At 71.5% G+C, this 114720-nt stretch carries 101 protein-coding genes, 3 tRNA genes and 1 pseudogene (2 of these 105 running past the window's edge); 54 read left to right on the plus strand and 51 right to left on the minus strand.

Going from position 1 to position 114720, the window contains the following annotated elements; genetic code table 11:
* Positions 1–894: the 3' portion of an arginase family protein gene (locus DI272_RS07910; RefSeq protein ID WP_109494652.1), read on the plus strand. It extends 90 nt beyond the left edge of the window; the window shows 894 of its 984 coding nt (coding positions 91–984); the start codon falls outside the window, past its left edge; its stop codon occupies positions 892–894.
* Positions 895–900: 6 nt separating this feature from the next.
* On the opposite strand, the gene DI272_RS07915 is transcribed toward DI272_RS07910, so the two are convergent.
* Genes DI272_RS07915 through DI272_RS07925 form a run of 3 tightly spaced genes read right to left on the minus strand, consistent with a single transcriptional unit; the run spans position 901 to position 3380 of the window.
* Entirely contained in the window at positions 901–1389 is a 489-nt protein-coding gene (locus tag DI272_RS07915) for a hypothetical protein (protein WP_109494653.1), read from the minus strand.
* Between the two features lie 13 nt (positions 1390–1402).
* Positions 1403–1882 carry a macro domain-containing protein gene (locus tag DI272_RS07920; RefSeq protein WP_109494654.1) on the minus strand — a complete coding sequence of 160 codons (480 nt, stop codon included), beginning with the start codon at positions 1880–1882 and terminating at the stop codon, positions 1403–1405.
* Positions 1883–1922: 40 nt separating this feature from the next.
* Positions 1923–3380, minus strand: a complete 1458-nt coding sequence (locus DI272_RS07925) for an amino acid permease (RefSeq protein ID WP_109494655.1) — start codon at positions 3378–3380, stop codon at positions 1923–1925.
* A gap of 251 nt (positions 3381–3631) precedes the next feature.
* Here DI272_RS07925 and DI272_RS07930 point away from each other — a divergent pair, with 251 nt between their 5' ends.
* Positions 3632–4345 carry a MerR family transcriptional regulator gene (locus DI272_RS07930; protein ID WP_109494656.1) on the plus strand — a complete coding sequence of 238 codons (714 nt, stop codon included), beginning with the start codon at positions 3632–3634 and terminating at the stop codon, positions 4343–4345.
* On the opposite strand, the gene DI272_RS07935 is transcribed toward DI272_RS07930, so the two are convergent.
* The 6 genes from DI272_RS07935 to DI272_RS07970 all read right to left on the minus strand — a co-directional run bounded on the left by DI272_RS07935 (position 4322) and on the right by DI272_RS07970 (position 13319).
* Positions 4322–5047 (minus strand): SDR family NAD(P)-dependent oxidoreductase, encoded by a 726-nt coding sequence (locus DI272_RS07935; protein ID WP_109494657.1) that lies wholly within the window; start codon positions 5045–5047, stop codon positions 4322–4324. The two genes, DI272_RS07930 and DI272_RS07935, sit on opposite strands and share 24 nt — an antisense overlap.
* A gap of 556 nt (positions 5048–5603) precedes the next feature.
* The gene (locus tag DI272_RS07950; RefSeq protein ID WP_109494658.1) at positions 5604–7232 is read right to left on the minus strand and encodes a thiamine pyrophosphate-binding protein; all 1629 of its coding nucleotides are present in this window, start codon (positions 7230–7232) and stop codon (positions 5604–5606) included.
* A 236-nt stretch (positions 7233–7468) separates the two neighbouring features.
* The gene (locus tag DI272_RS07955; protein ID WP_109494659.1) at positions 7469–9646 is read right to left on the minus strand and encodes a 3-hydroxyacyl-CoA dehydrogenase NAD-binding domain-containing protein; all 2178 of its coding nucleotides are present in this window, start codon (positions 9644–9646) and stop codon (positions 7469–7471) included.
* A 43-nt stretch (positions 9647–9689) separates the two neighbouring features.
* Positions 9690–10904, minus strand: a complete 1215-nt coding sequence (locus tag DI272_RS07960; RefSeq protein ID WP_109494660.1) for an acetyl-CoA C-acetyltransferase — start codon at positions 10902–10904, stop codon at positions 9690–9692.
* Between the two features lie 47 nt (positions 10905–10951).
* On the minus strand, positions 10952–12094 hold the full coding sequence (locus DI272_RS07965; RefSeq protein ID WP_109494661.1) for an acyl-CoA dehydrogenase family protein: 1143 nt from the start codon (positions 12092–12094) through the stop codon (positions 10952–10954).
* 79 nt (positions 12095–12173) lie between these two features.
* A complete protein-coding gene (locus DI272_RS07970) occupies positions 12174–13319 on the minus strand; it encodes a CaiB/BaiF CoA-transferase family protein (RefSeq protein WP_109494662.1) in 1146 nt (381 codons plus the stop codon).
* A gap of 201 nt (positions 13320–13520) precedes the next feature.
* Between DI272_RS07970 and DI272_RS07975 the strand changes: the two genes are divergently transcribed.
* Positions 13521–14699: a trans-acting enoyl reductase family protein gene (locus DI272_RS07975; RefSeq protein ID WP_109494663.1), complete on the plus strand. Its 1179-nt coding sequence runs from the start codon at positions 13521–13523 to the stop codon at positions 14697–14699.
* 245 nt (positions 14700–14944) lie between these two features.
* Here the strand turns inward: DI272_RS07975 and DI272_RS07980 are convergent, their stop codons facing one another.
* From DI272_RS07980 to DI272_RS08005, 6 genes are all read right to left on the minus strand, one after another.
* Complete coding sequence (locus DI272_RS07980) at positions 14945–15601, minus strand: maleylpyruvate isomerase N-terminal domain-containing protein (protein ID WP_109494664.1); 657 nt, start codon at positions 15599–15601, stop codon at positions 14945–14947.
* A gap of 55 nt (positions 15602–15656) precedes the next feature.
* Entirely contained in the window at positions 15657–15818 is a 162-nt protein-coding gene (gene mmpA / locus DI272_RS07985) for a morphogenic membrane protein MmpA (protein ID WP_258314487.1), read from the minus strand.
* 62 nt (positions 15819–15880) lie between these two features.
* Complete coding sequence (locus tag DI272_RS07990) at positions 15881–16105, minus strand: hypothetical protein (RefSeq protein WP_109494666.1); 225 nt, start codon at positions 16103–16105, stop codon at positions 15881–15883.
* A gap of 35 nt (positions 16106–16140) precedes the next feature.
* Complete coding sequence (locus tag DI272_RS07995; RefSeq protein WP_109500733.1) at positions 16141–16848, minus strand: endonuclease V; 708 nt, start codon at positions 16846–16848, stop codon at positions 16141–16143.
* Between the two features lie 111 nt (positions 16849–16959).
* The gene (locus DI272_RS08000) at positions 16960–17289 is read right to left on the minus strand and encodes a plasmid stabilization protein (protein ID WP_109494667.1); all 330 of its coding nucleotides are present in this window, start codon (positions 17287–17289) and stop codon (positions 16960–16962) included.
* A 47-nt stretch (positions 17290–17336) separates the two neighbouring features.
* Positions 17337–18362 carry an oxidoreductase gene (locus DI272_RS08005; protein ID WP_258314869.1) on the minus strand — a complete coding sequence of 342 codons (1026 nt, stop codon included), beginning with the start codon at positions 18360–18362 and terminating at the stop codon, positions 17337–17339.
* A 403-nt stretch (positions 18363–18765) separates the two neighbouring features.
* Here DI272_RS08005 and DI272_RS08010 point away from each other — a divergent pair, with 403 nt between their 5' ends.
* The gene (locus DI272_RS08010) at positions 18766–19182 is read left to right on the plus strand and encodes an SsgA family sporulation/cell division regulator (RefSeq protein ID WP_109494668.1); all 417 of its coding nucleotides are present in this window, start codon (positions 18766–18768) and stop codon (positions 19180–19182) included.
* 1 nt (position 19183) lies between these two features.
* On the opposite strand, the gene DI272_RS08015 is transcribed toward DI272_RS08010, so the two are convergent.
* Together DI272_RS08015 and DI272_RS08020 are read right to left on the minus strand one after the other, a co-directional pair.
* Positions 19184–20026, minus strand: a complete 843-nt coding sequence (locus tag DI272_RS08015) for an isocitrate lyase/phosphoenolpyruvate mutase family protein (RefSeq protein ID WP_109494669.1) — start codon at positions 20024–20026, stop codon at positions 19184–19186.
* Between the two features lie 72 nt (positions 20027–20098).
* Positions 20099–20776 carry a GPP34 family phosphoprotein gene (locus DI272_RS08020; RefSeq protein ID WP_109494670.1) on the minus strand — a complete coding sequence of 226 codons (678 nt, stop codon included), beginning with the start codon at positions 20774–20776 and terminating at the stop codon, positions 20099–20101.
* A 332-nt stretch (positions 20777–21108) separates the two neighbouring features.
* Here DI272_RS08020 and DI272_RS08025 point away from each other — a divergent pair, with 332 nt between their 5' ends.
* The 4 genes from DI272_RS08025 (at position 21109) to DI272_RS08040 (ending at position 25945) form a co-directional block, all read left to right on the plus strand.
* Positions 21109–22731: an ABC-F family ATP-binding cassette domain-containing protein gene (locus tag DI272_RS08025; protein ID WP_109494671.1), complete on the plus strand. Its 1623-nt coding sequence runs from the start codon at positions 21109–21111 to the stop codon at positions 22729–22731.
* A gap of 330 nt (positions 22732–23061) precedes the next feature.
* Positions 23062–23838, plus strand: a complete 777-nt coding sequence (gene ddaH / locus DI272_RS08030) for a dimethylargininase (RefSeq protein WP_109494672.1) — start codon at positions 23062–23064, stop codon at positions 23836–23838.
* Positions 23839–24064: 226 nt separating this feature from the next.
* A complete protein-coding gene (locus tag DI272_RS08035; protein ID WP_109494673.1) occupies positions 24065–25039 on the plus strand; it encodes an acyl-ACP desaturase in 975 nt (324 codons plus the stop codon).
* A gap of 66 nt (positions 25040–25105) precedes the next feature.
* Positions 25106–25945: a hypothetical protein gene (locus tag DI272_RS08040; RefSeq protein ID WP_146238313.1), complete on the plus strand. Its 840-nt coding sequence runs from the start codon at positions 25106–25108 to the stop codon at positions 25943–25945.
* Between the two features lie 11 nt (positions 25946–25956).
* On the opposite strand, the gene DI272_RS08045 is transcribed toward DI272_RS08040, so the two are convergent.
* Positions 25957–26029, minus strand: a tRNA-Trp gene (locus DI272_RS08045).
* A gap of 92 nt (positions 26030–26121) precedes the next feature.
* Here DI272_RS08045 and DI272_RS08050 point away from each other — a divergent pair.
* Entirely contained in the window at positions 26122–27525 is a 1404-nt protein-coding gene (locus tag DI272_RS08050) for a hypothetical protein (RefSeq protein WP_109494675.1), read from the plus strand.
* Complete coding sequence (locus tag DI272_RS08055) at positions 27526–29322, plus strand: AAA family ATPase (RefSeq protein WP_109494676.1); 1797 nt, start codon at positions 27526–27528, stop codon at positions 29320–29322. It abuts the gene before it with no gap.
* A 3-nt stretch (positions 29323–29325) separates the two neighbouring features.
* On the opposite strand, the gene DI272_RS08060 is transcribed toward DI272_RS08055, so the two are convergent.
* The 4 genes from DI272_RS08060 to DI272_RS08075 all read right to left on the minus strand — a co-directional run bounded on the left by DI272_RS08060 (position 29326) and on the right by DI272_RS08075 (position 32027).
* Complete coding sequence (locus DI272_RS08060) at positions 29326–30513, minus strand: ribonuclease inhibitor (RefSeq protein WP_109500735.1); 1188 nt, start codon at positions 30511–30513, stop codon at positions 29326–29328.
* Complete coding sequence (locus tag DI272_RS08065) at positions 30510–31841, minus strand: SDR family NAD(P)-dependent oxidoreductase (RefSeq protein ID WP_109494677.1); 1332 nt, start codon at positions 31839–31841, stop codon at positions 30510–30512. Before DI272_RS08065 ends, DI272_RS08060 begins: the two co-directional genes overlap by 4 nt.
* A gap of 31 nt (positions 31842–31872) precedes the next feature.
* Positions 31873–31944 (minus strand) — tRNA-Asp (locus DI272_RS08070).
* Positions 31945–31955: 11 nt separating this feature from the next.
* A tRNA-Ser gene (locus tag DI272_RS08075) sits at positions 31956–32027 on the minus strand.
* A gap of 98 nt (positions 32028–32125) precedes the next feature.
* Here DI272_RS08075 and DI272_RS08080 point away from each other — a divergent pair.
* Complete coding sequence (locus DI272_RS08080; RefSeq protein WP_109494678.1) at positions 32126–34597, plus strand: hypothetical protein; 2472 nt, start codon at positions 32126–32128, stop codon at positions 34595–34597.
* A gap of 95 nt (positions 34598–34692) precedes the next feature.
* Here the strand turns inward: DI272_RS08080 and DI272_RS08085 are convergent, their stop codons facing one another.
* Entirely contained in the window at positions 34693–34938 is a 246-nt protein-coding gene (locus tag DI272_RS08085) for a WhiB family transcriptional regulator (protein ID WP_181387119.1), read from the minus strand.
* A gap of 198 nt (positions 34939–35136) precedes the next feature.
* Between DI272_RS08085 and DI272_RS08090 the strand changes: the two genes are divergently transcribed.
* The gene (locus DI272_RS08090; protein WP_109494680.1) at positions 35137–35928 is read left to right on the plus strand and encodes a VOC family protein; all 792 of its coding nucleotides are present in this window, start codon (positions 35137–35139) and stop codon (positions 35926–35928) included.
* 31 nt (positions 35929–35959) lie between these two features.
* On the opposite strand, the gene DI272_RS08095 is transcribed toward DI272_RS08090, so the two are convergent.
* From DI272_RS08095 to DI272_RS08105, 3 genes are all read right to left on the minus strand, one after another.
* Positions 35960–36973 (minus strand): LacI family DNA-binding transcriptional regulator, encoded by a 1014-nt coding sequence (locus DI272_RS08095; protein ID WP_109494681.1) that lies wholly within the window; start codon positions 36971–36973, stop codon positions 35960–35962.
* 205 nt (positions 36974–37178) lie between these two features.
* Complete coding sequence (locus tag DI272_RS08100) at positions 37179–38120, minus strand: ornithine cyclodeaminase family protein (protein ID WP_109494682.1); 942 nt, start codon at positions 38118–38120, stop codon at positions 37179–37181.
* 26 nt (positions 38121–38146) lie between these two features.
* On the minus strand, positions 38147–39115 hold the full coding sequence (locus DI272_RS08105) for a multicopper oxidase domain-containing protein (protein WP_109494683.1): 969 nt from the start codon (positions 39113–39115) through the stop codon (positions 38147–38149).
* A gap of 189 nt (positions 39116–39304) precedes the next feature.
* Here DI272_RS08105 and DI272_RS08110 point away from each other — a divergent pair, with 189 nt between their 5' ends.
* Both DI272_RS08110 and DI272_RS08115 read left to right on the plus strand, forming a co-directional pair.
* Positions 39305–41785 (plus strand): ThuA domain-containing protein, encoded by a 2481-nt coding sequence (locus DI272_RS08110; protein WP_181387120.1) that lies wholly within the window; start codon positions 39305–39307, stop codon positions 41783–41785.
* A gap of 44 nt (positions 41786–41829) precedes the next feature.
* Complete coding sequence (locus tag DI272_RS08115; protein WP_109500736.1) at positions 41830–43974, plus strand: OmpL47-type beta-barrel domain-containing protein; 2145 nt, start codon at positions 41830–41832, stop codon at positions 43972–43974.
* Here the strand turns inward: DI272_RS08115 and ligD are convergent.
* Positions 43961–44986 carry a non-homologous end-joining DNA ligase gene (ligD, locus tag DI272_RS08120; RefSeq protein ID WP_109494685.1) on the minus strand — a complete coding sequence of 342 codons (1026 nt, stop codon included), beginning with the start codon at positions 44984–44986 and terminating at the stop codon, positions 43961–43963. The two genes, DI272_RS08115 and ligD, sit on opposite strands and share 14 nt — an antisense overlap.
* A 75-nt stretch (positions 44987–45061) precedes the next feature.
* Here ligD and DI272_RS08125 point away from each other — a divergent pair, with 75 nt between their 5' ends.
* The gene (locus DI272_RS08125; RefSeq protein ID WP_109494686.1) at positions 45062–46132 is read left to right on the plus strand and encodes an ATP-dependent DNA ligase; all 1071 of its coding nucleotides are present in this window, start codon (positions 45062–45064) and stop codon (positions 46130–46132) included.
* 7 nt (positions 46133–46139) lie between these two features.
* Here DI272_RS08125 and DI272_RS08130 read toward each other — a convergent pair whose 3' ends face one another.
* The gene (locus DI272_RS08130) at positions 46140–47330 is read right to left on the minus strand and encodes a zinc-dependent alcohol dehydrogenase (protein ID WP_109494687.1); all 1191 of its coding nucleotides are present in this window, start codon (positions 47328–47330) and stop codon (positions 46140–46142) included.
* A 244-nt stretch (positions 47331–47574) separates the two neighbouring features.
* On the opposite strand from DI272_RS08130, the gene DI272_RS08135 reads away from it, so the two are divergent.
* Entirely contained in the window at positions 47575–48540 is a 966-nt protein-coding gene (locus DI272_RS08135; RefSeq protein WP_109500737.1) for a DUF3048 domain-containing protein, read from the plus strand.
* An 8-nt stretch (positions 48541–48548) separates the two neighbouring features.
* On the opposite strand, the gene DI272_RS08140 is transcribed toward DI272_RS08135, so the two are convergent.
* The gene (locus tag DI272_RS08140; protein WP_109494688.1) at positions 48549–49013 is read right to left on the minus strand and encodes a MarR family winged helix-turn-helix transcriptional regulator; all 465 of its coding nucleotides are present in this window, start codon (positions 49011–49013) and stop codon (positions 48549–48551) included.
* Between the two features lie 195 nt (positions 49014–49208).
* Here DI272_RS08140 and DI272_RS08145 point away from each other — a divergent pair, with 195 nt between their 5' ends.
* The 8 genes from DI272_RS08145 (at position 49209) to DI272_RS08180 (ending at position 56647) form a co-directional block, all read left to right on the plus strand.
* Entirely contained in the window at positions 49209–49991 is a 783-nt protein-coding gene (locus DI272_RS08145) for a CoA transferase subunit A (protein ID WP_109494689.1), read from the plus strand.
* Complete coding sequence (locus DI272_RS08150; protein WP_109494690.1) at positions 49991–50635, plus strand: CoA transferase subunit B; 645 nt, start codon at positions 49991–49993, stop codon at positions 50633–50635. Before DI272_RS08145 ends, DI272_RS08150 begins: the two co-directional genes overlap by 1 nt.
* A complete protein-coding gene (locus tag DI272_RS08155; protein WP_109494691.1) occupies positions 50632–51843 on the plus strand; it encodes a thiolase family protein in 1212 nt (403 codons plus the stop codon). Before DI272_RS08150 ends, DI272_RS08155 begins: the two co-directional genes overlap by 4 nt.
* Before the next feature lie 122 nt (positions 51844–51965).
* Complete coding sequence (gene pcaH, locus DI272_RS08160; RefSeq protein WP_109494692.1) at positions 51966–52739, plus strand: protocatechuate 3,4-dioxygenase subunit beta; 774 nt, start codon at positions 51966–51968, stop codon at positions 52737–52739.
* 6 nt (positions 52740–52745) lie between these two features.
* A complete protein-coding gene (gene pcaG / locus DI272_RS08165; RefSeq protein ID WP_109494693.1) occupies positions 52746–53351 on the plus strand; it encodes a protocatechuate 3,4-dioxygenase subunit alpha in 606 nt (201 codons plus the stop codon).
* A complete protein-coding gene (pcaB, locus tag DI272_RS08170; RefSeq protein ID WP_109494694.1) occupies positions 53348–54673 on the plus strand; it encodes a 3-carboxy-cis,cis-muconate cycloisomerase in 1326 nt (441 codons plus the stop codon). The genes pcaG and pcaB overlap by 4 nt, the downstream gene beginning before the upstream one ends.
* A complete protein-coding gene (gene pcaD / locus DI272_RS08175; protein ID WP_109494695.1) occupies positions 54670–55791 on the plus strand; it encodes a 3-oxoadipate enol-lactonase in 1122 nt (373 codons plus the stop codon). The genes pcaB and pcaD overlap by 4 nt, the downstream gene beginning before the upstream one ends.
* Positions 55792–55855: 64 nt before the next feature.
* Complete coding sequence (locus DI272_RS08180) at positions 55856–56647, plus strand: SDR family NAD(P)-dependent oxidoreductase (protein WP_109494696.1); 792 nt, start codon at positions 55856–55858, stop codon at positions 56645–56647.
* 1 nt (position 56648) lies between these two features.
* Here the strand turns inward: DI272_RS08180 and DI272_RS08185 are convergent, their stop codons facing one another.
* A complete protein-coding gene (locus tag DI272_RS08185; RefSeq protein ID WP_109494697.1) occupies positions 56649–59333 on the minus strand; it encodes an AAA family ATPase in 2685 nt (894 codons plus the stop codon).
* Between the two features lie 269 nt (positions 59334–59602).
* Between DI272_RS08185 and DI272_RS08190 the strand changes: the two genes are divergently transcribed.
* The 3 genes from DI272_RS08190 to DI272_RS08200 are packed head-to-tail and all read left to right on the plus strand — an operon-like array spanning position 59603 to position 63066.
* Positions 59603–60841, plus strand: coding sequence for an MFS transporter (locus DI272_RS08190; protein ID WP_258314489.1), 1239 nt, complete (start codon positions 59603–59605; stop codon positions 60839–60841).
* Between the two features lie 4 nt (positions 60842–60845).
* The gene (locus DI272_RS08195; RefSeq protein ID WP_109494698.1) at positions 60846–62000 is read left to right on the plus strand and encodes an anhydro-N-acetylmuramic acid kinase; all 1155 of its coding nucleotides are present in this window, start codon (positions 60846–60848) and stop codon (positions 61998–62000) included.
* Between the two features lie 58 nt (positions 62001–62058).
* Positions 62059–63066, plus strand: a complete 1008-nt coding sequence (locus DI272_RS08200; RefSeq protein ID WP_109494699.1) for a DUF2510 domain-containing protein — start codon at positions 62059–62061, stop codon at positions 63064–63066.
* 152 nt (positions 63067–63218) lie between these two features.
* Here the strand turns inward: DI272_RS08200 and DI272_RS08205 are convergent, their stop codons facing one another.
* On the minus strand, positions 63219–63848 hold the full coding sequence (locus DI272_RS08205; protein ID WP_109494700.1) for a TetR/AcrR family transcriptional regulator: 630 nt from the start codon (positions 63846–63848) through the stop codon (positions 63219–63221).
* Positions 63849–64089: 241 nt separating this feature from the next.
* Between DI272_RS08205 and DI272_RS08210 the strand changes: the two genes are divergently transcribed.
* Both DI272_RS08210 and DI272_RS08215 read left to right on the plus strand, forming a co-directional pair.
* Entirely contained in the window at positions 64090–64905 is an 816-nt protein-coding gene (locus tag DI272_RS08210) for a phosphatase PAP2 family protein (RefSeq protein ID WP_109494701.1), read from the plus strand.
* A complete protein-coding gene (locus tag DI272_RS08215) occupies positions 64902–65903 on the plus strand; it encodes a hypothetical protein (protein WP_109494702.1) in 1002 nt (333 codons plus the stop codon). The genes DI272_RS08210 and DI272_RS08215 overlap by 4 nt, the downstream gene beginning before the upstream one ends.
* A gap of 16 nt (positions 65904–65919) precedes the next feature.
* On the opposite strand, the gene DI272_RS08220 is transcribed toward DI272_RS08215, so the two are convergent.
* The gene (locus tag DI272_RS08220; protein ID WP_109494703.1) at positions 65920–67974 is read right to left on the minus strand and encodes a phosphocholine-specific phospholipase C; all 2055 of its coding nucleotides are present in this window, start codon (positions 67972–67974) and stop codon (positions 65920–65922) included.
* A 158-nt stretch (positions 67975–68132) separates the two neighbouring features.
* On the opposite strand from DI272_RS08220, the pseudogene DI272_RS08225 reads away from it, so the two are divergent.
* The 4 genes and pseudogenes from DI272_RS08225 to DI272_RS08235 all read left to right on the plus strand — a co-directional run.
* A pseudogene (locus DI272_RS08225) lies at positions 68133–68617 on the plus strand (MFS transporter); the annotation flags it as partial.
* Between the two features lie 198 nt (positions 68618–68815).
* Entirely contained in the window at positions 68816–69889 is a 1074-nt protein-coding gene (locus DI272_RS08230; protein WP_109494704.1) for an aromatic ring-hydroxylating dioxygenase subunit alpha, read from the plus strand.
* Positions 69886–70056, plus strand: a complete 171-nt coding sequence (locus DI272_RS44430; RefSeq protein WP_181387121.1) for a hypothetical protein — start codon at positions 69886–69888, stop codon at positions 70054–70056. The genes DI272_RS08230 and DI272_RS44430 overlap by 4 nt, the downstream gene beginning before the upstream one ends.
* Positions 70049–70987 carry a PDR/VanB family oxidoreductase gene (locus tag DI272_RS08235; RefSeq protein ID WP_109494705.1) on the plus strand — a complete coding sequence of 313 codons (939 nt, stop codon included), beginning with the start codon at positions 70049–70051 and terminating at the stop codon, positions 70985–70987. Before DI272_RS44430 ends, DI272_RS08235 begins: the two co-directional genes overlap by 8 nt.
* Here the strand turns inward: DI272_RS08235 and DI272_RS08240 are convergent.
* Positions 70902–71753, minus strand: a complete 852-nt coding sequence (locus DI272_RS08240) for an IclR family transcriptional regulator C-terminal domain-containing protein (RefSeq protein ID WP_109494706.1) — start codon at positions 71751–71753, stop codon at positions 70902–70904. The two genes, DI272_RS08235 and DI272_RS08240, sit on opposite strands and share 86 nt — an antisense overlap.
* Before the next feature lie 187 nt (positions 71754–71940).
* Here DI272_RS08240 and DI272_RS08245 point away from each other — a divergent pair, with 187 nt between their 5' ends.
* From DI272_RS08245 to DI272_RS08260, 4 genes are read left to right on the plus strand one after another with little or no spacing between them, the layout of a single operon-like run.
* Positions 71941–72912 carry an ABC transporter substrate-binding protein gene (locus DI272_RS08245; protein ID WP_109494707.1) on the plus strand — a complete coding sequence of 324 codons (972 nt, stop codon included), beginning with the start codon at positions 71941–71943 and terminating at the stop codon, positions 72910–72912.
* On the plus strand, positions 72909–73682 hold the full coding sequence (locus DI272_RS08250; RefSeq protein WP_109494708.1) for an ABC transporter permease: 774 nt from the start codon (positions 72909–72911) through the stop codon (positions 73680–73682). Before DI272_RS08245 ends, DI272_RS08250 begins: the two co-directional genes overlap by 4 nt.
* Complete coding sequence (locus DI272_RS08255) at positions 73679–74458, plus strand: ABC transporter permease (protein ID WP_109494709.1); 780 nt, start codon at positions 73679–73681, stop codon at positions 74456–74458. Before DI272_RS08250 ends, DI272_RS08255 begins: the two co-directional genes overlap by 4 nt.
* Positions 74459–74478: 20 nt before the next feature.
* Positions 74479–75291, plus strand: coding sequence for an ABC transporter ATP-binding protein (locus DI272_RS08260; RefSeq protein WP_181387122.1), 813 nt, complete (start codon positions 74479–74481; stop codon positions 75289–75291).
* A 3-nt stretch (positions 75292–75294) separates the two neighbouring features.
* Here DI272_RS08260 and DI272_RS08265 read toward each other — a convergent pair whose 3' ends face one another.
* Genes DI272_RS08265 through DI272_RS08280 form a run of 4 tightly spaced genes read right to left on the minus strand, consistent with a single transcriptional unit; the run spans position 75295 to position 79258 of the window.
* Positions 75295–76110: an ABC transporter permease gene (locus DI272_RS08265; RefSeq protein WP_109494710.1), complete on the minus strand. Its 816-nt coding sequence runs from the start codon at positions 76108–76110 to the stop codon at positions 75295–75297.
* A gap of 10 nt (positions 76111–76120) precedes the next feature.
* Positions 76121–76984: an ABC transporter permease gene (locus tag DI272_RS08270; RefSeq protein WP_109494711.1), complete on the minus strand. Its 864-nt coding sequence runs from the start codon at positions 76982–76984 to the stop codon at positions 76121–76123.
* A gap of 3 nt (positions 76985–76987) precedes the next feature.
* Entirely contained in the window at positions 76988–78196 is a 1209-nt protein-coding gene (locus DI272_RS08275; RefSeq protein ID WP_109494712.1) for an ABC transporter substrate-binding protein, read from the minus strand.
* A gap of 24 nt (positions 78197–78220) precedes the next feature.
* Positions 78221–79258, minus strand: a complete 1038-nt coding sequence (locus DI272_RS08280; protein ID WP_109494713.1) for an ABC transporter ATP-binding protein — start codon at positions 79256–79258, stop codon at positions 78221–78223.
* 103 nt (positions 79259–79361) lie between these two features.
* Here DI272_RS08280 and DI272_RS08285 point away from each other — a divergent pair, with 103 nt between their 5' ends.
* Both DI272_RS08285 and DI272_RS08290 read left to right on the plus strand, forming a co-directional pair.
* A complete protein-coding gene (locus DI272_RS08285; RefSeq protein ID WP_109494714.1) occupies positions 79362–80120 on the plus strand; it encodes a FadR/GntR family transcriptional regulator in 759 nt (252 codons plus the stop codon).
* 41 nt (positions 80121–80161) lie between these two features.
* The gene (locus DI272_RS08290) at positions 80162–80926 is read left to right on the plus strand and encodes a cache domain-containing protein (RefSeq protein WP_109494715.1); all 765 of its coding nucleotides are present in this window, start codon (positions 80162–80164) and stop codon (positions 80924–80926) included.
* An 87-nt stretch (positions 80927–81013) separates the two neighbouring features.
* Here DI272_RS08290 and DI272_RS08295 read toward each other — a convergent pair whose 3' ends face one another.
* Positions 81014–81673 (minus strand): hypothetical protein, encoded by a 660-nt coding sequence (locus tag DI272_RS08295; RefSeq protein ID WP_109494716.1) that lies wholly within the window; start codon positions 81671–81673, stop codon positions 81014–81016.
* 238 nt (positions 81674–81911) lie between these two features.
* On the opposite strand from DI272_RS08295, the gene DI272_RS08300 reads away from it, so the two are divergent.
* Together DI272_RS08300 and DI272_RS08305 are read left to right on the plus strand one after the other, a co-directional pair.
* A complete protein-coding gene (locus DI272_RS08300) occupies positions 81912–82568 on the plus strand; it encodes a helix-turn-helix transcriptional regulator (RefSeq protein WP_109494717.1) in 657 nt (218 codons plus the stop codon).
* Positions 82569–82600: 32 nt separating this feature from the next.
* Complete coding sequence (locus tag DI272_RS08305) at positions 82601–83134, plus strand: toxin-antitoxin system, toxin component (protein ID WP_109494718.1); 534 nt, start codon at positions 82601–82603, stop codon at positions 83132–83134.
* Between the two features lie 41 nt (positions 83135–83175).
* Here DI272_RS08305 and DI272_RS08310 read toward each other — a convergent pair whose 3' ends face one another.
* On the minus strand, positions 83176–84219 hold the full coding sequence (locus tag DI272_RS08310; protein WP_109494719.1) for an alpha/beta fold hydrolase: 1044 nt from the start codon (positions 84217–84219) through the stop codon (positions 83176–83178).
* Between the two features lie 241 nt (positions 84220–84460).
* Between DI272_RS08310 and DI272_RS08315 the strand changes: the two genes are divergently transcribed.
* A complete protein-coding gene (locus DI272_RS08315; RefSeq protein WP_109494720.1) occupies positions 84461–84691 on the plus strand; it encodes a hypothetical protein in 231 nt (76 codons plus the stop codon).
* A 33-nt stretch (positions 84692–84724) separates the two neighbouring features.
* Here DI272_RS08315 and DI272_RS08320 read toward each other — a convergent pair whose 3' ends face one another.
* Together DI272_RS08320 and DI272_RS08325 are read right to left on the minus strand one after the other, a co-directional pair.
* The gene (locus tag DI272_RS08320; RefSeq protein WP_109494721.1) at positions 84725–85405 is read right to left on the minus strand and encodes a 4'-phosphopantetheinyl transferase; all 681 of its coding nucleotides are present in this window, start codon (positions 85403–85405) and stop codon (positions 84725–84727) included.
* On the minus strand, positions 85402–86262 hold the full coding sequence (locus tag DI272_RS08325; RefSeq protein WP_109494722.1) for a metallophosphoesterase: 861 nt from the start codon (positions 86260–86262) through the stop codon (positions 85402–85404). Before DI272_RS08325 ends, DI272_RS08320 begins: the two co-directional genes overlap by 4 nt.
* 249 nt (positions 86263–86511) lie before the next feature.
* On the opposite strand from DI272_RS08325, the gene DI272_RS08330 reads away from it, so the two are divergent.
* On the plus strand, positions 86512–87639 hold the full coding sequence (locus DI272_RS08330; RefSeq protein ID WP_109494723.1) for an ATP-grasp domain-containing protein: 1128 nt from the start codon (positions 86512–86514) through the stop codon (positions 87637–87639).
* A 183-nt stretch (positions 87640–87822) separates the two neighbouring features.
* Complete coding sequence (locus DI272_RS08335) at positions 87823–89508, plus strand: carbohydrate binding domain-containing protein (protein ID WP_109494724.1); 1686 nt, start codon at positions 87823–87825, stop codon at positions 89506–89508.
* Between the two features lie 3 nt (positions 89509–89511).
* Here DI272_RS08335 and DI272_RS08340 read toward each other — a convergent pair whose 3' ends face one another.
* The 5 genes from DI272_RS08340 to DI272_RS08360 form a co-directional block, all read right to left on the minus strand.
* Entirely contained in the window at positions 89512–90333 is an 822-nt protein-coding gene (locus DI272_RS08340; RefSeq protein ID WP_109494725.1) for a sulfotransferase, read from the minus strand.
* Positions 90334–90548: 215 nt separating this feature from the next.
* Positions 90549–91799, minus strand: a complete 1251-nt coding sequence (locus tag DI272_RS08345) for an alpha-L-fucosidase (RefSeq protein ID WP_181387123.1) — start codon at positions 91797–91799, stop codon at positions 90549–90551.
* A 3-nt stretch (positions 91800–91802) separates the two neighbouring features.
* Entirely contained in the window at positions 91803–94844 is a 3042-nt protein-coding gene (locus DI272_RS08350; protein ID WP_109494727.1) for a glycoside hydrolase family 38 C-terminal domain-containing protein, read from the minus strand.
* A gap of 88 nt (positions 94845–94932) precedes the next feature.
* Positions 94933–96270 carry a 6-phospho-beta-glucosidase gene (locus DI272_RS08355; protein ID WP_109494728.1) on the minus strand — a complete coding sequence of 446 codons (1338 nt, stop codon included), beginning with the start codon at positions 96268–96270 and terminating at the stop codon, positions 94933–94935.
* Positions 96267–97031: a DeoR/GlpR family DNA-binding transcription regulator gene (locus DI272_RS08360; protein WP_109494729.1), complete on the minus strand. Its 765-nt coding sequence runs from the start codon at positions 97029–97031 to the stop codon at positions 96267–96269. The genes DI272_RS08355 and DI272_RS08360 overlap by 4 nt, the downstream gene beginning before the upstream one ends.
* Before the next feature lie 128 nt (positions 97032–97159).
* On the opposite strand from DI272_RS08360, the gene DI272_RS08365 reads away from it, so the two are divergent.
* The 8 genes from DI272_RS08365 (at position 97160) to DI272_RS08400 (ending at position 108770) form a co-directional block, all read left to right on the plus strand.
* Positions 97160–98179: a carbohydrate kinase family protein gene (locus tag DI272_RS08365; RefSeq protein WP_109494730.1), complete on the plus strand. Its 1020-nt coding sequence runs from the start codon at positions 97160–97162 to the stop codon at positions 98177–98179.
* A gap of 71 nt (positions 98180–98250) precedes the next feature.
* A complete protein-coding gene (locus DI272_RS08370; protein WP_109494731.1) occupies positions 98251–99537 on the plus strand; it encodes an extracellular solute-binding protein in 1287 nt (428 codons plus the stop codon).
* Entirely contained in the window at positions 99537–100487 is a 951-nt protein-coding gene (locus tag DI272_RS08375; RefSeq protein WP_109494732.1) for a carbohydrate ABC transporter permease, read from the plus strand. Before DI272_RS08370 ends, DI272_RS08375 begins: the two co-directional genes overlap by 1 nt.
* Before the next feature lie 14 nt (positions 100488–100501).
* The gene (locus tag DI272_RS08380; protein WP_109494733.1) at positions 100502–101365 is read left to right on the plus strand and encodes a carbohydrate ABC transporter permease; all 864 of its coding nucleotides are present in this window, start codon (positions 100502–100504) and stop codon (positions 101363–101365) included.
* Positions 101362–104295 (plus strand): glycoside hydrolase family 2 TIM barrel-domain containing protein, encoded by a 2934-nt coding sequence (locus DI272_RS08385; RefSeq protein ID WP_109494734.1) that lies wholly within the window; start codon positions 101362–101364, stop codon positions 104293–104295. The genes DI272_RS08380 and DI272_RS08385 overlap by 4 nt, the downstream gene beginning before the upstream one ends.
* A gap of 34 nt (positions 104296–104329) precedes the next feature.
* The gene (locus DI272_RS08390) at positions 104330–106159 is read left to right on the plus strand and encodes a LamG-like jellyroll fold domain-containing protein (protein WP_109494735.1); all 1830 of its coding nucleotides are present in this window, start codon (positions 104330–104332) and stop codon (positions 106157–106159) included.
* Positions 106160–106175: 16 nt separating this feature from the next.
* Complete coding sequence (locus DI272_RS08395) at positions 106176–107843, plus strand: PHP domain-containing protein (RefSeq protein ID WP_109494736.1); 1668 nt, start codon at positions 106176–106178, stop codon at positions 107841–107843.
* A gap of 105 nt (positions 107844–107948) precedes the next feature.
* Positions 107949–108770 (plus strand): PaaX family transcriptional regulator C-terminal domain-containing protein, encoded by an 822-nt coding sequence (locus tag DI272_RS08400; RefSeq protein ID WP_258314490.1) that lies wholly within the window; start codon positions 107949–107951, stop codon positions 108768–108770.
* A gap of 42 nt (positions 108771–108812) precedes the next feature.
* Here the strand turns inward: DI272_RS08400 and DI272_RS08405 are convergent, their stop codons facing one another.
* Genes DI272_RS08405 through DI272_RS08420 form a run of 4 tightly spaced genes read right to left on the minus strand, consistent with a single transcriptional unit; the run spans position 108813 to position 112594 of the window.
* On the minus strand, positions 108813–109268 hold the full coding sequence (locus DI272_RS08405; protein WP_109494737.1) for a MaoC family dehydratase: 456 nt from the start codon (positions 109266–109268) through the stop codon (positions 108813–108815).
* Positions 109265–110779, minus strand: coding sequence for an o-succinylbenzoate--CoA ligase (menE, locus tag DI272_RS08410; RefSeq protein ID WP_109494738.1), 1515 nt, complete (start codon positions 110777–110779; stop codon positions 109265–109267). Before menE ends, DI272_RS08405 begins: the two co-directional genes overlap by 4 nt.
* A gap of 10 nt (positions 110780–110789) precedes the next feature.
* Positions 110790–111677, minus strand: coding sequence for an amidohydrolase family protein (locus DI272_RS08415; protein WP_181387124.1), 888 nt, complete (start codon positions 111675–111677; stop codon positions 110790–110792).
* The gene (locus tag DI272_RS08420) at positions 111677–112594 is read right to left on the minus strand and encodes an SDR family NAD(P)-dependent oxidoreductase (protein ID WP_109494739.1); all 918 of its coding nucleotides are present in this window, start codon (positions 112592–112594) and stop codon (positions 111677–111679) included. The genes DI272_RS08415 and DI272_RS08420 overlap by 1 nt, the downstream gene beginning before the upstream one ends.
* 201 nt (positions 112595–112795) lie before the next feature.
* Here DI272_RS08420 and DI272_RS08425 point away from each other — a divergent pair, with 201 nt between their 5' ends.
* Both DI272_RS08425 and DI272_RS08430 read left to right on the plus strand, forming a co-directional pair.
* On the plus strand, positions 112796–113215 hold the full coding sequence (locus DI272_RS08425; RefSeq protein ID WP_109494740.1) for a MarR family winged helix-turn-helix transcriptional regulator: 420 nt from the start codon (positions 112796–112798) through the stop codon (positions 113213–113215).
* Positions 113212–113991 (plus strand): IclR family transcriptional regulator, encoded by a 780-nt coding sequence (locus tag DI272_RS08430; protein WP_109494741.1) that lies wholly within the window; start codon positions 113212–113214, stop codon positions 113989–113991. Before DI272_RS08425 ends, DI272_RS08430 begins: the two co-directional genes overlap by 4 nt.
* Before the next feature lie 40 nt (positions 113992–114031).
* On the opposite strand, the gene DI272_RS08435 is transcribed toward DI272_RS08430, so the two are convergent.
* Positions 114032–114720: the 3' portion of a caspase family protein gene (locus DI272_RS08435; protein ID WP_109494742.1), read on the minus strand. Its footprint extends 2503 nt past the window's final position; 689 of the gene's 3192 nt are visible here — the last part of the coding sequence; the start codon falls outside the window, past its right edge — the gene reads right to left on this strand; it ends in the stop codon at positions 114032–114034.

A 114720-nucleotide genomic window follows, 5' to 3' on the forward strand; every position in this document is an offset into this window, starting at 1 on the left:
GGGCTGGGCGACGGCCTCGGCGCGGTGCGGGCGGCCAGGGTGGAAACCGGCCCTTACGACCCGGAGCGGGGCCCGCAGACCGGGATGCTCAACGCGGCCGGGATCGCCGAGCACTCCGTGCGGCTGGCCGACGCGGTGGGCGGGGTTCTGGACGACGGGCGGTTCCCGGTGGTGCTGGGCGGCGACTGCAGCATTCTGCTCGGCAATCTGCTGGCGCTGCGTCGCCGGGGCAGACACGGGCTGCTGTTCCTCGACGGCCACACCGACTTCTACCAGCCGGAGGCCGAGCCGGTCGGCGAGGTCGCCTCGATGGAGCTGGCCCTGGCCACCGGGCGGGGGCCCGCCGTTCTCGCCGATCTGGAGGGGCTCGGGCCGCTGGTCCGGGACGGGGACGTGGTCGCCCTCGGCTTCCGGGACCAGGCGGAGGCGGCGGTGTTCGGGATGCAGCCGCTGCCGCGGGAGCTGCACGCGCTGGACCTGGGGAGGGTACGGGAGCTGGGGGCGGGCGAGGCGGCCCGGCGTGCGGTGGAACTGCTGACCGACGGGGGCGACGAAGCCGGGGGCGGGGGCGGGGGTGGCTCTGGGGCCGGGGGTGAGGGCGCGGGTGGCTCTGCGGTCGAGGGCCGGGGCGCGGGTGGCTTTGGGGACGGGGGTGGGTACTGGGTGCATCTCGACGTCGACGTGCTGGACGACGCGGTCATGCCCGCCGTGGACTACCGGCTGGACGGCGGGCTGAGCTGGGAGGAACTGGAGACTGTCCTGCGTACGGCCCTGTCCGGCACGGGCGCGCTGGGTCTCGACATCACGGTCTTCAACCCGCGCCTCGATCCGGGCGGGAGCATCGCGGCACAACTCACGGAGCGCCTGCTCCGGGCGATCGCCGCTGAGGGCTGACCCCGTTCACAAGGCGTCCGCCGCCCGCGGTGACGCCTCGGGGCCCACCGGCTCCCCCAGGACGCGGCTCGCCAGCTCCGCCGCCAACTCGGGCATATCTGCGCGGAGTTCGGCTTCCGCCGCGGCCCGGTCGGACTCGATCCGGGTGGCCGCCCGTGCCAGGAGTTCGTCCCGTTCCCGGATGCCGTCCGCGCGGGCCGCGGCGATGAGGGCGGCGCCCTCCGCCTCGGCCTGGTGCCGGGTGCGGGCCGCATCGTGGCGGGCCTCGGCGAGTTCGGCCTCCGTCTCGGCTCGTACCTCCTCCGCCTCCGCACGGAGCTCCTCGGCCTTCTCGGTGACCCCGTCCGTGGCCTGCCGGCGCTCCTCCAGAACACGGTTGATCCGGCGCAGCAGCGGGACCAGCGACAAGAAGCAGACGGCGAACAGCACCACCCCGACCGCCAGATCCTGGACCTGGGGGTTCAGCGGGCCGATCTCCACCGGAATGAGGTCCATACCGCTCCCTGGGTCAGTCGCCGTGGTCGTAGACCGTGACGGCGATCCCCCGTCGTACGAGCCGCTCGGCGATCAGCGGTTCGACGCGGGACCACTTGCCCCCGGCCAACCCGCACCCTATCCGGGGCATGTGCACCGAGGCCCCGAGCTCCACGGCCTTGTCGGCAAGCCGCCCGAGCGCCGTGTCGATCGCCTCGTACCGGACGGGGAGACCCTTGCTGCCCGTGCGGATGCCGCGCTGTCCGACCAGGTTGGCCACCCAGACATACGGCTCGACCTGGATGAACTGGGCCGCGCCCAGCCCGAAGTCGTTCGCGGCCCGGCCCCGGTGCCAGGCGCGGTACGCCGCCTCCGGCTCCGGCCAGCGGCGCGACAGCGCGAGCACGAAGCCCTTCCCCCATCCCCCGATGTCGTTGCAGACATGGGCGATCACCTTGACGCCCTTCACCGATGGCACGGTGGCGTCACCCCGGACATAAGTGATCTCCGACATGACGCCACCGTAGGCGCTGCCACTGACAGTGGCCCGGGAATCAGTCGGTGAGGTCGGCGAGCTCCCGGTCGGCCGTCCTCGCCACCCGGCTGCGGACCGCGTACCAGCCGACGACCAGCATCGCGGCGATCACCGGGATCAGCAGCAGGGTCTTGCGGCCGACCTCGGCGTCGTTCCCCATCATGCCGAGGCAGGCCAGCAGGAAGACGATCGTGGCGATCTCCGTGACCGGGCTGAACGGCAGGCGGAAGGCGGGGCGGGTGACCAGGCCGGACCGTGCGCGGCGGACGAAGACCAGGTGGCAGACCATGATGATCACCCAGGTGCTGATGATGCCGAGGGAGGCGACGTTCAGCACGATCTCGAAGGCCTGGCTCGGCATGAGGTAGTTCAGGCCGACGCCGAGCACGCACACCGCGCAGGTCAGCAGGATGCCGCCGTAGGGGACCTGGCTGCGGTTCATGCGGGCCGTGAATTTCGGGGCCGAGCCCGCCGTCGCCATCGAGCGCAGGATGCGGCCCGTGGAGTACAGACCGGAGTTCAGCGACGACATCGCGGCCGTCAGGACGACCAGGTTCATCACATCGCCGGCGCCCTCGACACCGATCTTCGACAGGACCGTGACGAAGGGGCTCTCGTCGGCCGAGTAGACCGATCCGGGCAGGAGGAGCGCGAGGAGGACGACGGAGCCGACGTAGAACAGGGCCACCCGCCACATGATCGAGTTCACCGCGCGCGGGACGACCTTCTCCGGCTCGGCGGTCTCGCCCGCGGCGACACCGACCAGCTCCAGGGCGGCGTACGCGAAGATCACGCCCTGCATGACGAGGACGACGGGCATCAGGCCGTGCGGGAACACACCGCCGTTGTCGGTGATGACGCCCGGGCCAGGGGTCGTGCCGCCTACCTCGTGCTGGGTGGCGAGCAAGAAGATGCCGACGAGCATGAAGCCGACCAGGGTGGCGACCTTGATGATCGCGAACCAGAACTCCATCTCGCCGAAGATCTTCACCGAGATCAGGTTCACGGCGAGGACGACCGCCAGGGCGATGAGCGCCAGCGTCCACTGGGGGATGTCGGTGAACAGGCTCCAGTAGTGCGTGTAGAGGGCGATCGCGGTGATGTCGGCGATGCCGGTCGTCGACCAGTTCAGGAAGTACATCCAGCCGGCGACGTACGCGCCCTTCTCGCCGAGGAACTCGCGCGCGTACGACACGAAGGAACCGGAGGACGGGCGGTAGAGGACGAGTTCGCCGAGGGCGCGGACCACGAAGAAGGCGAAGATTCCGCAGACCAGGTAGGCGATCGCGAGCGCCGGGCCGGCGTTGTGGAGGCGTCCTCCGGCGCCGAGGAAGAGGCCGGTGCCGATCGCGCCGCCGATGGCGATCATGTTGACGTGGCGGGCCTTGAGGTCCTTGCTGTAGCCGGCGTCGCCCGCGTCGGCGGGCGTCCGGGCCACCTCAGTGGCTGTTGCCGTGTCCACGGCGTCCTTGCTCACAGGTGGTACCACTCTCTGGTGCGGGGGCGCCCGGGCGGGTCACGCGCGGGTGTCCTGACGTACGTATGGCCTGAGCCCCCCGGTCGAGGCACAGACCAAGGGGCCACCTTCCCCCGAACCTGGCAGGTCACGCGGTGGCGGACCTCACACAGCGGGAGATGTCACACGGTCGGCGCAGCCGCCGCGGCGGTGATCGCCGCAGAGGGCTCACGAGGTTTCACAGCACTGGTGAGACAGCGATACTGCTGCACATGACGACCGACACCGGGAAGCCGACCTTCACCGTCGACGAGCTGGCCGCCCAGGCGGGCGTCACCGTGCGCACGGTCCGCTTCTACAGCACCAAGGGACTCCTGCCTCCGCCGGTGATCGGTCCGCGCCGGGTGGGCCATTACGGCAGCGAACACCTGGCGCGGCTGGAGCTCATCGAGGAGCTCCAGCACCAGGGGATGACACTGGCGGCGATCGAACGCCATCTGCGGCAGCTGCCGGCGGACCTGAGCCCGCACGACCTCGCGATCCACCGTGCGGTGGTCGCCTCCTGGGCACCGGACACCGTGGAGACGGCCGGCCGGGCGGAGCTGGAGCGGCGGTCGGGACGGTCGCTGGGCGACGCGGACGTCGAGCGGCTCGCCGCGATGGGCGTCGTCCAGCCCGCGGGCGACGGCTTCCGTTTCGACTCGGGGCTGCTGCGGCTCGGCGTCCGGCTGCTCGACGTACCGCTGTCCCAGGAGTCGATCATGGCGGCACGCACCGTACTCGTGGAGCACGCGCGCGGGGCGGCGCACGAGCTGGCGGAGCTGTTCCGCGGTGAGGTGTCCGAGCGGGACACCCAGGACGTGAAGTCGCTGTCGGCCCATATGCACCCGATCGTGGTGCAGGCCCTGCTGACCACGTTCCAGCGGTCGCTGCGGGAGGAGCTGAGCGGGTGGGTCGAGGGGTCAGAGGTAGGCGGAACCCCCTGACACGTTGAGTGTCTGCCCGGTCAGGAAGCCACTGCCCTCGTCGACGACGTACAGCAGCGTCGAGACCAGGTCGGCCGGCTCCTGGGTGCGGGGGACGGCCTGCCGGTCGCGGACCGTCTCGAAGCCGCCGTCCGCGCCGACGGTCCGCTCCGCGGTGGCGGTGCGGACCATGGTGGGCGCGATGGCGTTGACGGTGATCCGGTACGGGGCGAGCGCGGCGGCCAGGGCGCGGGTGAAGCCGATCAGGCCCATCTTCGAGGCGACGTACGGGACCATCGTGGGCGGTGCGGTGAAGACCGCCGCGGAGGCGATGTTGACGATGCGGCCCCAGCCGGCCGCCTTCAGATAGGGCAGGGCGGCCCGCGTGACGAGATACGGGGCCTCCAGGTTGACGCGCATGACCCTGCGCCAGTCCTCGGGTGTCGTCTCCTCGAAGGGTTTGGACGGATACACCCCCGCATTGTTGACGACGACATGCAGGGTGCCGAACTGGTCTACGACCCGCGCCAGTTGGGCTTCCACCGCCTCCTCGTCAGTGACGTCGCCGACCAGTTCCAGGTAGTCGAGGACCTTGCCGGCGGTCTGCGGCTGCGGTACGAGGTCGAGCCCGGCGACCCGGTAGCCGCGCGCGGCGAGCGCCATGGCGAACTCCTGCCCGAGGCCCTGTGCCGCTCCGGTCACCAGGGCGGTACGCGTCTCCATGGGGCGAGTGTGATGACCCGTCAGACGGAGGGCAAGGGCGCATTCCACTCGCCGGAACGCCCGTGTTGCCGCTGCCCGGTGGACAGTGGACAGTGGACAGCAGGTTGTCCGCGTCGAGGAAGTCCGTCCACATCTCGCTGATGGCGTGCGGGATGGCTTTCGCGCTCGCCATGCGCGAGGTGCACCTGTCGGTGGGCGGCGCGTACGCGATGGTCCTGGTCGTCGGGGCGCTGCTGGTGCGGGACGGGTGGGCGCCCTGGTCGGCGTTGCCGGCGCCCCGGCCCTCGGCCAGGGGTACGGGTTGCCGGCCATCGCCGTCTCGGGCGCGGTCTCGGGCGCGATCTCAGGCACGGTCTCGGTCTCGGTCTCGGTCTCGGTCTCGGTCTCAGGCTCAGGCTCAGGCTCAGGCTCAGGCCGAGAGCGTGCGTGTCAGTGCTCTTGCCGCCGCGCACATCCGTGCCCCGTCCGGTCCATGTCCAGCCGCCGCGTCCAGCCCGTCACGGAGATCGCGGCGATCGGTCGGGAGCCCCGGCCCTGGGGGGCTGTGAGTGGCGGATCATTCGCGCAGGGGCACGTCGACCAGGAGCGGGCCGCTCAACGCCGCGGCCCCGGCGACCAGTTCCCGCAGCTGCCCGGCGCTCTCGGCGCGCACGGCGGGCACCCCGAAGAAGTCCGCCGCGCGGGTGAAGTCCAGGGCGCCGAGCTCGGTGCCCGGGCAGATTCCCTTGCCGCCCATCGCCGCGTAGGTGTCCTGGACGGTGCGGTAGGCGCCGTTGCCCATCACCACGAACAGGACCGGTGCCTGCTGCCGTGCGGCGCTCCACAGGCCCTGGATCCCGAACAGCGCGCTGCCGTCGCCGAGGACGGCGACGACCGGTCGTCCGGGCTCGGCGAGCGCGCGGCCCACGGCGGCGCCGATGCCCCAGCCCAGTCCGCCGCCGACGGTGTGGGTGTAACTGCCGGGCCGGTCGAGTCGTACCAGGCGCCGCAGCAACAGGCCCACGGTGATGGCCTCTTCCACGACCGCGGCGCCGGGCGGCAGTCCGTGGGCGACGGCGTGGGCGGCGGCCCAGGGCGCCAGGGGGGCCGGTGAGTAGGCGGCGCGGGCGGCGGATTCGGCGCGGTCGCGCTCGGCGCCGTGCCGTTCGCCGGCGTGCAGGGCGCGGGCTTTGGCGGTGTGGTCGGGTACGCGCTCTCGGAGCAGGTCGGCGAGGCGGTGCAGGGACGGGCCGAGGGAGCCGACCAGGCCGGCGTCGGCGGCGAAGTTGCGGCCGATCTCGTCCGGGTCGGAGTCGAGCTGGATCACGGTGAGGCCGGGCGGCAGCGCGGGGCCGGGGCTGTACTGGTGGGGGGTGAAGGCGTGGGCTCCCGCGATCAGCACGACGTCGTGCGGGGCGAGGGCGGCGCGGATGGCGTCGTGGCGGGGCGGCAGCATCCCGGCGTACAGGGGGTGGGTGGTCGGGAAGTCGAGGCAGTCCGCCATGGGCTGGTGGTGCACGGTCGCCCCGCACGCCTCCGCCACCCGGACCAGCGCCCCGACGGCATCCTCCCGGCCGACGCCGTCCCCGGCGACGATCGCGGGCCGGGCGCCGTCGCCCAGCAGGACGGCGGCGCGTTCGATGCCGGGTGCCGGGCCGCGCGGCGGGGCGGGGGTACGGGCGGGGACCTCGACCTCCGTGTCCTCGGCGAACACGTCCACGGGGAGGGAGAGGAACACCGGCCCCGCGGGGGGCCGTACGGCGAGGGCGAAGGCGCGGCGCAGGGCCAGCGGGAGGTCGCGGGTGTGCTGGACGTCGTACGCCGCCTTCACCGCCGGTGCCGCGATGCCGACGAGGTCGCCGGAGAGCATCGGGTCCTGCTGGAGGTGGCGGCGGTCCTGCTGGCCCGCGATGGCGACGAGCGGGGTGCGGGAGCGGCGGGCGTTGAGCAGGCCGATGAGGCCGTTGGCGAGTCCGGCGGCGGCGTGCAGGCTGACGAAGGCGGGGCGTCCGGTGGCGCGCGCGTATCCGTCGGCCATGGCGACGACGGCGCACTCGTGCACGCCGGGGACGTACTCGGGGGCGTCCTCGGTCTCCGACAGGGCGGCCAGGAAGGGGAGTTCGGTGGTGCCCGGGTTGCCGAAGACCCGGTCCACGCCTTCGTCGCGGAGGATGTCCAGGAAGGCGAGGGCGGGGCGGGTGGCCATGGGGGCTCCTCGGTGGGGACGGGGACCTGGGTCTCAGATCAGCGTCTTCGCCGGGGGCCGCAAGGGCAAGGAGGGCGCGTCGCTCCGCGACACGGACGCCCCGGACACCGCACGGGCACGCAGGGAGTAGCGCTCAGCGACGCGGGCGCCGGAGGGGCGGAACAGGCCGGGCCCTTCCGGCATGCGGGGAGGGCGGGGCCCGGTGGATGGACGATCCCCCGGGCCCCGCCCGCACCTCACGCGTCGGCGAACCGCTCCCCCTTCTCCGCCTTGTCCACCAGCAGCGCCGGCGGCGTGAACCGCTCCCCGTACCGCTCGGCGAGTTCACGCGCGCGGGCCACGAAACCGGGCAGACCGCCCTCGTAGCCGTTGATGTACTGCAGAACGCCGCCCGTCCAGCCAGGGAAGCCGATACCGAAGATCGAACCGATGTTGGCGTCGGCGACCGAGGTCAGGACGCCCTCTTCCAGGAGCTTGACGGTGTCGAGGGCCTCGGAGAAGAGCATGCGTTCCTGCATGTCCACGAAGGGGATCTCCGCGCCTTCACGGGTGAAGTGCTCACGCAGGCCCGGCCACAGGCCGACGCGCTTGCCGCTCTCGTCGTAGTCGTAGAAGCCCGCGCCGCCGCTGCGTCCCGGGCGGTCGAACTCGTCGACCATGCGGTCGATGACGGCCTCGGCGGGGTGCGTCGGCCAGGTGCCGCCCGCCTCCTCGACGGCTCGCTTGGACTCGTTGCGGATCTTGCGCGGGAGCGTGAGCGTGAGTTCGTCCATCAGGGAGAGGACCTTGGCGGGGTAGCCCGCCTGGGCCGCCGCCTGTTCGACCGACGCGGGCTCGATGCCCTCGCCGACCATTGCGACGCCCTCGTTGATGAAGTGGCCGATCACGCGGGAGGTGAAGAAGCCGCGCGAGTCGTTGACGACGATCGGGGTCTTCTTGATCTGCCGGACCAGGTCGAAGGCGCGGGCCAGCGCCTCCTCCCCGGTCCGCTCGCCCTTGATGATCTCGACGAGCGGCATCTTGTCGACGGGCGAGAAGAAGTGCAGCCCGATGAAGTCGGCCTGGCGCTCCACGCCCTCGGCCAGCGCGGTGATCGGGAGGGTGGAGGTGTTGGAGCACAGCAGGGCGTCGGGGGCGACGATGCCCTGGATCTCCTGGAAGACCTTGTGCTTGAGCTCGGGGTTCTCGAAGACCGCCTCGATCACCGCGTCGCAGCCCGCCACGTCCTGCGGGTCGGCCGTGGGCGTGATGCGGGCCAGCAGCGCGTCGGCCTTCTCCTGCGTCGTACGGCCCCTGCTCACGGCCTTCGCGCAGAGCTTCTCCGAGTAGGCCTTGCCCTTGGCCGCCGCCTCCGCCGACACGTCCTTCAGGACGACGTCGATGCCCGCGCGGGCGCACGAGTACGCGATGCCCGCGCCCATCATCCCGGCGCCCAGGACGGCGACCTTGGTGACCTTGCGCGGTTCGACGCCCTTGGGGCGGTTGGCGCCGGAGTTGACGGCCTGGAGGTCGAAGAAGAACGCCTGGATCATGTTCTTCGAGGTCTGGCCGGCGGCCAGCTCGACGAAGTAGCGGGCCTCGATGACCTGGGCGGTCTCGAAGTCGACCTGGGCGCCCTCGACGGCCGCGGCGAGGATGTTGCGCGGGGCCGGGTAGGGCGCGCCATTGGTCTGCTTGCGCAGGTTGGCCGGGAAGGCGGGCAGGTTGGCCGCGAACTTGGGGTGGGCGGGGGTGCCGCCGGGGATGCGGTAGCCGGGCTTGTCCCAGGGCTGCTGCGACTCGGGGTTGGCCTCGATGAAGGCGCGCGCCTTGGCGAGCATCTCCTCCTGGGTGGCGGCCACTTCGTGGACCAGGCCGTTGTCCAGGGCGCGCCGCGGGCTGTACTGGGTGCCCTGGAGCAGCACCTTCAGCAGCGCGTCGGTGATGCCGAGGAGCCGCACCGTGCGGGCCACACCGCCGCCGCCCGGGAGCAGGCCGAGGGTGACCTCGGGGCAGCCGATCTTCGAGCCCGGCGCGTCGAGGGCGATGCGGTGGTGGCAGGCGAGGGCGATCTCGAAACCGCCGCCGAGCGCGGCGCCGTTCATCGCGGCGACGACCGGCTTGCCGAGGGTCTCGATGCGGCGGAGGTTGCGCTTGATGGCGAGGCCGCCGTCGAAGAGCTCCTGCGCGGTCTCCGGGGTGACCCGGATGAGGTCGCGCAGGTCGCCGCCCGCGAAGAAGGTCTTCTTGGCGGAGGTGAAGATGATGCCGCGGATGGAGTCCTTCTCGGCCTCCAGGCGTTCGGTGACATGCGCGAGGGAGTCGCGGAACGCCTGGTTCATGGTGTTCGCGGACTGATCGGGGTCGTCGAGGACCAGTGTGACGACGCCGTCGCGGTCCTGCTCCCAGCGGATGGTGGTGGACTGAGTGCTCATGTGGAGGTGCTCCGTGTGATCCGTCGGGTCCGTCGGGAGGGGGTCAGATGCGCTCGACGATGGTGGCGATGCCCATGCCGCCGCCCACGCAGAGCGTGGCGAGGCCGTACCGCTTGTCCTGGCGCTCGAGTTCGTCGATGAGCGAGCCGAGGATCATGGCGCCGGTCGCGCCGAGCGGGTGGCCGAGGGCGATGGCGCCGCCGTTGACGTTGACCTTGTCCAGGGACAGGCCCATGTCCTTCACGAAGCGCAGGACGACGGCCGCGAAGGCCTCGTTGATCTCGACGAGGTCGATGTCGTCGATGGTCAGCCCGGCCTTGGCGAGGGCCTTGCGGGTGGCCGGGGCGGGGCCGGTGAGCATGATGGTGGGTTCGGAGCCGGAGACGGCCGCGGAGACGATCCGCGCGCGGGGGGTGAGGCCGTGGCGCTCGCCGACCTCCTTGGAGCCGATGGCGACCAGGGAGGCGCCGTCGACGATGCCGGAGGAGTTGCCCGCGTGGTGGACGTGGTCGATCTTCTCGACCCAGTGGTACTTCTGCAGGGCCACCGCGTCGAAGCCGCCCAGTTCGCCGATGTCCGCGAAGGACGGCTTGAGCTTGGCGAGGGAGTCGGCGGTCGTGCCGGGGCGCATGTGCTCGTCGTGGTCGAGGACGGTCAGGCCGGCGCGGTCCTTGACCGGGACGACGGACCGGTCGAAACGGCCCTCCTTCCAGGCGGTCGCCGCGCGCTCCTGCGAGAGGGCCGCGTACTCGTCGACGTCCTTGCGGGTGAAGCCCTCGATGGTGGCGATGAGGTCGGCGCCGATGCCCTGCGGGACGAAGTTCACGGCGAGGTTGGTCATCGGGTCGTTGAACCAGGCGCCGCCGTCGGAGGCCATCGGCACCCGGGACATGGACTCGACGCCGCCCGCGAGGACGAGGTCCTCCCAGCCGGAACGGACCTTGGCGGCGGCCAGGTTGACGGCCTCCAGGCCGGAGGCACAGAAGCGGTTCTCCTGTACGCCCGCGACGGTGTCCGGCAGTCCGGCCGCGATGGCGGCGATGCGGGCGATGTCGGAGCCCTGGTCGCCGACCGGGCCGACCACGCCGAGGACGATGTCGTCGATCGCGGCCGGGTCGAGGCCGGGGAAGCGGGCGCGGATCTCGTGGATGAGTCCGACGACCAGGTCGATGGGCTTGGTGCCGTGCAGGGCGCCGTTCGCCTTACCGCGTCCGCGCGGGGTGCGGATCGCGTCGTACACGTACGCTTCGGTGCTCACGAGGAAGCCTTTCGAGGGTGAGGGGCGGAGAGGCTGAGGTCAGGGGGTCAGCCGAGCAGGGAACGGCCGATGATCTCCTTCATGATCTCGGTGGTCCCGCCGTAGATGGTCTGGATGCGGCCGTCGGTGAAGGCCCGGGCGACGGGGTACTCGCTCATGTAGCCGTAGCCGCCGTGCAGTTGCAGGCAGCGGTCGGCGACCCGCTTCTGCAGTTCGGTCGCCCACCACTTGGCCATGGAGGCGTGGACGGCGTCGAGTTCGCCGTTCGAGTGCTCCTCGATGCAGCGGTCGAGGAACGTGCGGGTGACGGCGCACTCGGTGGCCATCTCGGCTATCTCGAACCGGATGTGCTGCTTGGTGGCGAGCGGCCGGCCGAAGGCCTCGCGCTCCTTGACGTACGCCGTGGTGATCTCCAGGAGGTGCTCGGCGGCGGCGATCGCGGAGACGGCGATGCTCAGGCGCTCCTGGGCGAGGTTCGTCATCAGGTGGAGGAACGCGCCGTTGAGCTCGCCGAGGAGATTCTCCTTGGGGACCCGTACGTCGTGGAAGAACAGCTCGGCCGTGTCCTGCGCCTTCTGGCCGATCTTGTCGAGGTTGCGACCGCGCTCGAACCCCTCCGCGCCGCGCTCGACGACCAGCAGCGACAGCCCGTGGGCGCCGCCCTCGGGGGTGGTCTTCGCGACGACGATCACCAGGTCGGCGAGGATGCCGTTGGAGATGAAGGTCTTGGAGCCGTTGAGGACCCAGTGGTCGCCGCGGTCCTCCGCGTGGGTGCGGATGCCCTGGAGGTCGGAGCCCGCGCCGGGTTCGGTCATGGCGATGGCGGTGATCAGCGAGCCGTCGCAGAAGCCGGGCAGCCAGCGGCGCTTCTGCTCGTCGGTGGCCAGGCCGGTCAGATACGGGCCGATGATGTCGTTGTGCAGGCCGAGGGCGAGGCCGGGGGCGCCCGCGCGCGTGAACTCCTCGGCGAGCACGGCGGAGTAGCGGAAGTCGGGCGTGCCGCCACCGCCGTACTCCTCGGGCACGGCGAGGCCGAGCAGGCCCTGCTTGCCGGCCGCGCGCCAGGCCTCGCGGGAGACGATGCCGTCCTTCTCCCACTGCGCGTAGTGCGGCAGCACCTCGCGGTCGAGGAAGGCGCGCACGGTCTCGCGGAACGCGTCGTGCTCGGGGGCGAAGATCTGGCGTTTCATTCCGCTCATTCCGCTTCGAGGCCTTTCATGGATTCCTGGCCGTTCATGGGCTTCTGCCCTGTCATCGCTTTCCGGCCCCTCATCGGTTCTCGTCCTTCGCGAGGTCCGGTACGTCCCAGTCGCGGGCCACGGCCGCGGTGTCGGCGCCGGGCCTGGCCGGGCCGGTCCGTACGGTCGTCGGGGTCGCCGAGAAGCGGGGTGCGGGGGCGGGCTGGGTGATGCCGCCGTGGTCGGTGAAGGTGCCGCGGGCGGCGAGGTGCGGGTGGTGCGGGGCCTCGGCCAGCGACAGGACCGGTGCCACGCAGGCGTCGGTGCCGTCGAAGGCGGCCGTCCATGCGTCCCGCGTACGGGACTTGAAGCGGGCGGCGACGGCCTCGCGCAGTTCGCCCCAGCGGGTCCAGTCCTTGCGTGCGTCGGCATGCTCCGGGATGCCGAGGACGCGGACGAACTCGTCGTAGAACTGCGGCTCCAGGGCGCCGACGGCCATGTACCGGCCGTCGGCGGTCTCGTACGTCCCGTAGTACGGGCAGCCGCCGTCCAGGAGGTTGGCGCCGCGCCGGTCCTGCCAGCCGCCGGCCGCGACCATGCCGTGGATCATCGCGGCGAGGTGCGAGGTGCCGTCGACGATGGCGGCGTCGACGACCTGGCCGGCGCCGGTCACGCGCGCGTGATGGAGGGCGGCGAGCACGCCGACGACGAGGTACAGGGAGCCGCCCGCGTAGTCGCCGAGGAGGTTGGCGGGGACGGCCGGGGGTTCGCCGGGGCTGCCGATCATGCCGAGGGTGCCGGTGAGGGCGATGTAGCCGATGTCGTGCCCGGCGCGCCGGGCGAGGGGGCCTTCCTGGCCCCAGCCGGTCATCCGGCCGTAGACGAGCCGCGGGTTGCGGGCGTGGCAGGCCTCCGGACCGACGCCCAGACGCTCCGCGACGCCGGGGCGGTAGCCCTCGACGAGGATGTCGGCGCGCGTGGCGAGGTCGAGGACGCGCGCGGCGCCCTCGGGAGCCTTGAGGTCGACGATCACCGAGCGTTTGTTGCGGTTGGTGACGTCGTACGCCGGGTCGATCGCGAGGCCGGGTCCGCCGGGCCGGTCGACGCGTACGACGTCGGCGCCGAGGTCGGCGAGGAGCATGGCGGCGAACGGGCCCGGTCCGATGCCGGCCAGTTCGAGCACGCGTACGCCGGTGAGCGGGCCGTGCCCGGGCTCCGGCCTCGTCGCCGTCGTCATCCAGCCCCCATGTCCTTCGGCCCGCGAGGGCGTGACACAACTGATGTAACACCAGTGATGCTAAGAACGCGTTCCATCGGGCACAAGACCTGAGCGAGCAAGCGCTTAGCCAAATTACCGATGGGTCACCGTCCGGGCCCGTCTGCTGTCACGCTAGCCTCGGCCACCGACAACGGCGCGTGCTGGCGGACGAGAGGTGTCATGAGCAGGCTGAACAGGACGGACCGTCCGTACGACATCGTGCTCTTCGGGGCGACCGGTTTCGTGGGGACGCTCACCGCCGAGTACCTCGCCGCGCACGCGCCCGAGGGGCTGCGCTGGGCGATCGCCGGCCGCAGCGAGAAGAGGCTTCAGGCGCTGCGCGAGCGGCTGCCGGGCGGCGCGGAGGTCGGCGTGCTGCGGGCCGACGTGGCCGAACCGGCCTCGCTGCGGGCGCTCGCCGAGCACGCGCGCGTGGTCGCCACGACGGTAGGACCCTATGTGACCTACGGCGAGGAACTGGTCGCCGCCTGCGCCGAGACGGGTGCGGACTATCTCGACCTGACCGGTGAGCCGGAGTTCGTGGACCTCATGTACGTCCGCCATGACGCACGCGCGCGGGAGACCGGGGCGCGGCTGGTGCACGCGTGCGGTTTCGACTCGGTGCCGCACGACCTCGGCGCCTACTTCACGGTGCGGCAGCTCCCGGAGGGGGTGCCGCTGCGGGTGGACGGGTTCGTGACGGCCGACGCGATGTTCTCGGGCGGTACGTTCGCCTCGGCGCTGAACCAGTTCGCGCGCGGTCGGCAGATGCTGGCCGCCGCGCGGGACCGGGGGCGGCACGAGCCGCGTCTGGTGGGGCGCCGGGCCACGACGCCGAACGGCGCGCCCCGGTTCGCCGGGGAGGTCGGCGCCTGGGCGCTGCCGCTGCCGACGATCGACGCGCAGATCGTGGGCCGGTCGGCCAGGGCGCTGGAACGTTACGGCCCCGACTTCCGTTACCGCCACTACGCGGCCGTCCGCCGCCTGCCGGTGGCCGTGGGCGGGGTCGCCGCGGTCGGGGCGCTGTTCGCGGCGGCCCAACTGCCGCCCGCGCGGCGCTGGTTGTCGGGCCGGGTCAAGCCCGGGGACGGGCCGAGCGCGGAGAAGCGGGCGAAGAGCTGGTTCTCGGTGCGTTTCGTGGGCGAGGGCGGCGGCCGGCAGGTGTTCACGGAGGTCTCGGGCGGCGACCCGGGCTACGACGAGACGGCGAAGATGTTCGCCGAGGCGGCGCTCTGCCTCGCCCTCGACGAACTTCCGCCGACGGCCGGCCAGGTCACGACGGCCGTCGCGATGGGCGACGCGCTGATCGAGCGGCTGCGCACGGCGGGGATCGTGTTTCGGGTGGCGCGGAGGAGGTAGGGCGCGGGGGTCCGGCCGGGGGGGGCGCGTCGCGCTCCTCAATGCCTCAGCCCTGAGTCTCCCGCCGTGCGCCCTCAGCCCTGAGTCTCCCGCCGTGTGCCCTCAGCCCTGCGTCTCCCGCCGTGCGCCCTCAGCCCTCAGCCCTCAGCCGTCCGTCGCGCGTCCTCAGCCCTCGGCCGTCCGTCGCGCGTCCTCAGCCCTCGGCCGTCCGCCGTGCGCCCACAGCCTTTACAGCCCTCACAGCCTCAGCCGAGGACGAGCGGGAGCTTGGCGGCCAGTGTGGCGAGTTCGGCGCGCTCCGCGTCGGTCGGGGCGCGGCGGCCGGTGCCGATGAGCAGGGCGTCCGTGTCGCTGAACGACGCGGGGAACGCGGCGCCGGCGATCTGCTCCAGCAGCGCGCGGGAGCGGGCCGTTCCCTCGCTCGGCGGCCCCGGCACGTCCGGCAGGTGGGCGATCAGGTCGAGGTGGTGCAGCGTCCATTCCAGGACGTAGGCACCGAGGTAGTCGCCGACGGTGAGGACCATGTCCTGGGTGCTCACCACCGCGGCGGGGTCGGCGAGCCGGGCCGCGCGTCCGGCGGCGGAACCGACGTCGTCGAGGTGGAACTTGAGCAGATGCGGCTCCTGGTACGCGGCGGCGAGCCGGACGATCAGCGCGTCGAGCGGGTCGTTGCCGTCGGGCGCCTCGTCGGCGACGTGCCAGTAGGTGACGGAGTCGGCGGTGGGTTCCGTGTCGGCGGGAGTGACGAGGGTGATCAGCACGTCCTGGGCGTCGATCACCAGGTGGCACACCAGATCCCGCACCAGCCACCCGGCACAGCCGGAGGGCTTCTCGAAGTCCTCGTCCGGAAGTTCCGCGACCGCCGTGCGCAACGCCGCCCACGCCTGCGAGAAGAGATCCACCGGGGCAAGTTAGTGCGCCGCGGGAACACCTCACAAGCGCTTTGCCCGGCGTGCCCTACAGCGGCCAGGTGGCCACCGTGTAGATCATCCCGCAGATCCAGGCGAGCCCGGCGAGCACGGCCAGGACGAGCGCGGCCGTCACGGCCCGCTCGACGGGCCGGTTGGGGTCGGAGAGGGGCTTGGGCGATCGGTGGCGGGGCATACGGTGCGTCGTCATGCGGCACAGCCTGCCGATCACGACGGCACGCCCACATCCGTACAGGTACTCAGTTCACGTACTCAGGAGCCGAGTACGGCCTCCACGCGCGCGTGCGTCCCGGGATCGCCGGCGGCTGCCAAGCGGGCGAGAGGGCCGATCCGCCACCCCGCGTGATGGTTGAAGTACGGGGGCGGCCCGGCCGCGTTGTGGGCGACCTCGGCGACGAGTTCGGCGAGACGGAACAGCGCCTGCTGCTCCGCCGTGAGCCCGTCAAGCGGAGCGCCGGAACGGATCCGCTCGAACACCTCGCGGCCTCGGTGCCACCGCTCGCGGTCGCCCGTCAGGTCTGCGGGTCCGCGACCCGCGTCGCCTCCTTCAGCGCCTCGCGGCACAGCGCGTCCGCGCGTCGCGTCGTTTCCGGGAGGCGGTAGTCAGGAGTCAGGGCCAGGGTGTGGGCGCACGCGTTGCCGAGGGTGACGCGGTGGCCGACGGAGACGAAGACCGGTTTCACGGCTGCCCGGGTACGCAGGGCGCGACCGACCTCCTCGGTGCCCGCGAGGAGCGGGGCGGTGCTGCCCCGTGGGGCGGCCGGGTCGTCGTACGTGAAGGTGAAGGGGTTCTTCGCGACGCCGATCGTGGGGAGGCCCGTCAGCACGCCCAGGTGGCTGGCCAGGCCGAAGCGGCGGGGGTGGGCGAGGCCGTAGCCGTCGCAGACGATCAGGCCCGGCGGGCAGGGCAGGCCGTCCAGGGCGGCAAGGACCGTGGGGATCTCCCGGAAGGCGAGCAGGCCGGGGACGTACGGGAAGGAGACGCGGCCGACGGCCGTGGCCTCCGCGACGACCTCGAGGGACGACGCGTCCAGCACGACCGCCGCGGCGGCGACGACGTCCCGCTCGACGTCGTAGGCCACGTCCACGCCGGTCACCCGACCGGTTCCGGGCGGTGGGCCGGGTTCGTCGAGCACCACCTTCGTCCGCAACTCGTCCTGCACGGCACGGGCTTCGTCCTCGGTCGCGGGCCAACCCGCGGGAATGCGTACGGTCGTCATGATGCCGACGAGCGTACGCATTCCCCCGTACGGCCTCGGACCGGCCCTTCCCGCACGCACCCCGCACGGTCCCGGACCGGCCCTTCCCGCACGCACCCCGTGCGGCCCCGGTCAGCCCTTTCCGCCGAGCGCCTGCTTCAGCTGGCTCTTGTTCATGTCCGAACGGCCGCTGATGTTACGGCGCTTGGCCTCCTCGTAGAGCTGGTCGTAGGTCGGGCCCTGGGAGCCCTTGCCGGACCGCTGGCCGCCCCTCTTGCCGGACGACATGTCCTGTGTGGACGTGCGGCTCGCGGACTTGGACTCGCCGGAGCGGGCTCGTTCCTTGTTGACCGTGCGCGCGGCGATCTCCTTGGCCCGCCCGGTGCTCTCGCCCCGGTCCTGGGCGCTCTTCTTGATGTGCTCGTACTGGCGTTCCCTCTTCGGGCTCGAACCGCTTGGCATGGGGGTCACTCCTTTCGCGCTCGGTGACCGGGTACCCCCATCCGCGCTCAGTTCTCCAGCCGGGCCACCCGCCCCTTCTCCCCGGCCGCCCAGCAGCCCAGGTCGGGGGTGCAGTCCACGGTGTCGTACGAGCCCGCGTCGACCGTGCGCCAGGTCCGGCCGCCGTCCGTCGTGAGGTCGGTGCCGGTGGGGCCGACCGCGAGGGCCGCGGTGCGGCTGTGCGGGAGCCAGGCGACGCCGGAGCGATAGGCGGGCGGGGGTGCGGCGGCCGCCCGCCAGCTGCGACCGCCGTCGCCGGTCACCGCGCCCGCCTGCGGGGAGGCCTGGTCCGCGCGGTAGTCGCCGCCGACCGCGAGACCGTGCGTGCGGTCGCGGAAGGCGAGGGCGAAGACGCCCTTGGCGGGGTCGCCCGCGGGGATCGGGCTGTCGGTGGCCGTCCACGTCAGGCCGCGGTCCGAGGAGTGGAGCACGCGCGCGCGTGCCGCGCCTCCGGTGGCCAGCCAGACGTCCTCGGGACCGGAGGAGACCAGGCACTGGCCGCTCGCGGCGAACCCGGCCTCGCCCTCCAGGGCGGCCGGCATGCCGTCGTCCGGCAGCACCGACCAGGAGCGGCCGCCGTCGCTCGTCGACAGGATGCGGAACCTGCCGTCCACCGGGTCGCTCATCGCCAGGCCGTGCCGGCGGTCCAGGAAGGTCATGCAGTCGTAGAAGGCCCGCGCGTCGGTGTTGCGGAAGGACTCGGTCCAGGTGGCCCCGCCGTCCTCGGTGCGGTAGACCCTGGACGCCTCGCCCTCGCCGATCGCCAGGACGACGGCCCGCCGCGCGTCGAACGCCTCGACGTCCCGGAACTGGAGCTCCTCCGCGCCGGGCGGCGAGACGTTCCGCCAGGTGGCGCCGCCGTCCGTGGTGCGCAGCACGGTCCCCTGGGTGCCGGCCACCCACGCGGTCGTACGGCTGACGGCGGACAGGCCCCGGAACCGTACGTCGGGAGCGCCGCTGTCCTTGAGCTCCCAGTGCGGCGCCCGGTTCTCCGGCCCGTGCGCCTGCGCGGGTACGGCCGTCAACGCGGCCAGCGCCGCCGCGCATGCCACCCCCGCGGCGACCCGGGTCCCGACCCGAGTCGTACGGGTCGTACGGGTCGTGCGGGTCAGTCGGGTCGTCCGTCTCGTCCGTCTTGTCCGTCGCGTTCCTCGCGTGATCCCCAAGCGCCTCATGGCGGGCGAAGCTAGCCCACGTGCTCGGCCCCGTCCAGACGGCCGCAGCATGGTGCCTCGGTCGCCACAAGTGCCCTTCCGGGGCACAGGAGAACGGCGGCGCCACTCCTGTGCATGAAACGCGGTGACCGAGGTCACTCGACTTTGGTGTGCACGGATGGGCCGATTCCGACGTCTCTTCCAGTACCCGGTCCCATCCGCCCGGAAGTCGGTCCAGCCGTCGAGTCAGCCGTCCGTTCAGCCGTCACAAGGGAGCAAGGCGTTGTCCACCGTCATCGAGCAGCCCGTAGAGGCCCGCCTCGTCGCCGCCGCGCCGCGGATGCCGAGCATTCCCGCCACGCTGCACTACGACCGGCGCGATCCGTTCGCCATCCGCATGACCTTCCCGGCCCCGGCCACCCTGGAGGGCGTGGACGTCTGCTGGACGTTCTCGCGCGAACTCCTCGCCGCGGGCCTGACGGCCCCCGAGGGCCACGGCGACGTACGCGTGCGGCCGTACGGGTACGACCGCACCGTGCTGGAGTTCCACGCCCCCGAGGGCACCGCCGTCGTGCACGTCCGCTCGGGCGAGCTGCGGCGTTTCCTGGAGGCGACGGCCGCGCTGGTGCCCGTCGGTCTCGAACACCTCCAGCTCGACCTGGACCAGCAACTGGCCGAGCTGATGCGGGACGCCTGCTGACCTACCGCCGCAGCGGCCCGCCCAGCAGCGCGTTGAGCTCGCCGTAGTCGAACCCGTCGGCCAGCGACTCGTACGTGCCCGCGCCCAGCAGCTCCCGCGTGGCGCGGCGCACGAGGGCATGCACCGCCATGGGGATGCTCGCGCCCGCGCTCAGGCGCGCGACGCCGAGGGCCGCCAGTTCGGCGACCGGCGGGGCGCCGGGGCCGACCATGATGTTCAGAGGGCCGTCGACACCGTCGACGAGTTCCTTGACGGTTCCCGGGTCGACGGCCCCGGGGACGAAGATCCCGTCCGCGCCCGCGGCACGAAAGGCGGCGGCCCGCTCCAGGGTGAGGTCCAATCCTCCGGCACCCCGCAGGAACGTGTCGATGCGAGCGTTGACGAACAGCGGCACGCCCCCCGCGTCGGCGGCGGCGCGGACGGCGGCGATCCGCTCGGCCTGTTCGGCGACGTCCCGCAGCGGCCCCGCGCCCTGCTCGTAAAGAGCGTCCTCGATGTTCACGCCGACCGCGCCCGCCGCGAGAACCGCGCGGATCGTCTCGGCGACGCCTTCCGGGTCCGCCGCGTAGCCGCTCTCGACGTCCGCACTGACGGGTACGTCCACGGAGGCGGCGATCTCCGCGACGACGCCGAGGGCCCGTTCCCGGTCCACCTGGTCGCCGTCCGCCGCACCCAGGCCCCAGGCGAGCCCCGCGCTGGTGGTCGCCACGGCCGCGGCACCGGCGTTCTCGACGATCCGGGCGCTCGCGGTGTCCCAGGCGTTCGGCAGCACGAGCGGGCGCCCGGGGACATGCAGGGCGTGGAAGGCGAGGGCGCGGTCGCGGAGGGAGGTCTGCTTCGTCATGCGTTCACTCAAGCAGCGGGGACGGAAGCAGGGCTGGCAGGAAATCGACATCAACGTGCGGCGCCGAAACGGTCACGCACCGGCGGGCGCAACGGCACTCGTCAGCGCCGCCCGCAGCTCCTCCCCGACCCTCCGCGTTCCCGGCCCCGCCACCCCACCGGGTCCGGCCGGTTCCGCCAGTTTGGCCAGCTCGGCCAGCCGCTCCCGGTATTGACCGCGCTCGGTGCGGGTCAGCAGGGTGCGCAGTTCGGCCGCGGCGGCCAGCGTGACGACGGCCGCGTCCCGGTCCGAGACCGCCACGGTCGGCGCCGACCCTTCGAGAACCCGCCGCGCCTCCGCGCGCAGCGCGTCCGCGACGGCACCGCGCTCCAGGGCGTACTCGACGGTCGGGAAGACCCCGAGGGCCCGGCGCTTCTCCGCGCGGAGATACCCCTCGGCGGCCAGCTGCTCCCGAACGGCGTCGAGCGTCACGCGCGCGTGCAGCGGCACCCAGCTGCGCCAGTGGTGCGGCCGGGACTCCCGTACCAACTCCAGGAGCCCGTCCAAAGCCGCGTTCCCGGTGGCGGAGTCCAGGTCGGCCGGGGTCGCGATGCCGTCGTCGTCGACGAGGAGCCCGCGCTGGGCCAGCTCCGTGAGGGCGCCGGCCCGCACCAGGTGGTCGAGGTGGGGGGTGCCGGTGGGCTCGTTCCTCGTGGTGTCCCAGGCCAGCAGGTAGAGCCGGGCGGGTAGTGACAGCGAGCCGTCGGGCACGGCGCCTCCTCGAATCGGAGAGAGCGGAGAGAGCGGAGAGAGTCAGAGAGATCGGACGTCACGTTAATTCGATTGACGGCCCCATCACCGCTCCCTACCGTGGAGAACGCTTCTGCTGCCGTCGATCGGAGAAGGACGTTGCTCCTCTGAGGTCCTGAGACACCGCGTCACACACCTGTGGTGTGTGCGCCGCGTGCGACCTCGGCGTTCGAGCCGTCCTCCCGTGCAGGGTTTCTTTCATCTTCCCCTTTTGCCCGCGGAGCCTCCCTGTGGTCGCAGGTGTTCTCGATACGCGTTTGCCCCTGACCGCATCAAGCAACCGCGAGGCCTGTATGTCCGCTTCCCTCACCTGTACCTCTCTTGCCTTCGCCTGGCCCGACGGCACCTGCGTCTTCGAGGACCTCGACGTCGCCTTCGGTCCCGGCCGCACCGGCCTGGTCGGCGTCAACGGGTCCGGGAAATCAACCCTGTTGAAGCTGATCGCCGGCGAACTCACCCCGGCCGATGGCACCGTGCGCGTCGCCGGCGAGGTCGGCCATCTCCCGCAGAACGTCACGCTCGACACCGCCCTGCGGGTCGACGAGGTGCTCGGCATCGCCGCCCAGCGGGCCGCGCTGCACGCCATCGAGGCGGGCGACGTGGCCGAGGAGCACTTCGAGACCGTCGGCGACGACTGGGACGCGGAGGAGCGCGCCCTCGCCACCCTCGGCGAACTCGGCCTCGGCCACATCGACCTGGACCGCACGGTCGGCGAGGTGTCGGGCGGCGAGTCGGTGCTGCTGCGGCTGGCCGCGCTGCTGCTGCGCCGCCCGGACGTGCTGCTCCTGGACGAGCCGACCAACAACCTCGACCTGTACGCCCGCAGGCGGCTGTACGCGGCCGTCGCGTCCTGGTCCGGCGTCATGGTCATCGTCAGCCACGACCGTGAACTGCTCGACCTGGTCGACCAGATCGCCGATCTGCGCTCCGGCGAGGTCACCTGGTACGGCGGCAATTTCTCCGCCTACGAGGAGTCCCTCGCCACCGAACAGGAGGCGGCGGAGCGGATGGTGCGGGTCGCGGAGGCCGACCTCAAGCGACAGAAGCGTGAACTGACCGAGGCGCATTCGAAGTTGGCGCAGCGCACGCGGTACGCCAACAAGATGTACGAGAACAAGCGCGAGCCCAGGGCGGTGATGAAACTGAAGAAGCGCTCGGCGCAGGTCTCCGCGGGCAAGCACCGCATCATGCACGAGGAGAGACTCGCCGAGGCCAAGGAGCGGCTCGACGAGGCGGTGGAGGCCGTGCGGGACGACGACGTGATCCGGGTCGACCTGCCGTACACGGCCGTGCCGCCGGGGCGTGACGTGCTGACGCTCCTGGACCTGGAGCCGGCGTACGGTGCGCGCGTGAAGGGCGGTCTGGATCTGCGCGGTCCGGAGCGGGTCGCGTTGATCGGCCGCAACGGAGCGGGCAAGACGACGCTGCTGCGGACGATCGCCGGGGAGCTGGCACCGGTGTCGGGCGAAGCGCACGCGCATGTGCCGTTGCGGTTCCTGCCGCAGCGGCTGGACGTTCTCGACGACGAGCTGTCGGTCGCGGAGAACGTGGCCCGGTTCGCTCCGGCCGCCACCAACAACCGGGTGCGGGCGCGGCTGGCCCGCTTCCTGTTCCGGGGTGCCCGCGCGGACCAGAAGGCGGCGACCCTGTCCGGCGGCGAGCGCTTCCGGGCGGCACTGGCGGCGTTGATGCTGGCGGAGCCGGCCCCGCAGCTGCTGATGCTGGACGAGCCGACGAACAACCTGGACATGGCGAGCGTGCGGCAGCTGACGTCCGCGCTGGAGTCGTACGAGGGGGCGCTGATCGTGGCCAGCCACGATCTGCCGTTCCTGGAGTCGATCGGCATCACACGGTGGCTGCTGCTGGACGGCGAGCTCCGGGAGACAACCGCGGAGGCCCTCGCAGAACCCGCGTGAGCGGCACGCGGACGCAGAACCCGCGTGAGCGGCACGCGGACGCAGAACCCGCGTGAGCGGCACGCGGAGGCCCTCGCGGAACCCGCGTGAGCGAAACGCGGTACCCCGCACAGAAACCCGTGCGAGCGGGTCGGGGAGGCCGCCGGTGACCCGCGAGACGATCGGGGTCGCCGGCGGCACCGCCCGGCAGCCGTGGTTACTGCCGCGTATCTCAGGAGGGCCACAGCCTGGCAACGGGGGTTTTGTGTGCGCGGGCCCGCCCTGCATGATGGCGGACCGGCGCCGCTTTTCCGGGGCGCCGTCACCTGCCGCCGTTACGGAGTTCCACACGTGCCCAGCAAGAAGGCCCTCATCCGCCGTCCGAGCCCGCGCCTGGCCGAAGGCCTGGTGACGCACATCGAGCGCGAGAAGGTCGATGTCGATCTCGCGGTCGAGCAGTGGGAGGCGTACGCCGAGGCCCTGCGCGCGCACGGCTGGGAGACGGTCGAGGTGGACCCGGCGGACGACTGCCCGGACTCGGTGTTCGTCGAGGACACGGTCGTCATGTACAAGAACGTCGCGCTGATCACCCGCCCCGGCGCCGAGTCGCGCCGCGCGGAGACCGCCGGGGTCGAGGAGGCCGTGGCCTCGCTGGGCTGCTCGGTGAACTGGATCTGGGAGCCGGGCACCCTGGACGGCGGCGACGTCCTCAAGGTCGGCGACACGATCTACGTCGGCCGGGGCGGCCGTACCAACGCGGCGGGCGTGCAGCAGCTGCGGGCCGCCTTCGAGCCGCTCGGGGCACGGGTCGTGGCCGTGCCCGTGACCAAGGTGCTGCATCTGAAGTCGGCGGTGACGGCCCTGCCCGACGGCACGGTCATCGGCAACATCCCGAAGGTGGACCGTCCGTCTCTGTTCCCGCGCTTCCTGTCGGTGCCCGAGGAGGCCGGCGGCCACGTCGTGCTGCTCGGCGGACACAAGCTGCTCATCTCGGCGAGCGCGCCGAAGACCATCGACCTGCTGGCCGACCTCGGCCACGACCCGGTCGTGGTCGACATCAGCGAGTTCGAGAAGCTGGAGGGATGTGTGACATGCCTCTCGGTCCGCGTACGGGAGCTGTACGCCTGACGGGTGAGCGGCCCATCCGTTCGGCCCCGGGACCTGCGGGTCCTGGGGCTTTTCCGTAGGCCCCGGGGTGCCTTGGGAACACAGGCTGATCAGGGATCTTTACGTCGCGCTTAACCTACGGCTTCGTAACCTACGGTTTCGTAGCCTACGCTCTCGTAGGTTCCGGCAACCGCTCGCCGGTTACCCGGCTCTTCTCCGCTGTGTTACGCGTCCCCCTGGAGTCCCCGTGACGATCACTTCCCCGCACCTCGGCAGCCCCGCCGTCTGGACCGACGCCAAGCTGCTGTACGCCCTGGAGGAAGTCGTCGAAACCGAGCTCAACCGGCATCTGAAGGTCGCCAAGGACTGGATGCCGCACGAGTACGTGCCGTGGAGCGACGCCCGCAACTTCCCCGGCTTCTTCGAGGACGGCGAGGCCTGGGGCAAGGAGCAGTCCAAGGTCACCGAGATCGGCCGCATCGCGCTCGTGGTGAACCTGCTCACCGAGGACAACCTCCCCAGCTACCACCACGAGATCGCCTCCCTCTTCGGCCGCGACGGCGCCTGGGGCACCTGGGTGCACCGCTGGACCGCCGAGGAGGGGCGGCACGGCATCGTGATGCGCGACTACCTGCTCGCCTCGCGCGCGGTCGACCCGGACAAGCTGGAAGCGTTCCGCATGGCCCACATGAGCGAGGGCTTCGAGTCGGACAACCGTCACTCGATGCTGCACTCGGTCGCCTACGTCGCCTTCCAGGAGCTCGCGACCCGCATCTCGCACCGCAACACCGGCCACCAGTCCGGCGACCCGGTCTGCGACCGCATGCTGGCCCGCATCGCGACCGACGAGAACCTCCACATGGTCTTCTACCGCAACCTCCTGAAGGCCGCTTTCGAGCTCGCCCCCGACCTGACCATGCAGGCGGTCCGGGACGTCGTCGTCAACTTCCGCATGCCCGGCCACGGCATGCCCGGCTTCGAGCGCTTCGCGGCGCAGATGGCCATCGGCGAGGTCTACAACCTGCGCATTCACCACGACGACGTCCTCCAGCCGGTCCTGCGCTTCTTGAAGATCATGGAGATCGACGGCCTCGGCCCCGAGGGGCAGCAGGCCCAGGACGAACTCGGCCTGTTCCTGGGCGGCCTGGACGCGGAGGCCCTGAAGTTCGACGAGAAGCTGGCGGCGCGCAAGGCCCGGATGGCGGCACGCGCGGCGGGCTGACCTCCGCCGGGACCGGCCCGCGAATATCCGGTGCGGTCCGGCCCTGACCGGCGGCATCATGCCGCCATGCGAGAGAACACCAGGGTGGAGCGGGCGGTCGGTTTCCTGCTCGGCCTCGTCGACGAGGAGATCGCCGTACGGGTCCGGGCCCGGACCGGCCTGCCCGAGCCGGAGAGCCCCACGCAGGCCCGGGGACGCGTCACGCGCGCGTGGACCTGGGCCCGGCACCTCGACGCCTCCGTGGCGCTGTGGATCATGGAGAACGACGACCCGCAGCTCAACGCCGTGGTGTGGCGGCACATCCCGACCGACTCCGGTCTGCGCCGGGCCATCGCGCGCGGAGTGCCGTTCGGACCCGGTCGCCTCGACCCGATACCGGTCGACGCGACCCTGCCGGGACAGGAACCCGAGGTCCCAGAGAGCTACGTCCGCCACGGCCTCGTGGGCGCGCTGCGCGAGGTCCGCTCGATGAACGAGGGACGCTCCGCCGCGTCCATGGTGCTGACGCGCGCCGACTGGGCGGCGGTCGGCGCGGCGGACCGCGAGCGCCCGCTGCCCGGTTACGCGCGCTGGGCGCTCTCCGTACGCCCGGACTGCCCGCCGTCGGTGCGGGCCGGCTTCGGCAGGCATGCGAGGTTCACCCATCGGCTGCGCCAGGCAGGCGTGTTCGAGAGCCCCGCCGACTACATCGCCTCCGACGGTCCGGCGCTGCCCGTTCTCGAGGTGCTGTCGCTGGGACATCTGCTGTTCCCGGCGCGGCTGATGGAGGCCGAGGACGCCCTCCGCCCGCTCGTCCGGGACCACTTGGGCGAACGCGAGGACGCGTGGGCGGTGCTGGCGCAGTTGACGGAGACGTTCCACGGGAACACGCCGGAACTGGTCGTCACGGCGGGCGCCATCGCCTGACCGGCAGGGGGGCGGGGCGGCTGGATTCGAACCAGCGTGTTCTGGTTTTGGAGACCGGTGCGCCTGCCTCTGCGCTACGCCCCCGCCCTTGGCGTCAGATCGTAATGCCTTGGCCCGATGTCAGTGGGTCCTGGTACCAATGAGCCACGGGGGAAACGCATTTCGGGGGGCATGGCATGGCGTACGGGGAGCGGGGGCGGCGTACCCCGGTGGTCGACCTCGCCGACCGCCGGGCGCTGGAGGCGTACCGCCCGGCCGATCCGGAGGTCGTGGCGGAGGCGCGGCGGCTGAAGGAGGCCGCGCTGCTGGACTTCGGGCTGACGGAGTCGGCGGTGGCGTCCTGGCTGTACACCAAGTGCCACCACCAGATCCCGACGACCGCGATCGACACGGCGGCCGTGGTGGCCTCCGGAGACGGCACCTGCCTGCTCCTCTACAACCCGGACTTCTTCGCCGGACTCGGCCTGGACGGTGTGAAGTTCGTGCTGTTCCACGAGGCGCGTCACCTCGTGCACCGCCACTTGCTGGCCGACCCGGAGCTGCGCAGCGACCCGGTCTTCGAGCTGGCCGCCGAGGTGTCCATCAACCATGTGGCGCTGGTCCGGCTCGGACGGACCGAGCTCCCCTTGCTGGACGGCAGGCCGACGGGCGTCGACCCGCGCGAGGTGTATGAGCGCTACCACGCGGATCTGACGGCGCACGGCCTGGAGCCGGTGCCGTACGACACGTTCACCGAGACGGACCTGCGGGTGTACGGCGAGCTGAAGCGGATGCACCGCCCGCCGGTCCCGGAGCACCGGCTGTGCGTGCATCTGCGCGGGGGGCTGGTCCCGGCCGACCAGGAGACCGTGGACGCGGTGACGTCGTCCGCGCTGCTCAACTCCCTGCTGGCGGCCAGGCGCGGGCACGCGGGCGCGGAGCGGGAGCTGCTCGACCTGATGGGCCGCACCGAGGACGGCAGCGCGCGGGCCGCCCGGATCTGGGGGCAGTTGAGGGCGGGCGTGCTGCGCGGCGAGACCTCACGCACGCGCGCGGTCGACTGGTGGCAGCGCTGGCTCGTCGACGTGCTCGGCTCCAAGCTGCGCGAGGGCGAGCGGCTGGTGTACCCGAAGAAGCGGGGCGCGCTGCTCGCGGCGCTCGGCCAGGACCCGATGCTGGCGCGGCGCGGCCCGGTACGGGACAAGGTGCTGGTCATCGCGTACGACACCTCGGGCTCGATGCCGCAGCACGTGATCACCTGGCTCACCGAACTCGTCGGCCGGATCGACGGCGTCGAGGCGCACTGGCTGTCCTTCGACGCCGTGGTGATGCCCTTCGCGCCGGGCGAGCGGGTCTACGGCGGAGGGGGCACCAGCTTCCAGGTGGTCGCCGACTACGTGGAGGGGCGGTCGGAGGTGAACGGGCGCTGTTTCGAGGTGAGTCCGGACGCTGTCGTGGTGCTCACCGACGGCTACGCGCCCCCGATCACCCCGTCCGAGCCGGACAAATGGATCTGGCTGATCACCGAGGGCGGCAGCGAGTGGCCCGAGACGCACACACCGGCGATGGACTGCCATCGCGTCACCACAGGATCACGGTAAATGAGCACGGACACACAGCAGTCGACCGCTTCGCGGCTCGAGTCCTTCATCGACGCGATGATCGACATGGGGCAGACGGGCCAGATCTTCGGCGAGCACGGCATCGGCAAGACGGCGACGTTCTTCGCGCACATCGCCCGCGCCCATCCCGGCACCACCCTGGTGTACGTCCCGGCGGCGAACCTCACGCCGGACGACCTGCTCGTCAACGCGCCGGTGCGCGATCCGCACACCGGTGAACTGGTGCTGCGCCAGCTGGTGATGAGCCAGTTGAAGCCGGGCACGCCGTTCGTGCTGCTCATCGACGACTCGTTGCAGGCCGGCGACACCATCCAGTCGCAGTTGATGCAGATCGCCTGCAACTGGACGCTCGGCGAGCACGACCTGCGCGCCCTGGGCTGCGTCGGCGTCTTCCTCACCGACAACGAGTCGCTGGCGGAGACCTCGGCCCGCCGCGGCGACCTCGCGCTCCTCGACCGCATGGTCACGCTGCGGATCACCGCCAACGACACGTCGTGGCGCCGCCATCTGGCCGTCAAGTACCGCCCGTGGGACCTGCGTCCGGTGTTCTCACTGTGGGCCTCGCTCTCCCCCGCCCTGCGGGAGCTGCTGTCCCCGCGCACCCTCGACCATGTTCTCGCCAACGCGAAGGAGGGGTTCCCGCTGCGCTGGGGACTGCCCCTGGTCGACGGCGAACGGCTGCGCCTCGCCGAGCCGGGGCCGCAGGGCAAGCCCGGGCAGAACCGGACCCAGGAGATCCTGGACCGGATCGCCGAGGCGGTGGGCGTGGCCAACCCGGCCACGATTCCCGACCCGGTGCGGCAGGTGGTGCGCGCCGCGCTGCGCAACCGCTGGACGGTGCTGCTCCAGGGCCCGCCCGGCTGCGGCAAGACGGAGCTGGTGCGGGAGACGGTGCGGTCGGGCCTCGGCCGGGAGCCGCTGTACTTCTCGCTGCCGGTGACCAACGTCGAGGACCTGTGCGCGCCGATCCCGTCGTCCGACGGCACCCTGGACAACCTCCTCGCCGCGCATTTCACCGGTCCCGAGCCGAAGGCGATCGTGTGGGACGAGTACAACCGGCCCAAGGACAAGGCCGCGTTCGCCAAGCTCATGGAGATCACCCAGGAGTGGTCGCTGGCCGGGCGGCGGATCGAGAACCTGCGCGCGCAGATCGCCGTGCAGAACCCGCCGTACCACCTGGGCCGCAAGCTGCTGGTGTCGCGGAACAACATCGCGCAGGCGACGCGTTTCACGGCCTCCCTGGAGGTGGCGCCGGAGGACATCCCGGCCAACGAGTGGCTGCTGGCCCGCTACGGCGCGGACGCCGAGACGGTGCTGGAGTGGTGGAAGCACGACATCGACGACGACGGCCGCGCCTGGATCACCAAGCGCACCCTGGAGCGGCTCATCAAGCTGCACCGGCGGGGGCTGCCGCTGGAGATGGGCACGGTCTATCTCGGCGACGGCGAGTACGCGCCGGTGCCGCTCACCGCGCTCCTCGACCGGCTCAGGGGCCGTGAGGTGACCGGTCTGCGTGAGCTCGCGCGTGACGCGGACGTCTGGGAGGCCAGGCTGCGGCGGGCCGCGGAGCAGTCCGGAGAGGGCGGCGACGACAGTGATGTGGTCCACCAGATCCTCGCGAACGCGGAGCTGTCCCAGCTGAAGAAGCACCGGGCGGTGGTGGCCCGGCTGGTGGCGCTGCTGCCGGCCAAGCTGCGGGCGACGTATCTGGTGGGGGCCTCGAAGCAGCAGCAGCGGTTCTGGACGGAGGTGTTCATGGGCATGCGCAGATCGTGAGCGTCAGGCGGTGGCGTCGGGCGGGGCCGTCCGGTGCACGCTGCGCACGGCGGCCACGTCGGCGGGCACCGCGGGCCTCGGGACGTGCGCGCTCAGCGCCTCCAGCCGCCGTTTGACGCTGGCGGCGATGCCCTGGCCGAGCACGAAGCGGGTGGCCGTGGCGGCCCGGGGCGCGGTGTCGAGGAGACGGTGGGCCTCACGGCTGCGCATGCCGGTGTGGGTCAGGACCAGGTGGGTGAGGCGGTGCTCGGCAGCCGCCAGGGTCTCGGCGATCGTGTCGGCGGCGGCCAGGTCGATGTGGTTGTCCGCCGCTCCCAGCACCGCCGCCGCGCGCACCCGGCCGAGGTCCAGCAGCGTGACCCCGGCCGCGGTGGCCGCCGTCACCAGTCGGGCGGCGGCCCGTGGTCCGATGCCGTTGCTGGCGACGGCGAGCCGGGTGAACCGCCCGTACGGTGCCCGCTCCAGCGCGTCGGCGAGGCGGTCGGCACCGGTGTCGCCCAGCCGGGCGGCGGACACGTACAGTTCGTCGATCGCGCCCGCGGCGACCACCGCGCCGAGCGCCTCGGCACCGGCCTCGCCCAGCGGGTTGCCGCCGACGAAGAGCCGCTCGATCCGGCGTCCGTTGTCGGCGGCGGCCAGCAGCGCGTCGGCGAGGACGGCGGCGCCCGAGACGTCGAGGCCGGTCTGGACCAGGTCGAGGGTGCGCAACGACCTCGCCGCTTCCACGAGTTCGGCCGCCGCCCGGCCACCGGCGGAACCCAGCGGGTTGCGTTTGAGCCACACCCCGGTGACGACCTGCGGGGAGGCGCGCAGCTGGTCGGCGATCCGGCAGGCGCCGCCCGCGGTGATGCCGTTGCACCCGAGGTAGAGCGTCTCGACCTCGGCGCCCGCCCCGGCCCCGGCCACCACCTCGGCCCCGGTGTCGCCCAGCCCGTCGGTGCCGAGCAGCAGATGCCGTACCGGCGCGGGCCCCTGCCCCAGGGCGTCGGCGACCAAGGTGGCGCCCTCGGTGCCCAGTTGCTGCTTGCACAGGTCGAGGCGGCCGTCGGGCAGGGCCGTACCGGCCGGGAAGTCCAGCCGTTCCCCGGCCGGTCGCCCGGCGCGCAACCAGGCCAGCAGCGGGGCGAGTTCGGCGACCGGGCGCGGCACGACGGAAGGCACTCCCGCGAAGCCGCTCGTCTCCTCGGTCACCACTCCGCCTCCTGGTAGTCCTTGAGGAACACTCCGGACAGGGGCTCCCCCGCCTCCCCGCGCACGATCGGGTCGTACACGCGGGCCGCCCCGTCCACGATGTCCAGCGGTGTCCGGAATCCGGCCCGCGCCATCCGCGCCTTCTTCGGGGCCGGGTTCTCGTCCGTGATCCAGCCGGTGTCGACGGCGCACATGTGCACGCCCTGCTCGGCGAGTTCGGCGGCGCTGGTGCGGGTGAGCATGTTGAGCGCGGCCTTGGCCATGTTGGTGTGGGGATGGCCGGCCATCTTGTTGCGGACGGCGAACCGGCCCTCGACGGCGGTCACGTTGACCACGTACCGGCGCGGGTGCGGGGAGGCGAGCAGCAGCGGCAGCAGCCGGTCGCAGAGCAGGGCCGGGGCGAGGGCGTTGACGAGCTGGGTCTCCAGGACCTCGGCCGGGTCGAGCGCGCCGAGCCGGGCCGACCAGGAGTTCTCCGGGGACGGGTCGGGCAGCAGCCCCGCCTCGTCGGCCTCGCGCAGCGCGGCGGGAAGCGACGCGGTGCCGGCCTCCAGCATCCGCAGGGGCGTGAAGCCCGGGGCCTGCCGGGCGCGCTCGGGCAGGGCGTCGTACTCCCCGGCGGCGAGCAGCGCGTACGACTCCGGCGGTCGGCGCACGGTCTGGGCGGCGTTGTTGACGAGGATGTCCAGCGGCTCGCCCTCCTTCCGCAACTCCTCGCACAGGCCCAGTACTTGGCGCGGGTCTCGCAAGTCGACGGCGAGCACGGTCAGCCGGTCGCGCCACGTCTCACTGCCGGGCTCGGCCCGGAAGCGGCGCACGGTGTCGTGCGGGAAGCGGGAGGTGACCAGCAGTTCGGCGCCGTCCCGGAGCATCATCAGGGCCAGTTGGAAGCCGATCTTCACCCTGCCGCCGGTGAGCAGCGCGCGGCGGCCGGTGAGGTCGGTGCTCAGGGCGCGGCGGGCGGTGTTGTCGGCGGCGCACGACGGGCACAGCCGGTGGTAGAAGGAGTCGACCTCTCGATAGGGCGACTTGCAGACATAGCAGGTGCGGGGCTTGCGGAAGACACCGGAGGTGCCGGCCGACGCGGCCAGCGGTGCGTCCTCGCGCCGCTCCAGGGCACCGGTCGCCGTCGCCGCCATGACCTGCGCGTCGGCGGCGGACGCCGCGGCGCCCCGCGCCTTGCGCCGGCGCAGTCGTCCGTCGCGGGCGAAGGAGGCGGCGACCTGCTCGGCACGCAGCCGTACGGGGTCGTCGACGGGCAGGTCACGCAGCTTGCCCACGACGTCGTGGAAGACGGCCAGTTCCGCCTCGCTGATCGTCTCGCCCATGTGCCGTCCCCGCCCCGTGTCCGCCGTACCGCGGTCCCGACCGGATTCGAACCGGCGTATCCGCCCTGACAAGGCGGCGAGTCTGCCTCTGCTCTACGGGACCCCGCGTACGCATCCGGACGGCCGGATTCGAACCGGCGTGATCGCCTGAGCAAGGCGGTGCGCCTGCCTCTGCGCTACGCCCGGACCGCGCTCCCGGATCTTAGCCGCACCCCGATCGGCCGGTCGCACGGATTTACGGGACGCGCTCGCGGTGCAACGGTGCCCGCAGGGGGTGACACACCATGGCCCAGACCCATGAGTGGATGTTCTACGAGGTCATGTGGCGCGGCTGGGCGGGTCGGGACCGGGTCCCGTATCCGGTGCCCTGGTGGGCGCAGCAGGCCTTCCGCCGCTGGAGCGACGACTTCGACTCCGGCACGTACGACTCGAAGGAGGCGGCCTTCGCCTCCAACGCCCTGTACCGGTACTGGCACATGGTCGGGGTGAAGGACCATCGTCAGGAGTCACTGATCGGGCAGGCGGGCGAGATCGAGCCCGTCTACGACAAGTACAGCCTCTGCTTCTTCCTGCACGACCCCGCGACGGGCGCCCTGCGGCTGCCCCATCTCCCGCACGGCGGAAGGGTGGAGCAGCGGATGGAGGCACCGCATCTGCCGGTGGTGCTGACGACGTTCCGCACGCCGGACGACGTCGAGTTCGTGCAGCGCACCTTCGCGACGACGGTCGGCGCGAGCCAACGGGACCTGGTGGTCACGCGGGTGACCGTGGGCAGCCCCACGGGCCGGCCGCGCGAGGGGCTGCTGTGCGCGGCCGTGCTGCCGGCCGGACCGAGCGGCTTCCAGCGGCACGACCGCAACGGTCGCCAGATCACCGACCGGCGGCTGACGTATCTGCGTCATCTGCCGGACGAACAGCGGGTGGAGACCAACTCGGGCTGGGGCCCGGTCTTCGACACCGCGCCCGAGCAGTACGGGGTCTACGGCAACACGGACTTCTCGCTCGATCCGGACAGCTACCTCACCCACAGCCCGTTCCACGACCTGGTCGTCGGCGGCAAGCTGAACGGCGCCCTGGAGGCGCAGGACCAGGTCGCGGGGCTGTGCAGCGCGGTGTTCGCCTGGCCGTTCCGGGTGGCGGAGAGCGAGGTCTTCGAGATCGACGTACGGCTGCCCGTCGACCTGTTCAGCGGCGCGGCCGACCTCGTGGAGCTGCGCGGCACGCCGTCCGTCGAACTGGAGGCCGCCAACCGGGACTTCTGGACGGCGAAGATCCTCGGGCAGGGTGTGCAGCCGGGCCTGCCGCGCCCGGTGGCCCATCTCACCGACCTGTTCCGGCAGGCACGCACACAGCTGCTCGTCCTCTCCGACCACGGCGAGATCCACCCGGGCCCCACGGTCTACGACTCGTTCTGGATCAGGGACTCCTCCGTGGAGGCGACGGCCTGTTCGCTGGTGGGTGACTCCGCCCTGGCCGAACGGCAGTTGAGCACGCACTACCCCCTGAAGTTCAACCTGGGGACGGGCCGGATCGGGCCCTGTGCCGAGTACGGCTTCTACGGCGGCCCGCACGAGAAGGACGACCGCGAGTGGGACAGCAACGGTCAAGCACTGTGGGCGATCGGCCGGTTCGACCGTACCAGCGGCCGACAGGCCGCTTTCGGCGCGAAATTGTACGTCCCCTACGTGCGGGACGCGGCCCGTTGGCTGCGTGACAACCGCGATCCGTACGGTCTGCTGCACAGCGGCTGGAGCGCCGAACACCTCGGCGAGCGCGACAAGCCGCACTACTGGGACGACTTCTGGGCGCTGGCCGGACTCTACGAGGCCGCCCGCCTCGCCGAACGCATCGGGGCACCGGAGGCCGGCGAACTGTGGGGCGTTTTCGACGACATGAAGCGCGCCACGGCGGACTCGATCCGCTGGGTGCTGGGCGAGCAGCGGGCGCGCGGCGCCTGGGAGACGTACATCCCGACGGGACCGGGCGACGTGGGACGCCTGGACTCGACGATGATCGGGGCCGCCGCCTACTTCCACCCGCTGCGCCTGCACATGGGCAGCAAACTCGGTGACGACATCGACCGCGCCGCCCGCTGGACGCTCGACACCATGTACGCGCGCTTCGTCACCGGCGGATTCCGGCACGAGGCCGCCTGGCAGGCGTACGGGCCGTACCTGACCATGCAGTTGGCGCACGCCTACCTGCTCGCCGGGGACCCGGCGCGCATGGACGCGCTGCTCGGCTGGACGGTCGCGGCGGGCTTCCCGAGCGTGGCGGAGCGCGCGGTGGCGCTGGGCGCGTGGAACGAGCAGCACGCGTTCCCGATCGCGTCCGACTTCCGCGAAACACCGTACGGACGCTGGTACATGGGCGACATGCCGCACGGCTGGGCGGCGGCCGAGTATCTGCTGCTGATCCGCGACATCCTCTTCTTCGAGGCCGACGAGGACCGCGATCCGCACCTCTACATCGCTCCGGGGGTACGGCCGCACTGGGTGCCCGGGGGTGAGCCGGTCACGGTGGACGCGGCGCCGACGCTCTTCGGGGCGCCCTTCGGCTACCGGCTCGCGCACGATCCGGCGGAGCGGAAGGTGACCGTGGACATCACGCAGGCGCCGGAGGGGGTGCGGTTCGTCCATCCGTGCCGGTTCGGCGAGGTGCGGTCGGCGGAGGCGGACGGGCACGAGGTCGGCTGGACCGGCCAGGACGTGCGGGTACCGGCGGGGACGCGGCGCTTCAGCGTCACGTACGCGTGATCGGGGGCCCACACCTCGATCAACCGGACGTACGGGTGATAAAGGGCGAAGATTCGGTCAGCGGAACGTAGGGGTGAAGAGGGGCCACGCCTCGATCAGCGGGACGTACGCCTGATCGCCAGCCGTTCCTTCTCCGACAGGCCGCCCCAGACGCCGAAGCGTTCGTCGTTGTCGAGGGCGAACTCCAGACAGGCGGAGCGGATCGGGCACAGACCGCAGATCCGCTTCGCCTCCCGCACGGAGCTGCCCGGCTCGGGGAAGAAGAAGTCCCCGCCGGTCTGCGCGCACAGCGCCTCGTCCTGCCACTCCAGGTCCGGTGGCGTGATCGTTTCGATGAGCATGTGCAGGATCGTGCCGGGCGGCGAAAAACGTTCGATCAACGCGGGATCAACGCCGCCGTTCAGGGCCTCCGGCCGCCCCGATACTGCTCCGCCGGGCACCGTGACGCACGGCGGCGCGCGGTGTTGCGGGGCGATTGTCAGTGGGCGGTGCAAGACTCGGCAGTGCAGTCACACGTGACCCCTCGGAGGAGGGCAAGGATGCTCACCACCCGTTATGTCACCGGCGCGCCGAACTGGATCGATCTCGGCACCCCCGACATCGACGGCGCCGCGGACTTCTACGGCGCGCTCTTCGGCTGGCGCTTCGAACCCGGACCACCCGAGTCCGGCGGCTACGGCTTCTTCCGGTTGGACGGCAGGACGGCGGCCGGCGGTATGCAGACCACCGCGGCGGACGGCCCGCCCTCCTGGACGGTGTATTTCCAGGTCCCGGACGCGGACGCCACCGCGAAGGCGGCCGAGCAGGCGCACGGCAAGGTGCTGATGCAGCCCCTGGACGTGAGCGACCAGGGGCGTATGGCGATCCTCGCCGACAAGGCCGGTGTCCCGTTCGGTGTCTGGCAGCCCGGTCGGCTCAAGGGTCTCGACGTGACCCAGGAGCCCGGCTCGCTGTGCTGGATCGAGCTGTACACGGCGGACCAGCCGATGGCCGCGTGGTTCTACCACGCGGTGCTCGGCCTGGAGACGTACGGCGTCGACTTCCCGGGCGGCACGTACACGACGATCAACCCGGCCGGCACGTCCGAGGACGCCATGTTCGGCGGCATCATCCCCCTGGCCGAGGCCCCGATGGAGGCGGAGGGCACCCCCTACTGGCTGCCGTACTTCGAGGTCACGGACGTGGACGCGGTGGCGGCCAGGGCGGCGGAACTGAGCGGCCGGGTCCGGATGCCGGCCACGGACATCCCGGGGGTCGGCCGGGTGGCGCGGCTGGCGGATCCGTACGGGGCGCGGTTCGCGGTGATCAGGAGCGAGCCGACGCAGGGCTGACCCGGCGGCGCGGGCACCGGCGCGAGTTCCACTAGGCGGAGGCCCGCCGCACCAAGGTCGTCGGCAGCACCACCCCGGACGCCGGGTCCCCGGCGCCCTTCAGCAGCAGGCGGGCCATCAACCGGCCCATCTCCTCGATGTCCTGACGGATCGTCGTGAGCGGTGGGTCGGTCTGCTCCGCGATCGGCAGCATGTCGTCGAAGCCGATGACGGCCACGTCGTCGGGGACGCGTCGCCCGTGCTCGCGCAGGACGCGCAGGGCGCCGGACGCGGTGAGGTCGTTCGCGGCGAACACGGCGTCGACGTCCGGGCAGCGGTCGAGGAGTTCGCGCATGGCGCGCTCCCCGCCGGCCGGTGTGAAGTCGCCCTCGACGACGAGCCGGGGGTCGGCATTCCCCATGACGTCCCGGAACCCCTCCAAGCGGTCCACCGCCGACGTCTGGTCGAGCGCGCCGGCGATGTGCGCGATACGGCTGCGGCCGAGGCCGACGAGATGCCGTACGGCCTCGCGGGCGCCGCCCCGGTTGTCGCTGTCGACGTAGACGAGGTCGTCCCCCGTCCCGTCGCTCCAGCCGGGGCGCCCGCCGAACACGGTCGGGATGCCCGCCCGGCGGATCAGACCGGGCAGCGGGTCGTCGAGGTGGAGGGAGAAGACGAGCGCCCCGTCGACATGCCCGCCGGCGAGATAGCGGCCGACCCGGGCATGGTCGTCCCGCCCCTCGGTGAGCAGCAGTACGAGCTGGTTGTCGTGGGCCGTCAGCTCCTTGCTGATGCCCCGGAGCTGCAACGCGAAGAACGGGTCGGCGAAGACCCGGGTCTCCGGTTCGGCGACGACGACGGCGATGGCGTCGTGGCGTCGGGTCACCAGGCTGCGGGCGGCCTGGTTCGGGACGTACCCCAGTTCCTCCACGGCCCGCCGCACCCGCTCCACGAGCGGCTCCCGGACCCCGTCCCCGCCGTTGACCACCCGGGACACGGTGGCCCGCGAGACCCCGGCCCGCGCGGCCACGGCCTCCAGGGTGGGACGCGGCACTGTCTCGCTCACTTCGGGTCCCTCCTCGTGGTTGCGGCCCAGGATAGCCCTGGTCGAGGCGGGGGGGTGAGAGCGCTCTCGGGGGCGGAGGCGTGGTCGCTCGCCCGGCCCGTACGATGCGCCGGTCGCCGGCGTCGAGGACGGCCGGGCGTACGAGATCCGCTCGCCGCGGGTACGGCCCGTTCACCGAGTGGACCGTGTGCGGCACCAGCTGATCTCACCCCAGCAGATCGACCTCGCGCCCCACTCCCCTGCGCCGCGCCTCCCCGTACGCCACCCACGCGACCGCCAGGTCCTGCCAAGGAAGTCCCACCGGGGTGTAGACGGTGCGGTCGTCGGCTCCGGCCCATCCCGGATGCTCGCCCCGCAGCACCTCCCCGAGCGTCGCGTCGGCGGCAAGGCCGGTGCCCGCCAACGCTCCCATGGTGCGCGCGAGTTCGTGATCGTCGACGATCACCACCGCGTCCTCCAGCAGATCGGCACCCAGCTCCCTCTTGCCCGGCTCGTCCGCGCCGAGGCTGATGAGGCTCTGTCCGGCCCGCGTCTCCGCGAGGTGCAGCAGCGGCTCGCGTGACCACGTGGCCAGCAGGACGGTGTCGGCGAGCGCCGCCACCTCCGGCGCCGAGCCCACCACCCGCCCGCCATGGCGCGCCGCGAACGCCTCGGCCCGTCCGCCGTCCGTGTCGTGGACCACCACCTCGCCGAACGGCCGCAGGACCGCCAGACCTCTGAGGGTCGACTCGGCCTGCGCGCCCGCCCCGACCACCCCCACCACGGAGTCCGGACCGAAGTGCGGGCCCGCGAGCGCATGCGTACCGATGGCTGCCGCCAACCCTGTGCGCCACGCGGTCACCGTCGCCGAGTCCAGCAGCGCCAGCAACTCGCCGTCCCGTCCGCTGTGGAGGCAGATCACGCCGCGCAGCGCGGGTCGCGCGCCCGGGAACTTGGCGTTCACCTTCACCGTGTACGCCTCGATGCCCGGCAGCAGCCCGGGGATGAGGGCCGTGGCCGTGCCGGGGAACGGGAGCTCCGTCCGTACCCGCTGCCCGGCCACCGGCACCTCGGCCGCCGGTGTGCGGAAGCCCTCGCTCAGGGCGGCGAGACAGGCCCCCGGGTCCAGTACGGCTTCCAGGTCAGTGCGCGTGAGAAGAAGGGTCACGTGTCCATGATCCGCCAACCGGTGGATCAGTGGTCGTGCTCGTGCGGCTCGTACCCCGGAATCGTCCCGTCCGTCTTCTTCACCAGGAACAGCCCCACCATCCCCATGTCCGAATGGCTCTGGACGTGGCAGTGGTACATCCACGCCCCCGCGCCGACGCCCTCCCCCGCGATCACCTGGAAACCGAAGGAGTCCGCCGGGCCCACGATCTTGTTGTCGATGACCTGGCTCGGGTCGTCGGGGCCGGTGAGCATGCCGGTGCGGTTGTCCGCCCAGCGGTGACCGTGCAGGTGGAAGGTGTGGTAGTACTCGCCGTGCGTGATCATCACGAACTCGACCCGATCGCCCACCGTGGCCTCGAAGTTCGGGCCGGAGTGGGCCGGCTTGTTGTTGATGAGCATGTCGTTGAAGACGATCGTGTGCGTCGCGTCCGGGAGGACGTCGCCCTTGCGGCGGACGATCACCGGCCCGTAGAGGCCCTTGCGGATGCCGCCCGTGCCGTGTTCGGTACCCACCACGTGGTCGTGGTAGTGCCAGTAGCCCGCGCTGCCCGCCCGCCAGGTGCCGTCCTTGCGGCGGCCGGGGGCGTGGGTGCGCCAGGTGTAGGTGCGGGTGCCGCCCGGCTCGACGTCGCTCTTGTTCAACTTCGTACCGTCGCTGGAGACTTCGTAGTCGAGACCGTGGACGTGGAGGCTCGCCGCCACGTCCATCGTGTTCTCGAACTCGATGTGCAGCGTGTCGCCCTCGTTGAGTTCGATGAGCGGGCCCGGGATCGTCGCCTTGCCCTTCTCGAAGCCGTAGCCCATCTGTCCGTCGGCGAGCTTCTCGGCGTAGAGCTTGAGGTGCCGGACCTCGCCGCCCGCCGGGGCCGTCTTCGCCGGCGTGTCGGCGCTCGCGGCCTCCGGCGCCATGGACAACGATGTCGCGACAGTTCCGCCGCCCACCACCGCCGCGCCGCCCAGCAGCATCCTCCGATTGAACCCGCGTCTGTCCATGCGGAACTCCCCAGCCTGGTAAGGAATTTGCAGAGACGTGCCTGTGATGAACCTGTGAGACGGTACCGGCCGTTCCGCCGTTTATCCACACTCAGGACAAAGTTGACCCCAACTCGGTCATAGGTATTGGCGAGTTGCGCAAAGGGGTCTAGCTTCCTTGGCGCTGTTGCTGTGGCCGAGGAGGTGCCCATGCACTTACGAGGGTTGAGCACGAGAAGACGGGTCTGCGTGGCGGGCGTGACCGCCGGGGTCGTCGCGGCCGGACTGCTGTCCGGCCCCGCCGCCACCGCGCGTCCGGCGCCGGAACCGACGCTGACAACGATGTCCGTGAAGTCGCCGCCGGGCGGCGCGAATGTACGGGTGCTGCTCTTCTACGGGTCCGCCGCGGCCGGTGAGGAGTCGCCGGTCGTGAACGCCGGGATCGAGGCGATCGAGAAGATCGGGCTGTCCGGCCCGACGAACCAGCGGTTCAGGACCGAGGCCACGGACGACGCCTCGGTGTTCACGAACGAGACGAAGCTCGGCCGCTACAACGCCATCGTGTTCCTGACCGGGGGCGGCGACATCCTCGATCCCGAGCAGGAGGCGGGGCTCGAGGCCTACATGGAGGCGGGCGGCGGATTCGTCGGCATCCATGACGCCGCTCGCGCCGAGCCGTACTCGGACTGGTTCACGGGGCTCGTGGGCGCCCGGCCCGCCGCCTCCAGCCCGACCGCCGTGCAACGCGCCGTCGTCGAGGTGGGCGACCGGCAGCATCCGGCGACCAAGGATCTGCCCGTGCAGTGGAAACGGCCGGATCAGTGGTTCAACTGGGCCAAGAATCCTTCGGGTTCCGTGCACACCGTGGCCCGCGTGCGCGAGTCGACGTATCAGCCCGGCGACGGGAGGAACGGCTGGGACCACCCGGTCAGTTGGTGCCGCGACTACGACGGCGGGCGTTCCTTCTACACCGGCATGGGCGGCACCGTCTCCTCGTACGACGAGACCGACTTCCGTGCCCATCTGCGCGGCGCCCTGCTGTGGACGACGCGGCTGGTGCGGGCCGACTGCAAGGCGACCATCACCGGCAACTACAAGGCCGAACGCCTCACGCAGCCCAACCAGCCGGGGCAGAACGACCAGATCGGCGAGCCGCACGGCCTGGTCACCGCGCCCGACGGACGGGTGCTCTACATCGGCCGGGGCGGCGCCGACTCCTCCCAGCCGGTGATCACCGACTGGAACAACCCCGACATCGGCAAGGGCAAGGGCGAGATCCACGTCTACGACCCCAAGACGAAGAAGGTAACCCTCGCGGGCGCCCTGACGGTCTTCGGCAACAAGGGCGGCGGCGACGAGCTGGTGAAGGTCGAGGAGGGGCTCCTCGGCATCGAGCTCGATCCGCGGTTCGAGGAGAACGGGTGGGTGTACCTGCACTACACCCCGCACTCGCAGATCAACCGCGAGACCCAGATGGCCGAGCGGCGGGTCTCCCGCTTCACGCTCGACCCCGCCACGAACAAGCTGGACCTGGGCAGCGAGAAGGTGCTGCTCAAGTGGCCGGTACAGATCCACAGCTGCTGCCACGCGGGCGGCGGGATGACCTGGGACTCCCGGGGCAACCTCTACATCGCGACCGGTGACAACAACTCCAGCGGCTTCAGCGGCGGTTACTCGGGCAACAACCCGGAGCCGAACTACAAGGGCGTCTCCTTCGCCGACGCCCGCCGCACTGCCGGCAACACCAACAATCTCAACGGCAAGATCCTGCGCATCCACCCGGAGCCGGACGGGACCTACACCCTCCCGGCGGGGAACCTCTTCACCGGGCAGGAGACCGACGAGGGCGGCGGCAAGACCCGCGGCGAGATCTACGTGATGGGCGTCCGGAACCCGGCCCGTATCTTCGTCGACAAGAAGACCGACATCCTCTACGCCGGCTGGGTCGGACCGGACGCCTCGGCGCCCTCCACGACCTGGGGCCCGGCGAAGTACGACACGTTCGCCGTCATCACCAAGGCGAGCAATCGGGGCTGGCCGTACTGCATGGGCAACAAGCAGCCCTACCGCGACCGCAACCTCCCCGACCCGGACAAGCCGCTCGGCTGGTACGACTGCGACCACCCGAAGAACGAGTCGCCGAACAACGACGGCCTCGTCAACCTGCCGCCGGTCACGGGCAACAACATCTGGTACTCGCCCCAGGGCGGTGCCCCCGACTTCCCGCGCGACGCGAACGGCATCCCGTCGTACAAGCAGGAGGAGTCCACGTATCTGCTGCCGTGGCTGAAAGGCGGCGGCCAGGCCGCGATGAACGGTCCGGTCTACCGGTACGACGCCGCGAGCGCGAGTGACGTGAAGTGGCCGTCGTACTGGGACGGCAAGTGGTTCGTCGGCGACTTCTACGACGCCGACCAGCCGCGCAACGCGGTCATCACCGACCCGAAGACCCACGGCGACGGCGGACTGCCCGTCCACTCCGAGTCGTTGAAGAAGATCGTCCCGATCGGCAACGACGGCATCAAGAACCTCATGGACTGGAAGTTCGGTCCCGACGGCTCGCTCTACGTCCTCGACTACGGCCGCGGCTTCTTCACCTCCGACGCCAAGTCGGCGCTGTGGCGGGTCACTTACACCGGCGGCGGGCCGACGCCCGCGGCCGACCAGCTGGCCAGGGGGGCGGCGCAGTGACACGGCAACGAAGATTCCTCACCGTCCTGCTGGCGGCGGTGCTGATGCTGCTCGGCCTCCAGACCGCGCCGAGCACGGCACAGCCCGAGACGACGGCGGCCGCCCAGACCCTCACCTGGACCGCCGGCGACGACATCACCAAGTACGCGTCGGCGCCGACGACCGCCGTCGCCGGACAGGCGACGATCGTCTTCGAGAACAGCGCGGCGACCGGCAACACCACCGGCATGCCCCACACGCTGACCTTCGTGACGAGCGACCCCGAGTTCAACAGCGACGTCGAACTCAACATCCTCGCCAACCCGAACGACGACATGGGCGGTCGGCACACCGCCGAGGTCACGCTCACCCCGGGCCGCTACTTCTACCACTGCACGATCCCGGGCCACGGCCAGATGCAGGGCATCCTCGTGGTGACGGAGGGCGGCGGTACGGACACCACGCCACCCCAGACGTCGGCGCAGGTCACCGGGGCGCAGAACGCGCAGGGCGAGTACGTCGGTTCGGCGAGCGTCGCGATCAGCGCCACCGACGAGGGCGGGTCCGGGGTCGACAGCGTGCAGTACGCGGTCGGCGACACCGGCGACTGGCTGCCGTACACCACCCCGGTCGTCGTGGACCAGATCGGCAGCCACAAGATCCGGTACCGGGCACTCGACAAGGCGGGGAACGTCTCCGCCGAGAAGAGCGTCGAGTTCACGGTGGTGCCCCCGGCCTCCGACGACACCACGCCGCCGGACACCTCGGCGACGGTGAGCGGTGAACAGGACGCCGACGGGGCGTACCTCGACATGGCCACGGTGACCGTGTCGGCCTCCGACACCGGCTCCGGCGTCAACGGCATCGAGTACGCCCTCGGCACCGGGGCCTGGCAGCCCTACACCGCCCCGGTGATGGTGCACCAGCTCGGCACCCACACCGTGCGCTACCGGGCCACCGACAAGGCGGGGAACGTCGCCGCCGAGCAGAGCGTCCGGTTCACGGTGGTCGCGACACCCACCCCCGACACCGCACCGCCGGTGACCGGAGTGACCGTCGAGGGCGCGAAGAACTCGGACGGGGCCTACCTCGGCAACGCCAAGGTGACCGTGAGCGCGACCGACGAGGGCGGCTCCGGAGTGGACCGGATCGAGTACTCGATCGACGCCGGACCGTATCTCGTCTACACCGCCCCGGTGGTCGTCGACCGCGCGGGCACCCACACCCTCGCCTACCGGGCCACCGACAAGGCGGGCAACACCGCCGCGGCCCGCACCGTGACCTTCACGGTGGTGCCGAGCCAGGTGCCCGCGCCCAACTGCCCCGAGTTCGACGAGCGGTTGACGGTGATCGTCGGCGACGTCGACTCGGGTGTGCCGAACCGGCTGACCGACAACCGGTGCCGGATCAACGAGTTGATCGAGGACGAGAAGGAGTGGACGTCCCACGCGCTGTTCCTGAAGCACGTGAAGACGGTCCTGGACAAGCTCCTCAAGGAAGGCGTCGTCGACCAGCGCGAGTACAACGCCATCCAGAAGGCCGCCCGCCAGTCCGGGATCGGCAAGCCAGGCCAGACGGAGGGGTACCGCAAGATTCTCGACGGCAGTGCCGAGTCGTTCGCCAAGTGGCAGCAGGTGGGCGGCGGTTCGTTCGGACTGAACGCCGACGGGTCCATCACGTCGGGGACTGCCAAGGACGGGCTCGGCATGCTGTGGTTCCCCGAGCGCAAGTACGGTGACTTCTCGCTCCGCCTCCAGTGGCGCGACGACGCACCGGGGACCGGCAACGCCAACTCCGGTGTCTTCGTGCGCTTCCCGTGGGTCCACGACCACCCCGAGGAGCCGCGCCCCGAGTGGGCCGCCATCAAGTACGGGCACGAGGTGCAGGTCCTGGACCGGCCCGACGGCGACATGTACAAGACCGGCTCGATCTACGGATTCGACCGCGTGGGCCTGGCCGGCGCGGGCGTGACCCAGAAGGGCACCTGGAACGACTACGAGATCCGGGTGGTCGACCAGCACTACTCGGTCTACCGCAACGGCGTGCTCATCAACGAGTTCGACAACACCGGCGGCCAGGAGTTCTACCCGCCCCGCTCGGACGACCCGGGCACGGACGGCCGGCGGTTCGCCTCCGGATACATCGGACTCCAGGTGCACAGCACGACGGACGTCGTCTCCTACCGGGACGTGCGGATCAAGGAGTTGTAGGCCCGTCCTTCCGGGCTCTGCTCGGCTGTACCCGCTTGGGTTCTCCCGGCATCTTCGGATACTCGGGCGGGTACGGCAGATCGCCGAGACCGTGGTCGTGCTCGTCCCGGCGGGCCAGTTCCAGCAGGGCCTCCAGCGAGAACGCGTGAGCGTCCATGTCCGCGTGCACGTCGCCGAGTTCGGCGAAGCGCGCGGGCATGGTCGCGAGATCGAAGTCCTGGGGGTGCGCCACGCCCACCTCGTCCCAGCGCAGCGGCGCGGAGACGGGGGCGTGCGGGCGGGGTCGTACCGAATAGGCGGAGGCGATCGTGCGGTCCCTGGCGGTCTGGTTGTAGTCGACGAAGATGCGTTCGCCCCGCTCCTCCTTCCACCACTTGATCGTCACGTGGTCGGGCATCCGGCGTTCCATCTCCCGCCCGACGGCGATCGCGGCCCGGCGCACCTGGGTGAAGGTCCAGCGCGGCTCGATGGGCACGAAGACGTGCAGGCCGCGCCCGCCGGACGTCTTGGGCCAGCCCCGCAGCCCCCCGAACTCGTCGAGGACGGCGCGCAGTTCGCCGGCGGCGCGGACGGCGTCGTCGTAGTCGGTGCCGGGCTGCGGGTCGAGGTCGATGCGGAGTTCGTCGGGGCGGTCCACGTCGTCGCGGCGTACCGGCCAGGGGTGGAAGGTGAGGGTGCCGAACTGGGCGGCCCACAGCACGGCGGCCTCCTCCGTCGGGCACATCTCGTCCGCGCTGCGGCCGCTCGGGAAGGTGATGTGGGCGGTCGGGATCCAGTCCGGCATGTTCTTCGGCGCCCGCTTCTGGAAGAAGGACTCGCCGGTCACCCCGTCGGGGTAGCGCTCCAGGGTGGTGGGCCGGTCGCGCAGGGCGCGCAGGATGCCCGGGGCGACAGCGATGTAGTACCGGGCGAGGTCCAGCTTGGTGAACCCGCGCTCCGGGAAGAAGACCTTGTCCGGGCTGGACAGCCGGACGGTCCGCCCGCCCACCTCCAGCTCCACCGCGTCACCCATGCGTGCCACGGTAGGCCAGCGCGACAACCCTCGCATACCGGGCGAAATCCACCGTCGGCCAGCAGAATCGACAGCATGGATCTGCCGGTCATGCCTCCCGTGAAGCCCATGCTCGCCAAGTCGGTCGCGAAGATCCCGCCGGGCATGCAGTACGAGGCGAAGTGGGACGGGTTCCGGGCGATCGTGTTCCGCGACGGGACCGACATCGAGCTGGGCAGCCGCACCGGAAAGCCGCTGACCAGGTATTTCCCGGAACTGGTGGCCGCCCTGCGCGAGCGCCTGCCCGCGCGCTGCGTGCTGGACGGCGAGATCGTCATCGCCCGCGACGGGCGGCTCGACTTCGACGCGCTCACCGAGCGCATCCACCCGGCCGACTCCCGGGTGCGGACGCTGGCCGAGCGGACCCCGGCGTCGTTCGTGGCCTTCGACCTGCTGGCACTGGCCGACGAGTCACTCCTCGACGTCCCGCTGACCGACCGGCGGGCCCTGCTCACCAGAGCCCTGGCCGACGTCACCCCGCCGGTCCACCTGGCACCGGCGACGACCGACATCGCCGTCGCCCAAGACTGGTTCGAGCAGTACGAGGGAGCCGGACTCGACGGCGTCGTCGCCAAGCCGCTCACCCTGCGCTACCTCCAGGACGAGCGCGCCATGTTCAAGATCAAGCACGAGCGGACCGCCGACGTGGTCGTGGCGGGGTACCGCCTCCACAAGAGCGGGCCCGTCGTCGGTTCACTGCTGCTCGGGCTGTACGACGACCGGGGTGCCCTCCAGCACGTGGGCGTGTCGGCCGCCTTCACCATGAAGCGGCGCGCGGAGCTGGTCGAGGAGCTGGAGCCGTTGCGCATGGACGACGTCTCGGGGCATCCCTGGGCGGCCTGGTCGGACGAGGCCGCGCACGAGACGGCACGGCTGCCGGGGGCGCCCAGCCGCTGGTCGGGCAAGAAGGACCTGTCCTGGGTGCCGTTGCGGCCGGAGCGGGTCGCCGAGGTGGCGTACGACCACATGGAGAACGGGGCGCGCTTCCGGCACACGGCCCGCTTCCGCCGCTGGCGCCCGGACCGGACCCCGGAGAGCTGCACGTACGCGCAGCTGGAGGAGCCGGTGCGCTACGACCTGGGCGAGATCCTGGGATCCCCCGGCTGACCGGCGTCTACGGCTTCATCAGCACCTTCACCGCGCCGTCCTGCTTGCGCTGGAACATCTCGTACGCGTGCGGCGCGTCGTCGAGCGGCACACGGTGGGTGGCGAAGTCCTCGACGCCGAGCACGTCCTCGTCCGTGAGGTACGGCAGGATCTCGTCGGTCCAGCGGCGCACGTTGGCCTGGCCCATCCGGAGCTGGATCTGCTTGTCGAACAGGGTGAGCAGCGGCAGCGGGTCGGCCATGCCGCCGTAGACGCCGGACAGGGAGATGGTGCCGCCGCGGCGGACCAGGTCGATGGCGGTGTAGAGGGCGGCGAGCCGGTCGACGCTGAAGCGTTCCGCGAAGGGGCCGCTCAGTTTCCGCGGCAGCAGGGCCGCGGCGTTCTGGGCGAGGCGGGCGGCGGCGCTGCCGTGGGCCTCGGTGCCGACCGCGTCGATCACGGCGTCGGGGCCGCGGCCGTCGGTGCGGTCACGGATCGCGGCGACGAGCTCCTTCTCGCCGTCGAAGTCCCGCAGGTCGAAGACCTCCACGCCGCGCTGCGCGGCCCGGTGCAGCCGCGCGGTCACCAGGTCCACCCCGAACACCGTTCCGGCGCCCCGCAGTCGGGCGACCCGGCAGGCCATGTCACCGATCGGCCCGAGGCCGAGCACGGCGACGCTGCCGCCCTGCGGGACGTCCGCGTAGGCGACCGCCTGCCAGGCGGTGGGCAGGACGTCGGAGAGGTAGACGAAGCGGTCGTCGGGCGGCCCCTCGGGCACCTTGATCGGGCCGAACTGGGCCTGCGGGACGCGCAGATACTCGGCCTGCGCACCCGGTACGGCCCCGTACAGCCGGGTGTAGCCGAAGAGGGCGGCACCCATGCCCTCGCCGGTGACCTGGGTGGTCTCGCACTGAGTGGGCAGGGAGTTCTCGCACATCCAGCAGCTGCCGCAGGCGATCTGGAAGGGGACGACGACCCGGTCGCCCGCCTTGAGGTCGGGCACCGCGGCGCCGACCTCCTCGACGATGCCCATGGGCTCGTGGCCGAGGATGTCGCCCGGCGTCATGAACGGGGTGAGCACCTCGTACAGATGCAGGTCGGAGCCGCACAACCCGCTGGAGGTGATGCGGATGACCGCGTCCGTCGGCTCCTGGATCTTTGGATCGGGCACGCTCTCCACCCGTACGTCCCGCTTGCCCTGCCAGGTCACTGCCTTCATCGTGGCGCACTCCCTTCCGCCTGCGGATGTCCCTCGCGGAGGGGCCCCGGGTACCCGGCCGCACCGCGGCGAACCGCGCCGAACCGCGTTCTGGGCCGCTCGGCGTAGCAACGCGCTCCGTCGGAGGTATTCAGCCCGACGTCAGAGGTATTCACCCCGGCCTCTCACATCCGACCGGGTATGGCCATCCATGAACACATAAGCGCACAATCAGCGAAACGAGACTCTGGTGGCGACGGTGGGCATGGGACGACAGGCGCGCACGCGACGCGCCGCACCTACGGCGGCGCTCCTCGCCGCCGCACTGACGATCTCCCTGGCGGCGGGCTGCACGGGCCCGAACGGACTCGGGTCGACGGACGACGGCCGCCGGCCGTCGCAGAGCGAGCCGGCCGGTGCGTCCGTCCTGGCGGTGAAGATCGACAACTCCCGGGCCGCCCGGCCGCACACGGGCACCGACTCCGCGGACATCGTCTACGCCGAGCAGGTCGAGGGAGGTCTGAGCCGCCTGATGGCGGTCTACGCGACCAAGCTCCCGAAGGTCGTCGGGCCGGTGCGCAGCGCCCGGGAGTCCGATCTGGAGCTGCTGCGCCAGTTCGACCACCCGACGCTCGCGTTCTCCGGGGCCCAGGGAAAGCTGATGCCGCTGATCGACAAGGCGCCGCTGGACGCGCAGACGCCCGGCAAGACCTCCGGCGCCTACTTCCGCGGCACCGACCGGCCCGCCCCGCACAACCTGTATCTCCGGCCGTCCCGGCTGCTGCGCGCCGCGCCCGGCGCGGCGGCCCTGACCACCGGCTTCACCTACGGCTCCGCCCCGTCGGGCGGCAAGAGGGACACCTCGGAGACCGTGCGCTACCCGGCGGCCACCTACACCTTCACCTGGTCGTCGAGCCGCAGGCGCTACCTGGTCTCGATGGACGGCACCGCGGCGGTGACGACCGGCGGCAAGCGGCTCGCCCCGGCGACGGTCGTGGTGCAGTACGTGAAGATCCGCAAGTCCGACTTCTACGACTTCCTCGGGAACAACACGCCGTACACCGAGACCGTGGGCTCGGGGAACGCCAAGGTGCTGCGCGGCGGGAAGGCGTACAACGTCCGCTGGGAGCGCGACAGGGCGACGGACGGCACGACGTTCACGACGAGCGGGGGCGACCCGGTGCGTTTCGCCGAGGGGCAGGTGTGGGTGCTGTTCGCCAAGGCATCCTGAGGGCTTGGTCAGCGCTGCGCCGCGAGGGGTTCCGCCGGGTTGCGGAGCCCCTCGGCCGCGTCCGCGACCCGCTGGATCAGCTCGCAGAAGACGGACTGCTCCGCGGCGGACAGCGGAGCCAGGAAGACCTGGTTCATCCGGGCCGTGCGCACGGTCAGCTTGCGGTGCGTGCGCAGCCCGTCGTCGGTGAGCCGCAGCAGGAAACGGCGGCCGTCCTGCGGGTCGCGCACCTTGTCGAGCAGCCCGCGGCGGCCGAGCCGGCTGATCACCTCGGCGATGGTCGACCGGTCGAGCCCCACCCGCTCCCCCACCGTGCGCTGGTCGAGGCCCGGCTCGGCGACGAGCGCGTTGAGGACCGCGAACTGCGGGGAGGTGATCTCCTCCGAGACCATCGTGTTCCAGAGCAGGTAGTGCGCCTGCTGGAGTCGGCGGGCCAGGTGCCCGGGGTGGGTGGTGAGGTCCACCGCGGCCATGTGCGCTCCCGAGAGTTCGATTCGTACGTGCACTGAACAATACCTGGCGACGCTCTGACTGTCTGCACACCCGCAGACCCGGCCGGCCTCACGTTTCACCTGGGTCTTGACGCGATCCTCGACCGGTGGCAGCGTGAAGGAAACTTCACCGAAATAGTCAGTGCCCTGATTAATCAGCGAGATGGAGCTTCACGCATGGACAAGGTGGTCGCCACAGTCGCCGAGGCGGTGGCCGATGTGCCGGACGGCGCGAGTCTCGCCGTCGGCGGCTTCGGGCTGAGCGGGGTGCCGAACGTGCTGATCCAGGCGCTGTACGAGCGCGGCGTCAGCGGCCTGCGGGTGGTCTCCAACAACTGCGGCGCGATGGAGTCCGGCCTGGCGGTCCTGCTGGCGGCGGGCCGCATCGCGCGCGTGACGGGTTCCTACATCGGGGCCAACAAGGAGTTCGCCCGGCAGTACCTGTCCGGCGAACTGGAGGTGGAGATGATCCCGCAGGGCACGCTGGCCGAGCGGCTGCGGGCCGGGGGTGCGGGCATCCCCGCCTTCTACACCCCCGCCGGGGTCGGCACCCAGGTCGCCGAGGGCGGGCTGCCGTGGCGCTACGACGGTTCCGGCGGCGTCGCGCTGGCGTCGCCGCCGAAGGAGGTGCGGGAGTTCGACGGCGCGGAGTACGTGCTGGAGCGGGGCATCCGTACCGACTTCGCGCTGGTGCGGGCCGCGCGCGGTGACCGGCACGGCAACCTCGTCTTCAACAAGTCCGCCCGCAATTTCAACCCCCTGGCCGCGATGGCCGGGCGGGTCACGGTCGCGGAGGTGGAGGAGCTCGTCGAACCCGGCGAGATCGACCCGGACGCCGTGCACCTGCCGGGGATCTTCGTACAGCGGGTGGTGGCGCTGACGCCGGACCAGGCCGCCGACAAGATGATCGAACAGCGGACGGTCTCCGCCGGCGCTGCCGAGGGAACGGTGAGCAACTGATGGCCTGGACACGCGAGCAGATGGCCGCGCGGGCGGCACGCGAGCTGACCGACGGGCAGTACGTCAATCTCGGCATCGGCCTGCCCACCCTGATCCCGAACTACCTCCCGCCGGGCGTGGAGGTGGTGCTGGAGAGCGAGAACGGCATCCTGGGCACCGGGCCCTATCCGGCCGAGGACGCCGTCGACCCGGATCTGATCAACGCGGGCAAGGAGACCGTCACGGTGCTGCCGGGCGCCTCCTTCTTCGACTCGGCGCTGTCGTTCTCGATGATCCGCGGCGGGCACATCGATGTCGCCGTGCTCGGCGCGATGCAGGTCTCCGAGAAGGGCGACCTGGCGAACTGGGCGATCCCCGGGAAGATGATCACCGGGATCGGCGGGGCGATGGACCTCGTCCACGGCGCCCGCACCGTCATCGTGGTGATGACCCACACCGCCAAGGACGGCTCGCCGAAGATCCTGACCGAGTGCGCGCTGCCGCTCACGGGAAAGGCGTGTGTGAACCGGGTCATCACCGATCTCGGCGTGATCGACGTGACCACGGACGGACTGGTGTTGACCGAGGTCGCACCGGAAGTCACCGTCGACGAGGTCATCGCCAAGACCGACGCCAAGCTGACCGTCGTGGAGGACCTGCTGTGAACGCCGTCAACACCGTGTACCTGGTCGACGCGGTCCGCACCCCGATCGGCCGCTACAACGGCGGCCTCGCGAGCGTCCGCCCCGACGACCTCGCCGCCCACGCGATCCGCGCACTCCTCGCCCGCACCCCCGGCCTGGACCCCGCCCGCATCGAGGACGTCTACTTCGGCAACGCCAACGGCGCCGGCGAGGAGAACCGCAACGTCGCCCGCATGGGCGCCCTGCTCGCGGGGCTGCCCACCGCCGTCCCCGGCGTCACCGTCAACCGGCTGTGCGCCTCCGGCCTGGAGGCGGTCATCCAGGCCGCCCGCGCCATCGCGCTCGGCGACGCCCACATCTCCGTGGCCGGCGGCGTGGAGTCGATGACCCGTGCGCCCTACGTCCTGCCCAAGAACGACAAGCCGTTCCCCGCCGCCCACACCGAGCTGTACTCGACGACCCTCGGCTGGCGCATGGTCAACCCGAAGATGGACCCGCAGTGGACCGTCCCGCTGGGCGAGTCCGCCGAACTCATCGCCGACAAGCACAAGATCACCCGCGAGCAGCAGGACGAGTTCGCCCTCGCCAGCCACCAGAAGGCCGCGCAGGCGCGGACCGAGGGCCTCTTCGACGCCGAACTCGCACCCGTCCCGATCCCCCAGCGCAAGGGCGACCCGGCCCTCTTCGCCGCCGACGAGTGCGTACGCCCCGACGCCTCCCTGACCGCGATGGCCAGGCTGAAGCCGTCCTTCCGCACCGACGGCGGCACCGTCACCGCCGGCAACGCCTCCCCGCTCAACGACGGCGCCGCCGCCCTCCTCCTCGTCGACGAGGAGGGTCTGAAGGCGGTCGGCCGCGAACCCCTCGCCCGGATCTCCGCCACCGGCGTGCACGCCCTCGACCCGGACTACTTCGGCCTCGCCCCCGTCGAGGCAGTCAACCGGGCGCTCGCCAAGGCCGGCCGGACCTTCGGAGACCTGGACGTCCTCGAACTGAACGAGGCGTTCGCCGCGCAGGTGCTCGGCTGTGTCGCGGAGTGGCCCGAGTTCGACCCGGCGATCCTCAACCCGCAGGGCGGCGCCATCGCGCTCGGCCACCCGCTCGGCGCCTCCGGTGCCCGCCTCGCCGGCACCGTCGCCCATCAACTGGCCCGCCGAGGCAGTGGAGTCGGCGTCGCCACGTTGTGCATCGGCGTCGGCCAGGGCCTCGCTCTCGTCCTCGAACGCTGAGCACACCGAAGAACGCTGAGCACACCGAAGAACGCTGAGCAGACCGTAGAACGCCGAAGAACACAGAAGAGCGCCCAAGAGCGCCGAAGAAGGCCGACGAACGTCAAGCCCCGGGATTTTCCATGACTCTCACCCAGCACGACATCGACCAGGAGATCGCGGCCGAACGCGCCGCCTACGAGAAGCGGATCGCCGACGGCGCCCCCGTGGAGCACCAGCCGCGCCGCGACTACGCCCCGTACCGCTCCTCGGTCCTGCGCCACCCCAAGCAGCCGCCGGTCACCATCGATGTGTCCAAGGACCCGGAGCTGGTGGAGCTGCACTCCCCCGCCTTCGGGGAGCGGGACATCACCGAGATCGACAACGACCTCACCCGGCAGCACACCGGCGAGCCGATCGGGGAGCGCATCACCGTCTCCGGGCGGCTCCTCGACCGTGCCGGGCGGCCGATCCGCGGCCAGCTCATAGAGATCTGGCAGGCCAACTCGGCGGGCCGGTACGCCCACCAGCGCGAGCAGCACGACGCCCCGCTCGACCCGAACTTCACCGGCGTCGGCCGTACCTTGACCGACGCAGACGGCCAGTACCGCTTCACGACGATCCAGCCGGGCCCGTACCCGTGGCGCCAGCACCTCAACGCCTGGCGCCCCGCCCACATCCACTTCTCCCTCTTCGGCTCAGCGTTCACCCAGCGGCTCGTGACGCAGATGTACTTCCCGAGCGACCCGCTGTTCCCGTACGACCCGATCATCCAGTCGGTGACGGACGACGCGGCCCGGCAGCGCCTCGTCGCGACGTACGACCACAGCCTGTCCGTGCCGGAGTTCTCGATGGGCTACCACTGGGACATCGTGCTCGACGGACCGCACGCCACCTGGATCGAAGAGGGACGCTGACCTGCCATGACGAAGATCGACACCAGCCGTCCCGAGACGGTCCTGCCGACCCCGTCGCACACGGTCGGCCCCTTCTACGGCCACGCCCTGCCCTTCCCCGGCGGCGAGGACATCGCCCCCGTCGGCCACCCGGACACGATCGCCGTGCACGGCTTCATCCGCGACGGCGAGGGCAACCCGCTGCCGGACGCGTTCGTGGAGCTGTGGGGTCCTGACCCGGACGGCAACATCCCGCAGGTCGACGGCTCGATGCGGCGGGACACCGCCGGCGGTGGCTTCATGGGGCGCACCGGTGTGGAGTTCACCGGGTGGGGCCGGAGCCAGACGGACGCGAGCGGGCACTGGTCCGCGCGGACGCTGCGACCGGGTGCGCGCGGCCGGAGCGCGCCGTATCTCAGCGTGTGCCTGTTCGCGCGCGGGCTGCTCGTCCACCTCTACACGCGGATCTACTTCCCCGGTGACGAGGCCGCGCTCGCCGTGGACCCGCTGCTGAGCCAGGTGGATCCCGCGCGACGCGGCACGCTGATCGCGGCCGACGGCGGCAACGGCACGTACCGTTTCGACATCCGCCTTCAGGGCGAAGGCGAGACGGTCTTCCTGGAGTTCCAGTGACATCTGCCTCGGAGCCGGACGCCGGCCTGCTCGCCCCCGGGTGGGCCGACTCCCCCGCCGCTGCCGCGACGGGCGACGCCGCGTATCTGCGGGCGCTGCTCGACGCGGAGGCCGCGCTGACCCGCGCCCAGGCGGCCCTGGGGCTGGCCCCGGAAGAGGCCGCCACGGCGGTCACCGCGGCTGCCCGGTCCGGGGAGTTCGACGCCCGGGCCATCGCGGTACGCGCGCGTGCGGGCGGCAATCCGGTGATCCCGCTCGTCGCCGATCTGACGAAGGCGGTCGGCGGTGCGTACGGCCCCCACGTCCACCGGGGCGCGACCAGCCAGGACATCCTCGACACGGCCACGATGCTGGTCGCCGCGCGCACCCTCGACCTGGTCAACGCCGACCTCGCCCGGGCGGAGGCGGCGCTGGCCGGGACGGCCGCCGCGCACCGGGACACCGCGATGCCGGGCCGCACGCTCACCCAGCACGCGGTGCCGACCACGTTCGGCCTGAAGGCCGCCGGCTGGCGGTCGCTGGTGCTGGACGCACGGGACCGGGTGACATCCGTTCGCCACTCACTGCCCGCCCAACTGGGCGGTGCCGCAGGAACACTGGCCGCCTTCACCGCGTACGGCGCCGAGGACCCGACGGCGCTCGTGGCGGCGTACGCGCGCGAACTCGGCCTCCGGGAACCCGGCCTGCCCTGGCACACGCTGCGCACCCCGATCGCCGATCTCGCCGGATGTCTGGCCTTCACCGCCGGGGCGCTGGGCAAGATCGCCACGGATGTGCTGACGCTGGCCCGTACCGAGATCGCCGAGGTGGCGGAGGGCAGCGGCGGCGGCTCGTCGGCCATGCCGCACAAGGCGAATCCCGTACGGTCCACCCTGATCGCCGCCGCGGCCCGGCGGGCGCCCCAGTTGGCCGCCACGCTGTACGGCTCGCTGGCCGCCGAGGACGAGCGGCCGGCCGGTGCCTGGCACGCCGAGTGGGAGCCGCTGCGGGACCTGCTGCGGCTGGTCGGCGGGGCGGCGCGGGACGCCGTCGAACTGGCCGAGGGGCTGCGGGTGAACGCGGACGCCATGCGCGCACACCTGGACCTGACCCATGGGTTGATCGTCTCCGAGCGGCTGTCCGCCGAGCTGGCCCCCGTGCTGGGCCGGGCCCGCGCGAAGGCGCTGCTGACCGAGCTCGCGCAGCGCACCGGCACCGAGGGCCGCTCGCTGGCGGAACTCCTGGCGGACCAGCCGGAGTTGCTCCAGGCCGTCGACCTCGACCCCGTCCACTACACCGGCGCCGCCGGAACCCTCACCGACCGTGCTCTGGAGCGACGTTGACCGGAAAGCTGCTCAACCACCACGCCGAGGGCCCCGCTTCGGCGCCGCCGCTCCTGCTGGGCCCGTCGCTCGGCACCTCGTACGCCCTGTGGGACAAGGTCGCTCCGGAGCTGTCGATCACCCGCCGGGTGGTCCGCTGGGACCTGCCCGGGCACGGCGGCAGCGCCGCGGAACTGGTCGGCCCCGGCGCCACCGTCGCCGACCTCGCCGACCTGGTGCTCGCGCTCGCCGACTCGCTCGGCATCGAGCGGTTCGCGTACGCGGGGGTGTCGCTGGGCGGTGCGGTCGGCCTGCACCTGGCCGTCCACCGCCCCGAGCGGGTGTCGGCGCTGGCCGTGATCTGCTCCTCGGCGCACTTCAACGGCGCGCGGCCCTGGGCGGAGCGGGCCGCGCGGGTCCGCGCCGAGGGGCTGGACTGGCTCGTGGAGAGTGCGGACGCCCGCTGGTTCACGCCCGGTTTCACCGTGCCCCGGCTGGTGCGGGACCAGCGGGAGGCCGACCCGGAGGCGTACGCCGCCTGCTGCGACGCGCTCGCCGCCTTCGACCTGCGGGACCGGCTGGCGGACATCGCCGCGCCCACCCTGCTGGTCGCCGGCCGGGAGGACCCGGCGACTCCGCCGGCGCACCTGCGGGAGATCGCCGACGCGGTGCCGGGCGCCGCGCTCGTCGAGATCCCGGGCGCCTCCCACATAGCTCCCGCCGAACGCCCCGAGGCCGTGCTGACGGCCCTGCGCACGCACTTCGACGGCGGCGCGAAGCGGGGCATGGCGGTGCGGCGCGAGGTCCTGGGCGATGCCCACGTGGACCGGGCGCAGGCCCGGCAGAGCGCCTTCACCGCGCGCTACCAGGACTTCATCTCGCGCTACGCCTGGGGCGAGATCTGGACCGACCCGACGCTCAGCCGCCGCGAGCGCAGCATGATCACACTGACGGCGCTGGTCGCGCACGGCCACTACGACGAGCTGGCCATGCATGTGCGGGCCGCCCGGCGCAACGGGCTGACGCCGGAGGAGATCGGGGCCGTGCTGCTGCAGACGGCGGTGTACTGCGGGGTTCCGGCGGCAAACTCGGCGTTCGCGGCGGCCCAGCGGGTGCTGGCGGAGGACGGGGGAGCCTGACCCTGCCGGTCCTAACCCCGGCAGCACCTGCCACATGCCTCCGCCGCGTGCCTAGGGTGGAGGCATGTCGACTGTTCTGATCACAGGTGCCACCTCCGGTCTCGGCCGGTTCGTCGCCTTCGAGCTGGTCCGCGCCGGGCACGTCGTCCTCGCTCACGGCCGCGATCCGGGCCGTACCGAGCGGCTGGTCGAGGAGCTGCGCACGGAGGGCGACGCCGAGGCGTTCGTCGCCGACCTGTCCTCGCTGGCCCAGGTGCGGGAGCTGGGCGCGCATGTCGCGGACGCGCATCCCGACCTGGACGTGCTCATCAACAACGCGGGAGTGGGGGCGGGGTCGCCCGGCGCGGGCCGCGAGGTGAGTGCCGACGGCCATGAAATGCGGCTGGCCGTCAACTACTTGGCGCCCGTGGCCCTGACCCGTGCCCTGCTGCCGGTGCTGCGCGCGAACACGCCCGCCCGGATCGTCAACGTGGGTTCTGGGGGCCAGGAACCCGTCGACTTCGACGACATCGAGTTCCGGCGGAGTTACGAGGGGTTCGCCGCCTACCAGCGCGCCAAGTTCGCCCTGGCCGCGCACACGTTCTCGCTGGCGGAGGAGTTGGCGGGCACGGGCGTCGCGGTGAACGTCCTGCACCCGGCCACCTTCATGGACACGGCGATGGTCCGCGAGCACGGGGTCACCCCGTGGAACACGGTGGCGGACGGCGCGCCGGGCGTACTGGCCCTGGCGACCCGGGATTTGGGGACGGGCGGCTACTTCGACGGTACGAGCAGGGCGCGGGCGCACGAGAACGCGTACGACCCCGCTGTACAGAAGCGACTGGCCACGGTGACCGACCAGTTGCTCACCCTGTGAACTAACGCAGTCCCCGCCCCGTCTCCAGTACCTCCCGAGCCTGCGCCACCAGACCGTCGGCCCCGCAGGACCGGGCCAGCCCCAGCCCCCGCTGGATCTCCGCCACCGACCGCGCGGCGATCCCGTACTCCACGCGGGCGGCGGCGTGTTCGTACTGACAGGGCGACGCCTCCAGGTACGTCACCGCCTGTGCCAGCAACCGCACCGCCCGCTGTCCCGTCTCCAGCGCGGCGGCGCACCGCAGCGCCTCGCCGATGGCGGTGTCCGTGCCGAACCGCTCGGCTCGCCGGCGCGCGTCCGTGGCGAGCTGAGCGGCGCGTGCCGGGTCCTGGGTGGACAGGGCGCGGGCGAGGTCGAGGGCCCAGGGGACCATCACCGGGTTGTGGTGGCCGCGGGCCGACGCCGCCTTCTCGGCGGCCTCCAGTTCGTTGATGCCGTCCTGGGTGCGGCCCACCGCCAGCAGCAGCCGGCCCCGCACCGAGCGCGGGTCGGGCAGCACGATGGTCGACGGGTACGGCGGGGCGAAACCGTACTGCTCGGCGATCTCCCAGGCCTCCTCGACGTGCCCGCGCGCGAGCAGGGTGTCGACGAGGTTGCAGGTCGCCGACCAGTACAGGGGCAGTCCGCGGCCGACCCGCTCGGCGATGCGCAGCGACTCGCGCAGGGTGGCCTCGGCCTCCCTGAGGCGGCCTCGCCGGCGGTGTTCCATGCCGAGGAAGGCGTGGGCCAGGGCCAGGTGGCCGCCGCTCCAGCCCGCGGACTCGTAGGTGCGCAGGGCCTCCGTGAACAGGCTCTCCGCGCGGTCGAGGCGGTCGGTGTAGGTGTAGGAGCTGGCGAGCATCATGAGGATCTCGACGCCCCACTCGGTGTCGGTCCAGCCGAGTCCGGGCGCCAGGCGGCCGTTGACGAGGGCGCGGTCGCTGAGTTCCACGACGACCTCGGCGTTCTCGCCGTGGGTCATGGCGTCGAAGCCGCGCAGGATGAGCAGGGCGCGCTCGGAGTTGTCCCGGCCGGTGCAGGTCGAGGCGAGGTCGGCCAGCCGCTCGGAGCGGCCCGGGGAGCTGGCCTCGCCCGCGTGGATGCCCTCCCACATGTACTGCACGGCCTGGAGCCGGAGTTGGGCGGGCCCGGGTTCGTGCCGGGCGGCCTCCGCCTCGACCGTGCGGACGGCGTCCTCCAGCTGGTCGTTGTGGATCAGGGCCTGGGAGAGGCGGATGACGGCGTCGACGCGTTCGGCGCCGTCGAGGCCCGGCATGGCGAGCGCGGACTGGAGGTGGTCGACGGTGGTGGCGGGCGCGGTCAGGAGGGTGGCGCAGCCCAGTTCGTAGAGCACGCGCGCGTGGGACTCCGGCCGGGGTGGTTCCAGCAGGGCCCGCTCCAGGCAGCGGCGGGCGGCGTCGGGCGCGCCGACGGCGAGGTGTTCGCGGGCGGCCTCGCGGAGCTGCTCGACGAGTTCCTCGTCGTCGTCCGGGTGGACCTGGAGGAGGTGCCGGGAGGCCATGGCCGCGCCGAGCCCGGAGTCGGTGACGACGCGGGCGGCGATGCCGTGCATGGCGGTGCACAGGGCGGGCGGGATGGAGTTGTAGACGGCGCTGGCGATGAGCGGGTGGACGAACTCCAGGTCGCCGTGGTCGGCGGGGACGGCGGCCGGGTCGGGTTCGGTCAGGATGCGGGCGTTGCGCAGCAGTTCGGCGCAGCGGACGGCGTCCTCGTCGCTCATGGTGGCGAGTTTGGCCACGAGGCCGACGGAGATGCCGGTGCCGAGGATGGCGGCCGCCCAGGCGAACCGGGTGGCCTCGATGCCGAGGCCCTCCAGGCGGGCGACGAGGCCGCCGCCGCGGGCGGAGCGGTTCAGGGCGCGCAGTTCGGGGGCCTGTGCCTCGACGGGTTCGAGTTCGCTGTCCTGGACCTTGGCGAGGAGTTCGACGGTCTCGTAGGGGTTGCCGCCGGTGACGGCCCACACCTCGCGGCAGAACGGGGCGTCCGCGTGTTCGCCCAGTGTGGCGCGGGTCAGGCCCGCGGTCGCGTCCGGGGTCAGCGCGCTGAGCGTGGTGACGGGCGCGTCCGCGGCGGCGGCCACGGCGTCGAGGTGGCGGGCGCTCTCGCCGCTGATGTCACCGGGACGGCGGGCCACCACGACCAGCACGGACAGGTCGTCGAGGCGTTCGGCGAACGCGGCGAGCCAGCGCAGTGTCTCCTGGTCGGCCCAGTGGGCGTCGTCGATGACCAGCACGAGCGGCCAGTCCCGGCGGGCCAGCCGGCGCACGGCGGCCACGAGGCCGTCGCACACGCCCTGCGGGTCGGCGTGCCGCTCGCCCGGGTCGGTGAGGCCGAGGGCGGGGCCCGCGATGTCGTACCAGTCGCCGAGGTACTCGCGCGCCTCCTCCGGCATCAGGGACACCAGGGCGGGCTGGAGCAGCTGGCGCAGCACGTTGAAGGGGACGGACCTGAGGGTCTCGCCGCCGCGGGCGGACCAGACCGTGCAGCCGCGCGCTTCGGCGATGCGCCGGGTCTCGGCCAGCAGCGCGGTCTTGCCGAGTCCCGCCTCGCCCCGGAGCACCAGCACGCTGCCCGAGGACGTCTGGTCCGCGCGCAGCGCGTCGATCGCCTGCTCCACGGCGGCGACCTCCTGTTCGCGCTCCCACAGGGAGGCCGAGGCGGCCTGCGTGGGCCGTACCTCCGTCATCCCGTTACCTCCCCAAGTCGCCCGAACGACGTACAGACCTCGAGCGTAGCCGTCCGATTGGCTGAGTGGAGGGCGGTCCGGGCAGCTGTTCCCTCGATGGGTGACAGCGGTTGCGGGCGGGCGACGCACCGGGCCGGTGACCAGTGCTCCCCCACTTACTGACTGTCAGTCAAAACTCGCAGGAGGAGCTCATTTCCCAAGATCGGAGAGCAGTTCGCGCGACCGGCCGGGCCACAGGACGCTCCCGTCGCGCCCTGGCCGCCGGGTCGGTGGGCAATTTCATCGAGTGGTACGAGTTCGGCGTCTACGGCTACTTCGCCACGATCATCGCGGCGAACTTCTTCACCCCGCAGGGCGGCAGCGAGGTCGAGGGGCTGGTGAAGGCGTACGCGTCGTTCGCGCTGGCGTTCTTCTTCCGGCCGGTCGGGGCGGCCCTGTTCGGGCGGCTCGGTGACCGGGTGGGGCGGCGGCCGGTGCTGATCCTGGTGATCGCGCTCATGACCGGGGCGACGACACTGATCGGCGCGCTGCCCACGTACGACCAGGTCGGCGCCCTCGCGCCGTGGCTGCTCACGTCACTGAGGGCCCTTCAGGGTCTGTCGGCGGGCGGGGAGTTCGGGGGCGCCGTGTCGGTGATGACGGAGTTCGCTCCGCCGGGCCGCCGCGGGCTGTACGGCTCGTGGCAGTCGTTCACGGTGGCACTGGGGCTGCTGGGCGGCGCGGGCGCGGCGGCGCTCCTCGCGAGCGTGCTGTCGGAGCCGCAACTGGTGAGCTGGGGCTGGCGGTTGCCGTTCCTGCTGACGTTGCCGGCGGGGCTGGGGGCGCTGTGGTTGCGGATGCGGCTGGACGAGACGCCGGCCTTCGTGGCGCAGCGGGAGCGGCCGGGTGCGCCACCGCCTCCGCGTGAACTGGCCGGGGCGATCGCGCTCGGTGCCGGACGTGTGATGGGCTGGGCGGCGGCCGGTTACACCTTCCTGGTCGTGCTGCCCTCCTATCTTCAGAGCACCTTGGACGCGAGCTTCCGGCAGGCGCTGGTCGCCACCGTGCTGGCCAATCTGGGCTTCGCGGCGACCATCGTCCCGGCGGGGCTGGTGAGCGACCGGGTGGGGCGGCGGCCGGTGATGCTGACGGGGGCGGCGCTGGTGGTGGTGCTCGCGGTGCCCTTGCTCAACCTCCTTCAGGACAGCGGCACATCGAACGCGGTCAAGGGGGTGGCGGTGTTCGGCGCGGGGGCCGTGGTGGGTCTGATGGCGGGGCCCGGCCCGGCGATGCTGGCGGAACTGTTCCCGACGACCGTGCGGCACACGGGGCTGGGACTCGCCTACGCGCTGTCCAATGCGGTGTTCTCGGGGTGCGCGGGCCTCATCATCACCAAGACCGTGGAACGGACCGGGAACGTGGACATCCCGGCGTACTACGCGGCGGCGACGTGCGCGGTGAGCGTGCTCGCGCTGGCGAGGACACCCGGCCGTCGGCGGGGAAGGAAGCCGGAACGGAAGGCGAGTTGAGCGGATGCGGGTCATCGGGCTGATGTCCGGCACGTCGTACGACGCGATCGACGCGGCGGCGGCCGATCTGGGGCTGGTCGGCGACAGCCTCGTCCTCAGGCCGCTGGGGCTGGTGAGCGAGCCGTACGACGACGAGCTGCGCGCGGCGCTCGCGGCCGCCCTGCCGCCGGGGACGACCTCGATGGCCGAGGTGTGCCGGCTCGACACCCGCATCGGGCAGGCCTTCGCCGCGGCGGCCGTCCGGGCCGGACGCGAACTGTGCGACGGGCGAGCGGAGTTGGTCGCCTCGCACGGGCAGACCGTCTACCACTGGGCCGCAGAGGGCCGGGTGCACGGCACGCTGCAGCTCGGGCAGCCCGCCTGGATCGCGGAGGCGACGGGGCTGAACGTCGTCTCCGACTTCCGGCCGCGGGACGTCGCCGCCGGCGGACAGGGCGCTCCGCTGGTCAGCCTGGTCGATCTGCTGTGGCTGCGCGGCCGGCCGGGCACACCGGTCGCGCTCAACCTCGGCGGCATCGCCAACCTCACCGCGCCCGACGGGACCGCCTTCGACACCGGGCCGGGCTGCGCGCTGATCGACGCGGCGGCCCGGGGGTTCAGCGGCGGACGCCTGGCGTACGACGCCGACGGGGCGCTCGCGGCCCGGGGCCGGGCGCACGAACCGCTCCTCGCCCGGTTGCTCGCCGAGCCGTACTACGCGCTGCCGCCGCCGAAGACGACCGGCAAGGAGCTGTTCCACCTGGGGCATCTCCAGGACGCCCTGGCCGGGTTCGGGACGCTGTCCGCCGAGGACGTCGTCGCCACGCTGACCCTGCTCACGGCCCGCACGGTCGCCGACGCCGTACGGGCTCTCGACGCCACGGAAGTGATCGCCTCGGGCGGCGGGACACGCAATCCCACGCTGATGCGGATGCTCGGCGCCGAGCTGTCCGGGGTACGCCTGCGGACCTCGGACGGCCTCGGGCTGCCGGCGGACGCGAAGGAGGCGTACGCGTTCGCCGTGCTGGGGTTCCTGACCGTGCACGGGCTGCCCGGCACCGTGCCGGCGAGCACCGGCGCCCGGCACGCGCGCGTGCTCGGATCGGTGACTCCCGGGCGGGACGGGCTGCGGTTGCCGCCGCCCGCGCGGGTGCGTCCTGCACGACTCGTCCTGGAGTGACCCAAATCCGCACCGGCCCTCTCATCCGGCTTTCACCGACGCCTCATACGGTGGGGGCATGACGCAGGTGACTCCTCCCGGTTGGTATCCCGATCCCGGGCAGACAAATGACGGTCCCGCCACCGAGCGCTGGTGGGACGGCAAGGCATGGACGGACCAGACCCGCCCCGCGGGATCGGCCGCCGTATGGGGTCCTCCGGCGCAGGTCCCCGACGCGGGGGCGTACCCGGCCTACCCGACGTATCCGGCCCAGCCGCCGGCCGGCGGCCGCCGCGGGCTGCGGACGGGCACAGCCGTCGCGGTCGCCGTCGCGGTCCTCGCCAGCATCGGTGTCGGCGTGTGGGCGCTGGCCAGCGACGGCGGCGGGGACGGCGGCACCGCCAACTCCCAGCAGGGGCCCGGCGGCCAGGGCGGGCCCGGCGGCCAGAGCGGCGGCCAGGGCGGGCCGGGCGGCAACGGCGGGTCCGGCGGCCCGGGTGGTTCCGGCGGCTCCGGTGGCGCGTCGCCCTCGCCGCAGGAGTCCGAGGCGCCGAAGATCGAGAGCGGTGCGGTGACCGACTCGATCAGCGGGATCAGTCTTCCCATACCCGACGGCTGGTACGGCCAGGAGATCCAGGTCGGCGCGTCGGTCACGTCGAACGACTCCTACAAGTGCCCCGGCGAGACCTCGCAGACGTGCACCAAGGGCGGCGCCTACTCGGCGCCCGCGTCCGTGTTCGGCCACACCGACCGGACGGCCGAGGCGGTCGCCAAGGCGGACATCGCGGAGAACGCGAAGGAGTCCTACGGCGGCACCACCTACGGCTCCATCACCTCGCACGACGTGCTCCTGTCGAAGGCGGTGACCGTCGCCGGGCAGAAGGGCTACCTGGTGCGCTGGAAGGCGGTCACGAGCAAGGGCGCCGACGGTTACGTCGAGTCCCTCGCCTTCCCCGCCCCCGGGAACGCGCAGCAGATCGTCGTGGTGCGTTTCGGCGTCGACGTGGGCGAGCAGCAGTCGGTGATCGACGACATCACCAAGGGGATCAAGGTGTCCACGGGCGGCGGCAGCGGCCAGAACGTCTGACCCGTCCGCCGGACGGCAGTCGGCCGGGTGGGGCGCCTCTCCGCTCAAGAGGAACCCCACCCGGCCGGGGGGTGCGCGCCGCCCCCGTCCCCACGGTGCGGCGCGAGCAGGTCACCGTCCAGTCATCCCGTGGACGGCGGCCTGGGTCTTTCTCAGGTCGCGGGCCCTCCCGTCAGGCCCAGCGCGGGCAGCACGACCGCGTCGACGAAGCGGACCAGGTAGTCGGGATCGGCGTACTCGCCGTCCACGACGGGCCGCGCCCGGATCACCCCGAACAACTGGGCCGGGATGTACTCCAGCGCCGGCTGGTCGGCGGCGATCTCACCGCGCTCGACTGCGCGCCGGAGGATCTCGTTCAGCGCGGTGATCTCCGGGTGGACGAGCGCTTCACGCAGCGCCGTCGCCAGTTCCGCGTCCTGGGTGACGGCGTGTCCGAGGGCCTGGAGCAGCTTGGTGTCCCCCGTCGACCACCGGCCCGCGGCCCGCGCGACCTCGCGCAGGTCCTCCGCGAGCGATCCGGTGTCGATGCCCTCGAACTTCGAGACGCGCCGGGAGCGCAGCGCGGCCACCACGAACTGCGGCTTGGTCTTCCACTGCCGGTAGAGGGTGGACTTGCTGCACCGCGTGCTGGCGGCCACTCCGTCCATGGTCACGGCCTCGTAGCCGCACTCCCGGATCTGTTCGAGCACGGCGTCGAAGAACTCCTGCTCACGCTCGCGCGAGATCTTGGAGCGGCGCGATGCGGCGACCGTCTCCGGTCCGTTCGCGGCCTGCGACGTCATGGGCTCTTCTCCTCGTGTTCCAGTGCGGCTCGACCGGCCGCGGCCAAGGTTTTGAGGGCTGCATTCCAAGTGTGGCGCATGTCTATCGATACTCGAGTGTACCGGTACTCGATCGTATCGGTACACTGGCGTATCGGTACGCACCCGTATCGATGAGTGGGAACCGAGGAGCCCGATGAGTTACCGGCGCTCCAGGAGTCACCAGCTCAACCCGCACCACCGTCAGCGAAGGGGCCGGGGGATGAATGCCCGCACCGAGCCTTCAGAGGGAGAGACCGACGCGATAGCGCGGCCTCCGCTCGTCCGTGAGCTCCTGCTTGTCGCGGGGCTCTTCCTCGTCTACAAGTTCGGCCGCCAGCTGGCGGCGGGGCACACCGGCGAGGCCTTCGGCAACGCGCACCGCGTGTGGGACCTGGAACGGGCCGTCCACCTGCCCGGCGAGGGCTCGGTGCAGAACCTGCTGCTGCACGGCGACACCCTCGTGCACCTCGCGAACACGTACTACGCGACGGTCCACTTCCCGGCCACCGCGGCCTTCCTGATCTGGCTCTACCTGCGCCGCCCCGGGCACTACGTGTGGGCCCGCCGCGTCCTCGCCGCCGTCACCGCCGCCGCCCTGCTGGTGCACCTGGCCTTCCCGCTGGCCCCGCCGCGCATGCTCGCCGCGGCGGGCCTGGTGGACACCGCGAAGGTGTACGGGCCGTCGGTGTACGGCCCGCCGCAGACCGACCACCTGTCGAACCAGTTCGCGGCGATGCCCTCGCTGCACTTCGGCTGGGCCCTGATGGTGGCGATCGGCCTGATCGTGGCGACCCGGTCGCGCTGGCGCTGGCTGTGGCTGCTGCACCCGCTGCTGACCCTGACGGTGATCGTCGGAACCGCGAATCACTACTGGCTCGACGCGATCGTGGCCACCCTGATGCTCGGCATCGCGCTCGTGGTGATCCACCCGCCCCGGCGGACGGCGGCCACGCCGGACCCGGCGGACACCGCCGCTCCGGCATCCGCTCCCGCCGCGCGGACCGAGGAGAACGTCCTGGTCGGAGCGGGCCGATGAGCGCCACCGTCCTCGCCGTCGTCCTGTCCCTCTTCTCCGCCGTCGCCTACGCGGCCGCCGCGGTCGCCCAGGAACGGCTGGCGTCCCGCGAACCCGGTTCGGGAGTGGCGCGGATGCTCACCTCGGGCGCCTGGTGGTGGTCGGTGGTCCTGAACGCCTCCGCGGCGCTGCTGCACGTGGTGGCCCTCAAGTACGGCCCGCTCACCGTGGTCCAGCCGCTCGGCGCGCTCACCCTGGTCGCCGCCGTGCCGATGGGCGCGCGGGTGGCCGGACGCCGGGTCAGCGCCACGGAATGGCGCGGCACGGCGTTCACGCTGCTCGGCCTGGCCGCGATCCTCGTCACGGCCTCCGGATCGGCCCCCGAGAACGTCCTGAGCACGCCCGAGGCGCTCGCGGTCGCCGGTGTGACGGCGGCGCTGATCGGTCTGCTGGCCCGCCGGGGCGCCCGTCCCGGGCTGCGGCACGCGACCGGCTCCGGCTTCGCCTCCGGAGTGGCCTCGGCGCTCACCCAGACGGTGACGGTGGCGGCGACCGACCGCTCGGAGTCCCTGCTGAGCGTGCAGGTGATCGGCGTGGCCCTGCTGGTCGCGGCGTTCGCGGCGGGCGGTCTGCTGCTGTCGCAGGTGGCCTACCGGGGCGGTCTCGGCGCCCCGCTGGCCGTGGTGACCCTGGCCAACCCGGTGGCCGCCGCGGTGATCGGGCTCTCCCTGCTCGGCGAACGCCTCCAGGGGGGCGCCGCGGGCGTGCTGCTGGCGCTGGCGGGAGCGGGCGTGGCGGCCTGGGGCGTGGTGCTGCTGAGCCGGGTGGCACCGGAGCCGGCGCCCGCACCCAGCAAGGTCGTCGCCTCCGGCGGGCCCACCGGTTCCGAGCGGCCGGTGGCCGACGCCACCGACCACCCCGTGGCCGCCGTACTCGCCCTGGAGTCCGCGAAGGCGGCGGCCGAGCAGGGGCTGGTGCCCCGGCAGCCGCAGCAGCCGGGGCACCTCACCGCTCACTGATCCGCCGGCCGGCGGTCTACTCGGTGATGATCGCCGGGTCGCTCACGCCCGGCCGGCCGTTCTCCACGTGTCCGGCGAACCCGCGCAGGAACGCGGCGTCTGTGGCGGAGGTGACGGTCAGGTCGTACCAGCGCCGGCTCGCCGCGAGGTCGATCGTGCGCTTGACGGTGGCGCCGGCCCGCACGGTCACGGTCGTGGCAGCACCGCCGTACCCGTCGACGATCTTCAGCCGGACGCTGCCGGCTCCCTTGTTGGTGAACGTCAGCTCGACGTCGTCGCCGCGGTGCCGCGCGGTGACCTCGGGACCGGCCGTCCTGTTCGCGCCCTTGAAGGAGCGCACGAACCCGTTGGGGCCGTGCACGGTGAGGTCGTACGAGCCGTTCGAGTACGCCGAGTTCCAGGTGTCCGCGACGGACTTGCCGGCCTCGGTGGTGTACGTCCAGGGCCCGTCGGTGCGGTTGCCGGAGGTGACCAGGAAGCCCGCGCCCGCCTTGGCGCCGGAGGCGAAGGTCAGCGTGAACCTGCCGGCCGCCGCGTCGACGGAACCGTCCACGTGCGGGGCGTACTTCAGCGGGCGGGCCGGCCGCAGGCCGCGCTCCTGCTTCGGCAGCGCCGGGTTGGCCGGCGGGGTCGGCACGTAGTCGGGGTGCCGCAGCCGGTCCGGCGGCTCGTAACCGGCGGTGTCCGGGAGCGCCACCGGCTTGACGTCGGTGCGGGAGAAGTCGAAGGCCGCGGTCAGGTCGCCGCAGACGGCCCGCCGCCAGGGCGAGATGTTGGGCTCGTGCACCCCGAAGCGGCGCTCCATGAACCGGATGATCGAGGTGTGGTCGAGGGTCTCGGAGCAGACGTAACCGCCCTTGCTCCAGGGCGAGACGACGAGCATCGGCACCCGCTGGCCGAGCCCGTAGGGACCGGCGACGTGGCCGCTGTCGCCCTTGAAGAGGTCGAGCGCCGGGTCCACCGTCGACTTGCCCTGTGCGGCGGAGGCCGGCGGGAAGGCGGGCACCACGTGGTCGAAGAAGCCGTCGTTCTCGTCGTACGTGATGAACAGCGCTGTCTTTGCCCACACCTCCGGCACGGAGGTCAGCGCGTCCAGGACCTGGGCGATGTACCAGGCGCCGTAGTTGGCGGGCCAGTTGGGGTGCTCGGTGAAGGCCTCGGGGGCGACGACCCAGGAGATCTTCGGCAGCCTGCCGGCCTTGACGTCGGCGCGCAGCTGGTCGAAGTAGCCCTCGCCCTTGGTGTGGTCGGTGCCGGTGCGGGCCTTGTCGTACAGCGGGTCGCCGGGCTGGGCGTTGCGGTACTGGTTGAAGTACAGCAGCGAGTTGTCGCCGTAGTTGCCGCGGTAGGCGTCGTTGATCCAGCCCCAGGAGCCGGCCGCGTCGAGGCCGTCGCCGACGTCCTGGTAGATCTTCCAGGACACGCCCGCCTGCTCCAGGCGCTCGGGGTACGTCGTCCAGCCGTAGCCGGCCTCGTCGTTGCCGAGGACCGGGCCGCCGCCCTTGCCGTCGTTGCCCGTGTACCCCGTCCACATGTAGTAGCGGTTGGGGTCGGTGGAGCCGATGAACGAGCAGTGGTAGGCGTCGCAGACGGTGAAGGAGTCGGCGAGCGCGTAGTGGAACGGGATGTCCTTGCGCTCCAGGTACGCCATCGTCGTGGAGCCCTTGGACGGCACCCACTTGTCGTACCTGCCGCCCGCGAAGGCCGCGTGGCCGTCGTTCCAGCCGTGCGGGAGGTCCTGGACGAACGCCAGGCCCAGGTCGTCGCGGTCGGGGCGGAACGGCAGGATCTCCTTGCCGCCGCTGTCCTTCTGGTGCCAGACCGACTGGCCGTTCGCCTGCTTGACGGGCCGCGGGTCCCCGAAGCCGCGGACACCGCGCAGCTTGCCGAAGTAGTGGTCGAAGGAACGGTTCTCCTGCATGAGGACGACGATGTGCTCGACGTCCTCGATCGACCCCGTGCGGTGGTTCGCCGGGAGCGCCGCGGCGCGCTGGATGCTGCTCGACAGCGCGGTGAACGCCGTGGTGGCGCCCGCGAGTTGGAGGAATCTGCGCCGATTGACTTCGGGCATGGGTGGGTCTGCCTCTCATCCAGGGGTGCGGATGGCCGGAACGTGACGGAAGGTGCGCGCAGCGAGTGTTCCAAGAGCACCAAACGTCAGGGAAGGGTCTGGTGACGCTCGTGTGAAAGTCGCCGGTACGCGAGGTGTTCCGGGCGGGCCACCCGGGGATGGTCGCGATCACGACGCAGACGACGCGCACGGATTCCCCGCCGGCCCATCGGCCCGTACGCCGCCTCCTCGCCGAGCGCCGGCAACTCCCCCGTTCCGCTGCTGTCCACGTTCGCCGTCTTCGCGGTCGGGTTCTTCATGCGCCCGGTCGCCGGTGATCCTGGTCCTCGCCCGGCTCCTCCAAGGCCTCTCGGTGTACGGCGAGTTCGCGGCCTCGACGACCTTCCCGGTGGAGTCGGCGGGGCCGCGGCGCCGCGGCCTGTTCTCCAGCGTCCCGTACGTGTCGACGACCACCGGGCGGCTCGTCGCGTCCGGACTCGCGACGCCGCCGGTGGACACCTTGAGCGACGGGCAGATGAACGGCAGGGGGTGGCGCGTCCCGTTCGTGCTCGGCGCGGTGCTGAGCCTGGTCGGGTTCTGAATCCGGCGGTGCGGGCGGGAGACGCGCAGCGCCGAGCAGCAACAGGCGCCCCGCCCGGTCCTGATGGGGGAGCCGGACCGGTGGCGGTGACGCCCGCACCGCACCGGCCGCCCGGCGGGCCGTGGTCACGCCACTCCCTCACCTGGTCGCCGCCGTCCAGGCCCCTCGCATCGGAGTCTTCCGTGAGACGGAAGCGGTATTGCGCGCCCGAGACGCGCTTCCCGACGATGCCCTCATCGCCGACCGACGGGAGCCGCAACGATGCCGCACACGACCGCCTTCGCCAGGAACCAGTGGTACGTCGCCGCCTACAGCCACGAGGTGGGGCGCGAGGAGTTGCTGGGCCGCACGATCCTCGGCGAGCCCCTCGTCTTCTACCGGACCGAGGAGGGGGGGACGCCGGTCGCGCTCGCCGACCGGTGTGTGCACCGCCGGTACCCGCTGCACGAGAAGCCCAGCCGGCTCGACGGCGACCGGATCGTGTGCGGGTACCACGGGTTCACGTACGACACGACCGGCACGTGCGTGTACGTGCCGGGGCAGAAGCGCGTTCCGCGCACGGCCCGGATCGCCTCCTACCCGGTCGTCGAACAGGACTCGCTGATCTGGGTGTGGATCGGCGACCCGGCGCTCGCCGACGCCGGCACCGTCCCGCGGGCCCGGCACCTGGACTCCCCCGGCTGGGTGACGGTGCGCGGCATGGAGCCCATCGACGCCGACTACGGTCTTCTCGTCGACAACCTCCTCGACCTCTCCCACGAGACGTATCTGCACGGCGGCTACATCGGCACCCCCGAGGTCGCCGAGACGCCGATCACCACCGAGGTCGACGAGGGCGCCGGCATCGTACGGGTGAGCCGGCACATGGACGACGCCGAGTGCCCGCCGTTCTACGCCAGGTCGACCGGGATCTCGGGGCGGATCACGCGCTGGCAGGACATCGAGTACCACGCACCCTGTCTGTATCTGCTGCACAGCCGCGTCGCGCCGGTCGGCGTGGTGCCGGAGGCGGACGGCAGCGACCCGGGCGGGTTCCACACCGAGGTCACGTACGCCATCACGCCGTCCGAGGACGGCAAGGTGTACGACTTCTGGGCCGTCTCGCGGGACTGGGCGACGGACGACGCCGAGGTCACCGAGTTCCTGCGGAGCAACAACCACACCGTCGTCATGCAGGACGTGGACGCGCTCAACCTGCTGCAGAAGACGCTGGGTTCGGAGCGTACGGGGTACCAGGAACTGAGCATCAACATCGACACCGGCGGCCTCGCCGCCCGCCGTATCCTCGCCCGGCTGGTCGAGGAGGGCGACAAGCCCGTGGAGAAGGTTCTGTGAGCGACGGACCCACCGGGGAGATCTACCGCATCGACTGGCTGCCGGGCACCGACATCCTGCACGGCACCTGTCACTGCGGACGCGAGCACACCGCGCAGGACCCGATCGAGATGTGGGAGTGGATGCTCGCCCACCCGCAGGGACACGAGGTGGCAGCTCATGACTGACGTGTACGAGGCTGAACTCGTCGTCGGCCGACGCGAGTTCGCCGCCGCCGGGGTGCTCGCCCTCACCCTGCGCCACCCGCTCGGCGAGCCGCTCCCGGCCTGGGAGCCCGGCGCCCATGTCGACGTCGTGCTCGGTCCCGGTCTGGAGCGCCAGTACTCCCTGTGCGGTGACCCGTCCGACCGCGCTGCCTGGCGGATCGCCGTGCTGCGCGAGCCGGACGGGCGCGGTGGATCGACCCATGTGCACGAGCAGGTGGGGCAGGGCGACAAGGTCCGGGTGCGGGGGCCCCGCAACCATTTCGCCCTTCGGCCCGCGCCCCGCTACCGGTTCATCGCGGGCGGCATCGGCATCACCCCGATCCTGCCGATGCTGGCGGCCGCGGAGGCGGCGGGCGCGGAGTGGTCGCTGCTCTACGGCGGCCGGACCCGGCAGTCCATGGCGTTCACGGACGAGTTGAGCCGGTACGGCGACCGCGTCACCGTCGCCCCCCAGGACGAGAGCGGTCTCCTCGACCTCGCCCCGGTGCTCGACGACGTTCCCGACGGCACGCTCGTCTACTGCTGCGGTCCCGGACCGCTGCTCGACGCGGTGGAGGCCCGCTGCCCGGCCGGGCGGCTGCATGTGGAGCGGTTCACGCCGAAGGCACAGGAGACCGGCGGGAACACGGAGTTCGAGGTCGAGCTGGCGCGCAGCGGCGTGACCGTGACCGTCCCCGCCGATGTCTCCGTCCTCGACGCCGTGCGCGCCACCGGTGTGGAGGTGCTGTACTCCTGCACCGAGGGCACCTGCGGGACCTGTGAGACCGACGTCCTGGACGGTACTCCGGACCACCGGGACTCGGTGCTCACGGACGAGGAGCAGGAGGCCGGGGAGACGATGATGATCTGTGTGTCCCGGTGCCGGGGGCGGCGGCTCGTCCTCGACCTGTAGCCATCCGCAGATCCGCCTCGATCCCGGCGACCGTGTCCAGCAGATGCGGCAGCAGGTCGCGGCGGATCGAGGCGACGGTGTTGCGGCTGGCGTGCACCGGGATGTTCACGGCCGCCACCACCTCGCCGTCCCGGTCACGCACCGGGGCGGCGACCGAGCGCAGCCCTTCCTCCAGTTCCTGGTCGACGACGGCGTATCCCTGGCGCCGCACCCGGTCGAGCTCGGCGCGCAGCACCTCGGCGGAGACGATCGTGCGGGGTGTCAGTGCTCGCAGGTCGGCGCGGGAGAGGGCCAAGGCCCGTTCCTGGTCCGGCAGATGGGCGAGGATGACCCGGCCGACCGAGGTGACGTGGGCGGGGAAACGGGTGCCGACCGTGATCGCCGCCGTCATGATGCGGCGCGCGGGCACCCTCGCGACGTACACGATGTCGTCGCCGTCGAGGACGCACAGGGACGACGACTCCCGGGTGCGTTCGACCAGTTGCTCCAGATGCGGCTCGGCGATCCGTGCCAGGGAGAGGCCGGCGAGATAGGAGTAGCCGAGTTCCAGGACGCGCGGGGTGAGCCGGAAGGTGCGGCCGTCGGCGTGCACGTATCCGAGGTCGGCCAGGGTGAGCAGGAAGCGGCGGGCCGCCGCGCGCGTCAGTTCGCAGGCCCGGGCGACCTCACTGAGCGTCAGTTCCGGGTGATCGGCGTCGAAGGCGCGGATGACGGCCAGGCCGCGTTCGAGGGAGCGGACGAAATGAGGGGCTCGGGCTGCAGGCATCGTCGCCTCCAGAGGGACGCGCGAGCACGTCGGTGGCGCAGCCTGGACGCGCTCGTCAGCAAATGTCAACAATATTGTCAGCCAAGGGGATTGACCCCGACGGCCAAAGACTCTACTTTCGCGCAGTGCACCACTGTGCGCCATGCGCACAGCCTGTCGGAACAACGAAGTCTGCACAGGAGGAGCCATGCGTCGTCTGCTCGCCGCCATCGCGGCCGGAGCATTCCTGGTCACCGTGACGGCCTGCGGCTCGTCCGGGGACTCCGGAGCGTCGGACGATACGTCGTCGTCCGGCGGCACCACCAAGGTGAAGGTCGGCGTGATTCCCATCGTCGATGTCGCACCGCTGTACCTGGGCCAGAAGAAGGGCTTCTTCAAGAAGCAGGGTCTGGAGCTGGAGATGACCCTCGCGCAGGGCGGCGCGGCGATCGTGCCCGGCGTGGCCAGCGGCCAGTTCCAGTTCGGCTTCTCCAACTCCACCTCGCTGATGGTCGCCCAGTCCAACAACGTCCCGGTGAAGGTCGTCACCAACGGCATCGCCTCGACGGGCGTGCAGGGCAAGGACTTCGGAGCGCTCGTCGTCAAGGGCGACAGCAGCATCAAGTCCGCCGACCAGTTGGAGGGCAGGAAGGTCGCGATCAACACGCTCAAGAACATCAACGAGACCGCGGTGCGCGAGTCGGTGCGCAAGGCGGGCGGCGACCCGGACAAGGTGAAGTTCGTCGAGCTCGCCTTCGACCAGATGCCGGCCGCCCTCGACGGCGGGCAGATCGACGCCGCGATGGTGGTCGAGCCGGCGCTGGCCACGGTGAAGAGCCAGGGCGGCCGTGAGATCGCCTCGCCGCTGGTCGACATCGCCCCGAACCTCACCGTCGCGATGTACTTCACCTCCACGTCGTACGAGACCCAGCACCCGGACGTCGTCAAGAAGTTCAAGGCGGCCGCCGCCGAGTCGCTCGCCTACGCCGATGCCCACCCGGACGAGGCCCGCGAGATCGTGACGACGTACACGAAGATCCCGGCGGCCGTGCTGGCCAAGGTGACCCTGCCGGCCTGGCCCGCCGAGCCGGACCGCGCCTCGCTCGACGCGCTGGAGAAGCTGGGCCAGGCGGACGGCCTGTTCAAGACCGCCCCCGACCTGGACAAGCTGCTGCCGTGAAGGGGCTGAACCTCGCACTCGGCGCGGCCGGGCTCGCGGTCTTCCTCGCCCTGGGCGAGGCGGTGCCGCGGCTCGGCCTCGTCAAGGAGGCCTACTTCCCGCCCACCAGCCGCATCGCCGACGCCCTGGCCGGCGAACTCTCCGACGACACCTTCTGGACGGCGCTCGGCGACACCCTCACCGGCTGGGCGCTGGGCCTGCTGATCGCCGTCGGCGCCGGCATCGTGGCGGGCGTCGTCATCGCGGTGGTCCCGTACCTGCGGGACGCCACCGCCTCCACGATCGAGTTCCTGCGTCCGATCCCGTCGGTCGCGCTGATCCCGCTGGCGGTGCTGCTGTACGGCACCGAGCTGAGGTCGGTGCTCCTGCTCGTCGTGTACGCCTCGTTCTGGCAGGTGCTGATCCAGGTGCTGTACGGCGTCCAGGACGTCGACCCGGTCGCCGAGGAGACGGCGCGGTCGTACGGCCTCCGCACCTGGGCCCGGGTCCGCCACGTGCTCTGGCCGACCGCGCTCCCGTACGTCATGACCGGCGTCCGGCTCGCGGCGGCCGTGGCGCTGATCCTCGCCGTGACCGCCGAACTCGTCATCGGGGCACCGGGGTTGGGGCAGCGGATCGCGGTCGCGCAGAACTCCCAGGCGGTACCGGAAATGTACGCTCTCGTCGTGGTCACCGGCCTGCTGGGCCTGCTCATCAACGTGGGTGCCCGCACCGTGGAGCGGCGGGCGCTGTCCTGGCACCAGTCGGTCCGCGGGGAGGTGGCGGTGTGAGGCGCGTCCTGCTGCGGGTGTTCTTCCTGCTCGCGCTGCCCGTGCTGCTGGTCGTCGTGTGGTGGGCGGCGTCGGACGGCAGCACCAACGTGTTCTGGCCGCCGCTGCGCACGATCCTGCGGACCTTCCCGGACGTCTGGACGGCCGACCGCGTCAGGGACGACGTCCTGCCCAGCCTGCTGCGGCTGACGGCCGGTTACGCCTGCGCCGCCGCCGTCGGCATCGCGCTCGGTACGGTCATCGGCTCGTACCGGCGGGTGCGGGCGTTCTGCGAACCGGTCCTGGAGTTCCTGCGGGCGGTGCCGCCGCCGGTGCTGGTGCCGGTCATCATGCTGTTCGCGGGCATCGGCGACACCATGAAGATCGCGGTGATCGCCAGCGGCTGCGTCTGGCCGATCCTCCTCAACACCGTGGAGGGTGTACGGGCGGTGGACCCGGTGATGGCGGAGACAGCGAAGTCGTACGGCATCTCCGGCGTCGCCCGGCTCAGGGACGTGGTGCTGCGCTCGGCGAGTCCGCAGATCTTCGCGGGGCTCCGGCAGGCCCTGTCGATCGGCATCATCCTCATGGTCATCAGCGAGATGTTCGCCGCCAGCAACGGCATCGGCTTCACCGTGGTGCAGTTCCAGCGGAGTTTCGCGATCCCCGACATGTGGACCGGCATCCTGGTGCTCGGCCTGCTCGGCTTTCTCCTCTCCATGGTCTTCCAGGTGGTCGAGCGGCGGGTGCTCGGCTGGTACCACGGGCTGCGGGCCTCGACCCGGCGGTCCCCGTGACCCTCACGAAAGGGCGGTCCATGCACGCACTTGTCGTATCCGGCCTGCAGAAGGTCTACGAGGGGTCAGGGCGCCGGGTGGAGGCGGTCCGCGACCTCACCTTCACCGTCGAGGCGGGCGAACTCGTCTGCCTCGTCGGCCCGTCGGGCTGCGGCAAGACGACCCTGCTGAAGTGCATGGGCGGCCTGCTCACCCCGACCGCGGGCGAAGTGCGGCTGGCGGGCGAGAAGGTGAGCGGACCGCCGCCCGGAATGGCCTTCGTCTTCCAGGAGTACGGACGCAGCCTGTTCCCGTGGATGCGGGTCGGCGAGAACGTGGAACTACCCCTCAAGCAGAAGGACCTGAGCAAGAAGCGGCGCCGGGAACTGGTCACCGACGCGCTGGACTCGGTCGGTCTCGCGGACGCCGCCGGAGCGTACCCCTGGCAGCTGTCCGGCGGCATGCAGCAGCGGGTCGCCATCGCCCGCGCGCTCGCCTACGAGCCCCAAGTGCTGCTGATGGACGAGCCGTTCGCAGCCGTGGACGCCCAGACCCGGGCCGATCTGGAGGACCTGGTACGGGGGCTGTGGCGGGAGCGCGGGATCACGATCCTGTTCGTCACCCACGACATCGACGAGGCCGTCTACCTCGGCCAGCGCGTGATCGTGCTCTCCGCCTCCCCCACCGTCGTCCAGGAGCAGCTCAAGGTCGATCTGCCGGACGAGCGCGACCAGTTGCACACCCGGGTGGCCCCGCGCTTCGCCGAGCTGCGGACCCATGTGTACGAGCAGATCCAGGCGGCGAAGCGCGGAAGCGCCGATGCTGCCGGTCCCCCCGGGAAGTCGCTCACCTGATCCTCAGACCCGGCTGCCGGTGGCCGTGTCCGCCGACAGCCGCTGCGCCACGTAGATCGGGAGCACGGACAGCAGCACGAGCACGGCCGCCACCACGTTCACCACCGGCGCCTGCTGCGGTCGGGTCATGTTGTTGAAGATCCAGATCGGCAGGGTCTCGACGCCGGGTCCGGCCGTGAACGTGGTCACCACGATCTCGTCGAAGGACAGCGCGAAGGCCAGCAGCCCGCCCGCGAACAGCGCCGAGCGCACCAGGGGGAAGGTGACGTCGGCGAAGGCGCGGAAGGTGTTCGCACCGAGGTCCATCGCCGCCTCCTCGTACGACCCGGAGGTGCGCCGCAGCCGGGCGACGACGTTGTTGAAGACGACGACGATGCAGAAGGTGGCGTGTCCGACGACCACGGTGAACAGCCCGAGGCCGACGCCGAGCGGCTCAAGTACCGTGCTGAAGGCGGAGTTGAGCGCGATGCCCGTGACGATGCCGGGCAGCGCGATCGGCAGGACGACGACGAAGGAGATCGTGTCCCGGCCGAAGAAGCGGTGCCGGGCGACGGCGAAGGCGATCAGGGTGCCCAGCGCCAGGGCGATGGCGGTGGCGCCGAGTCCCGCCTTCACGGAGGTCCACAGCGCCTCCCGCGCACCGGAGTTGTGCCAGGCCACCGACCACCAGTGCAGGGTGAGTCCGGGCGGCGGCCAGCTCGCGCTGCGGTCGGGGTTGAGGGAGTTGACGAGGACGAGCAGCAGGGGCGCGTAGATCACCAGGAAGCCGATCCCGGCGGCGACGCGCAGCGCGATCCGCGCGGAGCGGGACAGTTGCACGGGGGCTCCTCTACAGGCTGCTCAGGGCGCCCGTGCGCCGCATCGCCAGCAGGTACAGCACGATGACGACGACGGGGACCGTACCGAGGGCGGCGGCCATGGGCAGGTTGAGTTCGATGTTGGAGTAGACGACGTTGCCGATCAGCTGGGTCTTGCCGCCGACGATCTGCACGGTGATGTAGTCGCCGAGGCTGAGCGAGAAGGTGAAGACCGATCCGGCGGCCACCGACGGCAGCACCATCGGCAGCACCACGGACCGGAAGGTCCGCAGGCCACGCGCCCCCAAGTCGGCGGACGCGTCGAGCAGGTCGGCGGGCAACTGCTCCAGCGCCGTGTGGATCGGCAGGATCATGTACGGCAGCCAGAGGTACGTCAGGGTCAGCACCGCCGCCGTCAGCCCGAACCCGGGGCCGCCCAGCCCGAACGGTTTCAGCATCCAGTCGGCGAGCCCGCCCTCGGAGAGGATGAGCCGCCAGGCGTACACCTTGACGAGGTAACTCGCCCACAGCGGCGTGAGGATGGCGACGACGAGCAGCGGCCGCCAGGTCGGCTTGGCGACCCGGGCGGTGTAGAAGGCGAGCGGGAAGGCGATCACCGCGCACAGGGCGGTGACGGCCAGCGCCACCCCCACGCTGCGCAGGACGACCTGCCGGTACACCGGTGTCGTGAACAGCTCGTGGAAGTTGTCCGTGGACCAGGCCTTCACCACCTCGGAGGTGAAGGAGTTCGTCGTCCAGAACGCGGAGACGAACAGCACGCTCAGCGAACCGAGATAGAGCACCGCCAGCCACAGCAGCGGCGCGGTCAGCAGCAGGGACAGCCGCAGGCGGGGGCGCCGGTGCAGCACCCCCGCGGTGCGCGTGATCAGGGCCATGCGTCAGCCCTTGATCTCGGTCCAGGCCTGGACCCACTTCGCGTACGGCACGCACTTGACGTCGGTGCGGCCGTCCAGGCAATGCTCGATGGGCGTGTTCCAGAAGGCGATGTTCTTCCAGTAGCTCTCGTCGGCCGCGTGGTAGGTCGTGCAGAAGTTCTTGTCGCTGGTCAGGGCGCAGGCCTTGGAGTTGGCGGGCGCCTCGCCGAAGTACTCGGCGACCTGGGCGTTGACCTTCGGGGAAATGATCCAGTCCAGCCATTTGTAGGCGCAGGCGGGGTGCTTGGCCCTGGCGGAGACCATCCAGGTGTCGGACCAGCCCGTCGCCCCCTCCTTGGGGACGAATGCCTTGACCTTGGCGCCCTCGTCGGTGGTGAGGTTGGCGATGACCTGCCAGGTGGTGCCGACGACGGAGTCACCGCTCTTGAAGGCGGAGATCTCCTTGAGGTAGTCGCTCCAGTACTCGCCGACGTTCGCGTTCTGCTGTTTGAGCAGGTCCACGGCGGCGTCGAACTGCTTCTGGTCCAGGGCGTAGGGGTCCTTGATGCCGAGGCCGGGTTCGGTCGCCTTCAGGTACAGGGCCGCGTCGGCGATGTAGATGGGCGAGTCGTACGCCGTGACGTGGCCTTTGTACTTGGCGGCGTCGTCGAAGACCGCGGACCAGGACGTCGGCGCGGGTGTGACCTTCTCGGTGTTGTACATCAGCAGGTTGGCGCCGCGGCCGTGCGGGATGCCGTACATCTGCCCGTCGACGGAGTTCCAGTCGCCGTCCTTCAACCCGCTGTAGATGTCCTTGTAGTGGGGGACGAGGGCGGTGTTGACGGGGGCCGCGTCGCCGGAGGCGATGAGGCGCAGCGAGGCGTCACCGGAGGCGGAGACGGCGTCGTACTCCCCCGTCTTCATCAGTTTGACCATCTCGTCGCTGCTGGCGGCGGTCTTGGAGTTGACCTGGCAGCCGGTCTGCTTCTCGAAGTCGCTGACCCAGTCGGTCTTCGGGTCGTTGGAGCCGTCCTCGACGTAGCCCGCCCAGGCGATCAGGTTGACCTGTCCCTCGGTCTTGCCGAGTTTCGAAGGGGCCTTCAGGTCAGGGGGGTTGAGGCCGGTGGCCGCGGAACCGTCGCCGTCGTCGGACGAACCGCAGGCGGTGGCGGCGAGGAGCAGTGCGGCGACGGCTGCCGCCGCCTTGAGGGTAGGGCGCACGACGTACTCCATACGTGAGGGGACGAGCGGGGGTGGTCAGTCCGGGACGGGCACGGCCACGGCGTGCCGGCGGTGCCACTGCAGGCGCACCCGGGTGCCGCGGTAGGCGGCGACGTCCTCGGAGGAGGTCTCCAGGTTCTGCTGGAGGGCGGTGAGGCGGCCGCCGGCGTCGAGGTCGACGAGGAAGCGGGTGGCGTCCCCGAGGTAGACGACCTCGGCGACGGTGCCGACGGCGGTGGCGTGCTCGGGCTGGTCGGCCTCGGCGGACTCCTTGAGGACGCGGATCTTCTCCGGCCGGATGCTGTAGGTGCCGGGGCTGCCGACGATGCGGTGGGCCGACTCGCCCTCCAGGAGGTTGGAGGTGCCGACGAAGGACGCCACGAACGGGGTCGCGGGGCGTTCGTAGACCTCGGCGGGGGTGCCGACCTGTTCGATGCGGCCCTGGTGGAAGACGGCGATGCGGTCGCTCATCGTCAGGGCCTCCTCCTGGTCGTGGGTGACGAAGACGAAGGTGATGCCGACCTCGCGCTGGAGCGCCTTGAGCTCGACCTGCATCTGCTCGCGCAGCTTGAGGTCGAGGGCGCCGAGGGGTTCGTCGAGGAGCAGGACGCGGGGGCGGCCGACGAGAGCGCGGGCGAGGGCGACCCGCTGGCGCTGGCCGCCGGAGAGCTGGGCGGGGCGTCGTTTGCCGAACCCTTCGAGCCGCACCTCCGCGAGGGCCTTACGCGCCCGCACCAGCCGCTCGGCCTTGGGCACCTTGCGGATCTTGAGTGCGTAGGCGACGTTCTGCTCGACGGTCATGTGCGGGAACAGCGCGTAGTCCTGGAAGACGGTGTGCACGTCCCGCTCGAAGGGGGCGAGCCCGGTGACCTCCTGTCCGGCGAGCTCGATCCGGCCGCCGGTCGGCGCCTCGAATCCGGCGATCATGCGCAGGACGGTGGTCTTGCCGGAGCCGGAGGGGCCGAGCATCGAGAAGAACTCGCCGTCCCGGATCTCCAGATCCACCCCGGCCACGGCGGTCGTCTCCCCGAACGACTTCCGCAGATCCTGCAACCGGATCGCCATTCCCTCCATGGGCGGGAACCTTCCTGGTGCTCTCGTGCGTTGACCTATTGACCGGAAACATATGAAGTCATAGTTCAAAGCTCAAGGCCCCCTTAGGGTAAAGCTTGAGTCAATGAGCAAGGTGGTGGCCGTGAAGCAGCAGCAGATGAACGGCGGCGCCCGGAAAGCCGTCTTCGCCCCGGTCGACAGCCGGGCGCGGGTCGACGCCGTGGTGCGCCGGATCGGCGACGCCATCGAGCTCGGCCTGCTGGCCGACGGCGAGCAACTGCCCGGCGAGACCGAGCTCGCGGGCCAACTGGGCGTCTCCACGGTGACCCTGCGGGAAGCGCTCATGGCGCTGCGCCAGCAGGGCCTGGTCACCACCCGCCGGGGCCGCGGCGGCGGCTCCTTCGTCTCCCTCCCCGAAGTCCCCGGCGAGGAACGCCTGAAGGTCCGGCTGCGCGGCTGGAGCACCGAGGAACTCCGCGACCTCGGCGACCACTGGGCGGCCCTGTCCGGCACGGCGGCCCGGCTCGCCGCCGACCGCACCGAACCGGACGACCTCGTCCAACTGCGCCGCACGGCAGAGGAGTTGAGCCGGGCAGCGGACGCGGCGGCACGCAGCCGGGTCTACGGCCGCTTCCACGTCGAACTCGCCGCGGCATCGCAGTCGGCCCGGCTCACCCGGGAGCAGGTGGCTCTGCAGACCGAGGTCGGCGCCCTGCTCTGCCTTGTGCTCGGGGACGACGAATATCGTGAAGAGGTCTCCCGGCGACTCCGATTCGTAATCTCAGCCGTGCAGGATGGGGCCCACGAATTGGCCAGGGACCAGGCCGAGCGGTGCGTCCAGGAGTCGACGTCGCGGCTGATCGCCCTGCGTCTGACGCTGTAGCCCGCACCGCTCGCGAGGTCCCCGTCCGCTGGAGGGCAGCCATGAGCCTCGCGACGGCAACGCTCGGCAAGGCACCGGAGGAATCGGTCGCGGCCCGCGTCCGCTCGACGCTGGAGGCCGTGTTCGACGCGGTCTCCGCGACCCGCGCCGACACCACGGCCCTGCTGGCCCGGGTGGCCGCCGCGGGCCGCCGCCCGGCCACCGTCGACCTCGCCGCCCTGCGTCCCGGCCTGCACGGCCGGCTCGCCCGCGACGAGCTGGTCTCCGGCGTCGGCTTCGTGGCCGCGCCGGGCCTGCTGAGCGACGTACCGGCGTGGCTGGAGTGGTGGCAGACCGGCTCCGACGGCGACGTACGGCCGCTGCTGCTCGACCTCGATCCCGAGCACTCGGCGTACGCCGACTACACCCACTGGGACTGGTTCGCGCTGCCCCGCGACACCGGGGAGCGGGCGGTGGCCGGGCCGTACGTCGACTACCTCTGCTCCGACGAGTACAGCCTCACCCTCTCCGCGCCCGTGCTGGTCGAGGGCCGGTTCGCCGGGGTGGCCGCCGCGGACGTGTATCTGCGGCACTTCGAGGCGGCCGTCATGCCGATGCTGCGCAGGCTGCCCGGCCCCGCGCGGCTGGTGAACGCGCGGGGCCGGGTGGCGGCGTCCACCGACCCGCGCCATCTGGTCGGCTCGCTCGGCAAGGGCCCGGACTTCGCACGGGTACTGACGACGGGCCGGCCGGAGCGCACCGACGGGATACGGCTGGCGCCGTGCGACGGGGTGCCGTTGGTGCTGGTGAGCACGGACCGGGTGTGACCGGGCCCGCCAGGGACACCGGTGAGCGCGGCTCGGAAGTGACCGGGCCGGCCAGGGACGTCACGGGGCGGTGTCGCGTCGCGAGCCTCACTCGGCCGCGGAAACCACCCTCAGATGCGCGGTCGACCGGCGCACCCCGCGCGGGCGTGCCGGAGCGCGCCGTGTCTCGCGCAGGACCAGGGTCAACCGCGTGTAGCCGAGGTCCCGGAGCGTGCCGGGCGTCTCGTCGACGACCCGGCACTCGGTGGCGCCCCAGCGCGGATCGGGGTGCAGCAGCGGCCGGACGGCGCCGTCGTGCGCGAAGGCCCGCTCGCCGACCGCCCTGATCCAGTGCGGCAGGCCGTGCCGGTAGGCGGCGTCCATGATCGGGTCCTGGGCGATGTCCCGGCGGATCGCCTGCAGTGCGTGGTCGTGCCCGTCCCGCTCCACCGCGGCGGCGAAGTGGGCCAGCATCGGCAGACACCAGCTCGACTCGTGCTCACCGAGCACGGCGCCGGCGTCCGGGTGGAAGAGCACGAACCTGAGGAAGTTGTCGTCCGGCATGGCGGTCGGATGCGGACCGACACCGCCGAAAAGTGACGCGAAAGCAGCGTTGGACAGAACGACGTCCCACCGCTCGTCGAGCACGAGCGAAGGGAAGGGAACCGCTTCCAGAAGGGTGGCGTAGTCCTGGAGATACGCCCGGGCCTCGGGACTGTCGGGGACGGACCGCGGCTGCGGCCGCTGCCCTCCTGCCTGTTGTGCCATCGGGAGGTCACCCCTCATTGCCTATGCGGCCACGCGCGTGGCGCCCTGATCCTGCTGCCCGGACGCGAACGGTGTCAACTATCGTGGCATTTCGTATCGGTTGACGGCTGAAATTGGCCACAGTTGTGGCGAGACCTGGATGTGCGTTCGAACAACGGCTACTCTCCCCGGAGTTCACGGCAACCGCTTGTGTTGAGCTGCTTGTGAGAAGCCTGTGAGAGACGTAGGAGATCTGTCGGTGGCGGATGGCTTCGCGAGTCCGGGTGCCCCGGTGACGGCTGTACTGCCGGCCGTCGTCGCTCGCGTCACCGCGCTCGCCGACCGGCTCGGTGTGCCGCACGCGGAGGTCTTCCACACCGGCCGCCTGTCGGTGGCCAGCGGTGTCCCCGAGTCCGTGGTCAAGGCCCTGCTGAGCGGCCGGCCGGCCGGGGAGCCGGACGTCCAGGCCCGCTTCCTGCAGCGTCTGGACCTGCTGCGCCGCACCCGTCTGAAGCCCAACGGCCGCAAGTACACCCAGCAGGAGATCGCCGACGGCGCCGGCATGTCGCGCCAGCAGGCGGGCGCCCTCATCAACGGTGACCGGCGTCCCACGATGGAGCACTGCGACGCCATCCAGCGCTTCTTCCGCGTGCACGCCGGTTTCCTCACGGCGGAGGACCCCGAGGCCCTGGCCGGTGCCCTGCAACGCACCGAGCAGGATCTCCTGCAACAGCTGGCCGACCGCGAGAAGGAAGCGGCCGCCGGCGCGGGCGACCCACTGGAGCAGCTCCTCCAGGACCACGGCGTCCGCGGAATCGCCTGGCGGGCCGCGCAGCTGCCCACCGACCAGCACCGCGACAAGGTCGCCGAGTGGCTGGACATGCTTCTGGAGAGCGTCAAACGGCCCGAGTCGTGAGCCGGGGGTTAACTGTGGGCATCGGTAGGGAAATGCGCCGCCTGTGCGGCGAGCTGGTCGCGGAGCTGCCCTTCCCCGCACCCGCGGCACATCCCACGGAGCTGTACACGGCCCTCTGCGAGGCGATGAGCCGCCGACGCGGCCGCCCGGTCCACTTCCGTACGGCCGCCTTCCCGGTCGGCACCGCGAGCGGCCTGTGGCTCGACATGGCCGACCAGGACCTGGTCGTCGTCGAGGAACGCACCGCCCCCGACCACCAGTTGGTCATCCTCGGTCACGAGCTGTGGCACATGCAGGCCGGTCACAGCAGCCACCACGTCGAGGGTGCCGCCGTCGCGGCCCGCATGCTCAGCGACGGCGGCGACCTCAGGGCGGCCGTCCTCAAGGTCGCCGCCCGCAGCCGCTTCGACCAGGCCGACGAGAAGGAGGCCGAGCGCTTCGGTCTCCTGCTGGCCAGCAAGTGCCGTACCTGGCTGGACGGTTCGTCGGTACGGGGTCCGGTGCAGCGGGACCGGCTGGCGGGCCGCATCGAAGCCTCGCTCGGATACCTGGGTCCGCAGGGCTGAGCACACCCGCTCCACAGGCCGACGCCGCCGCACCGCGGCCCTCATGTGGCGCTGCGCTCGCTCGCCTCCCGCAACTCCCGCTCCACGGTCCGCTCACGGACCCCGCCCGGCCGTCCGGCGGCCGTCCCCGGCCGCCCTGTCCGCAGCAGGTCCCGCCAGTGCTCCCGGCTCCAGTCCGCCGGCGCGGTTGCCCTCGTGAACTCCTCCACCAGCGCCACGAACCGCCCCGGGTCGGTGTGGAACGGGAAGTGCCCGGCGCCCTCGAAGATCTCCAGCCGGCTGCCCGGCATGGCCTCGTGCGCCCCGAAGGCGTGCCGCACCGGCACCACGCTGTCCCGGTCGCCCCAGAGCAGCATGGTGGGCATGCCCTCGGTGAGATAGCACCGGTCCAGCATCGTCACGACCTGCCCCCGCCAGTCCACCACGGCACGCAGGGTCCGGATGAACGCGTTGCGGGAGGTCTCGTCGGGCAACGCGTCGACGAGGTTCAGCAGATCGGGGGCGTCCTGTCCGAGATCGGTGTCCAGGATCTTCATCAGCCGCACCGCGAGCCCCACTTGCAGCCGGGCACCCGGCAACCGCAGTGCGGACAGCAGCAGATGGGCACCGGGCAGCGAGACGAGCCGCAGCATCGGATTGACCTCGCGCCCCACACCGCCCGCGCTCACCAGGATCAGCCGCTCGGTCCGTTCGGGGAACTGGTACGCGAACTGCATCGCCACTCCCCCGCCCAGCGAGTGCCCCACCAAGGTCGCCGACTCGATCCCGAGGGTGGTGAGGAGGTCCCGCACGCCGTTGGCGTAGGCGGCCACCGAGTAGTCGGCGCGGGGTTTGTCGGAGGCGCCGTGACCGAGCAGGTCGGGGGCGACGACGGTGTGGGTGCGGGCGAGGTCGGGGATCAGTTCGGCCCAGGTGGCCGAGGAGTCGCCGATGCCGTGGATGAGAACGAGGGCCGGTCCTTCGCCGGCCATGCGGAAGGCGCGCCGGTATCCGTGCACCACCCGGTACTGCAACTCCAGTTCGCCGTCACCCACCGGGCGCAGTCTCACGGTGCGCGCGGGGAGCCGATGCGGGACGTCGACCACGTTCGTGCCTCCCGTTTCCCCAGCCGCCCGCCCGGCCGTGCCTGGCCACCGGGTGCGGCTGAAAGCCCTGCCACTCCAGCGTAGAGCCCTGTTCCCGCACGTGATTTCGATCAGGTTTCACCTCGGCTAAGCGGGCGAACGGACGCCTGGCGCGACCGGATTGTCAGTGCCGGTTGGCAAGCTGGAGTCAGGCCCTCATTGGCGGGGCCGACCGACGAGCCGACTTGGGGAGAGCCGACCGATGCCCACCGCCGTACTGACCGACCGCGAGCGCACCGCTGTACAGGCCTACCTGCGGCTGCTGCACACCGTCCGGGCCGCGTTCGACGGCCCGCCGGACGGCAGGCGACCACCCGTCGTCCCGCCGTCCGTCCTCGCGGAGGCGGAGCGGGCGCTGGCGGAAGCGGGGCTGGCGGGCAACGAGGAGGAGTTCTTCCGCCTGCTGCAGAACTGGTGCCCGCCGGGCCGGTAGCGAGCCCGTCGGCGCACCGGCCGTGCCGCGCGTTCAGGCGTGCGGCACGACCACCGACGTGGCCACCAGCCCGTGCCGGACGGTCCAGCGGCCCTCGAACACCCCGCGCCGCCGCCCGCCCACGACCGGTCCCGGGACGAGCAGTTCGGCACGCAGGCGCCCATGGGGGTGGTCGCCGGGGTCGACGAGGATCTCGATGTCGGCCTCGGCGAAGTCGAGCCAGGTGCCGGTGAGGGGGAACCACGCCTTGTAGACGGACTCCTTGGCGCTGAACAGCAGCCGGTCCCAGTGGGTGCGGGGGTGGGTCTCGGCGAGGTGGCGCAGTACGACCCGCTCCCGGGGCAGCGACACGCTGTCGAGGACACCGTCCGGGAGCGGTCCGTGGGGTTCGGCGTCGATGCCCAGGGAGGCGAGGTCGGCCGAGCGGACGAGGGCGGCGGCGCAGTAGCCGTCGCAGTGGGTCATGCTGCCGGTGAGGCCGGCGGGCCACTGCGGGGCGCCGCGTTCGCCGGGCAGCACCGGCTGCGGGGGCACGCCGAGCTTCTCCATGGCCCGCCGGGCGCAGGACCGTACGAGGGCGAACTCCCGACGCCTCTTGGCGACGGACTGCGCGACGAGCGCGGCCTCCTCGGGGTACAGCGTGATGCCGTCCGGCTCTCCCGGTCCGTGCGTCTCCACGACGACCACGGAGTCCGGCAGCAGTTCCTCCATCACAACGCGCCGACCTCCCTGGGCGCGATCCGGCGCAGCCGCCCCGGTGGTTCGGGCCGCGGGCGCCACTCGCGGGGATAGCCGACCGACACCTCTTCGAAGCGGACGCCCTCGTGCCAGGTGGTGCGGGGGATGTGGAGATGGCCGTAGACCATGGTCTCGACGCGGTAGCGGCGGTGCCAGTCGGCGGTCAGCGCGGTGCCGCACCACATGGCGAACTCGGGGTGCCACAGGACGTCCGTGGGATGGCGGTCCAGGGGGTAGTGGTTGACCAGGACGGTGGGCAGGTCCGCGGGGAGCGCGTCGAGCCGGCGTTCGGTCTCGGCGACCCGGGCGCGGCACCAGGCCTCACGGCTGGGGTAGGGGTCGGGGTGCAGCAGGTGTTCGTCGTTGCAGACGACGCCGGTGCCGTAGGCGTACTCCAGGCCCTGTTCCTTGGACGTGCAGCCGGCGGGCAGGAAGGAGTAGTCGTAGAGGAGGAAGAGCGGGGCGACGGCCACCGGGCCGCCGGGTCCCTCCCAGACGGGACAGGGGTCCTCGGGGGTGGTGACGCCGATCTCCCGGCAGACCTCGACGAGGTGCTCGTAGCGGGCGACGCCGCGCAGGGTGACGGGGTCGCTGGGGTGGGTCCACAGTTCGTGGTTGCCGGGGGCCCAGATCACCTTGCGGAAGCGGCCGGCGAGGGTCTCCAGGGCCCAGCGGACGGCGCCGACGGTCTCCGCGACGTCCCCGGCGACCAGCAGCCAGTCGTCGTCCGTCTCCGGACGCATCCGCTCGACCAGGGCACGGTTCTCGGGATAGCCGACGTGCAGGTCGCTGATGGCCAGCAGTTGTCCGGTGGCACCGGCCCTCGACGTCACCCCCCGCCCCCTCTCCACGCGCCCGGACACGACCACGACAGCATATTCGGGCGCGGGCCGGGACAGTAGTTCAAGATCGAAAAATCCGTAACACGCACGTTGCACGCGAGGGCCCCGGCAGGCCGTATGATCGCCCCACCACCACCGCCATGAACTTCCCTTCTTGCAGGGCGGTTTGGTGACCCCTCTACCACCCTGGCCGGGCACGGCCTGCTTCGCCCTGCCCGAAAACCCCGAAAGGCGGCTTGCATGATCTCTCGCGTACGCGTCTGGCTCAACCGCACGTACGCGGAGAACGTGTTCTTCATGGATCAGCTGCGGAAAAATCCCAGCGATCGCGCCGTCGAGATCCATGCCACGCACGGCGACGCGGACTCCCCGGTGCTGGCCGCCGCCGACACCGCGGAGCTGGAGCCGGAGGGCCTGTCCCCGGCCGGGTACGTGGAGTACGCGCTCGACCAGTGCCAGCGGCGCGGGATCGACGTGTTCGTGCCGCGGCTGCACCAGTCGGCGATCGTGGCGCACCGGGCCGAGTTCGAGGCGGTCGGCACGGCGCTGCTGGCGCCGCCGCCGGAGGCGGTGGCCGTCTTCGAGGACAAGGTGATCGCCTACGAGGCCGTGCAGGCGATCGGGGTGCCCGTGCCGCCCTGGTGGCGGGTGCGGTCGGCGGACGAACTGGTGGCCGCGGTCGAGGAGTTGGAGGCGGCCGGCCACAAGGCGTGCTTCAAGCCGGCGTCCGGTGCGGGCGGGGTGGGCTTCCGTGTGATCACGCGCGCTCCGTTCTCGCTCGCCCACCTCAACGGCTTCCCGAGCCCGTACGTCCCGCTGGACGTCGTCGTCGAGGCGTTGCGGCAGGCCGACGAGGCGGTGGACTGGCTGGTGATGCCGCGCCTGGAACAGCCGGAGGTGTCGGTGGACTGCCTCACGGGTCCGGACAACCGGGTCCGGCTGGCGGTGGGCCGTACGAAGAACGGGCGTCGGCGCGGGTTCACGCTGCACGAGCAGTGGCTGGGGCCGGCGCGGATGATCGCGGAGGGCTTCGGGCTGCACTACCTGTCCAACATCCAGTTCCGGATGTTCGGCGACCGGCCGGTGTTGATGGACGTCAACACGCGTCCGGCCGGAGGGCTGCATCAGCTGTCGCTGTGCGGGGTCAACGCGCCGTGGGCCGCCGTGCAGCTGGCGCTGGGTGAGGACCCCGGGGAGATGGCGCCGCCGTTCCTGGGTCAGGACTACACCGTGGTGTCGGGGCCGCGGCCGCTGCGGCCGGTGTCGCTGCCGCAGCAGAGGGCTTTGGAACCGTTGCCCGCAGTGCCGGCGCCGGTGATGGCTGAGCCGGTTGCCAGTGAGGCGGCGGCTTCTGTTCTGCCGCTCTAGGGTTCGTTGCCGGGTGCGGGCCCATCGTGGCCTGTCCCGCGGCTTCCCGCGCCCCTGAGGAACCTCGGCCCAACCGGTATGGACCAATTTCCGTCCGTCACCTTGACAGGCGGATTGGTCCATACCAACTTTGTTGCGCACCCCCTGCACTCCCGAACACCCCCATTCCTTCAGGGAGATCGCGTGCGCAACAAAGCCAGACGTCCCAGACGTCGTCTCCTCGCCCTGCTCGCCACCGCCGGCCTCGCGCTCACCGGGGCCGTCGCCCTGCCCGGTACCGCTCAGGCGGCGAACATCCTGGCCAACCCGGGCTTCGAATCGGGCAGCCTCTCCCCCTGGTCCTGTACCGGCAACCTCGGCTCGGTCGTCTCCTCCCCCGTGCACGGCGGCTCCAAGGCCCTGGCCGGGGCGGTGAGTTCCAGTGACAACGCCAAGTGCAGCCAGACGGTCGCCGTACAGCCCAACACGGCGTACACGCTCAGCGGCTGGGTGCGCGGCAGCTACGTCTACCTCGGCGTCGACGGCGGCGCCTCCACCTGGACCTCTTCCCCGTCGGCGTACGCCCAGCTGAGCGTCGGCTTCACCACCGGTGCCTCGCAGACCAGCGCCACCATCTACACCCACGGCTGGTACGCCCAGGGCACCTACTACGCCGACGACATCAGTCTCGACGGCCCGGGTGGCGGCGGCGGTTCGGACACCCAGGCGCCGACCGCGCCCAGCAGTCTGCGTTCCACCGCCAAGACCTCCTCCACCGTGTCGCTGGCCTGGAACGCCTCGACGGACAACGTCGGGGTCACCGCGTACGACATCTACAGCGGCTCGAACCAGGTGCTCAGCGTCTCCGGTACGACGGCCACCGTCAGCGGGCTGTCCGCCAGTACCGCCTACACCTTCACCGTGAAGGCCCGGGACGCGGCCGGGAACACCTCGGCGGCCTCCAACTCCGTGAGCGTCACGACCGAGGCGGGCGGCGGTGGCGGTACCGGGTTCAAGCAGGCGGCGCCCTATCTGTACGAGGGCTGGGGCGATCCGCCGAGCGTGTCGACGGTGATGAGCTCGACCGGCATCAAGTGGTTCACGATGGCGTTCATGCTGGACGGCGGCGGCTGCAACCCGATGTGGGACAGCAGCAGGCCACTGACCGGCGGCGTCGACCAGACCGTCATCAACCAGATCCGCTCGGCTGGCGGGGACATCGTGCCCTCGTTCGGCGGCTGGCAGGGCAGCAAGCTCGGCGCCAACTGCTCCTCCGCCAGTGCGCTCGCCGCCGCGCTCCAGAAGGTGATCGACGCCTACTCGCTCAAGGCGATCGACATGGACATCGAGAACACGGACGAGTTCGAGAACGAGGCCGTGCAGGCCAGGATCCTCACCGCGCTGAAGACGGTCAAGGCCAACAACCCCGGCCTGAAGACCATCGTCACCTTCGGCACCTCGACCACCGGACCGACGTACTACGGCAACCGGCTGATCGAGCAGGCCAAGTCGATCGGCGCCGACATCGACGTCTTCACCATCATGCCGTTCGACTTCGGCGGCGGCTCCGACATGTACGGCAACACCGTGAACGCGACGGAGGGCCTGAAGGCCAAGCTGAAGTCGACGTTCGGGTGGGACGACGCCACTGCCTACTCGCACATCGGCATCTCCGGCATGAACGGGCTCAGCGACCAGCAGGAGCTGACGAGCCCGGCCGTCTGGACGCAGATCCGCGACTGGGCGAACTCCCACCACATCGCCCGGCTCGCCTTCTGGTCGGTCAACCGGGACCGGCCGTGCCCGGGTGGCGGCGTGGTCAGCAACTGCTCCGGCATCAGCCAGAACAACTGGCAGTTCACCTCGATCACGGCCGGCTTCACCGGCTGACGCTCAACCGGAACCGTACCCCCACGCCTGCGCCAACTCGGCCAGGCGTGGGGGCAGTTCGGTGTGCGGGTCCGCCGGACGCGCGGGCTGGACGCGCCCCGACCTGATGGTGCTGCTCCAGTCGCCGAGCTGAGGGCGGAAGGCGCCGTGGTCCTGGTCGCCGTAGTCCAGCATGGCGGACTCCCAGGGGACCTCCAGGTAATCGCACAGGCCGCGGGTGGTCCGCTCGGGCTCGGCGGTGAGTTCCTCGTACGTGAGCACGTGGGCGTCGAGGTGCAGCCGCGCCTCCTCCAGCTTCTCGGCGTACTCCAGGACTTCGGCCCGGATGGCCGCGTGGTCGGGGTCCGTGCGGCGGTTGGTCAGCGAGGTGACGACGGCGCCCGGGTGGCGCAGCAGGACGATGTACTTCGCCCGTGGCCAGCATCGGTGCAGCCGGGGCCAGATGAGGGTGTTGGCCGGGGTCTTGTCGACGATGACGTCCTTGCCGCTGCGGACGAGTTCGAGGTGCAGCACGCGGTCCCACAGCACGTGCTCCAGCTCCTGCCGGTCCAGTTCGAGGGCCTTCATCGCCTCCGCGGTGAAGTCACGGCTCAACTCCACGTGCAGGGTGCGCAGATGCATCTCGTGCGGGGCGCGGACGCGGGTGTGGCTGTTGAGGAGCACGCGCAGCAGGGTGGAGCCCGAGCGCACGGAGGAGAGCACGAAGACCGGTGACTCGACCAGGCGCGGGGCGCGCGGGGCGGTGTACCGGTCGGCGGCGGGCCGGGTGCGGGGCGCCGGGACGGCGTCCAGGTTCCGGCGCGGCGGGCTGACCGCCTCCTTCATCAGCCTCCCTCGACGCCTCAGTCCCTTGCCGATCGCCGACCTGCGGGGGTCTCGCACCTTGCCACCTCTCTCTCGCGTGCCTTGCGTTCCGCATCCCAGGGGCGGCAGGCGAAGCGAAGGTGTCGGGGAGGGAAACGGGAAAGGTCACGGCGGGCCGAGAACCCGCCGTGACCTGGTTACTTACCGCTTTCTTAATTCTTCGTGGGAAAGCGTGCTCAGTCCCGCCCCGACCCCCGGTACAGCTCCAGTTCCCCGTCCAGTTCCACGGCGAGCACCGTCGCGTGCGGGTCGAGGGCGGTGCGCGCGGGCGGGTCGATCCACAGCACGCCCACCGCGTCGTGCAGCCCGCCGATGACACGGTGGCCGAGCTCGCTGCCGGTGCCGAGGACGGTGACCCTGCGGACCGGGGTGACCAGACCGCGGACGCCGATCTCGGCGCGGGGGATGTCGAACAGGGTGAGGTAGAGCGTGCGGCGGTCGGCCGAGAGGGTGCTGGGCCCGTAGTGGTGCCCGGCCGGCAGCCCGCGGACCGTCCCGTACACGGCCTCGGAGTGCCTGGCGATCCACTCCCCCAGCCCCTCGAGGCGCTCCACCTGCGGCTGCGGGATGGTGCCGTCCTCCCTGGGACCGACGTCGAGCAGCAGGTTGCCGCCGCCCCCGATGGTCTCGGTGAAGCAGCGGATCAGCCGGCTCAGCGGCTTGTGGTTGTGGTCGGCGTGCTGGTAACCCCACGAGTCGTTGATGGTCAGGCACAACTCCCACGGCCCGGGGGGCGGTTCGATGGGGGCGCCCTGTTCGGGGGTGGCGTAGTCGCCCTCGCCGAGCATGCGCGCGTTGAGGACGACGTCCGGAACGTACGACCTCATGAGCGCGGCGAGTTCGGGGATGCGCCACTGTTCCTCGCTGCGCTCCCACTCGCCGTCGAACCACATCAGGTCCGGCCGGTAGCGGGAGGCCAGTTCGCGGATCTGACCGTCGCGGTAGGCGAGGAACCGGTCCCAGGCCGCCAGGTCCTCGTCCTCCGCCGCGCACTCGGAGTAGGGGTTGTCCGCCTGCTCCGGCGGGCGGCCCGGCTTGCGGGTGGTGGCGTAGTCGGGGTGGTTCCAGTCGGAGTGCGAGTAGTAGAGGCCGACTTTCAGCCCCTTCTCGCGCAGGGCCTCGGCATACCCGCCGAGGTAGTCCCGCCCCAGGTTCAGCTCGCCGTACGCCGTGTCCCACAGGGCCACTCCGTCGTGGTGGCGGCTCGTCAGCACCGCGTACCTCGCGCCCGCGCGGGCGAACAGGCCGGCCCACTCGCGCGGGTCGTACCTGGCGCCGGTGAAGCGGTCCAGCTGGGACATGTACTGCTCGTGCGGGACGCTGCCGTCGTAGAACGACCAGGACTCGGGGACGCCGTCGACGGCGTAGATGCCCCAGTGGACGAAGATCCCCAACTTGGCGTCGGTGAACCAGGGTTGCATCGGCACGGCTCACCCCCTGCGGAGCCGGAGCGTCAGGATCTGGAAGGGCCGCAGCGCGACGGGGACGGCGCCGTCCGTGAGGTGCGCGGCCTCCAGGGGACGCTCCAGCAGGTCGGTGATCTCGGCGCCCGCGAGCGGGAACCCGGTCCGCAGGACACCCTGTGCCCGGCCGCCCCGCGACTCGTACAGCCGCACCACCACATCGCCGGAGCCGTCGTCGGCCAGCTTGACCGCCTCCACGGTGAGGCCCTCGCCGTCCGCCGACACGACCGGCTCGGGCTCGCCCGCCGAATCCGCCACGCGCAGCGGCAGGTTCAGGGCGTAGCCCTCGGCGACCGCGTCCTCGATGCTCGCGCCGGGCAGCAGCGAGTAGGTGAACCGGTGCATGCCCTGGTCGGCCTCCGGGTCCGGGATGCGCGGCGCGCGGACCAGGCTGAGGCTGACCTTCGTCGTCGTGCCGCCGTCCTCGCGGACCGTGCGGGTGACGTCGTGGCCGTACGTGGAGTCGTTGATGACGGCGACGCCGTAGCCGGGCTCGCCGACGTGCACCCAGCGGTGGCCGGAGACCTCGAAACGGGCCGCCTCCCAGCTGGTGTTGGTGTGGGTGGGCCGCTGGATGTGGCCGAACTGGATCTCGGCGGAGGAGTGCGGGGCGCGGATGTCCACCGGGAAGCCCGCCTTGAGGATCTTCTCGGCCTCGTGCCAGTCGATCTCGGTCTCGAAGTCGATGCGCGGGCTGCCCGCGCGCAGGGTGATGGTCTGGGTGAGCGTCGAGCCCTTGCCGAAGGAGCGCTGCACACGGATGGCGGCGCGGAGCGGGTCCTGCTCGACGACCTCGACCGCCGATGCCTCCAGGAGGTCCACGTAGCGGTTCCGGTAGTGCTTGTCGATGTCCCAGGCGTCCCAGTAGTTCGGGAGGTCGGTGTGCAGACGCAGCAGGTTGCCCTGGTCCGCGAGGACTTCGCGCTGGGCTCGCAGGTCGAACACGGAGGCCAGCGTGCCGTCCTCCGCCACCTCCACCCGCACCAGGCCGTTGTCGAGGACCCGGCCCTCGACCGTCACGCCCCGGTCGGGAGCGGACGGCGCCAGGGCGGCGCTGCCGTTCGCGGGCACGGCGACGTACGCCAGCGCTCCCTCCGCCGTACGGACCACCTCGGCGCGGTCATAGGGGCTGGTGTTGAAGACCCGGGGAGCGCCGCCGCCCAGTGCCGCGACCGCCTCCGCCGTCAGCTCCTCCAACTCCGCGGCGACGCGGGCGTATTCGGCCTCCGCCTCGCGGTGCACCCAGGCGATGGAGGAGCCCGGCAGGATGTCGTGGAACTGGTGGAGCAGGACCGTCTTCCACAGGCGGTCGAGCTTGTCGTACGGGTAGGTGTAGTCCGGCGCGTGCAGGGCGGCCGTCGTCGCCCACAGCTCGGCCTCGCGCAGCTTGTGTTCGCTGCGGCGGTTGCCCTGCTTGGTGCGGGCCTGGGAGGTGTAGGTGGCGCGGTGGAGTTCGAGGTAGAGCTCGCCGTTCCAGACGGGGGCGTCCTCGTACTCGGCGCGGGCCTTGGCGAAGAACTCGTCCGGGTGCTCGACGACGACCTTGGGCGAGCCCTCCAGGTCGGCGAGGCGGCGGGCGCGTTCCATGATCTCGCGGGTGGGGCCGCCACCGCCGTCGCCCCAGCCGAAGGGGGCCAGCGAGCGCGTACCGGCGCCCTTCTCGGCGTAGTTGCGGACCGCGCGGTCCATCTCCTCGCCGCTGAAGCGGGCGTTGTAGGTGTCGACGGGCGGGAAGTGGGTGAAGATGCGGGTGCCGTCGATGCCCTCCCACCAGAAGGTGTGGTGGGGGAACTTGTTGGTCTGGTTCCAGGAGATCTTCTGGGTGAGGAACCACTCGTTGCCGGCGAGCTTGGCGAGCTGCGGGTAGGCGGCGTTGTAGCCGAAGGAGTCGGGCAGCCAGACGCCCTTGGTCTCGATGCCGAAGTGCTCGATGAAGAACCGCTTGCCGTGGATGAGCTGGCGGGCGATGGCCTCGCCGCCGGGCAGGTTGCCGTCGGACTCGACCCACATGCCGCCGACCGGCGCCCACTGGCCCTTCTTCACGGACTCCTGGATGCGGGCCCAGACGTGCGGGTAGTGGTCGCGGACCCACTCGTACTGCTGGGCCTGGGAGCAGGCGAAGATGAAGTCGTCGTACTCGTCGGCCAGGGACGTCACGTTGGAGAAGGTGCGGGACGTCTTGCGCTTGGTCTCGCGGATGGGCCACAGCCAGGCGGAGTCGATGTGGGCGTGGCCGACGCCGGAGACGACGTGCGCGCTGGCGTGGGCGGGCTTGGCGAGGACCGGGGCGAGCACCTCGCGCACGGCCGCCGCGCTGCCGGAGACGTCGTCGAGATCGAGGGTGTCCATGGCCCGGTCGAGGGCGTGCAGGATCTCGTGGCGGCGGGGCTCGTGGTCGCCGAGGTGGGTCATGACGCCGAGCAGGACCTGGATGTCCAGGTCGAGGTGCCAGACCTCCTCGTCGAGGACGGCGATGTCGGCGCGCAGGAAGGTGTACAGCGGCTTGTCGCCGGCCGTCAGCACATCGCCCAGCAGGGTGGGCGCGGAGAAGTTGTTCGCCAGGATGTCGGGGTTGGAGGCCGCCTCGACCAGGTAGTCGATCTGCTCGCCGCCGGTGGCGGGGTTGGCGATCGGGACGTACTGGTTGAGCGGGTTGACCGCCTTCAGGGGCCGCCCGTCGGGCAGGTGGACGAGGGCCTCGGCCTGGTTGCCGGGCCAGTCGCCGACGAACCCGAGGTCGATGACCGCCTCCACGCGCCGCCCGGCGAACGCTGCGGGCACCTCGCCGCGCATCCGGAACCAGGTGGTGCCCCAGGGCGGGCCCCACGGGGTGCCCATGGCGAACGGCTCGTAGCGGGCGGCCGTGGCCTCCTCGAAGGAGACCGGCTCCCCGGGCGCCTGCCAGGCCTCGACCTCGAAGGGGACGGTGGCCGCGTAGATCGCGGGCTTGATGCGCTGGGTGTGGAGGCGCTCTACGCGCTCCTCGATGCGGCGGCGTTCGTCGTGCATGGAGAGCTCCAGGGAGGAGGGAGATCAGGGAAGGCGGAGAGGAAAGGCCCTCACCAGCAGGTGGAGAAAGCGCTTACCAGCGGGTGTTTCACCTAAGGTACGCCAGGCCCGGATGGACCTCGCGGTAGCCCTCCACCAGCCGTCGGGCGACGTTCACGGAGTCGACCAGCGGATGCAGGGCGAAGGCCTTCACCGCGGTCGCGCGGGAGCCGGACCCGGCCGCGGCGAGCACTTCCCGCTCGACCGCCTTGACCGCGCAGACCAGGCCGGTGGCGTGGCCGGGCAGCGGGGCGACGGCGACGGGGTGGGCGCCGTTGGCGTCGACGAGGCAGGGGACCTCGATCACGGCATCGTCGTCGAGCACGGAGAGCGTGCTCCGGTTGCGGACGTTGAGGATCAGGGTGGTGCGCTCGTCGCGGGCGATGGCCCGCATCAGGGCGAGGGCGACCTTCTCGTAGCCGCCGGAGAGGTCGTCGGCGTCGCGCTCGCCGGCGCCGGCGGTCTCCCGGTTCTCGGACATGTAGGTGGCCTCGCGCTCGGCGCGGGTGCGGTCCCAGAGGTCCAGGGCCTTCGCACCGGGGGCGCCGACCTCGTCGTAGAAGCGGGCCTGCTGGTCGTGGAGGAAGGCGCCGCGGGTCTTCTCGGCCTGCTGGTAGGCCCGGACGGCCTCGCGGTTGAAGTAGTAGTAGTGCAGGTATTCGTTGGGGATCGCGCCGAGGGACTGGAGCCAGTCGACGCCGAAGAGCTTGCCCTCCTCGAAGGAGCCGAGGAGCCCGGGGTCGGCCAGCAGGCGCGGGAGCTCGTCGCGGCCCGCGACGCGCAGGCCGCGGACCCAGCCGAGGTGGTTGAGGCCGACGTAGTCGATCCAGGCCTCGCGCGGGTTCGCGCCGAGCACGCGGGCGATACGGCGGCCGAGGCCGACCGGCGAGTCGCAGATGCCGATGACCCGGTCGCCGAGGTGGCGGGACATGGCCTCGGTGACGAGACCGGCGGGGTTGGTGAAGTTGATGACCCAGGCGCCGGGGGCGAGGCGGGCCACCCGCCGGGCGATGTCGACGGCGACCGGGACCGTGCGCAGGCCGTAGGCGATGCCGCCCGCGCCGACCGTCTCCTGACCGAGGACACCCTGCGCCAACGCCACCCGCTCGTCGTTCGCCCGGCCTTCCAGGCCGCCCACCCGGATCGCCGAGAAGATGAAGTCGGCGCCGCGCAGCGCCTCGTCGAGGTCGGTGGTGGCGGTCACCTCGGGGGCGTCCGGGACCCCGGCGGCCTGCTCGGCGAGCACCCGGGTCACCGCGGTGAGCCGGCCGGCGTCCAGGTCGTGCAGGACGACCTGGGTCACCCGCCCCTCGCCGCGATCGCCCAGCAGGGCCCCGTACACGAGCGGCACCCGGAACCCGCCGCCGCCCAGAATCGTCAGCTTCACGCTTGAGCCTTTCCCGCCGGCACCACCTCGACGCCCGCCTCCTCCAGGGAGGCCCGCGTCACCGGGTCCACCGGCGCGTTCGTCACCACCACGTCCAGGTCCTCGGGACCGCAGACCTTCGCCATCCCCGTACCCGGGAACTTCGCCGCGTCGGCGAGCAGCACCACCTTGTCGCTCGCCTTGATCATGGCGCGCTTGACCGGCACCTCGACGACCGTCGTGTCCATCACCTGCCCGCCGGGGCGCACGCCGCTGGTGCCGAGGAAGAGCCAGTCGGCGTGCAGCTGGCGCAGGTTGTCCTCGGTGAGGAAGCCGACCAGGGAGCGGTACTCGCGGCGGACCATGCCGCCGAGCAGGACCAGCTCGATGCCCTCGTCGTCGGCGAGCTCCTCGTAGACCACCAGGTTGCTGGTGATCACCGTGAGGCGGCGGCCGTGCAGCTGACGGGCGAGGCGGTAGGCGGTGGTGCCGATGTCGAGGAGGACCGACTGACCGTCCTCGACCATGGCCGCCGCGCGCGCCGCGATCGCGTCCTTCTCGGTCACGCGCACCTCGGCGACCTCGGCGAAGGGCTGGTCGCCCTCGTCGGCGACGGCACCGCCGTGGACGCGCGTCAGCAGCCCGTCCTCCTCGAGTTTGACCAGGTCGCGCCTGATCGTGGCGGGGCTCACACCCAGCTGCTCGGAGAGATCGGTCACGGCCGCGGGACCGCCCGAGCGCAGGGCCCGCAGGATGAGTTGATGTCGTCGTTCTGCCAGCACACCGTGAACACTACTCGTCATCTTCAATCAAATCCATGCTCACTTCTGCTCGGGTATTGACCAATCGTGCGGAGCGGCGCACGATTCCGGTCATCGAAATTGACGTGTTTTGACGAGAGGCGCTGCCGGTGGATGACGACAGGCCCGATGTGCTCCTGACCGGGCTGCTCTTCTACGACCTCGTCCTCACGGGCCTCGGGAAACCCCCGACGCCGGGCGAGGAGATCTGGACGGGCGGCATGGGCTGCGGCCCCGGCGGCATCGCGAACCTCGCGGTGGCGGCTTCCCGGTTCGGTCTGCGCACCTCGCTGGCCACGGTCTTCGGCGACGACTTCTACGGCGAGTACTGCCGGGACGTGCTGTGCGACCAGGAGGACATCGACCTCTCGCTCTCCCGCACCGCGGACGGCTGGCCCACCCCCGTCACCGTCTCGCTGGCCCAGGGCCACGACCGCGCCCTCGTCACCCACGGCTCCGAACCCCCGTTCTCGCAGGACGTGCTGATGGGCGACCCGCCCGCGGCGCGCACCGCCCTGGTGCACCTGGAGGCCGGGCCCCGCGAGTGGATCGCCGAGGCCGCCGCGAACGGCACCCGCATCTACGCCGACGTCGGCTGGGACCCCACCCAGCAGTGGTCCACGGACCTGCTGGACCAGCTGCGGCTGTGCCACGCCTTCCTCCCGAACGAGTCCGAGGCCATGGCCTACACCCGCACCGACAGCGCGGTCGCGGCCCTCGGCAGACTCGCCGAACTGGTGCCGGTCGCCGTGGTCACGCGCGGCGGGCACGGGGCCGTCGCGGTGGACCAGACGACGGGCGAGTACGCGGACGTCCCGGCGCTCGACATCGATGTCCTGGACGCGACCGGCGCCGGTGACGTGTTCGGCGCGAGCTTCGTCGCCGCCTCGCTCGGCGGCTGGCCGCTGGAGGAACGGCTGCGGTTCGCGGTGCTCGCCGCCGGGCTCTCCGTCCAGCGGCCCGGCGGGGCGCTCGCGGCCCCCGGCTGGTACGGCGTCGACCGCTGGTGGCGCTCCCTGACCGACCCCGGCCTGAGGTCGGCGTACGGCTTCCTGGCGGACCGGCTCCCGGACGATCCCGGGCCGCCCGTCGCGTACGCACCCGTGACCCCACCCGCACGGCAGACCTGACTCCCCGAACCAGAACTCCCCCACGCCCCTTCCCTGCGAAGCCCGAAAAGATCCGAAAGGCGGTGGGAGCTGTGCGGCTCTCACGAAGAGGCCTGCTGCGCGCGGGCCTGGCCGGTACGGCCGCCACGGCGCTCGGCGGCCTGGCGTCCGGCTGTGCCGTTCCGACCGGCTCGACCGGCCGGAACATGGTGCTGTGGTACTGGAGCGGCGGCCTGAGCGACAGCGTCGTGAAGAACGCCAAGGCCCGCTACGACAGCTCCGTGGACCTCCAGGCCATCCAGATCGGCGGCCAGTACCGGTCCAAGCTGATCACCACCATCACCGGCCGGGCCCACATCCCCGACATCGCGGGGCTCAAGGGCGAGGACATGGCCGCCTACCTCCCCAACGCGGACCAGTTCATCGATCTGCGGACGCTGGGCGCGGAGAAGTACCAGGACCGGTACCTGTCCTGGAAGTGGGACCAGGGCATCGCCGACGACGGCACGATGGTCGGCTTCCCCATCGACTGCGGGCCGGTCGCGCACTACTACCAGTACGAGGTCTTCCGGAAGGCCGGGCTGCCGTACGAGCCGGACGACGTGACGAACGAGCTCAGCACCTGGGAGAAGTTCTTCGACGCGGGCGTGCGGCTGGGCAAGCGGGTGCCGGGGGCCCGGCTGCTCACCGACGTCAACTCCGTCTTCGAGAACGTCGTGCAGCAGGGCGCCGAGCGGTACGTCGACAAGGACCGCCACTTCATCGGCGACCAGGAGCATGTGCGCCGGGCCTGGGCCCTGGCCGTGGAGGCCAAGCGGCGCGGCATCGTCTCGGACCTGGTCAGCGGCACCCCGGACCAGTTGTCGGCCATCCAGGACGGCAAGCTGCCGAGCCAGCTCAACGCCTCCTGGGCCTCCTTCGACATCAAGAACGGCGTGCCGAGGACCAAGGGCAAGTGGCGGGTGGCTCAGATGCCGGTGCGGCCCGCCAACAACGGCGGTTCGTTCCTGTCGATCACCAAGGCGTGCCGGGAGCCCGAGCAGGCGTTCCAGATCATCACCTGGCTCCTCGACGCGAAGAACCAGGCGCAGGGTTACGTCGACGCGGGCCTCTTCCCCTCCACGCCCGCCTCCTACGACCTGAAGCAGATGCGGGAGCCGGACGAGTTCTTCGGCGGCCAGGTCACCACCGACGTCTTCGGGCCGGCCGCGCAGAAGATCGCGGTCGCCTACAACAGCCCGTTCGACATCGCGCTCGGGCAGCCCCTCAAGGACGAGATCAAGAACGTCGGCGTCCTCGGCAAGGACCCCAAGAAGGCCTGGAGTGACGCCATGAGCAAGTGCCGGCGCATCGCGAAGCACCTGGGGGTGAGCCACTGATGGCCGTCCTGGAGCGGACCCCGCCCGCCGTCGCGCAGCCGCCGGCGGCCAAGCCCCGGTCGGGCTTGCGCAAGTACTGGCATCTGTACGCCGCCATCTCCCCCTTCTATCTGATCTTCCTCGGCTTCGGCCTGTTCCCGGTCGGCTTCTCGCTCTACCTGTCCTTCCACCGCTGGGACGGCCTCGGCTCGATGGAGTGGGCCGGACTGTCGCAGTACCAGTACCTGCTGAGCGACAGCGACTTCTGGAACTCGATCGGCAACACGATCATCATCTGGGCGCTGGCCACCTTCCCCATGATCTTCCTGGCGATGGTCACGGCCGTGATGCTCAACTCCGCGGTCCGCTTCAAGGGCCTGTACCGCGTCGCCTACTTCCTGCCCAACGTCACCTCGGTCGTCGCCGTCGCGATCGTCTTCGGCTCGATCTTCTCCACCAACGCGGGCATGGTGAACGCCGTTCTGCACGCGGTCGGGATCGACCAGGTGGCGTGGCTGAACACCCCGTGGGGCATCAAGGTCACCATCGCCGCGCTGATGACCTGGCAGTGGACCGGCTACAACGCGATCATCTTCCTCGCCGGCCTCCAGACCATCCCGAGCGACCTGTACGAGGCCGCCCGCATGGACGGTGCCGGTCCGGTCCAGACGTTCTTCCGGATCACGCTGCCGCTGCTGCGGCCGACCCTGCTCTTCGTCCTGGTGGTCTCGACGGTGACCGGGTTGCAGAGCTTCTCCGAACCGCAGGTGCTGCTCCAGACCTCCTCCAACGACTCGACGTTCGCGGGCGGTCCGGGCCACTCCGGCCAGACGATGGTCCTCTACTTCTTCCAGCAGACCTTCGACAACAACGACTTCGGATACGGCGCCGCCGTGGCGTGGGGCATCTTCCTCGTCGTCGTCCTGTTCTCGATCATCAACTGGCGCCTCGTGCAGCGCCGCGGCGACTAGGAAGGGCGCGCATCATGGCATCCATCAAGGAGTCCCGCACTTCTTCCCTCAAGGGATCTCGCCGCAGAGGGATCGCGCTGCACCTCCCGCTGATCATCGGCACGCTGGTCTCGGCCTTCCCGTTCTACTGGGCCGTGATCATGTCGACCCACAGTTCGACGGAGATCTTCTCCTACCCGCCGAAGCTGCTGCCGGGCACGCACTTCCTGGAGAACGTCCGCAACCTCTTCGACGCCGTCGACTTCTTCGGGTCGATGTGGAACTCGCTGCTCGTCGCGGTGTCGGTGACCTTCCTGGTCCTGCTCTTCGACTCGCTCGCCGCGTTCGTCTTCGCCAAGTTCGAGTTCCCCGGCAAGAACGTGCTGTTCGGGCTGCTCATGGTCATCTTCATGGTGCCTGCGCAGCTCTCGGTCATCCCGCAGTTCGTCATCATGGCCAAGATCGGCTGGATCGGCTCGATGACCTCGCTGATCGTGCCGGCCGCGGCGAACGCCTTCGGCATCTTCTGGATGCGGCAGTACATGAGGACCGCCATCCACGACGAGCTGCTGGACGCCTCCAAGCTCGACGGCGCGAACTTCCTGCGCCAGTACTGGCACGTGGCGCTCCCCGTGGTGCGCCCGGGTCTCGCCTTCCTCGGCATCTTCACCTTCATGGGCCAGTGGAACGACTTCGCCTGGCCCCTGATCGCCCTCACCGACCCCGGCAACGTCACATTGCAGGTCGCCCTGTCCCAGCTCAACGGCACCCACGGCACCACGGACTACGGCATCGTGATGACGGGCGCGCTGCTCGCCCTCATCCCGCTGCTGATCGTGTTCGCGGTCGGCGCCAAGCAGATCATCGGCGACCTCGCGAAGGGAGCCGTCCGCGGATGAACCGCGATCCGCTCGATCCGCTCATCGCCCTGCGCCCCTGGGAGGCCCCCGAGGTGACCTCCTGGGGGCGACTCCCCATGAACGCCGTCGACCGGCGCTCCGGATCACTCCCCCTGGACGGCGACTGGCGTTTTCAGCTGCTGCCCGTTCCGGAGGCGCCGGTCGGCGGCTCCTGGTCGGTGGCGCACGTCCCCGGCGTCTGGACGATGCAGGGCACCGACGACCTGCCGCAGTACCTCAACATCCGCATGCCGTTCGCGGAGTTCCCGCCTCTGACGCCCGCCGCCAACCCGACAGGCGTCCATGAGCGCGAGGTCGGCATCCCCGCCGACTGGGCCGGCCGCCGGATCGTCCTCCAGGTGGGCGCCGCCGAGAGCGTGCTGCTCGTGCACGTGGACGGGCGGCCGGTCGGCATCTCCAAGGACTCCCACTTGGCCGCCGAGTTCGACCTGAGCGGCGTCGTCCGCCCCGGCTCGTCGGCGACCCTCCGTCTCACGGTCGTCAAGTGGTCGGACGCCTCGCACATCGAGGACCAGGACCAGTGGTGGCACGGCGGGATCACCCGCTCGGTGCTGCTGTACGCGACGGACCCGCTGCATCTGGCGGACGTGACCGTGCGGGCCGCGTACAGCGGCGACCTGCGGGTCGACTGCCGGGTGCGGGACGCGGGCGGGGCGCTGCCCGCAGGGTGGTACGTCACCGGCGACCTCGACGGTCTTCCGCTCGCGCAGGACACCGAGTTCGATCGCCTGAACGCCGAGGACGAGCGCGTCTCCGACTTCCTCGGCGAGGCGCGGATGCGGGCCACCGTCCCGGACGTGCGCACCTGGAACGCCGAGACGCCCGAGCTGTACGGCCTGACCGTCCGACTGCACCGCGCGGACGGCACGGTCGCCGACACCTCGTACCACCGGATCGGCTTCCGTGACGTCGAGATCGCCGGCCGGGACCTCCTCGTCAACGGCGAGCGGGTCTACATCCGGGGCGTGAACCGGCACGACTTCCACCCGCTGACCGGGCGGACGGTGTCGTACGACGACATGCGCGCGGACCTGACCCTGCTGAAGCGCTTCGGCTTCAACGCGATCCGCACCGCCCACTACCCGAACGACCCCGCCCTCTACGACCTCGCCGACGAGCTCGGTCTCTACGTCGTCGACGAGGCGGACATCGAGTCCCACGACCACGCCCACGAGATCGCGGACGACCCGCGCTACCTGAACGCGTTCGTCGACCGGGTCTCACGGATGGTGCTGCGCGACAAGAACCACCCCTCGGTGATCATCTGGTCGCTCGGCAACGAGTCCGACTACGGCGCCAACCACGACGCGGCGGCCGGCTGGCTCCGGCGGCACGACCCGACGCGGCCGGTCCAGTACGAGGGCGCGGCCAAGCTGGACTGGGCGGCGACCGACGACGCCTCCGACCTCGCCTGCCCCATGTACGCGCCGCTGGAGGACTGCGTCGCGCACGCCCGGTCCGGGGAGCAGACCAGGCCGCTCATCCTGTGCGAGTACTCGCACGCCATGGGCAACAGCAACGGCACGCTGGCCGACCATTGGGCCGCCATCGAGTCCACCCCGGGTCTTCAGGGCGGGTTCATCTGGGAGTTCTGGGACCACGGAATCCTTCAGCGCGTGAGCGACGGAAGACCGGTCGGGCGTGGGGGCGCCGGGCTCTGTGACAACGGTGTCGCCGCGCCCGGGTATCGCTGGGCGTACGGCGGCGACTTCGGCGAACTCCTCCATGACGGGGCGTTCATCGCGGACGGCGTGGTGTTCCCGGACCGCACGCCCAAGCCGGTGATGTTCGAGCACCGGGAGATCGCGGCGCCGGTGCGGATCGAGGCCTGTCGGCACGAGGGCATCGTGCTCGGCAACCACCAGCACTTCAGGGGCCTGGACTGGCTGTCCGGGGAATGGGAGCTGTCCCTGGCGGACGGCCGTGTCCGCACGGCGCCGGCCGAGCTGCCTGACCTGCGGCCGGGGCAGACGGCGGCCGTGCCGCTCCCCTTCGCGCTGCCGGTGGACGGTGGCGAGGCCTGGCTGACCTTGCGGGTGACGACCGCGCGGGAGGAGGCGTGGGCGCCCGCGGGGACCGTGGTGTGTCTGCCGCAGGTGCGGTTGCGGGAGGCGGTGCCGGGGGATCTGGCGAACCGTTCCTCCTCGGCTCGTATCGAGGTGGACGGCGACGGTCTGCTCGTCCACCCCCTGCTCGCGGCCGCCCCCGCACTCTCCCTGTGGCGGGCGCCCACCGACAACGACGAACTGGGCGGCATGGCCCTGCGCTGGCGGTCCTGGGGGCTGGACGCCCTCGTCCGCAAGGTGGCCGACGTGCGCCGGGACGGGGACCGGGTCACCGTGCTGGCCGAGTACACCGCCGAGGTGGGTGTCGTACGGCATGTGCAGGTGTTCACGCCGGTCGAGGGCGGAGTGCGGATCGAGGAGTCGGCCGAACTGCCGGACGCGCTCGCCGATGTGGCGCGGGTGGGCTCGGTCTTCGAGACGGTGCCGGGACCGGACCTGATGGAGTGGTTCGGCCCCGGGCCCTGGGAGTCGTACCCAGACCGCCGCACCGCGCCCGTCGGTCACCACTCGATGCCGGTGGACGAGACGTTCACCCCCTACCTCCGTCCGCAGGAGAGCGGCGGCCGCAACGGCGTACGGCACTTCAGGCTGTCGGCGCCGGACGCGACCGGGCTGGCGGTCGTGCTCGACGAGCCGCGTCAGGTGTCCGTGACCCGTTTCCGGGCCGAGGACCTCACGTCGGTCACCCATCACGACCAACTGGTCCCGCGTCCCGGGTGCGTGGTGCACATCGACGCGGCCCACCGGGGTCTCGGCACGGCGTCGTGCGGCCCCGACACCTTCCCGTCCTATCTCGTCGCACCGGGTGTCCACCGCTGGAGCTGGACCCTGCGCGCGCTTTGAAATCCCCTGGTTTTCACCCCTTTACGGAGCACACGTGTGCACTTCTCCTGAACACGGGTCCGAGCATGCCCGGGCGGGTGCCGGACGGCGCAGCTTCCTGCGGGCCACGGCTCTGCTCGGCGCCGCCGCCACGGCCGGGGCCGCGCTGCCGACCGTGGCGGAAGCCGCCTCCGAGTCGCGCCGGCGGCCGGACACCGACAGCCGTCGCTTCACGCTCGCCGTCATGCCGGACACGCAGTACCTCTTCGACGGGCCGAGCATCGACAAGGCGCCGGTCGAAGCCTCCTTGCGGTATCTGCTGGAGCAGGGCGGCCGGGACGACGAGAACATCGTCTTCCTGTCCCACCTCGGCGATCTCACGCAGAACGGGGCCGCCGCCGAAGTCGCCGCGATCAGCGAGGCGTTCAAGCTGCTCGACCGGCGCGGAGTCGGCTACAGCGTCCTCGCCGGCAACCACGACGTGAAGTCGTCGACCACCGACCAGCGCGGGGCGACGCCCTATCTGGACGCCTTCGGCCCCGACCGGTTCAAGGGCAAGTCCACGTTCGGCGGAGCCTCCGCCGACGGCTACAACACCTTCCATCTCTTCCGGGCCGCGGGCCGGGAGTGGATGGTGCTGGCGCTGGACTGGCGGCTGTCGGAACAGGGTTACGCATGGGCGAAGGACGTCCTGGCCGCCCACCCGAAGACGCCGGCCATCCTCACCACGCACGAACTCGTCGTCGAGGACGACACCCTGTCCACGTACGGGCAGCAGTTGTGGGACCGGCTGGTCGAGGACCACGACCAGATCTTCCTCACCCTCAACGGCCACTACTGGCCCGCCGCCCGCGCAACGCGCAAGAACGCGGCGGGACATGACGTCCACCTCCATCTGACGAACTACCAGAACCGGTACTTCGGCGGCGCGGCGATGATCCGGCTCTACCGCTTCGACCTGGACCGGAACGTCATCGACGTCGAGACGGTCTCCCCGTGGATCCTGGGCCGGGCCGGTAAGGACCTCAACGAGCTGGAGCGGCAGGAAATCGAACTCAGCGGCGACGCCGACCGGTTCACGGTGAACATCGACTTCGCCGACCGGTTCGCCGGCTTCGCCCCGGTGCCCGCCCGTCCGGCGCGTCCGGTGGCACGGATACTGGTCCCGGGAACGGTGGCCTACTGGCGGTTCGACAGCGCGGTCACCGACAAGGTCCGTGACCTGTCCGGGCACGGCAACGACCTCGGCGTCGTCACCGTCGGCGGCGGCACGCTCGGGTGGGCCTCCGACCACCATCCCGACCAGCCCGGCCACGGCAGCCTGGAGTTCCGGGGCAGCAAGTCGCCGCTGAAGGGCGCGTATCTGCGCACGGTCGACGGCGCCCCGCTCAACTCGGCCACCTTCGACGCCGGTTACACCATCGAGGCCTTCTACCGCCTCCCCGCCGACTGGGACCCCGCCCATCACGCCTGGTCCGGCATCGTCAGCCGTACCGGCACGGGCGGTGCCGCCGGCAAGACCGCCGACGACCCCGACGAGCCGCTGGCCACCCTCTCGCTCTCCAACGACCGCGAGCCGCAGTGGGCGATGCGCCCGCTGAACCAGGAGGGCATCGCCACCAACTGGGGCCAGGAGACACCGCTGGAGACCTGGTGGCACCTGGCCGTCGTGAACGACGGACGGCACACCACCCTCTACGTCGAGGGCTGCCCGGTCGTCCGCAACCCGAAGGCGGCCTCGACCGGCATCACCTCCGTCGGCCTGCCCTGGCTGCTCGGCGGCTACGAGTACGGCGGCACGATCGACCAGATCCTGCACGGCCGCCTCGGCGACGTCCGCGTCGTCGAACGGGCCCTGCCCGTCACCTCCTTCATGAACCACTGACCCGTCGAGGACCGCCATGACCGAGCAGCAACTGCCCTCCTGGGCCGACCCGTCCGTCTCTCCCGCCGACCTCGACCCGCAGGGCCTGTCCAGGCGCGGACTCCTGCGCAGCGCCGGTCTGTTCGGCGCCGCCTTCGCGCTCGGCGGGGCGGCCCTGCCCGCCGCGGCCGCCGGACAGCGCCTGGGCGGCGACGACCCGCGCCTCGCCTATCTCGTCGGCGACCACCACGTGCACTCCGTGTACAGCCACGACGCCAAGTACACGTTCTCCCAGCTGGCGCGGGCCGCCGCCAAGTACGGCCTCGACTGGATGGTGTTCAACGAGCACTCCAACTTCGGGCACGCCAACTACGGCGCCAAGTTGGAGCACGCCGAGATCGTCAAGGCCCGTGCGGCGAACCCGCGTCAGCTGATCTTCCAGGGTCTGGAGTGGTACATCCCGGCCGCCGAGCACTGCACGGTCTTCGCGGCCCCCGGCGCCCACGAGACCGACCTGCTCACCCGGTTCGAGCTCGCGTACGACGGCAAACTGCTCGGCTACACCGAGGGCGCGGCCGGCGCGACCGACACCGCGCGCAACGAGGCCCACGCCGTCAAGGCGATCAAGTGGCTGGCGGAGCAGCGCCGTTCGGGCTACGTCGACGACGTTCTGGTCATCGCCAACCACCCCCTGCGCCTGGGCATCGACTCCCCGCACGAGATGCGGAACTGGCGGGACGCGGCCCCCGAGATCATGATCGGCATGGAGGGCGCGCCGGGCGCCCAGGGCGCCGCTCTCCCCGGCTGGCGCGGCGCGAACTCCATCCGCGGCGAGTACGAGAACAAGCCCTCGGCCCAGTCCTGGGCGGGCTATCCCGCCGAGGCGTATGTGACGTACGGCGGCTTCGACTGGGCGACGGCAACCGTCGGCGGCCTGTGGGACGCGCTGCTCGCCGAGGGCAGGCTGTTCACGATCACCACGAACTCCGACAACCACCGCACGGTCTTCGACACCTGGAAGAACGGCGACTGGCCGACCGGCCAGAACTTCGACAACACCGGCAAGCTCCCCGACCCGGTGAACACCGACACCCCGCAGCCCGGCAGCGACTTCTGGCCCGGCGAGTTCAGCCGCACCCACGTCGGTGTCACCCGCTACGGCTACCGCGCGGTGATGGCCGGCCTGCGCGCGGGGCGCGTCTGGCTCGACCACGGGCATCTGCTCGACGGACTCGACGTGCGCCTGAAGCGGGACTGCGACGCCGGCCGGGGTGTGACACTGGGCGGACGGCTGCGCGTCCGCAAGGGCGAGAAGATCAGCCTGTACGTGACGGTCACGACCGCGTCCCGGCCCAACCCCCAGGGGATTCTGCCCGAGTTGGCGCATGTGGACGTGATCCGGGGCGCGGTGCGCGGTCCGGTGGCCGACCGGGACTCCTGGCGGGCGCCGGACACCAAGGTCGTACAGACGAAGGACGTCAGCGGCCGGAAGGGAACGTACACCCTGCGCATCCCGCTGACCGCCGGGGACGAGTCCTTCTACGTCCGGCTGCGCGGCAGCGACGGCAACCGGCACGGTGCGGGGTACCTCGGCGCGTCGATCGACCCCAACGGGCCGGTGCCGCACGCGCCCGGGGACGGTGACCCGTGGGCGGATACGTGGTTCTATGCGAACCCCATCTTCGTCGACGTGGCGGGGGCCTGACGAAGGGCGGTCCCGCCTTCCCGGCTCGCTCGCGCGGGCCGGGGCCCCGCCACGCGTGCGTACCACCAGGTCACCGGCTGAAGGACGCGAGGTACCGTGGGCCGCGTGACCACGGAAGAGTCGCTGCGGCCCCAGTCCCTGATGCTCACGTTCCTGGGCGACCAGGTGCTCGGGCGGGACGTCTGTGTGTACTCGGGCAGCGTCATCGACGTGTTCGCCCGCGTCGGCGTCGGCGAACAGGCGACGCGCTCCACCCTCACCCGCATGGTGAACCGCGGTCTGCTGCGCCGCCAGCGCGAGGGCCGGCGCATGTACTTCGGTCTGACCGAGCACTCGGAGGCGGTCCTGCGGGACGGCGAGCGCCGGATCTGGCAGACGGGCGCCGTCAACCGCCACTGGGACGGCACCTGGACCCTCCTCGGCTTCTCCCTGCCCGAGTCCTGGCAACGCCAGCGCCACGACCTGCGCTCCAAGCTCACCTGGAGCGGCTTCGGCCCCCTGTTCAGCGGCCTGTGGATCGCCCCCGGCGAGGTCGACGTGGCGGAACTGGTGGCGGAGCTCGGCCTGTCCGCCCATGTGAAGGTCTTCCGGGCGCACGCCGACGCGGGCATGGACATCGGCGCGATGATCGAGGAGTCCTGGGAACTGCCCGAGCTCGCGGCGCGGTACGAGGCGTTCGTCGGCCGCTGGCAGCCGTGGGAGACCCGTGCGCCGCAGGCCGACGACGCACTGGCGCGACGGCTGCTGCTCCAGGCGGAGTGGCTGCGGGTCATCCGGCGCGACCCCCGGTTGCCGGTCAGGCATCTGCCGGACGACTGGCCGGCCGAGCGGGCGGAGAAGACGTTCCGCCGGGTTCATGAGGGGCTGACGCCGCTCGCGGAGGAAGCGGCCCGGCACCTGATCGAGCTGGTGCCGGTCCGCGACTGACCGCCGCCGGGATGAAGCGCGGGTCACGCCCGGTCAGCCCCCTCAGGCGTAGAACCGCGAAAGGCTCTGCAGCACCGCGGCCGGCTTCGCCCCGCCCTCGATCTCGATCACCCCGTCGACGGTGATCTGCACCCCGCCCGGCACCTCCTCGACCGCCGACAGCCTGCCGGCCAGGCGTATGCGCGAGCCCGCCGTCACCGGCGCGGGGAAACGGACCTTGTTCAGGCCGTAGTTGACCTTCGTCGTGACGCCCTGGACGTCCAACAGCTCGGTGAACAACGGGATGAACAGCGAGAGGGTCAGGTAGCCGTGCGCGATCGGGGCGCCGAAGGGGCCCGCGGCGGCGCGTTCCGGGTCGACGTGGATCCACTGGTGGTCGCCCGTGGCGTCGGCGAAGGTGTTGATGCGCTGCTGGGTGACCTCGATCCAGTCACTGGTGCCGAGGTCGGTGCCGGCCAGCTTCTTCAGCTCGTGGAGGCCGTTGACGGTGATGCTCATGAACTTCCTTGGCTCTTGCCGTAGCGGGTACGGACGCGGGACTTGAGGAGTTTTCCGGAGGCGGTGCGCGGCAGTTCGTCCGCCAGCACCACCGATTTCGGGATCTTGTACTTGGCGAGGCGTCCGGAGAGGGAGGCCAGCACCTCGTCGGGGTCCAGCGCGACGCCCTCCCGGGGGACCACGACCGCGCGCGGGACTTCGCCCCACTTGTCGTCGGGCACGCCGATGACCGCGCACTCGGCGATGCCGGGGTGGGCGAGGAGCAGGTCCTCGATCTCGGCGGGGTAGATGTTCTCACCGCCCGAGATGATCATGTCCTTGATGCGGTCGACGATGAAGACATAGCCGTCCTCGTCGACGCGGGCGGCGTCGCCGCTGCGGAACCAGCCGTCCGTGAAGGAGGCGGCCGTCTCCTCGGGCAGCCCCCAGTAGCCGGGCATGACGTGCGGGCCGCGGATCACGACCTCGCCGGTCTCGCCGACGTCGACCGGCGCCATGTCCGGTCGCACGACCCGTACGTCGCTGAAGAAGTGCGGCACGCCCGCCGAACCGGCCTTGCGCACCGCGTGTTCGGCGTCCAGGAACAGGGTGCCGGGCGACGCCTCCGTCATGCCGTAGCCCTGGAGGAAGGTCAGGCCGCGTTCCTGGTACGCGGCGATCATCGCGGTCGGGACCGGTGAGCCGCCGCAGGTGAGGATGCGGAGGGAGGAGAGGTCCGCGGTCGGCCAGCGCGGGTGGCGGGCGATCTGCTCGAACATCGTCGGGACGCCGAACATGAAGGTGATCCGGTGGCGTTCGATCAGGTCGAAGGTGGCCTGCGGGTCGAAGGCCGCCACCAGGACGCAGGTGCCGCCCTTGAGGAGGACCGGCAGCGTCAGCATGTTCAGGCCCGCCGTGTGGAACAACGGGGCGGAGACCAGGGCGCGTTCGTCGGCGATCAGGTCGGTGTCGACCAGGACGTTCACGGCGTTCCAGGTCAGGTTGGCGTGGGTGAGCATCGCGCCCTTGGGGCGGCCGGTCGTGCCCGAGGTGTACATGATGATGCAGGTGTCGTCGGGGGCGACCGGTTCGTCGATCGCCTCCGTCGCCGCCCCGGCGAGTTCCGCCTCGTACTCGGCGCCGACCTCGACGTACGCCCGCACGTGCGTGTCACCCGGCAGTCCGGCCACCAGGCCCGCGTACTGCGCGCCGTACACGAGCGCCTTGGTGCCGGAATCGGCGAGCTGGAAGGCGATCTCCGGGCCTGCGAGGCGGATGTTGAGCGGGACGAAGACGGCGCCGAGGGTGCCCGCCGCGAACAGGGTCTCCAGGTAGGAGGGGTGGTTGGGGCCGAGATAGGCGATCCGGTCGCCGCGCCGCACCCCCCGGGCGCGCAGCGCGTGCGCCAGGCGGATGGTGCGCTCGTGGAGGTGGGCGTACGTCCATGTCGTGTCGCCGTGCACCAGTGCGGTGCGGTGCGGGGTCTTGCGGGCCCGGCGTGCGGGCCACGACCCCAGTCCCTCGTTGCGCATCTACGACCCCTTATGGCTTCGTCAGCCCGAGCAGACGGGCGGCGTTCTCCTTGAGGATCCTCGGCTTCACCTCGTCCTTGATCGGCAGCTTCGCGAAGTCGGCGAGCCAGCGGTCGGGGGTGAGGACGGGGAAGTCGGAGCCGAACAGGACCTTGTCCTTCAGCAGGGTGTTCGCGTACTGGACGAGTTGCGGCGGGAAGTACTTCGGGGACCAGCCGGAGAGGTCGATGTGGACACCGGGCTTGTGGGTGGCGACCGCGAGAGCCTCGTCCTGCCAGGGGAAGGACGGGTGCGCCAGGATGATCTTCAAGTGCGGGAAGTCGGCCGCCACGTCGTCGACGTGGAGGGGATTGGAGTACTTCAGCCTGATCCCCCCGCCTCCGGGGACTCCGGCGCCGATGCCCGTCTGGCCGGTGTGGAAGAGGGCGATGGTGCCCGTCTCCTCGATGACCTCGTACAAGTCGTAGGCCACCGCGCGGTCGTTGGGGAAGAACCCCTGGATGCTGGGGTGGAACTTGAAGCCCTTCACCCCGTACTCCTCGACCAGGCGGCGGGCCTGCTTGACGCCTGCCCTGCCGCGGAAGGGGTCGATCGAGGCAAAGGGGATGAGGACGTCGGGGTTCGCGGCGGCGGCCTCCGCGACCTCCTCGTTGGGGACGGGTGCCGTGCCGGTCGCGGACTCGGCGTCCACCGTGAAGATCACGGCGGCCATCTTCCGTTCGCGGTAGTGGGCCGCCGTCTCCTCCAGCGTCGGCTTCCGCTTGCCCTCGACCTTGAAGTAGGCGGAGGAGGCGTCGTGCAGGTCGTCGTCGAGGGAGGAGTGGCCCTTGGAGGAGACCTCGGCGTGGGTGTGGACGTCGATCGCCACCAGGTCGTCCGGATTCACCGAAAGGGACATCACGCCTCCGGAAGCTTCGGCGCCGGGATGCCGACCGACTGGAGTTCGGCGCCGACCGAGGCGGGGAAGGCGTCGGCGAGGGTCTCCGGGGTCCAGCCGCCGTCGGCGTACGCCGCCCTGATCTCCTGCGGATGCGACCAGAGTGCCACCTTGTCGCCGCCGATTCCTATGGCCTGGCCCGTGATGCCGCGGGCGGCCTCGGAGGCGAGGAAGGGGACGAGGGCCGCGCAGTCCTCAGGGGTGCCGAAACCCTCGCCCTTGCGCAGGAAGTCGGGCAGCGGCTCGCCGTTCTTCATCGCCTCGATGTACGGGGCGAACGCGGGGATCGTCTCCGTCATCGCGGTCGCGGCGACCGGCACGATCGCGTTGACGGTGATGTTCGCGCGGCCCAGCTCCATCGACCAGGTACGGGCCATGGCGGCGATGCCGGCCTTGGCGGCGGCGTAGTTGGTCTGGCCGAAGTTGCCGCGCTGCCCGGCCGGGGAGCCGACCAGGATCAGGCTGCCGCCCTCGCCCTGCTCGCGCATGCGGACGGCGGCGGCGCGGGCGCAGGTGAAGGTGCCCCTGAGGTGGGTGGTGACGACCGCGTCGAAGTCGTCGTCGGTCATCTTCCACAGCACCTTGTCGCGCAGGATGCCCGCGTTGGTGACCAGGATGTCCAGCCGGCCGTACTCCTGCACCGCGCGGTCGACCAGCCGCTGGGCGGCTTCGCTCGTCCCGACCGGGACGACCTCGGCGACGGCCGTGCCGCCGGCCTCGGCGAGGGACTTCACGGCCTGCTCGGCCACCGCCTCGTCGACGTCGTTGACGACCACGGCGGCGCCGTGGGCGGCGAGGGCGTGCGCATAGGCGAGGCCGAGGCCCCGGCCGCTGCCGGTGACGACGGCGACCTTGCCGGAGAGATCGATGCTGGGCACGGGTGAGGTCCCTTCAGTGCGGCTGCTCGCAGAGGTGCGGCTTCGAGATTGAAGCTAAGAGCAATAATTGTTGACGTCAATAGTTGTTGGCGACCGACGGGTGCGTCATGCTGGAATCTCCACGCCGCACCGAGTCACAGGGAGCCCGCCATCACTCGCCAGCACGCCACCCCCAAGCCCATCGACGCGGACGAGCCGTGGATGCGCGGGCTGCACGCGGACACGGGCTATCTCCTGTACCGCCTGGGACTTCGCTCCGGTCAGTTGTTCAACACGTTCCTGCAGGAGTCCGGGCTGCGGCTGCGCCACTACGCGGTGCTGCGCTATCTCGCCGGTTCCGAGGGCGCCCTCCAGCGCGAGCTGAGCACCCGGCTCGGCTATGACCCGAGCGCGATCGTCGGCCTGGTCGACGACCTGGAGAAGCTGGACCTCACCGAGCGCCGCCCTTCCCCCGACGACCGCCGCAGCAAGATCGTCGTCCTCACCGGCAAGGGCCGCGCCTTCCTGCGCGACACCGACGAGGCGGGGCGGCGGGTGACCAACGACCTGCTGGAGCCGCTGGACGCCGGGGAGCGCGACGCGCTGCACACGCTGCTGCTGAAAATCGCCGACCGGCCATGACCGGCCGGTCCCGGGTCCGTTCCGGCGGGGCCCCCACCGCGCCCGACCGGCTGCTGTCCGTGCTCGGCGCGTTCGACCACGGGCACCCGGCCCTGACCCTGACGGACATCAGCCGCCGGGCCGGGCTGAGCCTGACCACCGCGCACCGGCTGGTGGGTGCCCTCACCCGGTGGGGCGCCCTGGAGCGGGACGACTCCGGCGTCTACCACGTGGGCCTGCGGCTCTGGGAGGTCGCGGCCCTCGCGCCGCGCGGGCTCGGGCTGCGGCAGATCGCGCTGCCGTACCTGGAGGACCTGTACGAAGCGACGCACGAGAACGTGCAGTTGGCGGTGCGGGACGGCACCGACGTCGTCTACATCGAGTGGCTGTCGGGGCGTTCGTCGGTCGGCGTGCACATCAGGGTCGGCGCCCGCTGGCCCCTGCACGCCACCGGCGTCGGCCTCGCGCTGCTGGCCCACGACACCCCGGAGTCGCAGGAGCGGTACTGCACGGGGCCGCTGGCCGCCTTCACCCCGTACACGATCACGGACCCGGCACGGCTGCGCCGGGTCCTGGCCGAGACCCGGCGCACGGGGGTGGCGGTGAGCGACCGTCAGGTCACCGACGACGCCCTGTCGGTGGCCGCCCCGGTGCGCGGGACGGGCGGGGCGGTGGTGGCCGCCGTGTCGATCGTGGTGCCCCACGGCGACGCGCAGGTACCGGTGTTGGTGCCGGCCGTGCGGGTCGCGGCGCGCGGGATATCGCGGGCGCTGGGGTGGCGGCCGGCATCGGACTGAGCGACGGCGCCGAGCCGAGACGGGCTCGGAACGCGCGGCGTCACCTGTGCAGCCACCTTGTCATCCGATGGTGCCGGTTGGCCTCCTCCACCAGATCGGCCTCGCCGCACAGGCCGTCCTCGCGCAGACCGTCCACCACGGCCGCCGCATCGGACGTGGGGGAGCAACGGACCGCCTTCTGGATGACCCGGGCGGCCAAGTCGTCCAGCCGGGCTCCGCGCAGTACGACCAGGACGTCAGGCAGCCACTGCGCCAGCGGGCCTCGTTGCGCGGCGGCGGAGGCGACGACCCGGTCGAGGTCGTTGACCCTGCGCTGGATCCCGAGGGTGCCGATGAGCTCTCCGAGGGAATGCGGCTCCAGCTCCCCCGCCGCCCCGGTCAGGACGTTCACGGTGTAGAGGCCCACCGTCTGTTCGAGGAGGTCCATGACCACCTTGACGGCGACGCCGTACTGCCATGGGCGCAGTCCGGCGCGCCGGATTCGCAGTGCCTCCCCGCGCGACAGCCCCGAGGCATGCAAGCGCGCCAGCACGCCCGGCAGATCCGGCCGGTCGCCGAGCCCGGAGAGCGCGGCGGGATGCAGCGGACCGCCGCGCGCCAGGACGAGGTAGACGTGTGCGGCATCCTCGCAGGGAACCGTCCGCATCAGTTCGCGCAGTTCGTCGGGGATCCGCAGGACGTGCCGTCGGTCCTCGAAGAGATGGGAGAGCAGCAGCTGCGCGTCCGCGC

It is taken from the genome of Streptomyces sp. Act143 (assembly GCF_003143935.1).
Lineage (GTDB): Bacteria > Actinomycetota > Actinomycetes > Streptomycetales > Streptomycetaceae > Streptomyces.

Bases quoted from the DNA above. Each gene is read 5' to 3' on its own strand.
- DI272_RS07955 (WP_109494659.1), bottom strand. From the start codon at position 9,646: ATGAGCACTCAGTCCACCACCATCCGCTGGGAGCAGGACCGCGACGGC.
- DI272_RS08375 (WP_109494732.1), top strand. From the start codon at position 99,537: ATGGCCGTCCTGGAGCGGACCCCGCCCGCCGTCGCGCAGCCGCCGGCG.
- DI272_RS08215 (WP_109494702.1), top strand. From the start codon at position 64,902: ATGAGCGCCACCGTCCTCGCCGTCGTCCTGTCCCTCTTCTCCGCCGTC.
- DI272_RS07920 (WP_109494654.1), bottom strand. From the start codon at position 1,882: ATGTCGGAGATCACTTATGTCCGGGGTGACGCCACCGTGCCATCGGTG.
- DI272_RS08415 (WP_181387124.1), bottom strand. From the start codon at position 111,677: ATGTCCCTTTCGGTGAATCCGGACGACCTGGTGGCGATCGACGTCCAC.
- DI272_RS08315 (WP_109494720.1), top strand. From the start codon at position 84,461: ATGCCCACCGCCGTACTGACCGACCGCGAGCGCACCGCTGTACAGGCC.
- DI272_RS08015 (WP_109494669.1), bottom strand. From the start codon at position 20,026: ATGACGAAGCAGACCTCCCTCCGCGACCGCGCCCTCGCCTTCCACGCC.
- DI272_RS08210 (WP_109494701.1), top strand. From the start codon at position 64,090: ATGAATGCCCGCACCGAGCCTTCAGAGGGAGAGACCGACGCGATAGCG.
- DI272_RS07995 (WP_109500733.1), bottom strand. From the start codon at position 16,848: ATGACGACCGTACGCATTCCCGCGGGTTGGCCCGCGACCGAGGACGAA.
- DI272_RS08040 (WP_146238313.1), top strand. From the start codon at position 25,106: ATGCGAGAGAACACCAGGGTGGAGCGGGCGGTCGGTTTCCTGCTCGGC.
- mmpA (WP_258314487.1), bottom strand. From the start codon at position 15,818: ATGACGACGCACCGTATGCCCCGCCACCGATCGCCCAAGCCCCTCTCC.
- DI272_RS08195 (WP_109494698.1), top strand. From the start codon at position 60,846: ATGCGGGTCATCGGGCTGATGTCCGGCACGTCGTACGACGCGATCGAC.
- DI272_RS08340 (WP_109494725.1), bottom strand. From the start codon at position 90,333: ATGAAGGAGGCGGTCAGCCCGCCGCGCCGGAACCTGGACGCCGTCCCG.
- DI272_RS08380 (WP_109494733.1), top strand. From the start codon at position 100,502: ATGGCATCCATCAAGGAGTCCCGCACTTCTTCCCTCAAGGGATCTCGC.
- DI272_RS08425 (WP_109494740.1), top strand. From the start codon at position 112,796: ATGCGCGGGCTGCACGCGGACACGGGCTATCTCCTGTACCGCCTGGGA.
- DI272_RS08125 (WP_109494686.1), top strand. From the start codon at position 45,062: ATGGATCTGCCGGTCATGCCTCCCGTGAAGCCCATGCTCGCCAAGTCG.
- DI272_RS08395 (WP_109494736.1), top strand. From the start codon at position 106,176: ATGACCGAGCAGCAACTGCCCTCCTGGGCCGACCCGTCCGTCTCTCCC.
- DI272_RS08430 (WP_109494741.1), top strand. From the start codon at position 113,212: ATGACCGGCCGGTCCCGGGTCCGTTCCGGCGGGGCCCCCACCGCGCCC.
- DI272_RS07930 (WP_109494656.1), top strand. From the start codon at position 3,632: ATGACGACCGACACCGGGAAGCCGACCTTCACCGTCGACGAGCTGGCC.
- DI272_RS08055 (WP_109494676.1), top strand. From the start codon at position 27,526: ATGAGCACGGACACACAGCAGTCGACCGCTTCGCGGCTCGAGTCCTTC.
- DI272_RS08150 (WP_109494690.1), top strand. From the start codon at position 49,991: ATGGCCTGGACACGCGAGCAGATGGCCGCGCGGGCGGCACGCGAGCTG.
- DI272_RS08235 (WP_109494705.1), top strand. From the start codon at position 70,049: ATGACTGACGTGTACGAGGCTGAACTCGTCGTCGGCCGACGCGAGTTC.
- DI272_RS08280 (WP_109494713.1), bottom strand. From the start codon at position 79,258: ATGGAGGGAATGGCGATCCGGTTGCAGGATCTGCGGAAGTCGTTCGGG.
- DI272_RS08140 (WP_109494688.1), bottom strand. From the start codon at position 49,013: ATGGCCGCGGTGGACCTCACCACCCACCCCGGGCACCTGGCCCGCCGA.
- DI272_RS08000 (WP_109494667.1), bottom strand. From the start codon at position 17,289: ATGCCAAGCGGTTCGAGCCCGAAGAGGGAACGCCAGTACGAGCACATC.
- DI272_RS08260 (WP_181387122.1), top strand. From the start codon at position 74,479: ATGCACGCACTTGTCGTATCCGGCCTGCAGAAGGTCTACGAGGGGTCA.
- DI272_RS08275 (WP_109494712.1), bottom strand. From the start codon at position 78,196: ATGGAGTACGTCGTGCGCCCTACCCTCAAGGCGGCGGCAGCCGTCGCC.
- DI272_RS08200 (WP_109494699.1), top strand. From the start codon at position 62,059: ATGACGCAGGTGACTCCTCCCGGTTGGTATCCCGATCCCGGGCAGACA.
- DI272_RS08305 (WP_109494718.1), top strand. From the start codon at position 82,601: ATGCGCCGCCTGTGCGGCGAGCTGGTCGCGGAGCTGCCCTTCCCCGCA.
- DI272_RS08350 (WP_109494727.1), bottom strand. From the start codon at position 94,844: ATGCACGACGAACGCCGCCGCATCGAGGAGCGCGTAGAGCGCCTCCAC.
- DI272_RS07970 (WP_109494662.1), bottom strand. From the start codon at position 13,319: ATGACGACGGCGACGAGGCCGGAGCCCGGGCACGGCCCGCTCACCGGC.
- DI272_RS08285 (WP_109494714.1), top strand. From the start codon at position 79,362: ATGAGCAAGGTGGTGGCCGTGAAGCAGCAGCAGATGAACGGCGGCGCC.
- DI272_RS07915 (WP_109494653.1), bottom strand. From the start codon at position 1,389: ATGGACCTCATTCCGGTGGAGATCGGCCCGCTGAACCCCCAGGTCCAG.
- pcaH (WP_109494692.1), top strand. From the start codon at position 51,966: ATGACTCTCACCCAGCACGACATCGACCAGGAGATCGCGGCCGAACGC.
- DI272_RS07935 (WP_109494657.1), bottom strand. From the start codon at position 5,047: ATGGAGACGCGTACCGCCCTGGTGACCGGAGCGGCACAGGGCCTCGGG.
- DI272_RS08085 (WP_181387119.1), bottom strand. From the start codon at position 34,938: ATGCTCATCGAAACGATCACGCCACCGGACCTGGAGTGGCAGGACGAG.
- DI272_RS07950 (WP_109494658.1), bottom strand. From the start codon at position 7,232: ATGGCCACCCGCCCCGCCCTCGCCTTCCTGGACATCCTCCGCGACGAA.
- DI272_RS08220 (WP_109494703.1), bottom strand. From the start codon at position 67,974: ATGCCCGAAGTCAATCGGCGCAGATTCCTCCAACTCGCGGGCGCCACC.
- DI272_RS08065 (WP_109494677.1), bottom strand. From the start codon at position 31,841: ATGGGCGAGACGATCAGCGAGGCGGAACTGGCCGTCTTCCACGACGTC.
- DI272_RS08230 (WP_109494704.1), top strand. From the start codon at position 68,816: ATGCCGCACACGACCGCCTTCGCCAGGAACCAGTGGTACGTCGCCGCC.
- DI272_RS08115 (WP_109500736.1), top strand. From the start codon at position 41,830: ATGCTGCTCGGCCTCCAGACCGCGCCGAGCACGGCACAGCCCGAGACG.
- DI272_RS08105 (WP_109494683.1), bottom strand. From the start codon at position 39,115: ATGGACAGACGCGGGTTCAATCGGAGGATGCTGCTGGGCGGCGCGGCG.
- DI272_RS08180 (WP_109494696.1), top strand. From the start codon at position 55,856: ATGTCGACTGTTCTGATCACAGGTGCCACCTCCGGTCTCGGCCGGTTC.
- DI272_RS07965 (WP_109494661.1), bottom strand. From the start codon at position 12,094: ATGAAACGCCAGATCTTCGCCCCCGAGCACGACGCGTTCCGCGAGACC.
- DI272_RS08145 (WP_109494689.1), top strand. From the start codon at position 49,209: ATGGACAAGGTGGTCGCCACAGTCGCCGAGGCGGTGGCCGATGTGCCG.
- DI272_RS08295 (WP_109494716.1), bottom strand. From the start codon at position 81,673: ATGGCACAACAGGCAGGAGGGCAGCGGCCGCAGCCGCGGTCCGTCCCC.
- pcaG (WP_109494693.1), top strand. From the start codon at position 52,746: ATGACGAAGATCGACACCAGCCGTCCCGAGACGGTCCTGCCGACCCCG.
- DI272_RS08270 (WP_109494711.1), bottom strand. From the start codon at position 76,984: ATGGCCCTGATCACGCGCACCGCGGGGGTGCTGCACCGGCGCCCCCGC.
- DI272_RS08240 (WP_109494706.1), bottom strand. From the start codon at position 71,753: ATGCCTGCAGCCCGAGCCCCTCATTTCGTCCGCTCCCTCGAACGCGGC.
- DI272_RS08090 (WP_109494680.1), top strand. From the start codon at position 35,137: ATGCTCACCACCCGTTATGTCACCGGCGCGCCGAACTGGATCGATCTC.
- DI272_RS08185 (WP_109494697.1), bottom strand. From the start codon at position 59,333: ATGACGGAGGTACGGCCCACGCAGGCCGCCTCGGCCTCCCTGTGGGAG.
- DI272_RS08050 (WP_109494675.1), top strand. From the start codon at position 26,122: ATGGCGTACGGGGAGCGGGGGCGGCGTACCCCGGTGGTCGACCTCGCC.
- DI272_RS08110 (WP_181387120.1), top strand. From the start codon at position 39,305: ATGCACTTACGAGGGTTGAGCACGAGAAGACGGGTCTGCGTGGCGGGC.
- DI272_RS08405 (WP_109494737.1), bottom strand. From the start codon at position 109,268: ATGAGCATCACCGTCAACGGCCTCCACGAGCTGAAGAAGCTGGCCGGC.
- ligD (WP_109494685.1), bottom strand. From the start codon at position 44,986: ATGGGTGACGCGGTGGAGCTGGAGGTGGGCGGGCGGACCGTCCGGCTG.
- DI272_RS08330 (WP_109494723.1), top strand. From the start codon at position 86,512: ATGATCTCTCGCGTACGCGTCTGGCTCAACCGCACGTACGCGGAGAAC.
- DI272_RS08385 (WP_109494734.1), top strand. From the start codon at position 101,362: ATGAACCGCGATCCGCTCGATCCGCTCATCGCCCTGCGCCCCTGGGAG.
- menE (WP_109494738.1), bottom strand. From the start codon at position 110,779: ATGCGCAACGAGGGACTGGGGTCGTGGCCCGCACGCCGGGCCCGCAAG.
- DI272_RS08245 (WP_109494707.1), top strand. From the start codon at position 71,941: ATGCGTCGTCTGCTCGCCGCCATCGCGGCCGGAGCATTCCTGGTCACC.
- DI272_RS08025 (WP_109494671.1), top strand. From the start codon at position 21,109: ATGTCCGCTTCCCTCACCTGTACCTCTCTTGCCTTCGCCTGGCCCGAC.
- DI272_RS08130 (WP_109494687.1), bottom strand. From the start codon at position 47,330: ATGAAGGCAGTGACCTGGCAGGGCAAGCGGGACGTACGGGTGGAGAGC.
- DI272_RS08290 (WP_109494715.1), top strand. From the start codon at position 80,162: ATGAGCCTCGCGACGGCAACGCTCGGCAAGGCACCGGAGGAATCGGTC.
- DI272_RS08080 (WP_109494678.1), top strand. From the start codon at position 32,126: ATGGCCCAGACCCATGAGTGGATGTTCTACGAGGTCATGTGGCGCGGC.
- DI272_RS08205 (WP_109494700.1), bottom strand. From the start codon at position 63,848: ATGACGTCGCAGGCCGCGAACGGACCGGAGACGGTCGCCGCATCGCGC.
- DI272_RS07975 (WP_109494663.1), top strand. From the start codon at position 13,521: ATGAGCAGGCTGAACAGGACGGACCGTCCGTACGACATCGTGCTCTTC.
- DI272_RS08135 (WP_109500737.1), top strand. From the start codon at position 47,575: ATGGGACGACAGGCGCGCACGCGACGCGCCGCACCTACGGCGGCGCTC.